The sequence below is a fragment of the Thermus parvatiensis genome, from assembly GCF_001535545.1.
In the GTDB taxonomy this organism is placed as follows: domain Bacteria; phylum Deinococcota; class Deinococci; order Deinococcales; family Thermaceae; genus Thermus; species Thermus parvatiensis.
In genome coordinates this window covers 389,117-495,578 of the sequence record NZ_CP014141.1, presented here as the reverse complement: position 1 = coordinate 495,578, position 106,462 = coordinate 389,117, and the positions used below count along the sequence as shown (strand labels likewise).

The following is a 106,462-nucleotide window of genomic DNA, read 5'->3' as shown; positions in this document are numbered from 1 at the left end:
GGCTCGGAAAGCCTTTCCCCCGGGGCGAAACGCCCGGAGAGGAGGAGGTCTTTAAGGTGGCCGTAGACCGCCTCGCGCACCTGGTTGGGTCGGCGGAAGCCCAGGGTCTGCATCCTGTATACAGAGTAAGGACGATCCAGGGCCAAAATCAAGGGCGGGGAAACCCCCGCCCCTCAAAATCCATCCCCCTCAGCGTACCCGGGCCTCTATGGCAAAGCCGCTCACCTCGGTAACCTCCAAGGGGAGGAGCTGAAGGCTTTCTAGAAGCGCTGCCAGCTCGTCCACGGACCCTTGGAAGACCACCTCGGCCTCGAGGACGCCGTTGGCGAAGCTTTTACGCTCAGCCGAGACCACACCCTTCTGAGCTCCAAGCTCCCTTAGGAGCACGGAAGCATCGGTGAAGCCCTTAAGGCCAGTTACCGTCAAGCGAACCACGGGGCTGGCTCCCGAAGCGGAAAAGTTTTGCTTGCGCAATTCCTGCCCCACCTGTCTGCCCAGGTTGCGCAGGGCCGCAAAAGCCGCTTCCCGCTCGGAGGTACCGGTCCCTGTCTGGGACGGACTCCAACTGCCCACCACTTGGCCTGTACTGGCCATCACCAGCCGCACGTCCGCCGTAGCCTTGTAGGTGTAGAAGGTGGCCACGTTGGTCTGAGTGGCAAGGACGCGGGAGGTGAAGACCCGGCTTACCACCAAGGCGTCAGCCTTAAAGTTGGTGGCCAAGGTGATGGCCGCCAAGGCGTCCCCCTGCACCAGGCGGGTGAGAAGCTGCCGGTCCGCCACCCTTTGCACCTGGGCGGCGTCCAGCACCCGAAAGCCCCCCTGCAAGAGTTCTTCCCGTAAAGCCGCCTCGTAAAGACCCGCCTCCTCATCCCACCAATGCTCACCTTGGCTCACAAGGACGAGGGTTTTGGGCCCTTGGCCCAAGGCCATCCCCAAAATCAGGGTGGCCAGAAGGAGAAAAAGGCGCCTAAGGCTGTTGGTAAGGCTTCCCATCCGGCGCATACTTGAAGTAGCTCCTGGGTGTACGCTTAATGATCTCCTCCACCGCCTTAGAGGTCATCACAGCCAAGGCTTTGCCCATGGGGGTCTTCTCGTACTGCTTCAAACCCCCTCCAAGGGCAGCGCCCGGACCCAAGATCCCCAGGAGACCCCCGTAATCCACATCCGTGGCCTCGCCCTCCACGCGGAAAGCGGAAACGATAGCGCCGCTTTGGGCGTCCACAATCCGCATGTCCACCGCAACGTACGAGCGTTTCTGTCCACCACCGAAGGCACCCAAGAGGCCCCCCAGAATACCACCACCACCCCCCCGGGTACCGCCCGCATCGGGCTCAAAAGCGGTTATGGAACCCACCACCAAAAGCTCAGCCCCCTGCAAGTTGAGGGGTTTGCCCCCGAGGTAGGCTTCTTGTTGAATTTGCGCAAGCACCGAGCGGTCGTAGAGAATGAAGTGGTTGGTGTTGATCAGGGCGGTCATCAAGAGCTCTGAGATGGAAGCCTCAACGCCCGGAGGGCACTGGGCTGCCGCGCAGATGAAGTTGGCCACCACCGCTTTGGCCCGTGGCCCCGTGTAGTTGGCATAGGGATTTTCGCCCTCCAAGCCTGAAGAAGTCTTGGTGGTGACGCTGGGAGCGCAAGCCGCTAAAACCGCCAATAAAACCACACCAAGAAGGCCAAGGCCTTTTCTCATAGGGTTCACCTCACTCCTAGGCACCTAGGATAATTTCTAGGCACCTACTTTAGGATTTTAGTGCTCTCGTAAGGAACGGTCAAGTACAGATGAACAACCATCAAGACATGCCAGGGCTAAGCTTGCCTATTTACCCCACCGAGCCCTTAGCCACGCCTTGAGCCCACCCCCCATCCGCTTCCACCACGGCCCAAACCGGGCCTCGTAGCTCCGGGCCGCCTCCTCGGGGGAGAGGTCCACCCCGAGCTCCCGGGCCAGGAAGTAGCGGTGGTCCATGACCCAGAGGTAGAGGTCCGCCTCGGTGCGGCCGGGGAAGTTCTTAAGAAGCCCCAGGCGGCGGATGGCCTCCACCGTGGGCCGGTAGAGGTTCTGGTACCAGTCCACCACTGCCTCCTCCCAAGGAACCTCCCGGCCCTCCTCGAGGCCCTTGAAGTAGCGCCGGGTGGCGATGTGGTCCAGGAGGATATCGTAGCGGCCCAGGGTAGAAAAGAGAATGTCTTCCGCCTCCGGCACCAGCTCTTTAAGCCGGGTCTTCTCCAGGAAGTTGGCGTATTCCGCCTTGAGGATCAGGTCCTTCAGGGTGTCCTTGGCCCCCACGGGCACGGGAACGTCTAGGGCGATCACGTAGGCGTCTATATACTTCTGCCCCGTGGCCTTGGCCAGGGCCACCCGGTGGTTGCCATCCTTGACGAAGTAGGCCTCCCCCACCTGGTAGACCTCGATGGGGGGGAACTCCACCCCGGAAAGCTGCAAGGCGCGAAGGCGCTTCCAGCGCTCCAGGGTGTGGGGGGTCTTGGGCAGGAAGTGATGGTCAAAATCCTCGTAGCGGTCCACGGAGCCCACCACCTTGTCCACCTCAATGGTCCTTAAGCCCAGGGGGTGCTCCCCCTTGGGCCTCAGCGCCAGGGCCTGGTGAAAGGGAAGGAGGACATTCGGCTCTCCCCGCAAGCGGTGGAGGAGCTCGTGGAGCTTTGCCCGGCGCTCTAGGCGCTCGGCCTCGGTTTCGGCTTGCAGCTCGGCCCTCATGGAACCGCTACCACCCCCACCCTTAGGGTAGCGCCTTTCGGTCAGAGGAAGGTGAGGCCCTGGACAGCCCGGGGCCCAGGCGGTTAGATAAGGCCATGAACCTGGATCTGCGCGCACGCGTCCGCGAGGAGCTGGAAAGGCTCAAGCGGGAGGGACTTTACATCTCCCCCAAGGTCCTCGAGGCCCCCCAGGAGCCCGTGACCCGGGTGGAGGGGAAGGAGGTGGTGAACCTCGCCTCCAACAACTACCTCGGCTTCGCCAACCACCCCTACCTCAAGGAGAAGGCCCGCCAGTACCTGGAAAAGTGGGGAGCGGGAAGCGGGGCGGTGCGCACCATCGCCGGCACCTTCACCTACCACGTGGAGCTGGAGGAAGCCCTGGCCCGCTTCAAGGGGACGGAAAGCGCCCTCGTCCTCCAGTCGGGCTTCACCGCCAACCAGGGAGTGCTGGGGGCCCTCCTCAAGGAGGGGGACGTGGTCTTCTCCGACGAGCTGAACCACGCCAGCATCATTGATGGCCTCCGCCTCACCAAGGCCACCCGCTTGGTCTATCGCCACGCGGATGTGGCCCACCTGGAGGAGCTCCTAAGGACCCACGACACCGAGGGGCTCAAGCTCATCGTCACCGACGGGGTCTTCTCCATGGATGGGGACATCGCCCCCCTGGACCGGATCGTCCCCCTGGCCAAGCGCTACGGGGCGGTGGTCTACGTGGACGACGCCCACGGCTCCGGGGTCCTGGGGGAGAAGGGCAAGGGCACGGTGCACCACTTTGGCTTCCACCAGGACCCGGACGTGATCCAGGTGGCCACCCTCTCCAAGGCCTGGGCGGTGGTGGGGGGATACGCCGCCGGCGCCTTGGAACTCAAGGACCTCCTCATCAACAAGGCCCGGCCCTTCCTCTTCTCCACCAGCCACCCCCCGGCGGTGGTGGGGGCTTTGCTGGGTGCCTTAGAGCTCATCGAGAAGGAGCCCGAGCGGGTGGAAAGGCTTTGGGAAAACACCCGCTACTTCAAGCAGGAGCTTGCCCGCCTGGGCTACGACACCCTGGGAAGCCAGACCCCCATCACCCCCGTCCTCTTCGGGGAGGCCCCCCTGGCCTTTGAGGCGAGCCGCCTCCTCCTGGAGGAGGGGGTCTTCGCCGTGGGCATCGGCTTCCCCACCGTGCCCAGGGGGAAGGCGAGGATCCGCAACATCGTCACCGCCGCCCACACCAAGGAGATGCTGGACAAGGCCCTCGAGGCCTACGCCAAGGTGGGGCGGAAGCTCGGTATAATCCGCTAAATGCTCTTTCCCCCGCCCCTACCCCAAGGAGCCACGGAAAAGAGCCTGGGCCGGGTGGAAACCCCTCCCGAGGTGGTGGACTTCATGGTGGGCCTCGCCGAGGCCCCCCGGGGAGGAAAGGTCCTGGAGCCCGCCTGCGCGGACGGGCCCTTCCTCCGGGCCTTCCGGGAGGCCCACGGGACGGGCTACCGCTTCGTGGGGGTGGAGATAGACCCAAACGCCCTGGACCTTCCCCCTTGGGCGGAAGGGGTGGTGGCGGACTTCCTCCTCTGGGAGCCCGGGGAAGCCTTTGACCTCATCTTGGGCAACCCGCCCTACGGCATCGTGGGGGAGGCCAGCAAGTACCCCATCCACGTCCTTAGGGAGGTCAAGGGGCTTTACAAGAAGACCCTATCCACCTGGAAGGGCAAGTACAACCTTTACGGGGCCTTCATAGAGAAATCTGTGCGCCTCTTGAGGGAGGGCGGAACCCTGGTCTTCGTAGTCCCGGCCACGTGGCTCGTCCTGGACGACTTTTCCCTCCTTCGGTCATTTCTGGCCCGAGAAGGGAGAACAGAAGTTTACTATCTAGGCGAGGTCTTCCCCGGAAGAAAGGTGAGCGCTGTGGTTCTTCGGTTCCGGAAGGGAGGAAAAGGCCTCGCCCTTTGGGACACCCGGAGAGACGGGGAGACCTTCACGCCCCTCTTGTGGAGCGAGAAGCCGGAATGGAAGGGAGAGATCATCCGCTTCGAAACAGGGTGGACCAGGGAGATGGAGGCCTCGGGTCCACCCCTAGGTAGCCTATTCCACATCCGCTTCGCCGCCAGGAGCCCGGAGTTCAAGAAGCATCCCGCCGTCCAAAAGGAACCGGAACCTGGCCTTGTGCCCGTCCTGACGGGAAGGAACCTGAAGCCGGGGTGGATAGACTACGAAAGCAACCACTCCGGCCTTTGGATGCCCAAGGAAAGGGCCAAGGAGCTTAGGGACTTCTACGCCACGCCCCACTTGGTGGTGGCCCACACTAAGGGCACCAAGGTGGTAGCCGCTTGGGACGAGAAGGCCTACCCGTGGAGAGAAGAGTTCCACCTTCTGCCCAAGGAGGGTGTGGAACTAGACCCCTTGTTTCTGGTAGAGTGGTTAAACTCCGATAAGATACAAGAGTATGTCAAAACCCTTTACAGGGACTTTGTTCCTCACTTGACGCTTAGAATGTTGGAGCGGATACCTGCGTTGCTTCCCCGACAGGGGAACACCGAGAGGAGGAAACATGGCCCCTACACAAGCCCAGAAAGTGCTTGAAGCTTTTGAGGATTTTCTGAAGTCTTTGGACCTCGAGAGCTACCAAGAAAAATACCGCCCCATCAAAACAGTAGAGCAAGACCTACCTAGAGAGCTTAACCCACTTCCAGACTTGTACGACCACTACTGGAAGCCCAACGGGAACACCCTTCACTTTCCAGATTTTGAAACTTTCTTCGACCAGTGGTGGGAGAAGCGCCTCCGGCCCCTAAACGAGTTTATTCGCAAGTATTTTTGGGGATGTTCCTATGAATTTGTCCGTCTCGGCTTAGAAGCGAGGCTCTACCGGACCGCTGTTTCCATTTGGACGCAATTTCACTTTTGCTATCGCTGGAACGCCTCTTGTCAACTTCGCTTGACGGCCACCTGGGAGCTGGACGCCCAGGGGATAGATGCACAAATTCAAGCAGAAGACCGCCTGATAGGCATTCAGATAAAAAAGGAAACCTATCGCTCGGAAGCCCGGGAGGGAAACCGCTTCCTAAGAAGGCGCGAACATTCCGCCCTCCTGGAAGTTCCCTACACGCTGCAAAGCCCAGAGGAACTCGAAAGAAAAGCCCAGCGTGCCCGAACCAGAGAAGAAGCCTACCGCTTGTGGGTCAAAATCGCCCACCATCTAGAACGGCTTCCCAACGGATTCGTCATCTTCCGAGAAAGCTACGTAAAGGACTTGGAAAACTTTTTAAAGCAAAACGCCACTACATTGTCCGGACTCATACCCTGGGATAAGGTAGCCCGGGAAGCCCTCACCGGCCCGTGAGGTACACCCGGAGGACAAGGCCCACGCAGAAGAGAAGCCCCAAGGCCACGAAAAGCTCGGGGCGCTTGGGCGGGTCCTTGAGACCCCGGTAGAACCACCCCCCGGGCTCGAGGCCCCCCAGGTAGTGAAGCCCTGCCGCCAGGAGGAGGCCGTAGAGGAGGTGGAGGCCGTCCTTGGGCCTCAAGCCCTGGAGGAAGAGGAGAAAGCCCAAGAGGACCTGGAGGATCGCCACCCAGGCCACCCCCGGAGGAAGGCATAGAAGCGGGAGGGAAGGGGGCGGAAGAAGCCTAAGAGGCCCACGAGGGCCAAGGCGGGCACCGCGACCAGGAGGAAAAGGCCCAGGGAGGCGTGCAGGAAGACCCCAACCATGAGGGCAGGATACCCGGGGAACGCCCGGACGGAAAGCGGCGATACACTGGCCTCAGTCCGATAAACTTTCCAGCCCCAGGCAAGGAGAGCTCCCTTTACAAGGGGAAAAACCCCGCTCCGGTTGTGGTATACTGAAGGGGTGAGCTACGACGCTTCTGCCATTCGGGTGCTCAAGGGCCTGGAGGGGGTCCGCCACCGCCCGGCCATGTACATCGGCGGCACGGGGGTGGAAGGGTACCACCACCTCTTCAAGGAGATCCTGGACAACGCCGTGGACGAGGCCCTGGCGGGCTACGCCACGGAGATCCTGGTGCGCCTCAACGAGGACGGCTCCCTCACCGTGGAGGACAACGGCCGCGGCATCCCCGTGGACCTCATGCCCGAGGAGGGAAAGCCCGCCGTGGAGGTCATCTACACCACCCTCCACTCCGGGGGCAAGTTTGAGCAGGGCGCCTACAAGGTCTCCGGGGGGCTCCACGGGGTGGGGGCGAGCGTGGTGAACGCCCTTTCCGAGTGGACCGTGGTGGAGGTCTTCCGGGAAGGGAAGCACCACCGGATCGCCTTCAGCCGGGGCGAGGTCACGGAGCCCCTCCGGGTGGTGGGCGAGGCCCCCAGGGGGAAGACCGGGACCCGGGTCACCTTCAAGCCCGACCCCGAGATCTTCGGGAACCTCCGCTTTGACCCGAGCAAGATCCGGGCCCGCCTCCGGGAGGTGGCCTACCTGGTGGCCGGGCTCAAGCTCGTCTTCCAGGACCGCCAGCACGGCAAGGAGGAGGTCTTCCTGGACAAGGGGGGCGTGGCCTCCTTCGCCAAGGCCTTGGCCGAGGGGGAGGACCTCCTCTACGAGAAGCCCTTCCTCATCCGGGGCACCCACGGGGAGGTGGAGGTGGAGGTGGGCTTCCTCCACACCCAGGGGTACAACGCCGAGATCCTCACCTACGCCAACATGATCCCCACCCGGGACGGGGGCACCCACCTCACCGCCTTCAAGTCCGCCTACAGCCGCGCCCTGAACCAGTACGCCAAGAAGGCGGGCCTCAACAAGGAAAAAGGCCCCCAGCCCACGGGGGACGACCTCCTGGAGGGGCTCTACGCCGTGGTCTCGGTGAAGCTCCCCAACCCCCAGTTTGAGGGGCAGACCAAGGGGAAGCTCCTAAACCCCGAGGCCGGGACCGCCGTGGGCCAGGTGGTTTACGAGCGGCTTCTGGAGATCCTGGAGGAGAACCCCCGCATCGCCAAGGCCGTTTACGAGAAGGCCCTGAGGGCCGCCCAGGCCCGGGAGGCGGCGAGGAAGGCGAGGGAGCTCGTCCGCAGGCAGAACCCCCTGGAGTCCGACGAGCTTCCCGGAAAGCTCGCCGACTGCCAGACGGAAAACCCCGAGGAGGCGGAGCTTTTCATCGTGGAGGGGGACTCGGCGGGGGGAAGCGCCAAGCAGGGCCGGGACCGCCGCTTCCAGGCCATCCTGCCCCTCCGGGGGAAGATCCTCAACGTGGAGAAGGCGGGGCTCTCCAAGGCCCTGAAGAACGCCGAGGTGCGGGCCATGGTCTCGGCCATCGGCGTGGGCATCGGGGGGGATGGGGAGGCCCACTTTGACCTCGAGGGCCTCCGCTACCACAAGATCATCATCATGACCGACGCCGACGTGGACGGCAGCCACATCCGCACCCTCCTCCTCACCTTCTTCTACCGCTACATGCGCCCCCTCATTGAAAGGGGCCACGTCTACATCGCCCAGCCTCCCCTTTACCGCCTTCAGGTGGGGAGAAAGGTAGAGTACCTCTACTCCGACGAGGAGCTCCAGGCCCGGCTCAAGGAGCTGGAGGGCAAAGCTTACGAGGTCCAGCGCTTCAAGGGCCTGGGGGAGATGAATCCCGAGCAGCTTTGGGAGACCACCATGAACCCGGAGAAGCGGGTCCTCAAGCGGGTGGAGCTCCAGGACGCCCTCGAGGCCAGCGAGCTCTTTGAGAAGCTCATGGGCCAGGAGGTGGCCCCGAGGCGCGAGTTCATCGAGGAGCACGCCCGCTACGCCGAGCTGGACATCTAATACCACCCCAGGCCGGCTTGCGCCAGCCTGGGAGGCCCGAGGGGTGCTTAGGTGAGGGCGAGCTCCACCAGGCGCCTGAGAAGCTCCGGGTAGGCCACCCCCCCCGCCTCAAAGAGGCGGGGGTACATGCTCGTGGGGGTGAAGCCGGGGATGGTGTTGAGCTCGTTCAGGTAAAGCTCCCCCTCCGCGAGGAAGAAGTCCACCCGGGCCATCCCCCGCACCCCGAGCACCTTGTAGGCCTTGAGGGCGAGCTCCTGAACGGTCTCCTGGGTGCCGGGGTCCAAGGGCGCGGGGATGAGGAGCTCGGCCCGGCCCGGGGTGTACTTGGTCTCGTAGTCGTAGAAGGGCGCCTCGTAGCGCACCTCCCCACGGGGCTCGCCTCCCCGAAGACGTTGCCCAAGACCCCCACCTCCAGCTCCCGCACCGGGGAGAGGGCCTTCTCCACCACCGCTTTCTCGTCGTAGCGGAAGGCCAAGGCCAGGGCGGCCTCCAGGTCCTGGAAGCGCTCCACCCGGCTTATCCCCACGCTGGAGCCGGTGTTGGCCGGCTTGACGAAGAAGGGGGGGTCAAAGGGCACCATGGGGGGCTCGCCCTTCCGCACCGCCACCCAGGGGACCACGGGCACCCCCGCCTGGGCGAGGACCCGCTTGCTCAGGTCCTTGTCCATGCAGAGAGCGCTCGCCGCCACCCCCGCCCCCACGTAGGGCTTGCCCAAAAGCTCCAGAAAGCCCTGGACCGTCCCGTCCTCGCCGAAGCGGCCGTGGAGCAAGGGAAAGACCACATCGTACCGCTCCCAGGGGAGGGGCGGGGGGAAGGGGTGCTCCCCCTCGGGGGCCGCCTTGGCCTCCAAGGCGGTCAAGGCCTTTTCCCCCAGAAGCCAGCGCCCGTCCCGGGCGATCACGGCGAGGTCCGTGGGGAAGGGCATGTGGCGCAGAACCCCTTCCGCGGAAAGGAGGGAGACCTCGTGCTCGGGGCTTACGCCCCCGGCGATCAGAAGAACCCTCATGGCCTGAGCTTACCCCAAGGAGAGGTCCAGGCCGTTGAAGCGCCCGGCGCAGGGGGAAGGCCCTCCCGCACCCAGCACCAGACCGCCTCCTTGGCCGCCTCGAGGACCCGCTCCACCACGGGAAGCTCCTCCTCGCGAAAGGGAGAAAGGACGTACTCCGCCCCCCGGGAAGGGTCCGGGGGCTTCCCGATGCCGAGGCGGAGGCGGTGGAAGGCCCGGGTGCCCAGGGCCTCCTCTATGGAAAGCACGCCCCGGTTCCCGGCGGCGCTCCCCCCGGCCTTGAAGCGGATCCGCCCCAAAGGGAGGTCCATCTCGTCGTGGACCACCAGGATCCGCTCGGGAGGGATCTTGTAAAAGCGGGCGAGGGGGGCCACCGCCTGCCCCGTGAGGTTGTAGTAGGTGAGGGGCTTGAGGAAAAGACCGCCCTCCGCCTCCGCCACGAGCGCCTCGCCCCGGGGGCGGAAGGAAAGGCCCAAGTGGTCAAGGACCATGAAGCCGAGGTTGTGCCGGGTGCGGGCGTACCGCTCCCCCGGGTTCCCCTGGCCCACCACCAGGAACACGCCCGGACCCTTGGGCTACTCCTCTTCCTCTTCCTTGCCCTTCTTGATGACCTCGGGCTCCGCCACCTCGGCCGCCGCCTCCTCGGCGAGCTTCTCCACGTCCTCGGGCGGGACCACAGCGGCGATGGTCTCCTCGGGGGAGACGGCGAGCTCCACCCCAGGAGGCAGCTTGAGGTCGGAGGCGTGGAGGCTGTCGCCGATCTCCAGGCCGCTCACGTCCACCTCAATGAACTCGGGGATGTTCCGGGGGGAGACCTTCACCAGGATGTCCCGGTGGATCTCCTGAAGCACGCCACCCAGCCGCACCCCGGCCGGGGTGCCCACGAAGCGGAGGGGCACGTACATCTCCACGGGCTCGTCGGAGAGGACGAAGAAGTCCACGTGCTCGGGGCGCCGACGCCGCTTGTCCAGGTTCACCTGGCGCACCAAGGTGGGCAGGCTCTGGCCGTCGGGAAGCTCCAGGACGATGACGTGGTGGATGGAGGCCTGGCGGAAGACCTTGTCAAACTCCACCAGGTCCACGTAGACCTTCCGGTTCAGGTGCCGGTTGTACATGACCCCAGGCAGCTTGCCCGCCCGCCTGAGGGCCGACGGCTTCTCTCCCTCGCGGTAGTACGCTTTCAAACGGTACTCCATGGCTCCTCCCAAGCCCCCAAGGGGCACACGGAGAAAAGCTTAGCACATGCCGGGGCCAAGGCTAAGCCCCCCGCCCGCGGCGGGGGCCCCAAAGCGCTGCCCCACCCACTCTGCCCGGCCTAAAAGAGGGGCAGGGGGCGGAGGTCCTGGTCCAGGCGGAGGATCCCCACCACCCGCCCGCGGTGGAGGACGAAGCAGCGGTACTCCCCCTCCACCTCCAGCACCCAGGGGGCCAGGGTGAGCTCGCGCAGGAAGGGGAAGGGCCGCTTGGGCAGGGGCCTCCCCCGGGGCGGCCGCGGGTGGGGCCAAAGCCTCCCCCCCTCCAGGGCCAAAACGAGGAGGGGCCGCTCCCGCCCGAGGAGGACGAGGAGGTCCGGCCCCTCCCGGTAGAAGGCCTGGACCTCGAGGCCCTTGAGGACCTCGAGGCAACGGAAAAGCGCCCGCTCTCCTAGGTATGCCACCGGCCCGCCGGCCCCCCCCTGGCCCAGGGCCTCGAGGCGGGCGAGGAGCTCCTGGAGGCTGTAGGGCTTCACCAGGTAGTCGTCGGCCCCCTCCCTAAGGCCCTTCACCCGCCACTCCACCCCGTCCAACGCGGTGAGCATGAGGACGGGGACCTCGGAGCGCTCCCGGATCGCGCGCAAGAGGGAAAACCCGTCCCCCCGGGGCAAGAGCACGTCCAGAATCACCACCTCGGCCCAGGAAAGCAGGTCCAAAGCCTCCTCGGGCCGGTCCACGGCCCGCACCTCGTGCCCCTCCAAGGATAGGCCGAGTTCCAAGGCCTCCCGCACCCAAGGATCGTCCTCCACCAGAAGCACCCTCACGGCGTCCGCCTCCAAAGGGCCAGGCCCCGCACGGGCGCGTAGACCTCCAAGGGCGGAAGGGCCTCTCCGGTGTCCAGGGAGATCCGGTGGATGCGGCTAGAGCCCCGGCGGACGGCGTAAAGGACCCGGCCCACGGGAAGGAGCTCCACCAGGCTCATCCGGTCCTCTCCCTCCAGAAGGGGCAGGGGGTAGGAGGCGAGAAGCCGCCCCGAGAGGTCCAGCACCCGGACCTTGACCGCCTCCACGTCGTAAAGGTAGAGCCTGCCCTCCCCCACCCCCACCCCCCGAGGAGCCTAAGGGCCCCGTCCTCGCGGGAGCGGCGGAAGGCGTAGCGGGAGAGGTACTCCCCCCGGGGGTAAGGCGCTGCACCTGCCGGTTGCCGTAGTCCAGGACAAAGAGGTGCCCCTCGGCCGCCACCAGGGCCTTGGGGTCTTGGAAGGTGCCCCGCCCAAGCCCCTGGCCCCCGAAGCGGCCCTGGTACCGCCCCGCGAGGTCCAGCCGGCTCACCGTGGCCGTCTCCCCGTCCAAGACGAAGACCTGGTCCTCGAGGACGGCAAGCCCCACGGGGAGGAGGAACTCCCCTGGCTTCATCCCGTAGGGTCCGGTGGAGAGGAGGACCTCCCCTTGGGGGGAGAGGCGGTGGACGAGCCTCTCCCCGTGCTGGAAGACGGCGACCCAGATTCCCCCCTCGGGATCGGCAGCCACGGCCAGGGGGGCGAGGGGAACTGCCCCGCCCCCGACCCCACCCCAAAGAGGAGGCGGGCCGGGGTACCCTCCAGGTCCAAGAGGCGCACCGCCCCCTTCTTCGCCTCCACGGCCACCAGGAGGTACTGGGCCTCGGGAAGCTCCCGTTCCTCCTCCCAGGGGCCCTCCAGGACCCGCACCACCTCGTCCAGGCCCGGCCGCTTGGCGGGGTCCTTCTCCAGCATCCTGAGGACCAGGTCGGAAAGGGCTTGGGGAATCTCGGGCCTGAGCTGTTTGGGGGGCGTGGGCATCTGGAAAATCTGCTGATGGATCACCGTCTCGTACCCCCGGTGAAGGGGGGCTGGCCGGTAAGGGCCTCGTAGAGGACGATCCCCAGGGAGTAGATGTCCGAGCGGTGGTCCAGCTTCTGCCCCTTGGCCTGCTCCGGACTCATGTAGACGGGGGTGCCGATCCGGGCCCCGGTGATGGTGAGGCGGGTGAGGACCCGGCCCGCGGCGATGCCGAAGTCCATGAGGCGCACCCCTCTGGGGTCCACACCTTCCTCCCTCAAGGCCCCCTTGAGGACCATGATGTTCCCCGGCTTGATGTCCCGGTGGACGATCCCCTGGGCGTGGATGTGCTTGAGGGCGTCCGCCACCCGGGCCAGGATGGCCGCCACCTGCCTAAGGGAGAGGCGCCTTTCCTCAATGAGCTTGTCCAGCCCCTCCCCGTCCAGAAACTCCATGGCGATGTAGTGGACGCCCTCCACCTGGCCGTGGTCGTAGACCTTGACGATGTTGGGGTGGTCCATGCGGGTAAGGACCTCGGCCTCCCGGTGGAAGCGGCGCACGAACCTGGGGTCCCCGAGGAAGCGCTCCTGGGGCACCTTGAGGGCCACCAGGCGGCCCGTCTTCCGGTCCTTGGCCTTGTAGACGGTGGCCATCCCCCGAGGCCCACCTTCTCCAGGATCTCGTACCGCTGGGAGAGGGCCTCCCGTTCGGCCGTGGTCCCCGCCGCGGCGGGGCGCTTGGGGCCTGGGGGCCGCCGCTCGGGCCGCTTCCGCCGCCTCGGGCCCAAGTAGAGACGGGGGGCGGCGAGGGCCCCGAGCAAGAGGAGCGCCCCGGCGGGCAAAGCCTCCGAGCGAACCCCCAGGACGTACCCGCCCCCGGCGAGCAGGCCGAGGAGGAGGGCCGAGGCCCAGGCCGGGAGGCGGGCGGCCAGGAGGGCCGTGAGGAGGACGAGGAGGGCGGCGAGGAGCAGGGCCATCATTCCACCCGTAGGGCCACGGCGGTGACGTTGTCGTCCCCGCCCTGCCGCAGGGCCTCGGCCACCATGGCCTCCAGGCTTGCCTGGAGGTCCCGCCCAAGCCGCCACTCCTCCTCGGGCACGTGCCCGTAGAGCCCGTCGGTCACGAGAAGCACCCCCTCCCCCGGGGCGAGGCGCACCTCCACGAGGTCAAAGCGCGCCTCGGGAAGGCCCAGGGCCCGGGTGAGGACGTTGCGGTAGGGGTGGCGCTCCGCCTCGGTCCGGGTGAGGACCCCCTCCTTCACGCGCTCCGCCACCCAGGAATGGTCCTCGGTGAGGCGGGTAACCCCGGTGGGGCCGAAGCGGTAGGCCCGGGAGTCGCCGATGTGCCCCACCACCCCCTCCTTGAGCCAGTCGGCGTAAAGGAAGGCGGTGAGGGTGGTGCCCATCCCCCGGCGCTCGGACCGCTCCGCCTCCCCCTCCACCCGGCGCCGGGCCAGGAGGAAACCCTTTTCCATGACCCGGGCGAGGCCCACGGCGGGGCGGCCGCTTTGGATGTGCTCCGCATAGCCCCGGGCCACCGCGGAAAGGGCCTCAATGGCGAGCTTGCTCGCCCACTCCCCGGCCTCGAGGCCCCCCATCCCGTCGGCCACCGCGAGGAGGAGCAAAAGCCCCGCGGGCGTCTCCAGAGGGAGGACCCGGTGGAAGTCCTCGTTGTTCTGGCGGCGGCCCACGTGGGAAACGGCGGCCACGCTCAGCCGGGGAGCGATGCGCATCGGCTCCATCGTACTAGGATGGAGGCGTGGACCACCTGGACGACCTGGTGGACCTCTACGAGTACCGGGTGGAGGACCTCCTCCAGGGCCGCACGCCGAAAGGGGGGAAGCAGGCCCTCCTAAGGCTCCGCCACCTCCTCATCCAGTCCCGCCTGCCGGGGCCCTTGGCCAAGCGCTTCCGCCAGGCGGATGCCCGCTTCCGGGCCCACAGGCGGGCCCCCGCTCCCGAGGCCCAAGCCCCTGTGGAACTTCCCGCCATCGCCGTGCCCGAGGAGCCCGAGCCCCCGCCTCCGGAGGCGAGCCCCCTGGCCGCCTTAGCCCTCAAGGTGTGGCGGCTCCAGGTGGAACGGGACGTGAAGGCCCGCCTCGAGGCCCTCCTCGCGGGGAGGCGGGAGGATCCGCCTTATCCACGCCTTTAGAGGAAAGAGGGGGTGTGGGGGAGCTATAATACCCCGGTTTTCAAACCGGGGATACATGGACTCCTCCACGCCGCCCGGTTTTGGCGGCAAAGCATGGTGAGCGGTCATTTTGTGGTATAATTCTCCGTGGGAGAGTCTGTGCTGAAACGCCACCTCCCAGATACGGAGTCAAGGTTTTTTCTGGGCTCGGGTCAGCCCCGTAGGGGCTATCTTGCCGGAGCCTGCGGGGACAGGGGCGGCGTGGGCTGTCCCATGAGAACCGCGGTCACGGGCGTAGCCCGTATCTTGTAGCCCCGCTCTTCAGAGCGGGGAGTCGTCACGAGATGCGGGGGCGGATTTTCGCCGCCTTCGGCGCCGTGATGAACGCCGCCGTCCTCCTCGGCACCATGTGGGGCGGGGCCCTGGAGGAACCCTTGGGCGCCCCCAGGGTCTTTCTCCTCGCGGGGGCCATGGTGGCCCTCGCCGCGGGCTACACCCTCCTCACCGGGGGCATCCCCGCCCCAAAGGCCCGGGAGGCCTAGGCCTCCTTCAGCCAGCGGGCGGCCTCGAGGGCGTAGTAGGTGAGGATCCCCTGGGCCCCGGCCCGGCGCAGGGCGAAAAGGCTTTCCAGCACGGCCCGCCTTTCGTCCAGCCACCCCTTGAGGGCCGCGGCCTTGAGCATGGCGTACTCCCCGGAAACCTGGTAAGCGAAGAGGGGCTTGGCGAAGCGCCCCTTCAGGGCGGAAAGCACGTCCAGGTAAGGCAGGGCGGGCTTTACCATGAGCATGTCCGCCCCCTCCAGGTCGTCCAAAGCCGCCTCCCGAAGCGCGTCCCAAAGGCCCGCCCGGGGGTCCATCTGGTAGCCGGAGCGGTCGCCGAAGCCCGGGGCGCTTTGGGCCGCCTCCCGGAAGGGCCCGTAGAAGGCGGAGGCGTACTTCACCGCGTAGGAGAGGATGGGCACGTGGGCGAACCCCCCCCGGTCCAAGGCCTCCCGGATGGCCCGCACCTGACCGTCCATCATGGCGCTCGGGGCCACCACGTCCGCCCCCGCCTGGGCCTGGGAGAGGGCGGTCTTGGCGAGGAGGTCCAGGGTGGCGTCGTTGTCCACGTAGAAGCCCCGGGGGCCCTCCTTCACCACGCCGCAGTGGCCGTGGTCCGTGTACTCGCAAAGGCAGGTGTCGGCGAGGACGAGAAGCTCGGGGAACTCCCGCTTGAGGAGCCCTATGGCCCGCTGCACCACCCCGTCCTCAGCGTAGGCCCCCTTGCCCATGGGGTCCTTGGCCTCCTGGGGCAGGACGCCGAAGAGGATGACCCCCCCGAGGCCGGCCTTCAAGGCCTCCTCGGCCACGCGGGGAAGTCCGGAGAGGGGATGGCGGAAAACCCCGGGCATGGAGGAAACCTCCTCCATCTCCCCACCTTCCTTCACGAAAAGGGGGAGGATGAGGTGCTTTGGGGAAAGCTCCACCTCGGCCACCAGGGGGCGGAGAAGAGGGGAACGCAGCCTCCTTGGGCGCTCCATACCTTCCACTATACTCATAGGGGAGGGACGATGAACTTCCAGAAGCTTCTCAAGGAAGCGCAGAAGGCTCAGAAGAAGGCCGCCGAGGTGCAGGAGCGCCTGGAGCGGATGACCGTGGTGGGCTCGGCCCAGGGGCTCGTGGAGGTGGAGGCGAACGGCCACGGGAAGATCCTCGCCCTGAGGCTCAAGCCCGAGGCCCTAAAGGCCTTCCAGGACGACCCGGAGGGCCTCGAGGACCTCCTTTTGGTGGCCATCCAGGACGCCCAGACCAAGGCCCACGAGCTCTCGGAGAAGGAGATGGCCAAGGAGCTCGGGGGCGTGGGGCAGATGCTGGGGAAGCTCTTTTAGATGCGCTACCCGGAAAGCCTCCTCAAGCTCACCCGGGCCCTCTCCCGCCTCCCTGGCGTCGGCCCCAAGACGGCCCAGCGCCTGGCCCTTCACCTCGCCTTCCACAAGGAGGAGGCCGAAGCCCTGGCGGAGGCCCTGGAGGGGCTCAAGCGGGTCCGGGCCTGCCGCGAATGCGGCAACCTGGCCGAAGGGGAGCTCTGCCCCATCTGCCAGGACGAGGACCGGGACCGCTCCCTCCTCGCCGTGGTGGAGAGCGTGGCCGACCTGTACGCCCTGGAGCGGAGCGGGGAGTTCCGGGGCCTCTACCACGTCCTGGGAGGGGCCTTGAACCCCCTGGAGGGCATCGGCCCCAAGGAGCTGAACCTTGAGGGCCTTTTCCGGCGGCTGGAAGGCGTGGAGGAGGTGGTCCTCGCCACCTCCATGACCGTGGAGGGGGAAGCCACCGCCCTCTACCTCGCCGACGAGCTTAAGAAGCGGGGGGTGCGGGTGACCCGGCCCGCCTACGGCCTTCCCGTGGGAGGGAGCCTGGAGTACGCCGACGAGGTGACCCTGGGCCGGGCCCTGGAGGGGAGGCGGCCCGTTTAGGATGCGTATCGGACCCGAGCTTCTCCAAGACCTGCTGGACCGGGTGGAGGGGAGCCTGGCGGCGGCCATCGGCACCCCGGACGGCCTCCTGGTGGAAGGGGTGCGTAAGCGCCCCCTGGACCTCGAGGCCGCCATCGCGGAGCACGCCGCCTTGTGGCGGCAGGCCCGCGCCGCCTACGCCCGGAGCCTGGGAGCGGAAGAGGTGGGCGAGCTCCTGGTGGGGGGGACGGGCGTGGTAGGCTACCTGAGGAGCATGCGCACCCGGGACCCGGAACCCCTTTTCCTCCTTCTCCTCCTTGCCCCGGAGGCCAACCTGGGCCAGGCGCGGCTGGCCGCCCGGCGCCTTCTGGACCGGGCAGGGGGGGTGGTGGCGTGGCCTACTTGACGGGCTTGTCGGCCTTGGGTGTGGACCAGGCGGTGTTCACGGGGATGGACGGCCTGGTCATTGAGGCCTTGGGCCAGGGGCCGCCTTCCGCCGAGGTTCTGGCAGCGGAGCTCGCCGCCTTGGCGCGGCGCATGGACCCCCTGGCCCAAGCCCTGGGCGGAAAGGTCCTCCGCTTCACCCTGGCCACGGAGGACCGGGAGGTCCTGGCCGTCCGGGTGGGGGAGTTTCTCCTGGGGGCGGTGGTCCACCGGGGCCTGAGCCGCAAGGCCGTGGGGCAGGAGCTTTCCCGCATCGCCCTGAGGTTGGAGGAGGCGTGGAGGGAAGGCTGAGGGAGGTCCTCGAGGGCCTTTTGGAGCGGGGCGTACGGGGAGCGGCCCTCCTTCGCCCCGATGGCCTCCTCCTGGAGGCGGTGGGGGAGGCCTCCGGCGCGGCGGAGCGGGCCGCCGCCCTTTTGGGCCTGGGCGTGGCCCTGGCCCAAAGCCAGGGGGAGGAGGTAGAGGAGCTCGTGGTAGAGTACCCCGAGGGCGCCCTCTTCCTGGCGCCCGTGGCCGGCCACCACCTCCTGCTCTTGCTGGAGGACCTCCAGGACCTGGGCCGGGCCCGGGTGGCCCTCAAGGGAGCGCGCCCGCGCATTGAGGAGGCGTTAGCATGAACGAGCTGAAGCTAGACATCACCATTGACAAGGACGTGGCCCAGGGCCGCTACGCCAACCTGGCCCTCATCGCCCACACCAAAAACGAGTTCATCCTGGACTTCGCCCTACTCCAGCCCCAGGGGGGGGCCCTCGTGGTGAGCCGGATCATCACCAGCCCCCAGCACGCCAAGGCCCTCCTCCGTAGCCTCGCGGAGAACATCGCCCGCTACGAGGAGGCCTTCGGCCCCATCCCCGAGCCCGTGGCGGAGAACCAGGCCTGAAGCCTCCCCGGTAAAACCCCCTGCCTCCCCCGCCCTACCCGGCGAAGGAGGCAGGGGGTTTTACAGGTTTTCCCGCCACCAGTCCAGGTAGGCCCGAAGCCGGGCCAGACGGCGGTCGGGCCGCCCCGAGCGGGAAAGCTCGTGGCCTTCCTCGGGCACCCGGAAGAAAGCGGTCTTCACCCCGAGGTGGAAGAGGGCGGTGTACCAGGTCTCCCCCTGGTCTATGGGACAGCGGTGGTCCTGCTCCGAGTGGACCACGAGGGTGGGGGTCCGGACCCGGTGGACGAGGCGGAGGGGGCTCTTCTCCCAAAGGACCTCGGGCCTTTCCCAGGGCTTGGCCTTAAGCTCCAGGTAGGTGAACCGGGGGCCGATGTCGCTCGCCCCGAAGAAGCTCAGCCAGTTGCAGATGCTCCGGTCGGTGACGGCCGCCTTGAAGCGCTCGGGATAGCGGGCCGTGAGCCAGTTCGTCATGTACCCGCCGTAGCTTCCCCCCGCCACCCCCACCCGCTTGGGGTCCAGGGGGAAGTGGGCGAGGACGTGGTCCAAGAACCCCATGAGGTCCCGCTCGTCCCGCTCCCCCCACTCCCCCTCCAGAAGGGCGAAGTCCTGGCCGTAGCCCGTGGAGCCCCGGGGGTTGGAAAAGGCCACGGCGTAGCCCGCCCGGCGGAAAAGCTGGAGCTCCAGCATGGGGGCGGCCCCGAAGGCGGTGTGGGGCCCTCCGTGGATGTAGAGGATCACCGGGTGGGGCCCCTCCCCCTCGGGCAAAAGGACCCACCCCGGGACCTTGTGCCCCTCGGGGCTTGTCCACTCGGTGTAGAGAGGCTCGGCCAGGTCCAAGACCCCGGCGTTGGGGTCAAAGGTGCCCAAGGGGCCCTCGAGGCGGGCCGGGTGGGTGAAGTCCTCCTTGAGGAGGAAAAGCCCCCGCTCCGTGAGGGCGAAGGCGAGGACGCTCCCCTCCTCGGTGAGGGCCTCCGCCTTCCCGTCCAGGCCCACCCGGTAAAGCCGCGCCCTCCCCGCCTCGGTGCGCACCACATAGACCCCGTCTTCGCCCCACCTGGGGCCCTGGGGGTGCTGGCCGTAGCGCAGGTCGGAGTTGAGGGAGTTTTGGAGGCTCCCCTCGAGGAGCACCCGGGCCTCGCCCCCCCTAAGGTGGTAAAGCCTTGCCTCCGTGCCCCCACCCCGCTCAAAGGCGTGCCCCAGGAAGAAGAGCCCTTCGGGGCTCCACTCCAGGGCGAAGATGGGGCCCACGCCCCCATAGACCTTCTCCAGCCGCCCCTCCCGGAGGAGGAAGAGGGTGTCCCGGCCCTCCGCCTGGGCCCGGGCGTCCTCGGGCATGACCAAATAGAGCCCCTCGGGGCGTAGACCATCTCCTTGGGCGGGGGGTAGCGGTCCAGGAGGAGGCGGGCCTTGCCCTCCTCCAGGGCGTAGAGGGCCACGTTCCCCTCAGGCAGAAGGCCGCGGCCGTCAAACTTGAAGGGCCAACCTTGGAAGCGGCGGGGAACTCCGGGCCTGGGCGCCTCCTTGAGGGCCAGAAAGGCCACCTCGCCCCCCGGGCCCAAGGCGTAGTCCAGGACCCCGGCGGTCTCCGTGAGGCGCTCCGCCTCGCCCCCCCGGAGGTCCAGGCGGAAAAGCTCCTCCCGCTCCCCCACCCGGCGCAGGAAGTAGAGGAAGGGGGCGCGGTAGCGGGGCCTTCTCGCCTCCTCCTGGGTGAGGAAACGCAAGGCCCCGTCAAAGAGGGCGACCCGGGAACGGTAGCGGGGCGGATCCCCCTCCTGGATCTCCGTGAGGAGGAAGAGGGGAAGGCCCTCAGGGCCTGGGGTGAGGTCGGAGAGAAAGCGGAGCTTCAGCAGGGTTTCGGGCTCCATGCCGCCATCATACTGACCGGTCATCCGCCCGCAAAGCCCCCTGGGAGGCATCGGGTAAGCTTTCCCCATGGACCGGGACGAGCTGGTGCGCTACCTGGACGAGTACCTGAGGATCCAGGACTTCCCCAGGACCCCTCCCTGAACGGCCTCCAGGTGGAGGGGAAGAGGACCGTCCGCAAGGTGGGGGCGGCGGTGGACGCCGGGGAGGCCATCTTCCGGAAGGCCCTGGAGGCGGGGGTGGACTTCCTCATCGTCCACCACGGCCTCTTCTGGGGAAAGCCCTTCCCCATCGTGGGCCACCACAAGCGCCGCCTGGAGACCCTCTTCGCCGGGGGGATCAACCTTTACGCCGCCCACCTGCCCTTAGACGCCCACGAGGAGGTGGGCAACAACTTCGTCCTGGCCCGGGAGCTCGGGCTTGTGGACCTCACGCCCTGGGACGTGGGGGTAAAAGGGCGCTTCCCCCAGCCCACCCCCCTCCTTCAGGTGGCCGACCGCCTGGGCCAGCTCACCGGGATGCAACCCCTGGTGCACCAAGGAGGCCTGGACCACGTGGAGACGGTGATCCTCGTCTCGGGCTCGGGAACGGGCCTCCTCCCCAAGGTGGACGCCGACCTCTTCGTCACCGGGGAGCCCAAGCACAGCGTCTTTCACGAGACCTTTGAGCGGGGCCTCAACGTCATTTACGCCGGCCACTACGACACGGAGACCTTCGGGGTGAAGGCCCTCGCCGCCCACCTCGAGGCCCGCTTCGGCCTCCCTTGGGTCTTCCTGGATCACCCCACGGGGCTTTAGATGCCGGGGCTCTTTCTCACCCTCGAGGGCCTGGACGGAAGCGGCAAGACCACCCAGGCGAGGCGGCTTGCCGCCTTCCTGGAAGCCAGGGGCCACCCCGTCCTCCTCACCCGGGAACCCGGGGGAGGGCTTCCCGAGGTGCGAAGCCTCCTCCTCACCCAGGAGCTTTCCCCCGAGGCGGAGTACCTCCTCTTCAGCGCCGACCGGGCAGAGCACGTGCGCAAGGTGATCCTCCCCGGCCTCGCCGCGGGGCAGGTGGTGATCTCCGACCGCTACCTGGACTCCAGCCTGGCCTACCAAGGCTATGGCCGGGGCCTCCCCCTCCCCTGGCTGCGGGAGGTGGCCCGGGAGGCGACCCGGGGGCTTAAGCCCCGGCTCACCTTCCTCCTGGACCTACCCCCGGAGGCCGCCCTCCGCCGGGTGCGCCGCCCAGACCGCCTGGAAAGACTCGGCCTGGAGTTCTTCCGCAGGGTGCGGGAGGGGTACCTGGCCCTCGCCCGGGCCGAGCCCGGGCGCTTCGTGGTCCTGGACGCCACCCTCCCCGAGGAGGAGATCGCAAGGGCGATTCAGGCCCACCTCCGGCCCCTTCTGCCATAATGGGCCCATGCGCCGCTGGCTTTGGGGGCTCTTGGGCCTTTTAGGGCTCGCCCTGGCCCTCACCTTCCCCAAGAGCACCCTCTACGTGGAGGGGAACGGCAAGCGCCACCTCCTCAAGGTGGAGGTGGCCGACACCCCGGAGCGCTGGGCCCAGGGCCTCATGTTCCGCGAGCGCCTCGGCGAGGACGAGGGCATGGTCTTCCTCTTCCCCGAGCCCACGGCGGGCGGGTTTTGGATGAAGAACACCCTCATCCCCCTTTCCATCGCCTTCTTTGACCGGCAAGGCGTGATCCTGCGCATCCTGGACATGGAGCCCTGCCGGGCCGACCCCTGCCCCGTCTACTACCCGGGCGTGGTCTACCAAGGGGCCCTGGAGGTGAACCAGGGCTGGTTCCGCCGCCGCGGCCTCGCCGAGGGGGCCCGGGTCGGAGGGGAGGCCCTGAAGCGCTGGCCCAAGCGGTGAGATCAAGCAAGTGGAGCGGAACCCCTTCCTCCCCCTTTTGGCCTTCGCCCTCCTCATCCTGCTTTCTGTTTTCTCCTTTATGGGCTACCTGCTCGCGGCGCGGCGCCTCCAGGCCCCCCCTCCGGCCGAGACCCTCACCGTCCTCACCCAGGAAGGCCCCCACACCCTCCGAGGACGGGTGGCCCGGACCCCGGAGGCCTGGCGGCGGGGCCTCGGCCTGCGGGAGGAGGGGCTGGAAGCCCTCCTCTACCTCTTCCCCGAGGCCACGGACGCCCCCTTCAGCGCCGAGGGCTACCGCTTCCCCGTGGTGGTGGCCTTCCTGGACGGGACCCTGCGGGTGCTCCAGGTCAAGCGGCTAAGCCCGGGGGAGGTCTACGCCCCCGGGACCGCCTACCGGGGCGTGCTGGAGGTTAGGGAGGGGCGCCTCCCCCTCGCCCCGGGGGACCAGGTGGTGCCCTGAGCGCCCCCTACCAGAACGGGGCCGCCCAAAAGCTCCCCCCGCCGGCCGGGCGAAGGAAAAAAGGGGGTTAGTCCTCTTTGTCCTTGTTGGTGTCCGAACCCTCTTCCTTCTTGGCGCCGGAGTCCTTCTTGGCGTAGTCCTTCACGTGCCAGCCCGAGCCCTTGAAGATGATGGCCGGGGGGGTGATGACCCGCTTCAAGGGCTCCCCCGTCTCGGGGTGGGCCTTGAGGGGTTCGTCGTGGAAGCCCTGCTCAAACTCGTAGTAGTTTCCCGTCTCCAAGCCCTTGTAGACGTAGATCGGCATACCTTTCCCTCCCCAATGGGATTTTGACGCTTAGCCTTCTTGAGTGTCAAGAGGCGGGCGTGGTACCCTCCCCCGTGACCAAGGCCGAGCTCCGCCGTAGGGCCCGGACCGCCTGGCGGGGGCTGGACCTGGAGGCCCTCTCCCGGGCCGTGGGGGCCGCCCTCCTCCCTTGGCTACGGGAGCGGGGCTTCCGGCACATCCTCCTTTACCACCCCCTGCCCCACGAGCTCAACCTCCTGCCCCTGGTGGAGGCCTACCCCGCCCGCTACTACCTGCCCAAGGTGGCGGGGAAGGGGCTCACCGTCCACCCCCTTGGTCCCCTCGCCCCCGGGCCCTTCGGCCTCCTCGAGCCCACCACCCCGCCGGAAGACCCCCTGGTCCTGGACCTGGTGGTGGTGCCGGGCCTTGCCTTTGACCGGGAAGGGTACCGGCTGGGGCACGGCCAGGGGTTCTACGACCGCTTCCTCAAGGAGGTCCAGGCCGCCACCGTGGGCGTGGTGCCCCAGGCCCTCCTCTTTCCCGCCCTCCCCCGGGACCCCTGGGACGTACCCGTGGACCACCTGGCCACGGAGGCGGGGGTGGAGGCAGTCAAACGCCCGGCCCCGGGCCCCGGGGGCCTGCTAGACTAGGCCCCATGCGCGGGGCCCTTTTGGACCGCGATGGGGTCCTCCTCCTTTTGGACGAGAAAGCCCTTTACCGGAAGGCCGTGGAGCTTGCGGCGCGGGGCGCCGGGCTGGAGCGGAGCCTGGCCGCCTTGGCCCGCGCGGTGCGGGCCTTGAACGAGGCGGTGCGTGGGCTTGCGGTGCGGACCCTGGAAGAGGAGGAGGCCCTCTGGCGGTCCCTGGTCCTCGAGGTGGCCCGGGAACTACGGGTGCCGCCCGAGGAGCTTCTCCCCTGGAGGTACTACCGCTTCATGCGGCCCGCCCCCGGGGCCGAGCGCCTATTGCGCAAGCTCAAGGCCCAGGGCCTCAAGGTGGGCGTCCTCTCCAACACCCTGCCAAGCCTCCGGGAAAGCCTGGCCCACCACGGCCTCGCCCGGTACGTGGACGGCTTCTTCGCCTCCTGCGCCCTGGGGGTGGCCAAGCCCGACCCCCGGGCCTTCCTCCTCGCCCTCGAGGGCCTGGGCCTCGCCCCTGAGGAGACCCTCTACCTGGACGACGACCCCGAAAACGTGGAGGCCGCCCGGAGGCTCGGCCTCCGGGCGGAGGTCTACGCGCCCATAGGGGCGCCAGGGCGCTGGGCTTAGAGCACGGGAAGCTCCGCCACCGTGTCCACGGCGAGGCCGGGCGTGCCCTGGCGGAAGACCGCCAGGCGGGCCACCACGTGCCCCCCCGCCCGGAGGACCATCTTCTCCATGGCCTTCATGGTCTCCCCGCTCGCCACCACGTCGGAAACCAGGACCACCCTCTGGTTGAGGAGCTTTTCCGCGAAGCGCCGGTCTAGCCAAAGCACCTCCCCCACCCCGAGGGTCAGGGTCTGAACCTCCTGGATGATGGGGTCCTCCATGTAGGGGCGGCGGCGCCTGCGGGCCACCACGTAGGGCAGGCCCAGCGCCTCCGCCAGGACGTGGGTGAGGGGGATGGGGCTCGTCTCCGTGGTGAAGAGGATCTCCACCTCCTTGGGTACCAAAGGCCTTAGGGCCTCGGCCGCGGCCCGGGTGAACTCCGGGTCCCCCAGGAACTCCACCAGGGGGATGCGCCTTCCCGGAAGGGGCTCAATAAGGGGCACGTGCCGCGTCACGCCGCCTACGGTGATGGGGTAAGTCTCCATAGGGTCCTCCTACTCCGGCTTGAAGAGGGGAAGGTGGCCGAGGGCCACGACGTCCTGGCGGGGCGTGCCCTCGGTGAAGACGGCGAGGACGGCGACCACCTCACCCCCCACGCTCTCAATGAGCTCCCTCAGCCCCGCCAGGGTGGAGCCGGTGGACACCACGTCGTCCACGATGGCCACCTTCTTGCCCCGAACCCGGGGGATGTCGGCCCCGTCCAGCACCAGAAGCTGGGGCTTCCCCGTGGTGATGGAGAGCACCTGGCGGCTCACGGGGTTGATCATGTAGGGCTTCTCCGTCTTGCGGGCCACCACGTAGGGCTTGCCCGTGATGCGGGAGAGGGCGTGGGCCAGGGGGACGGCCTTGACCTCAGGGGTGACCAAGACCTCCACCTCGGGAGGAAGCCGCTTGGCCAGCGCCTCGGCGGCCGCCTCGGTGAGCTCGGTGTCCCCCAAAAGGTTGAGCAGGGCCACGGCCACACCCGGCCCCACTTGGACGATGGGGAGCTCCCTGCGCACGCCGGCGATCTCAACGGGGTAGGTCCTCACGGGCCCAGTCTATACTGAGGGCATGCTGCACGCCAAGATTGAAACCCTGGGCGTGGACCCCCAGAACGGCAGCGTGGTGGTCCTGCTCAGGACGGAAAACGACAAGCTCCTCCCCATCGTCATCGGCCCCCTCGAGGCCCACCACATCGTGGTGGCCCTCCAGGGGGAAAAGCCCCCAAGGCCCCTCACCCCCGACCTCCTCCTCTCGGTGATGGAGATGCTCCAGGCCAAGCTCAAGCGGGTGGAGATCGTTGACCTTAGGGACGGAACCTTTTACGCCCGCCTCATCCTGGAGCACCGGGGGATTGAGCTGGAGGTGGACGCCCGTCCCTCCGACGCCATGGCCCTGGCCCTCAGGGCGGGGGCGCCCATTCTGGTGGCGGAGGAGGTGGTGGAGAAGGCGGGCGTGGAGGAGGCCAACATCCGCCCCCACGGGGCGGCGGAAGCCTAAGCGGCGTTCCTCAGAGCGGGGGCCGGGGCCATGCTTGGCCACCGAGGGACGGGCGCTCGCCTCCTGCGCCTCTTCGTCCCCTTCCTTTTCGCCCTCACCCTGGCCCAGGCCCAGCGCCTGGGGGTGATCGGGGACTGGGGGGCGGACACCAGGGGGCGGGCCCAGGTGGCGGCCCTCCTCCGAAAGGAGCACGCCCAAAGCCCCTTCACCGCCCTCCTCACCACCGGGGACAACTTCTACCCTAGAGGGCGGGTGGTGGAGGCCTACCTTCAAGACCTCCCCCCCGTTCCCCTCTACCCCGCCTTCGGCAACCACGACGCCCCGAACCTCGAGGCCCAGCTCCGCCGCTTCGGCCTGGAGAGGCCCCACTACCGGGTCCGCTTCGGTAGCCTCGAGGTCTTCGTCCTCTACACGGAGGGCGACCTCAGAGCCCAGAGGGCCTGGCTGGAGGAGGCCCTGCAAAGCTCCACCGCCCCCCTCAAGGCCCTCTTCCTCCACCGCCCCCTCTACTCCTCGGGGCTCCACGGGGGAAGCCCCGCCTTAAGGAGCCTCCTCGAGCCCCTCCTCCGCCGCCACGGGGTGGCCCTGGTCCTTGCGGGCCACGACCACCACTACGAGCGCCTGGAGGTCCAGGGCCTCCTCCACGTGGTGACGGGAGGCGGGGGCGCGGGCCTCTACCGCACCCGCCCGCCCCTCCCCTGGAGCCGGGCCCTCGCCGTGGCCCACCACGCCCTCTTCCTGGAGGTGGGGCGGGAGGGCCTTTTGGGCTACGCCCTGGACCCCCAGGGGAAGCTCCTGGACCGCTTCCTCATCCCCATCCGCCCATGACGTGCACGTGGACGTGGAAGACCTCCTGCCCCCCCTTCTCCCCCACGTTCACCTGGACCCGGTAGCCCTCGAGGCCCAGGACCCGCGCCACCCGGTTCGCGGTGCGGAAGAGGGCTCCGAGCTTCCTCTCCCCTTCCTCGGTGTCGGGGTAGTCGGAAAGCTTCTCCACGTGCTCCTTGGGCACCACCAGGACGTGCACCGGGGCCTTGGGCCTGATGTCGTGGAAGGCCACGAAGCCCTCGTCCTCGTAGACCTTTTTAGAAGGGAGTTCCCCGGCGATGATGCGGCAGAAGACGCACCCCATGGAAAGCATCCTACCGCACGGGAAGCTCCAGGGCCCCCCTGGCCCCTTCCTTCACCCCCTCCACCCGGCCCAAAAGGACGTACCCCTCCACCCCGTGGACCCGGGCCCAGACCGTCTCCCCGGGGCAGGCCTCGCCCTCAAGGCGGGCCTCGTAGTAGTCGGGGGTGTGGCCCAGGGCCTCTCCCCCCTGCACCCTTTCCACCAGGACCTCCACCCGCTCCCCGAGCCTGGGGCGGATCCGCTCCTCCGCCAGGCGCTGGGCCAGGGCGATGAGCTCCTTGGTGCGCCGCTTCCTGACCTCCGGGGGGACCTGGGGCATGGAGGCCGCCCGGGTCTTGGGCCTCGGCGTGTAGGTGAAGGCGTGGACCCGGGTGGGCCTGAGCTCCTCCAGGAAGGCCAGGGTCTCCCGGTGCTCCTCCTCCGTCTCCGTGGGCAGGCCAGCGATGACGTCGGTGGTGAGGGCGAAGCCGGGGATGAGGTCGTAGGCCCTCTGCACCAACTCCCGGTAGTAGGCCTTGTCGTAGCGGCGGCCCATGAGCTTGAGGAGCCGGTCCGAGCCCGTCTGCAAGGAAAGGTGGAGGTGGGGCCTGACCTCGGGGGCGTAGCGGCCGATCACCTTAAGGAGGTCCTCCCCCGTGTCCTCGGGCTCTATGGAGGAAAGCCGCACCTTGGCCCCCAGGTGGTAGAGGTCCTCCACGAGCCCGGCAAGGCCCCGGGGGTGCCCCTTGTAGCTCCCGAGGCGCACCCCGGTGAGGACGATCTCCTGGATTCCCAGGCGCAAAAGGGCCTCGGCCTCGGCCAGGGCCTCCCGGTGGTCCCGGTGGCGCTCCTTGCCCCTAAGCCTCGGGATGATGCAGTAGGCGCAGCCCGCCTGACACCCGTCCTGGACCTTGAGGAAGGCCCGCACCCGGCTGTTTAAAAGCCCCCTCTCCCCCGCGCCCCAGAACTCGTTGGGCGGGGTGGTGATGGGGTCAGAGGGAAGGCCAAAGCGCTCCAGGATCACCCGGGGAAGCTCGGCCTTCCGGGCGTTGGGGACCACCGCGTCCGCCCCGAGCTCCTTTAGGACCTCGGGGGCGAGCTCGGCGTAGCACCCCGTGACCACGATGAAGGCGTGGGGGTTGTACCGCCTCGCCCGGCGCACCTCCTTGCGGGTGTCCGCCTCCGCCGTGGTGGTGACGGCGCAGGAGTTGATGACCACGAGGTCCGCCCCCCCGGCCTCCAGGGGCACCACCTCCGGCTCCAGGGCCTTGAGGAAGCCCAAAAGGGCCTCGGTCTCCACCTGGTTGACCTTGCACCCCAGGGTACGGAAGGCGGCGCGCATCCTTCTGATTTTGCGCCGGGAAGAAGGTCCCGTCAAGGACAGAGGGGCTTGCCTTGCAAAGGTCAGGAGGACGGGTGTATATCTCTCTCCTGATGGGCAAGCGAGGCTTCCTTCGCAGGGAGGCAAGCCCCAAGGAGGTCCTGGAACACTGCCTGCGCCTGGCCCGGGAGGTGGCCCCTCCCACCCCCAAAGGCAAGCGGGGCCGCCCCTGGCGCTACAGCCACGCCCTTTACCTGGCCCTCCTTCTCTTCCGCGCTTTCTTCCACCTCACCTACCGCGAGACGGAGGCCTCACTCCAGGACCTGATGGAAGGCCCCTTCCCTTCCCACCAGTCCCTGGCCCGCTACGCCCTCAAGCACCTGGACCCCAAACTCCTTGAGGCCCTCCTGGAGAGGCTTTCCCGGGAACTGGAGGCCCATCTCGCCCCGGAGTCCTCGCCGGAAGGCGAAGCGGCTTCGGACGAGGCGCCGGCACACCTGGCGGCGCTTTCCCCCCCTCTACCTCATGGACACCACGGGGCTGGCCTACCGGAGCAAGGACCGGCTTCTCCGCTTTCGTCGGGGGAAGGAGGTGCGGCGGGTGCGGGGGCACGCGCGGCTTCTGGCCCTGATGCGGTGGGATAGGGAGAGGCGGCTCTTATGGCCCTGGGGTGGAGTGGTGGGGGAGGGCTACGCCCCGGACCCCCGGCTTGGGGGGGAGGTGCTGAGGCGGTTTCCTCCTTCCCGGGGGTGGCTTTTGGCGGACGCGGGGTTTGACGGGAAGGAGGTGTGGGGGGTTTTGGGGGAGGCGGGGGTGCGGCCGGTGATCCGGCTTCGGGGCGGGGGCGAGGCCAGGGAGGAGGCGCGGGTGCGGGCGCGGGAGGGGTGGGACCCCGAGGTGTACCGGTTTCGCGGGGTGGTGGAGGGGGTGTTTGGGGGGATGAAGACGCGGCTGGGTGGGGGGTACCTTTGGGAGCGGAAGCCTTGGACGGCCATGGCGCGGGCGCTTTTGGAGCTCATCGCCTACGGCCTTAGGGTTCTTCTCTCCCTTCTCCCGCCCCCTCCGGGGTACAAGGCAATTTACTAGGCAAGCCCAGGACAGAGGCCGTATAATCGGCAACCGTGCTGGTCGTGCCCGCCCGCCTCCACCGCTGGCCTCCTGAAGTGCAGGACCTCTTCGGCCGGAAAGGCCCCCTCGTCCTGGAGATCGGCTTCGGCGACGGCCGCTTCACGGCGGAGCTCGCCCGGTCCCGCCCCGACTGGCTCGTCCTCGGGGCCGAGGTCTCGGCGGCCAGCGTTCTCCGGGCCCTCCGCCGCATGCGCCGGGAGGGTCTCACCAACGTCCGCCTCTACCACGGCCAGGGCCCCTTCGCCCTTCGGAACCTGGTCCCGCCGGGCGCGCTGGACCAGGTCATCGTCAACTTCCCCGACCCCTGGCCCAAGAAGCGGCACCAGGAGCGGCGCCTCCTGCGGGAGGCCTTCTTCCGCAGGCTCTCCACCCGCCTGAAGCCCGGGGGGAGCCTCCTCCTCACCACGGACCACGAGGCGTACTTCCGCTTCGCCCTGGAGGAGGCGGAGCGGACCGGGCTCTACCGGATAGAGGTCCGGCCGCCCCCGGAGGCCCACCTCCGCACCAAGTACGCCCTAAAGTGGAAGGAGGCGGGGCGGACCTTCTTCCACGCCGTCTTCACCAAGCTCGGCGAAGACCCCGCCCCCTGGCCCCCCTTAAGGAGGTACGACGTGGCCCACGCCCTGCTTTCCGGCGAGCTGCCCCAAGACCTGGCCCTGGAGAAGACCGCCGTGCGCCTGAAGGAAGGGGTCGCCGTCTTCCTGGAGGTGGCCCGGGGCAAGGAGGGGTTTTACGTCCTCACCCACGTGGAGGAGGAGGACCTGACCCAGGACCTGCTCCTCGAGGTCCGCAAAAGCGCCCGGGGGGTCTACGCCGGGGTGAGCCGCTTCGGCAGCCCCCTCATCACCGAGGCCGTCAAGGGGGCGGTCCGGGCCCTGGTGGACCGGCTTAAGGCCCGCGGGCTGGAGGTGGTCCAGGACCACACCTGAGGCCGGGTAAGATAAGCCCATGGACCTGCCTCCCCGCACCGGCTCCCTCAAGTGGGGCACCTACCCCGAGGGCGTCCTCCCCCTCTGGGTGGCGGACATGGACTTTCCCCCGGCCGAAGCGATCCAGCAAGCCCTCGCCGAGCGGGCCCGGGGCTTTCTCGGCTACCCGCCCCGGGAGGGGGACCGGGAGCTCAAGGAGCTGATCCTAGAAGCCCTGGGCCTCGAGGCGGAGCTCGCCTTCATGCCTGGGGTGGTGGTGGGGCTCTACGCCGCCGTGGCCGCCTTCACCGCCCCGGGCCAGGGGGTTCTCACCCAGGTCCCCATCTACCCCCCCTTCCTCGCCGCCATCCAGGACCAGCGCCGCACCGTCCTCGCCAACCCCCTGCGGGAGACCCCGGAAGGCTACCGGCTGGACCTCGCGGGGCTGGAGCGGCTGGCCTTCGCCACCCGCCTCCTCCTCTTCTGCCACCCCCACAACCCCACGGGCCGGGTCTTCAACGAGGAGGAACTTGCCGCCGTAGCCCAGATCGCCCGCAAGCACGACCTCATCGTGGTTTCCGACGAGCTCCACGCCCCCCTCACCTACGAGAAGCCCCACGTCCCCCTGGCCCGCTTCCTCCCGGAAAGGACCCTCACCCTGGTGGGCCCGGGGAAGGCCTACAACCTGGCGGGCCTGCCCATCGGGGCGGTCCTCGGCCCCAAGGCTCTGGTGGAGGCCGTGAAGCGCCACCTGCCCCACGTCTTCCCCAACGTCCTGGCCATGGCCGCCTGGAAGGCGGCCCTGAGGGAAGGGGGGCCCTGGCTTAAGGCCACCCTGGAGCGGCTTAGGGCCAACCGGGACCGGGTGGCGGCCTGGGCCAAGGCACGGGGGCTCGGCCACCACCCGCCGGAGGGGACCTACCTGGCCTGGCTCAAGACCCCCATCCCCAAGGCGGCGGCCTTCTTCCTCAAGGAGGCCCGGGTGGCCCTGAACCCAGGGGAAAGCTTCGGCCGGGGGTACGACACCTACGTCCGGCTCAACTTCGCCACCTACCCCGAGGTGCTGGAGGAAGCTCTAAAGCGGCTTTCCGAGGCCCTGAAAAAGGCCTAACCCCCGGGGTCTTCCCGGGGGTTAAGGCCTCACGCCCTTACTGGACCACCTCGATGGGGATCCGCTTGGCCCGGGCCTCGGCCACCTTGGGCAGGGTGAGCCGGAGGATCCCGTTCCGGAACTCCGCCTTCACCCCGGAGGCGTCCACCTCCACCGGCAGGGTGAAGGTGCGGACGAAGGAGCCGTGGGCCATCTCCTGGAGGTAGTACCGCCGCACCCGCTCGTCGGCCACGGGCTTCACCTGGCCCCGGATGGTGAGCTTGTTGCCCTCGAGGCTCACCTCCAGGTCCTCAGGGGTCATCCCGGGCACGGCCATCTCCAGGATCAGGGCCTCGTCCGTCTCGTAGAGGTCGGCCGGGGCCACGTAGGCCGCGGCGGGCCGGACGAGGTCGGAGAAGGCCTCCTCAAAGAGGCGGTTGACCTCGTCCACCAGGGTGAAGGGGCTCCAGGTCCGGAAGGGCGTGAGCTCCATGGGGCGAGCGTCCCTCCGCACCAGGGTCATCGCCATCACCTCCCATCCTCGCTTATATCACATGCGCCCGTTTTTGTCAAGAGATATGAGCCAGGGCTTTACCCAAAACTCCTTCCTCGCCCTCCCTTAGCCTGCTTCAAGAGTTCTTGGGTGACTTCATAGTTGAGCAGGCGAACCAGGCCCCTCAGGAGCAGGTACGGACCATCCCTCTCGCTGGGCAGCCCCAGCTTGCCCCCGAGCTGCAAAAGAAACCCCTTGAACGGATCCCCCAACCGCTCAACTTCCCAAAGGAACACCGCCAGCCCCAGCAAAACCGCCACCACCTTCCGGATCCGGGCAAGCCCCCGCACCTGGAAGGTCTCAAGCCCCAGCCCCGTCTTCAAAAGCCGGAAGAACCGCTCCACCTCCCACCGCCTGCGGTACGCCTCCACCACCCGCGCCGCCTCCTCCCTCCCCCTCACCGGCAAGCTGGTCAGTAGCCACCACTCCCCACGCCGCCCCAGGGCTGGCACCCGGCAGACCACCAGGTGGAGCCGCCTCCCCTCCACCTCCACCTCCCTCCATCCGAAGTGGAGCCGCACCCGCTGGTACCTGCCCCCTACCCTCAGCTCCACCTCCTCCCCACAGGGAAGGGCCAGGGAAGAAGCCACCTTCGCCAGAGAACCCCCCTCCCCAAGCTTCCGGTCCCGGTAGACCCGCACCACGAACTCCTCCCCCAGGGCCAGCACCTGCCCAAACACCTTCCGGTCGTCAAACCCCCGGTCCGCCACATACACCAGCCTCCTGCCCACGCCCCCAATCGCTCCCGGGCCGCCTCAATGGCTCCCTCCACCTCCTTGGGCAGGCTGGCAAACCCCCTCTCCCCGTAGGCCACCAGGTGGGCGTACCCCAGGGCCAGCCGCCCCGCGGGGTCCAACCCCAGGGCGGTGAGGAGCTCGTACCCGGGCCGCCTATCCTTCCCCACCCGGGCTATCCCCTCCAGGGCCCGGGCATAGGGCTTGGCCACCGGGCTCAGGTCCAGGAGGACCAGAACCTCCTCACCCTCCAGGGCAGTCGCGCTCTCCTGATAGACCCGGTCAAGGAGGGCTTCTGCCTCCACCCGTGGGTTGGACAGGAAGCGGTAAAGGGCTTTGGCCTGGTGGAAGCGGTTCTGGAGGGGAGAAGGGAGCGAGGCCACCATCTCGCTCACCCGGGCTGAGCCTGCGGCCAAGGCGCCCCGCACCACCTCTTCAAACCGTCGGTGGAGGCGCTTATCGGGGGAAAACGCTCGCAAAACGGCCCGTGAACTCCTGGAGCCTGGCCTCGGCCACCTTGAGCATGTCCATGGATCACCCCCGGTACCAGATACGGGCTGCGCCCGCAAGGGGAGATTTACCACGAAACGGAGATGTGGGTAAAGTCCTGATATGAGGCCATTAACTTACCCGTGGGCCCTCTATAATCAGGGGCATGAACCTTCCCGAGGACGCGGTCCTGGTGGACACCCGCCCCCGCCCCGCCTACGAGGCGGGCCACCTTCCCGGGGCCCGGCACCTGGACCTTTCCGCCCCAAAGCTCCGCCTGCGGGAGGAGGAGGAACTCAAGGCCCTGGAGGCGGGGCTCACCGAGCTCTTCCAGACCCTGGGCCTAAAAAGCCCCGTGGTCCTCTACGACGAGGGGCTCACCAGCCGGCTTTGCCGCACCGCCTTCTTTTTGGGCCTGGGCGGCCTCGAGGTCCAGCTTTGGACCGAGGGCTGGGAACCCTACGCCACGGAGAAGGAGGAGCCCAGGCCCGAGCGCACCGAGGTGGTGGCTAAGCTGCGGCGGGACTGGCTCCTCACCGCCGACGAGGCCGCCCGCCACCCCCTTCTTTTGGACGTGCGAAGCCCCGAGGAATACCAGGGCAAGGTCCACCCCCCCTGCTGCCCCCGGGGCGGGCGGATTCCCGGGAGCAAAAACGTCCCCCTGGAACTCTTTTTAAGCCCGGAAGGCCTTCTGGAGCGGCTCGGGCTTAGGCCGGGGGAGGAGGTGGGGGTCTACTGCCACTCCGGGGCGCGGAGTGCCGTGGCCTTCTTCGTCTTAAGGAGCCTCGGGGTCCGGGCCCGGAACTACCTCGGCTCCATGCACGAGTGGCTCCAGGAGGGCCTGCCCACCGAGCCATGAGGGTCTATCCCGTCACCCTTGGCCCCCTCCAGGAAAACGCCTACCTGGTGGAGACGGGGGAGGGCCCAGTCCTCATTGACCCGGGGGACGAGCCGGAAAAGCTCTTCCGGCTTTTCCGGGAAACGGGCCTCACCCCCAAGGCCATCCTCCTCACCCACGCCCACTTTGACCACGTGGGGGCCGTGGCCCCTCTGGTGGAGGCCCTGGACCTCCCCGTTTACCTCCACCCCCTGGACCTCCCCCTGTACGAGGGGGCGGACCTCGCCGCCCGGGCCTGGGGCTTCGCCGTCCCCAAGCCCCCTTTGCCCGTGGAGCCCCTGGAGGAAGGCATGACCCTTTTTGGCTTCCAGGTCCTCCACCTCCCCGGCCACAGCCCCGGCCACGTGGCCTTCTACGACCCCGAAGGGGGACAGGTCTTCTCCGGGGACCTCCTCTTCCGGGGAAGCATCGGCCGCTACGACCTTCCCGGGGCCGACCCCAAAGCGCTTTTTGCCTCCCTCAAGAGGCTTCTTTCCCTCCCCCCGGAAACCCGGGTCTACCCGGGGCACGGGCCCGGGACCACCCTGGGCCTCGAGGCCCGGACGAACCCCTTCCTCACGGGGTTAGAATGGGAAGCGTGAACGGGGCGGAGGCACTGAAGGCGCTATACGCGCTCCAGGAAAAGGATCTGGAAATCGACCGGCTTCGGGCCGAGGCGGAGAGCCTGCCCGAGGAGCTCGTGGCCCTCCACGGCCAGGTGGAGGCCCTGGAGGAAAGGCTCACGAACCTCCTGGAGCGGCGGGCGGAGCTGGAGCGGGAGTACAACCGCCACAGCCTGGACATCGAGGACCTAAGCGCCAAGGAGAAGCAGGCGGAGGAGGAGCAAAAGCGGGCCCAAAGCGCCAAGGAGCAGACCCAGTACGAGAACCGCATCCAGCAGATCAAGGACCGGATCCGGGAACTCCTAGAGCTTTCCACCCCCATCATGGAGGCCATGGAGAACCTGGAGGCGGAGATCGCCCAGGTGGAGGAGGAGCTCGCCGCCCTCAAGCCCAGGCTCCAGGAGCTCCTCGAGGCCAACCGGGCCCGGGTGGAAGAGCTGGAGGCCGCCATCGCCGCCAAGGTGGAGGAGCGGACCGCCATGGCGGCGGCGATCCCCGCCCAGATCCTCAAGGAGTACGAGGCCATCCGCAGGGCCCGCCGGGGCACCGGGGTGGCCCGGATGGCGGTCCAGGGCCAGGTCTTCCGCTGCGAGGGGTGCAACGTGGTCCTGCCCACCCACGTGGCCCAGAAAGTGGTGCAGGGGCAGCTGGTGCGCTGCCCCTCCTGTGGCCGCCTCCTCTGGAAGGGGGAGTAGTCCCTAAACCAGGCGGGCCTGAAGGGCGATCTCCTTCACCCCCGCCAAGGCCCGGGACACGGGGCAGCCTTCCTTGGCGGCCTCGGCGATCTCCAGAAACTTCTCCGGGGAGATCCCCGGTACCTCCGCCTCGGTCAGAAGCTCAATCCGGGTAATGGTGGGCTTGCCCTCCACCATCTCCAGGTGCACCCGGGCCTCGGTGGAGACCCGCTTCGGGGGAAAGCCCTCCCGCTCCAGGCTGGCCGCCAGGGCCATGGAGAAGCACCCCGCGTGGGCCGCGGCGATGAGCTCCTCGGGGTTCGTCCCCTCCCCCTCCTCAAAGCGGGAGGGGTAGGAGTAAGGCCCCTGGAAGGCCTGGCTTTCTAGCTCCATAACCCCCTTTCCCTGCCTAAGCCCGCCTTCCCATACCGCCTTCGCCTTCCGGACCGGCATAGCACCTCCCTTCCTCAAAAGGCTACCCCATGCCCGGAAGCGCTTTGGGCATGGGGACACAAACCCTTGGGCCCCTTAGCCCCCGCCCCCCACGGCGCTGGCGATGTGGCCGTAGTAGGCCATAAAGCCGGTGAGGAAGGCCCCCAGGGCCATCAGGGCCAGGACCAAAGCCCCGAGGTAGGCCCAGGTGCGCCGGGCCTCGGGGCGGCTATAGGCGTAGAAGAGGATCCCGATGCTGGCGAGGCCCGCCGCCCCCCACATGAGGGCGGTGAGGGGAGGGTTGCGGGTGAGGCCGAAGTCCAACACCGCCCGCGCTCCCTGGAGGAGGTAAAGCCCCAGGAAGGCGGAGGGCCAGGCCAGGGCCTTAAGCTCCAGGCCCTGGTAGAGGTAAAAGCCGGCGAGGACCATCATGAAGGCGAAAAGCCCCGTGGCCACCCCGAAAAGCTCGGTGTACTGGGGCATCGGACGGCCCGCCCAGTTGGTCCAGTAGAGCTGGGCCACCGCCCCAAGGGCAAAGACCCCAAGGGTGAAGAAGAGAGGACCGTAAAGCCGGCCCAGGGCCTTCTCGTCCCCACCCCGGGCCACGGCGAGCAAGTAGGCCACCCCCGAGACCCCGGCCGCCGTGACCAGGCCTAAAACGAAGACCAGCGGGTTGTAGCTTCCCATATCCCATCACCTCCCAAGCTCAGGATAGCCCTCACCCTCCAGGACAAATGCCCCCCCTTAGGATGGAAAGGTGCTCTTCCTCTTCGTGGACGGCCTGGGCCTGGGAGGAGCCTTAGAGGACCTCTTCCCCTTTCTCCTGGAGCTCGCCCCAATGTCCCTGGACGCCACCCTGGGGGTGGAGGGGCTCCCCCAGTCGGGCACGGGGCAAACCACCCTCCTCACCGGAGAAAACGCCGCCAAGGTCCTCGGCCACCACCAGGGCCCCTTTCCGAGCCCCAGGCTCAGGCCCTTTCTCCAGCGAAGCCTCTACGCCTGGGCCATGGAAAAGGGTCTAAAGGTCCTCCACGCCAACGGCTACCGTCCGGAGTACCTGAGGCGGGCCACGGAAGGAAAAAGGCTCCTCCTCTCCGCCTTCGCCCAGGCGGCCCGCCTCGCGGGCCTTCCCCTCCTTCCCCTGGGCCACCCCCTGGCCCTTCCCCCCGGCTTCTGGGAGGACCCCTACGGGGCGGGGGCCAAGGCAGCGGCCTTGGCCCGGGCCTTTGACCTGGTGGTCCTGGAGTACTGGGCCTTGGACCTCGCCGCCCACCGGGCCCCGGAAACCTTGGGGGCGCGCTTCCGAGAGCTCACCCTTTTCCTCCAGGGTTTCCTTGCCGAAGGCGGCGTCCTCCTCCTGGCCTCGGACCACGGCAACGCCGAGGAGCCCTGGCACCCCCACCACACCCTGAACCCGGTCCCCCTGGTCCACACCGCAGGGGAAGAGGCCCCGCCCCCGCCTAGGGACCTCACGGGCGTCTTCCCCTGGTTGCGAACGGTTATCATTTCTAAAACCGATAAATCCGACCGGAATACTTGACATTTTCTCCCCCCCGGGATACCCTCCTCTCCGGGAGGGGCCCCTCCCATGGAGAACGGAGGTACCAATGATGAAGCGCTTCTTTCTGACCCTCGCGGCCTTCGCGACCCTAGGCGCCCTTGCCCAAAGCCCCACGCTCACCATCTACTCCGGGCGGGGACAGAGCTTGGTGGAACCCCTGGTTAAGCAGTTTGAGGCGGAGACCGGTATCCGGGTCCAGGTCCGCTACGGCAATGACGCCCAGATCCTTGCCGCCCTCCAGGAGGAAGGAGCCCGTTCGCCAGCGGACATCTTCTGGGCCAACACCGCCGGGGCCTTAGGCCAGGCGTCCGCCAAGGGACTTCTCCGCCCCTTGGGGGATACGCTCCTAAAGAAGCCCGTCGCCTTCGTGCCCGCCTCCAAGACCTGGGTCCCCGTGACCATGCGCCTCAGGGTCCTGGCCTACAACCCGAACCGGATCAAGGCGGAGGAGCTCCCGGAAAGCCTCCTGGACCTCCCCCGCTTCGCCCGGGAAAAGGGGCTCGTGGGCCGGGTGGGCTGGACCCCCACCTACTCCAGCTTCCAGGACATGGTGGCGGGGATGATCGCCCTCCACGGGGAGGAAAAGACCCGGGAGTGGCTTCTCGCCATGAAGGCCCTTTCCCCCAAGGCCTACCCCTCCAACCCCGCCATGCTGGACGCCATCCGGGCCGGGGAGGTGGACCTGGGCTCCACCAACCACTACTACGTGGTCCGCTTCCGCCGGGCGGGGTACCGCCTGGGGATGCACCACTTCCGGGACGGGGACGCGGGCAACCTGGCCCTGGTGACGGGAGCGGGCATCCTCAAGACCAGCAAGAACCTCGCCGCCGCCACCCGCTTCCTCACCTTCCTCCTCTCCCCTCAGGCCCAGCAGTACTTCGTGGGCAACATCGGGGAGTACCCCCTGGTGAAGGGGGTGGTGCTGGACCCCAACCTCCTCCCCCTGGAGGAGGCCCTGGCGAAAAGCCCCAAGCTGGACTTTGAGAAGCTTCCCCTGGACCGGGCCCTGAGGCTTCTGAGGGAGACCGGGGTCCTCTAGCGGGCCAAGGGGCGGGGAAACCCCGCCCCTTTCCCAAACGGCCATGACCCTCTTTCGGCGCGCCACCCTTCCCGGCCTACTTCCCTTTCTCCTACCCGCCCTCCTCACCGGGGGCGGGGTCCTCCTCCCCGTGGCCTACCTGGGGGTGCGGGCCCTCGAGGCCGACCCTTTGGTCCTGCGGGAGATCCTCCTCAGGCCCAAGAACCTGGAGCTCCTCCGCAACACCCTGGGCCTCGCCGTCGGGGTCCTGGGCCTTGCCACCCTCGTAGCCCTCCCCGCCGCCTACCTCACCACCCGCACGGACCTTAAGGGCAAGCGCCTCTGGGCCACCCTCCTCACCCTCCCCCTCGCCGTCCCGGGGTACGTGGGGGCCTACGTCCTCCTTTCGGCCACGGGGCCCGGAGGGCTCCTGCCCCTACCCCGGCCAGAAGGGTACTGGGGGGCCCTCCTGGTCCTGGGCCTCACCACCTACCCCTACCTCTTCCTCGCCCTCCGCGCCGCCTTCCTGGGGGTGGACCCCTCGGTGGAGGAGGCGGCCCGCACCCTGGGCCACCCCCCGTGGCGGGTCTTCCTCCGGGTGACCCTGCCCCAGCTCCTCCCCGCCTTCCTCTCGGGCTACCTGGTGATCGCCCTCCACGTCCTCGGCGACTTCGGCACCGTGAGCCTCCTCCGCTACGAGACCTTCTCCTACGCCATCTACCTCCAGTACAGCGCCGCCTTTGACCGGGTCTACGCCGCCTGGCTTGCCCTCTTCCTCCTTCTGCTCACGGGAAGCCTCCTCCTCCTGGAGGCCGTCCTCCTCCGCCGCCTGAACCTGGGCCGAAGCGGCCGGGGGGCAGCCCGGGCCTCGCCCCCCACCCGCCTCGGGCCCGTGGCCCCCCTGGCCCACCTCTTCCTCCTCCTCCCCTTCCTCCTCACGGTGGCCTTCCCCCTCTACGCCCTCCTCCACCTGGCCCGCCGCTTCCCCGCCTCCGCCACGAGCGGCCTCGCGGAGGCCTTGGGCCACGCCCTCCTCGTGGCGCTCCCCGTGGCCTTCTTGAGCGTGGGCATGGCTCTGCCCATCGCCTACCTGGCCTCCCGCTACCCCTCCGCCGCCTCCCGCACCCTGGAAAGGCTCGCCTACCTGGCCTACGCCATCCCACCCCTGGCCTACGCCCTCGCCTGGATCTTCTTCAGCCTAAGGACCCTCCCCTTCCTCTACGGCACCCTGGCCCTCCTGGTCCTCGCCCTCGCCCTCCACTTCCTCGCGGAGAGCCTTGGCCCCGTGCGGAGCGCCCTGGCCCAGGTGCCTCCCAGGCTGGAGGAGGCGGCCCGCACCCTGGGGGACACCCCCACCCGGGCCTTTTTCCGGGTCACCTTCCCCCTGCTTTGGCGGGGCGCTGTCGCCGGAGGCAGCCTGGCCTTCATCGGGGCCATGAAGGAGCTTCCCATCACCCTCCTCCTGGCCCCCACGGGGTTCAGCACCCTGGCCACCCGGGTTTTCGGCTACACTCAGGAAGCCATGTTCGCGGAGGCCGCCCCCTTTGCCCTTCTCATCGTGGGGCTTTCCGCGGCCTTCGTGGGGGTGCTGCTGTGGAACGAGCGCCGCTTCTAGAGCTCAAGGGCATCCGCAAGCGCTTCGGAGAGCTGGAGGTTCTCCGGGGCGTGGACCTCGCCCTCTACCCGGGGGAGATCCTGGCCCTTCTGGGCCCCTCGGGCTGCGGCAAGACCACCCTCTTGCGGGTGGTGGCGGGCCTCGAGGCCCCCGACGCAGGCCGGGTCTTCCTGGAGGGGCGGGACATCACCGCCCTCCCCCCGGAAAAGCGGGGCATCGGCTTCGTCTTCCAGGACTACGCCCTCTTCCCCCACCTCACCGCCTTGGGCAACGTGGCCTTTGGCCTTAAGGGCAAGGACCGCCTGGCGCGGGCGCGAAAGGCCCTGGAGCGCGTGGGCATGACCCTCTTCCAGGACCGGAGGCCTGGGGAGCTCTCGGGGGGCAGCAGCAGCGCGTCGCCCTGGCCCGGGCCCTGGCCCCCGGGCCCAAGCTCGTCCTCCTGGACGAGCCCTTCTCCAGCCTGGACGCGGGGCTTAGGGCCGCCACCCGGGAGGAGGTGCGCAAGGTGCTCAAGGAGACGGGCACCGCCGCCCTCCTCGTCACCCACGACCAGGAGGAGGCCCTCTCCTTCGCCGACCGCCTCGGGGTGATGCGGGGCGGGGAGATTCTTCAGGTCGGAACCCCGGAGGAGGTCTACCTCCGCCCCAAGACCCCCTTCGTGGCCCAGTTCCTGGGCCGGACCAACCTCCTCCCCGGGGAGGGCCGGGGGAGGTACGCCGAGACCTGCCTGGGCCGCGTGCCCCTGGCGGAAGCCAGGGAGGGACCCCTCCTCCTCTCCCTCCGCCCCGAGGCCCTGCGCCTCACCCCCCCGGGGCAGGGCCCCCAGGGGGAGGTGGTGGCCCGGGAGTTCAAGGGGCACGACCTCACCTACCGGGTGCGCCTCCACGGGGTCCAGCCCGAGCGGGAGGTCCTGGTGCAGGAAGGCCCCACCTGCCCCTTCAAGGTGGGGGACCGGGTAGGGCTAGAGGTGGTGGGGGAAGGGGTGGCCCTGGAGGGTACCCCCCCTGCCCCGGTCCGGCAGGAGGCCTGAGGGCGTGCGGCGCCTGCTCCTCCTTTGCGAGTACGACGGCACCCTATTCGCCGGGTTGCAGCGGCAGGGGAGGGGTTTGCGCACGGTCCAGGGGGAACTAGAAAGGGCCCTGCCTGGGATCGGGGCCTTGCCCAAGGCGGTGGCCGCGGGGCGCACGGACGCCGGGGTGCACGCCCTGGCCATGCCCTTCCATGTGGACGTGGAAAGCGCCATCCCCGTGGAGAAGGTCCCCGAGGCCCTCAACCGCCTCCTCCCCGAGGACCTCAAGGTAGTGGCCGCCCGGGAGGTGGCCCCCGACTTCCACGCCCGCAAGGACGCCCTGTGGCGGGCCTACCGCTACCGGATCCTCGTAAGGCCCCACCCCTCCCCCCTCCTCCGCCACCGGGCCCTTTGGGTGCGGCGCCCCCTGGACCTGGAGGCCATGGAAAAGGCCCTTTCCCTCCTCCCAGGGCGGCACAACTTTCTGGGCTTCGCCAGGGAGGAAACCCGGCCGGGGGAGCGGGAGCTCCTCGAGGCCCAACTCCAGGTGACGGAGGGGGAAGCGGGCCTCGAGGTTCGCCTCTACTTCCGGGGCACGAGCTTTCTGCGGGGGCAGGTCCGGGGCATGGTGGGCACCCTGCTGGAGGTAGGGCTCGGAAAACGCCCTCCGGAGAGCCTCGAGGCCATCCTGAAGACCGCCGACCGCCGCCTGGCGGGCCCCACCGCCCCGGCCCACGGCCTCTACTTCGTGGAGGCCGCCTACCCGGAGGAGAAGCTCAGCCCCTAAGCCCCTAGCCAAAACTCCTGTGCGGGCTTAAGCCCGCACAGGAGTGGCCTTAAAGGCGGCTCCTTGGGTCCAAGGCGTCCCTAAGCCCGTCCCCCAGGTAGTTGAAGGCCAGAACCGTGATGAAGATCATGAAGCCCGGCGGCAGGGCGAGCCACGGGGCGGTGAAGATGTACTCCTGGGCGTTGGTGAGCATGTTCCCCCAGGTGGCCACCGGGGGCTGGATGCCAAAGCCCAGGAAGGAAAGGGCAGCCTCGGTGAGGATGGCCCCGCCGATCTGCAGGGTGGCCTGCACGATGAGGGGGGCCATGGTGTTGGGCACCAGGTGGCGGAACATGATGCGGGCGTCCGTGGCCCCCAGGGCCTGGGCGGCGGTGGCGTAGTCCATCTCCCTAAGGGAGAGGATGCTCCCCCGCACGAGCCTTGCCGTCCCCAGCCAGCCGAAGAACACGAGGATAGTGATGATGATGAACACGCTGGCGGCATCCCCAAACACCCCCTGGGCCCAACGCCCCACCGCCACCTCGGGGTCCCGCAGGAGGGCGGAAAGCACCAAGAGGAGGGGGAGGGTGGGGATGGTAAGCATGAAGTCAATGAGGCGGCTAATGGCCACGTCCAGGTCCAGGCGGATCTCCCCCTTAAGCCCAAACCAAGCGGCCCAAAGCACCAGGGCCAGGGTCAGGCCAAACCCCAGGTAGCTCCCCGGGCTTCCCGCCTGGATCCCATCCTTGGCCAGGGCCCAGGCGATGGAAAGGGCCAGGTAGAGCACCCCGTAGTAGAGGAACCAGGAAAACACCCGCCACAGGGCGAAGCTCCAAGGGTAAAACCCCTCCCGCTCCCGGCGCAAGGGGCCCAGGTAAAATCTCAAGGGGCGCCCGGAGAAGTACCCCGCCAGTGTCCCCATGATGGTCCCCAGAATCACGCTGGAAAAGGCCACGGCAAAGCCCACCAGCAAGGAGATGCGGGAGCCATAGATGATGCGGGAAAGCACGTCCCGCCCCAGGTCGTCCGTGCCCAGGGGGTGCTCGGGGGAAGGGGGCAGGAAGTAGTAGGCCCCCACGTCCTCGCCCGTGGGCTGGGCCGTGGGGTCGTAGGGGGCGATCCATGGAGCAAACAGGGCCATGAGGACGAGGAGAACGATGACCACAAGGCTCGCCATGGCCATCTTGTGCCGCCGGAGACGGCGCCAGAAGAGGCTGAAGAAGGTCCGGGGCTTAGGGGATGCGGTCGCCATAAGACACCTCTAGCTGTAACGGATCCGGGGATCCACCACCGCGTAGGCCAGGTCCGCCAGGAGGTTGAAGAGGGCCGTCATCAGGGCCAAGAAGGCCAGGGCGGCCATGGCCACGTTGTAGTCCTTCTCCACCAAGGCGTCAAAGATGGCCCGGCCCATCCCGGGGTAGCTGAAGATGGTTTCGGTGATGGTGGCCCCGCCCAAGACACCGGGGATGGCGAGGCCCACCAGGGTCACGATGGGGATGAGGGCGTTGCGCAGGGCGTGCTTGTAGAGCACCACCCGCTCGGCGAGCCCCTTGGCCCGGGCGGTACGGATGTAGTCCTGGGAGAGGACCTCCAGGAGAGAGGCCCGCATGAACCGGGTCCACTCCGCCATCTGCAAGGAGGAAAGGGCCAGCACCGGCAGGATAAGGTGCCAGGCCCACTGGCCCAGGAACGCCCAGAGGCTCACCGCCCCCGAGCGCACGTCCTCCCAGAGCACCCCGGGAACCCCCCCTGTGGGGAAGCGGGGGAAACCCGGGATGTGGTCGGGAAGCCAGATGGCGAAGAGGTAGAGGAGGAGGATGCCCAGGAAGAAGACCGGCATGGAGAAGCCCACGAAGGAGAGGAAGGTGATGGCGTAGTCGGCCAGGGAGTACTGCCGCACGGCGGAGAAGACCCCCACGGGGATGGCCACCACAAGGGCCAGGGTAAGGGCCAGGCCCGAAAGGAGGAGGGTCTTGGGCAGGCGTTGCACGAAGATGTACTCCGCCGCGGGGATCCCGTAGGTGCGGCTATAGCCCAAGTCCCCCTGGACCGCCCGGGAAAGCCACTTGAAGTAGCGGATGTGGAGGGGCTGGTCCAGGCCGTAGGCCCGCTTCAAGGCCTCAAACTGCTCGGCGGTGATGCGGGGGTTCTGCCGCCTGAGCTCGTCCAAAGGATCCCCCGGCTGCAGGGCCAGAAGGGCATAGATGACCACGCTGGCCGCGAAGAGCAGGGGGATCATCTGCAAAAGCCTGCGCACCGTGTAGGCGAACACCCTTGTACCTCCCGTTTATGCCATTAAAAAGCCCGCTGGGAAAACCCAGCGGGCCTCACTATACCACCCGGGTTACCTGGTGGAAAGGGCGTACTTCGCCTGGTCCCACTTCTTCACGGCCCCGCGGCTTTCCCAGCCGATCTCCCAAGCGTTCCAGCCGGGGTAACCGTAGCCGCCCGCGTAGGCGCTGGCCACGTAGTTGACCAGGCCCTTGCGCACCACGTAGGGGTTGGCGCGGAAGTAGAGGGGAAGCGCCGGGAGCTCCTCGGCCCAGATCTCCTGCGCCCGGGCGAAGAGCTGCTTCCTGCGGTTCTCGTCAAACTCCAGGACCGCCTGGCTGGTAAGGCGGTCAAACTCGTCGTTCCGCCAGCCACCAATGTTCTGGCCCTGGTAGTTGTTCTCCTTGGTGGGCACCATGATGGCCCCGGTGTTCAGGTTCTTGTACTGGAAGAGGGAGCCGTCCTCCTGCAGGTTGGAGACCCAGGCGAACATAAACATCCCCGTCCACTTGCACTCGGAGGCGCGCTGGATGTAGTCGTCGGCGAAGACCACGGCGCTGGGGGCGTTATTGATCTTGACGGCGATGCCGATCTTCTTCAGGTCCTCGGCGAAGAACTGCTGGGTGCGCTCGCGGAGGGCGTTGCCGGCGGTGGTGACGTACTCAATCTCAAAGCGCACGGTGCGCCCGCCCACGGTGCGCTGGAGGATGCCGTCCGGGCCCTTCCTCCAGCCCATCTCCGCCAGGAGGGCCTCGGCCTTCTTCAGGTTAAACTCGTACTTCCTGACGTTGGGGTTGAAGAGGGGGTTGACGGGGGCGATCCAGGTGTGGGCCACGGGCTGGAGGCCGTCAAAGAAGGCCTTGACCAAGCCCTCGCGGTTCATGGCGTGCAGGAGGGCCTGACGGGTGCGCTTGTCGTTCAGGCCCAGGTCACGCACCGCCTGGCAGTTCTCAAACTTGTTGATGTCAATGTGCTCCCAGATGGCGCCGGGGACGAACCAGATGTCAAAGCGACCGGGGGCGCGCCGCACCAGCTGGGGCGAGCGGCCCTGGTCAAAGGTGAGGGAGACGCTGGAGGTGGCGTCAATGGAGCCGCCGATCACCGCCACGAGGAGGGAGTTGGTGTTCTGGATGAAGCGGTAGACCACCTTCTGCACGTACTTGCTCTCCCCACCCTCGGGCTTGATGGGGAAGTTGGGGTTCCGCTCCATCTCGATGGAGTTCCCCGGCACCCAGCGCCTGAGCTTAAAGGCCCCCGAGTAGACCATGGCCCCGCGGTTCAGCGCCTGGGGGTAGAGAACTTGAGGAAGAAGTTGCGGTAGAGCTCATTGAGCTTCTCCGCGTCCTTGTCGGGATCCAGGTTCCGGGCCGCCGCCTTCACCTTCTCCCACTCGGGGCCCATGATGTGCTTGGGGGCGTAGCCGATGGGGGAGCCGTAGGTGTCGTAGTAGTAGGCGGGTTCAAAGATCACGGTGAAGTTGCGGGCATCCCGTACCCGGAGCTGGACCCGCTCCCAGTAGTCGGGGTTAAGGACCGGCATGCCCTTGGCCTTGCCCACCTCGTAGTAGAAGGCCACGTCCTCGGTGGTGATGGGCTTGCCGTCGGACCAGCGGGCGTCTGGGCGGATGGTGATGTCCATCTCCAGGCGCTTCTTGCCCCCGCCGATGTCCCGGACCCGCAGGCGCCCGTTCTGCTGGGTGGGCACCTCGGTGGCCAGAACGGGGAAGTTCTGGCTGTCGGCGTTGAAGCCGATCAGGGGAGCGAAGAGGTACTGCTCAATCTCGGTCTTGATGGACTGGTTGGAAATGACGTTGAGGAAGTCCCCCGCCAAGACCCTGGGCTCCTGGGAAGCCCCGATCACCAGGCTGTTGTCCTGAGGCCCCGCCAGGGCCAGGCCCAAAGCGGTTATACCGAGTACAGCCAGCTTACCTACGTTCCTCATACCGCCTCCTTTCGTGGCACTATCGCAGTGGCCGAGGTTATTATACGACCCTTCCGATGAAGGTCAACACGGCCCAAAACTAAAGGGGTCTGAAGCCAAGCCCCTTTAGGATCAGGAAGGTCCCTTAGTGCCCGCAGGTGCGGGGGGCCCCCTCCTGGTCCTTGGTGCGGAAGGAATGGCCGCAACCGCAGGTGCTGGCGGCGTTGGGGTTGTGGACCGTGAACCCGCCCCCCATGAGGCTTTCCACCCAGTCAATCTCCGAGCCCACGAGGTAGGGCAGGGACATCCGGTCCACCACCAGGCGCACCCCGTGCATCTCCACGAAGGTGTCCCCCTCCAGTTCCCTTTCGTCCACCGCCATGCCGTACTGGAAGCCCGAGCAGCCGCCGGACTTGATGTAGACGCGGATGGCGGCGTGTTCCTTCCCGTAGCGGGCAAGGATCTCCTTTGCCTTCTCCGCCGCCAGGGGGGTGATCCGGATGACCGCCTCTTGGGTTTCCACCATGCCGAACCTCCTTACCCCTAAGGCTAGCACGGAAGGGGTAGGAGAAGGTGAGGGAGCTTCCAGAGGTAGGATGGACCCATGGAGCTACGGGCGGTGCAGGAGGTCCTAAAGGAAGAACGCCTGGACGGCTGGCTTCTTTATAGCTTTGGCGGGAGCAACCCCCTGGCCCTCGAGGTCCTGGGCCTCGCCCACCTCCACCTCACCCGCCGCTTCGCCTACCTCATTCCCAAGGAAGGGGAGCCCACCCTCCTCTGCCACGCCATTGAGGAAAGCCTCTTCCCTCCCCTCCCCGGAAACCGGAAGACCTACCACACCTGGAGGGGCTTCCTGGAGGGCCTCGCCCACCTTCTTAGGGGAGTGCGGCGCGTCGCCCTGGAGTACGTCCCGGGGGGGCAGATTCCCTACCTCTCCCGGGTGGACGGGGGAACCCTGGACCTCCTCCGGGGGATGGGCCTCGAGCTCGCCTCCTCCTGGCCCCTCCTCCTCCTCTTCCAGACCTGGGACGAAGAAAGGCTGCAAAGCCACCGGCGGGCGGCGGCCGGCCTCGCCCGGGCCAAGGATCTGGCCCTGGACTTCCTGCGCCAAAACCCGGAGGCCAGTGAGCGGGAGGTCCAAAGCGTGCTCGTCCGGGCCCTGGAGGCGGAAGGGCTCATCTTTGACCACCCCCCCATGGTGGCCTTCGGGAAAAACGCCGCCAACCCCCACCACGAACCCTCCGAGGCCCGCCTGGAGGAAGGGGCGGTGGTCCTTCTGGACCTGTGGGCCAAAGTACCTGGGGGGGTCTACGCCGACCTCACCTGGATGGCGGGGAAAAGGCCCCCGGAGGCGGCCCACCAGGCCTTCCAAGCGGTAGCCCGGGCGCGGGATAAGGCCATCGCCTTCGTGGCCAAGGCCTACCGGGAAGGCCGCCACCCTAAGGGCTTTGAGGTGGACCGGGTGGCCCGCCAAGTGCTGGAAGAGGCGGGCTACGGCCCCTACATCCGCCACCGCACCGGGCACAACCTGGGGGAGGAGGTCCACGGCGCTGGGCCCCACCTGGACGACCTGGAAACCCACGACTTCCGCCCCCTGGTGCCGGGCCTCGCCTTCACCGTGGAGCCCGGGGTGTACCTGCCAGACTTTGGCGTGCGCACCGAGGTGGACGTCTACCTCCATCCCACGGGCCCCGAAGCCACCACCTCCCTGCAGGAAGCCATTACCCCGCTTTAGGGGGGCGTGGTATCTTGGGGGACGGCATGAACCGCCCCCTCCTGATCTTCTCCGGCCAGTCCAACCGACCTCTGGCCCAGGCCATCGCCGAGGCCCTGGGCCTCCCCCTGGGCAAGAGCACCACACAACGCTTCGCCAACGATAACCTCTTCGTGCGCTTTGAGGAAAGCCTAAGGGAAGGGGACGTCTTCATCGTCCAGTCCTTCACCCCGCCGGTGCAGGACCACCTGATGGAGCTCCTCATGATGATCGACGCCGCCAAGGGGGCCAGCGCCGCCCGGGTCACCGCCGTTATCCCCTACTTCTCCTATGCCCGAAGCGACAAAAAGGACGCCCCCAGGATCTCCATCACCGCAAGGCTCATCGCCGATCTCCTGCAGACGGCGGGGGCCGACCGGGTCCTCACCATGACCCTCCACTCCCCCCAGGTCCACGGCTTCTTCAAGATCCCCGTGGACCACCTCTCCGCCGAGCCGGTGATCGCCAACTACTTCGCCACCCGGGTGGACCTGGAAAACGCCGTGGTGGTGGCCCCGGATGCTGGGGACCTCAAGCGGGCAAGCTCCTTGGCCCGAAGGCTCGGCCTCCCCCTGGCTTTCATTGATAAGGAAAGGGTGTCGGACACAGAGGTCCGGGTCCGGATGCTGGTGGGGGAGGTGGAAGGGAAGACCGCCCTCATCGTGGACGACGAGATCTCCACAGCGGGGAGCCTGGTGGAGGCGGTGGAGGCCCTGATGCAGGCAGGGGCCAAGGAGGTCTACGCCGCCGCCACCCACGGGGTCTACGTGGGCCCCGCCCTGGAGCGGATCGCCAATAGCCCGGTCAAGGAGGTGGCCGCCACCGACACCTGCCCCCCCAAGGCCGGCCCCAAGCTCAAGACCCTCACCGTGGCCCCCCTCTTCGCCGAGGCCATCTGGCGGATCCATAGGGGGGAGTCGGTTTCCAGCCTCTTCACATGATGGCGCGGACCGAGCGGCTTCAGCTTGCGGGCCTTCCCGTTTTGGTCCAGGTCTCCGAGGACCCCAAGGCCCTCCTTTTGGTCCTCCACGGGCTCAAGGGGTCCAAGGAGCACATCCTTACCCTCCTTCCCGGCTACGCGGAAAGGGGCTTCCTCCTCCTCGCCTTTGACGCCCCAAGGCACGGGGAGCGCCAAGGTCCTCCCCCCTCCGCCAAAAGCCCCCGCTACGTGGAGGAGGTCTACCGGGTGGCCCTGGGCTTCAAAGAAGAGGCCCTGAGGGTGGCGGAGGAGGCCCAAAGGCGCTTTGGCCTTCCCCTTTTCCTCGCCGGGGGGAGCCTGGGGGCCTTCGTAGCCCACCTCCTCCTTGCCGAGGGCTTCCGGCCCCAGGCGGTTTTGGCCTTCATCGGCTCGGGCTTTCCCATGAAGCTTCCTCAGGGGCAGGTGGTGGAAGACCCTGAGGTCTTGGCCCTCTACGAGGCCCCGCCCGCCACCCGGGGGGAGGCTTACGGCGGGGTGCCCCTTCTCCACCTTCACGGCAGCCGGGACCTCATCGTCCCCCTGGCCCGGATGGAGAAGACCTTGGAGGCCTTGAGGCCGCACTACCCCGAAGGCCGCCTGGCCCGGTTCGTGGAGGAGGGGGCGGGCCACACCCTCACCCCCCTCATGGCCCGGGTGGGGCTGGCCTTCCTGGAGCACTGGCTTGAGGCCCGGTAGCGAGATCCTGGTGGGGCTCAGGGGCTACCGGGGCTTCCCCGGGGGGTTCAAGGCCTACCGCAAGGCCTTCCCCACGGTGGAGCTCTCCTGGTGGCACCGGGTGGGGGACGTGGGGACGATAAGCCGCCTCCGGGCCCTCGCCCCCGAGGGGTTCCGCTTCAGCGCGGTGGGCCACAAGCACCTCACCTTCCGCCCCACGGGGGAGGAAAGGCGCGTCCTTAGGCGGCTTCTTCGGCGCTTCCGCCTCTTCGGCCCCAAGGCGGGCGCCCTCCGCCTCCTCCTTCCCGAAGACCTTTCCCCGGAGGCCCTCGAGGCCTGGCTCCCCCTCCTCGAGGCGGTCCAGAACGAGCTCGGCCCGGTCCCCATCGCCTTCCAGGCCCCCGCGCCCCTGAAACCCCTCCTCCTTGAGCGGGGCCTGGCCGTGGTGAACGCGGAGGAGGGCCCCTTCCTCTACCTCCTGGACCCCGAGCGCCTCCCCCGGGGAAGGGGTACGCCTACTTCGCCCCGGAGCGGGTCTTCCCAAACCCACCTCCTGGGCCTACACTCGGGGAGGAGGTTGAGGGGCGTTGAAGGTGGCCAAGCGCTTCACCCTTAAGGACGCGGAGGAGCTTTACCTGGTGCCCCACTGGAGCGGGGGCTTCTTCCGGGTTGGGGAGAAGGGGGATCTGGAGGTCACCCCCTTGGGCCCCAAGGGCCCCGCGGCCTCCCTCTTGGAGATCGTGGAGGCCTTGAGGGACGAGGGTAGGCCCCTGCCCCTCGTGCTCCGCTTTCCCCAGATCCTCGAGGCCCGGGTCCGGGACCTCAACGAGGCCTTCCTGGAGGCCATGGCGAAGTACGGCTACCAGGGCACCTACCGGGGGGTCTACCCGGTGAAGGTGAACCAGCGCCGCCTGGTCCTGGAGACCGTGGCCCGGGCGGGAAGGCCCTACCACCTCGGCCTCGAGGCGGGGAGCAAGCCCGAGCTCGCCCTCATCCTGGCCCAGGACCTCTCCGAGGAGGCCCTCATCACCACCAACGGCTTCAAGGACGACGACTTCGTCCGCCTCGCCCTCATGGGGAAGAAGCTCGGCCGCAACGTGGTGATCACCCTGGAAAAGTTCGCCGAGCTTTCCCGGGTCCTCCGCCTCTCCAAGGAACTCGGCGTGAAGCCCCTTTTGGGCATCCGCTACAAGCTCAAGGCCAAGGGGGCGGGGCAGTGGGAGGCCTCCGGGGGCGAAAACGCCAAGTTCGGCCTCACCACCCCGGAGATCGTGCGGGCGGTGGAGGTCCTACGGGAGGAAGGGCTTCTGGACACCCTGGTCATGCTCCACGCCCACATCGGCAGCCAGGTGACCGATATCCGCAAGGTGAAGCAGGCGGTGCGGGAGGCGGCCCAGACCTACGTGCAGCTCAGGAAACTGGGGGCCCCTCTCCAATACCTCAACCTGGGCGGAGGCCTGGCCGTGGACTACGACGGCTCCAAGACCAACTTTTACGCCTCGGCCAACTACACCCTCTCCGAGTACGCCGAGAACCTGGTCTACGTCACCAAGGAGGTGGTGGAGGCCCAGGGCGAGCCCCACCCCATCCTGGTCACCGAGAGCGGGCGGGCCATCACCGCCTACCACGAGGTCCTGGTCCTCCAGGTCATTGACGTCATCGCCCCGCCCGGGGAGGCGCGGCCAAGCCCCCCGCCCCCCGAGGCCCACCCCCTGGTGAAGGAGCTCTGGGAGAGCCTGCAAAGCCTCTCCCCCAAGAACTTCCAGGAGGTCTACCACGACGCCTTCGCCGACAAGGAGACCCTTCAGACCCTCTACGACCTGGGCCTGGTCTCCCTGCGGGACCGGGCCCTGGCGGAGGAGATCTTCTACCACATCGCCCGTCGGGTCCAGGCCATCGCCCAGAACCTCCCCTATGTCCCCGACGAGCTGGAAGACCTGGAGAAGCTCCTCGCCGACAAGCTGGTCTGCAACTTCTCCGTCTTTCAGAGCCTCCCCGACGCCTGGGCCATCCACCAGCTCTTCCCCGTGGTGCCCCTCTCCCGCCTCCTGGAGCCCCCGACCCGGAGGGCCACCCTGGTGGACATCTCCTGCGACTCGGACGGCAAGATGGACCGCTTCATTGACCTCCACGACGTGCGCCAGACCCTGCCCGTCCACCCCGTCCGCCCCGGGGAGCCCTACTACCTGGGGGTCTTCCTGGTGGGGGCGTACCAGGACGTCCTGGGGAGCAACCACAACCTCTTCGGCCAGGTGGGGGAGGCCCACGTGCGTGTGGAGGAGGAGGGCTTCGCCATAGAGCGCTTCGTGGGGGGGGAGACGGCGGAGCGGGTGATAGAGAAGATGGGCTTCACCGCCCGGGAACTGATGCTCGGGGTGGAGCGCCTGGTGCGGCGAAGCCGCCTCTCCCCCGCGGAGAAGGGCGCCTTCCTGGAGCGCTACGCCCGGGAGCTCCAGGGGTACACCTACCTCGAGGACTGAGGCCCTAAGGTAAGCTTGGGGAAGGCTGCGCCCTACCCTCGAGGTCCTGGACCCCTTGATCCCCGCTAGGCGGCGCCTCGCCGTCCGGCTTCTCCTCTTGGGAAGTGTCCTCACCGCCCTCGCCTACTGGGCCTCCAGCCAGGTGGGGCTGGACCCGGTGGACCGGCACCTCCTCCCCATCCTCGCCACGGGGTTTCTCCTGGGGGGCCTCCTCCTCCACTATCGGCCGGGCACCGCCCCCTGGCTCCTCCCCCTGGTCCACGGCCTCCTCGCCCTCTACCTCCTGGCAAGCCTCGCCTACCAGCTCCTCCTCAAGCCCAACCCCTTAGGCCTTTCCCCCGCAGCCTACTGGGTGCCCTTCGTCTACTTCTCCGCCTTCCTCTTCTTCCCCGCCCGGAGGGCCCTAAGCCTCGCCCGCCTCTACCTCCTCCTCCTCTTCCTCCTGGCCGTTCTGGGGGCGCTTCGCGGCCACTTCCAGCCCGCCCACCTCAACGCCCTCGCCCAGTTCCTCGGGGCGAACCTGGCCTACGTGAGCCTCCTCTACCTGCTGGTGCGCCTGAAGGAAGGGTACATGGAGGCCCAACTGGACGCCTACACCGACTTTCTCACCGGGCTCAGGAACCGCCGCTATCTAGAGCTCATTTTGGAAAGGGAGCTCTTCCGCCTGCAGCGCTACGGCCGCCCTCTCTCCCTCATCCTCCTGGACCTGGACGGCTTTAAAGCGGTGAACGACACCCACGGCCACGAGGTGGGGGACCGGGTGCTCCAGGCCCTCGCCCAACGCCTCGAGGCCCACATCCGGCGAAGCGACCGCGCCGTGCGCCTGGGCGGAGAGGAGTTCGCCCTTCTCCTCCCGGAAACCCCCTGCCCCAGGCCCTGCGCCTGGCGGAGCGCCTGCGGCAGGCGGTGGAGGCCATGGCGGTGCCCCCGGTGGCGCGGATCACGGCGAGCTTCGGCGTGGCCGAGGCGCGCCCCACCGACACTCCCCTCACCCTCCTCCGCCGGGCGGACGAGGCCATGTACCGGGCCAAGCGCAAGGGGAAAAACCGGGTGGAAGCAGCCCCCAAATAGGAAAGCCCCGGCCAAAGGCCGGGGCCCTCACGCCGACGCAAGGCGGTACTAAAGCCCCGCCTCCCGCCTAAGGGCCTCCACCCGGTCCGTCTCCTCCCAGGGGAAGCCCTGGCGGCCGAAGTGGCCGTAGGCCGAGGTGGGGGTGTAGATGGGCCGCAGGAGGTCCAGCTCCTCAATGATGGCGAGGGGCCTCGGGTCAAAGACCTTCTTGGCGATCTCCGTGAGCTTCTCGTCGGGCAGGACCCCGGTGCCGAAGGTCTCCACCCTAAGCGAGACGGGCCTGGCCTTGCCGATGGCGTAGGCGAGCTCCACGAGGGCCCTCCTCGCAAGCCCCGCCGCCACGATGTTCTTCGCCATGTAGCGGGCGTAGTAGCTGGCGGAGCGGTCCACCTTGGTGGGGTCCTTGCCGCTGAACGCGCCGCCCCCGTGGGGCACCGCCCCTCCATAGGTGTCCACGATGATCTTCCGGCCCGTAAGCCCCGTGTCCGCGTGGGGCCCGCCCAGGATGAAGCGGCCCGAGGGGTTGATGAGGTACTCCGTCTCCCCGTCCTTCAGGTACTCCGGGGGGATGGCCTGGCGCACCACCTCCCGGATCAGGTCCTCCCGCAATTGCTCCTGCTCCACCTCGGGGGAGTGCTGGGCGGAGACCACCACGGTCTTGACGTAAAGGGGCTTATCCCCCTCGTAGACCACGGTGACCTGGGCCTTGCCGTCGGGCCGGAGGTAAGGCAGAAGCCCCGTCTTCCGCACCTCGGCGAGGCGCATGGTGAGGCGGTGGGCCAGGGTGATGGGGAGGGGCATGAGCTCCGGGGTCTCGTCGGTGGCGTAACCGAACATGAGCCCCTGGTCCCCGGCCCCCACCCGGTCCAAGGGGTCGGTGGACTTGAGGACCCGCCACTCGTAGGAGAGGTTGACCCCGCCGGCGATGTCGGGGGACTGCTCGTCTATGGCGGTGAGGACGGCGCAGGTGTCGGCGTCAAAGCCGTACTTGGCCCGGGTGTACCCCACCTCCCGCACCGTCTTGCGCACCAGGTTGGGGATGTCCACGTACCCCTCGGTGGTGATCTCCCCGGCCACGAAGACGAGCCCGGTGGTCACCAGGGTCTCCGCCGCCACCCGGGCCTTCTTGTCCTGGGCGATGAGGGCGTCCAGGATGGCGTCGGAGATCCGGTCGGCCAGCTTATCCGGGTGCCCCTCGGTAACCGATTCAGACGTGACCAGCCTCAACGCGCGCACCTCCTTTACCCCGATGCCCCCTTCGGGGCAACCCTGATAGTATAGCACCCCCCCTTTCCGTCCAGAGAGGTAGGATGGGGCCCCGTGAAGGACCCCAAGGCTCCCATCGGCGTCTTTGACTCCGGGGTGGGGGGGCTCACGGTGCTCAAAGCCCTCCGCCGCCTCCTGCCCCGCGAGGAGTTTCTCTACTTCGGGGACACGGCCCGCGTGCCCTACGGCGGCAAGCCCCTCGCCATGGTGCGCCGCTTTGCCTGGGAGATCGCGGGCTTTCTCCTGAGGCAGGGGGTGAAGGCCATCGTGGTGGCCTGCAACACGGCGAGTTCCGCCGCCCTGCCCGACCTCGCCGAGGACCTCTCCGTGCCGGTCTTCGGGGTGGTGGAGCCCGCCGCCAGGGCCGCCCGCGGCTTCCGGAAGGTGGGCCTCATCGGCACCCAGGCCACGGTGGAAAGCGGGGCCTACCCCAGGTACGTGGACCTGGCCTGGGCCAAGGCCTGCCCCCTCTTCGTCCCCCTGGTGGAGGAGGGGCTTTGGGACGACCCCGTGGCCCTCCTCGTGGCCCGCCACTACCTCGAGGACGCCCCCAAGGACCTCGAGGCCCTGATCCTGGGGTGCACCCACTACCCCTTCCTCAAGGGGGCCATCGGCGCGGTCCTCCCCGGGGTGGCCCTCCTGGACTCCGCCGAGCTCACCGCCCGGGAGGTGGCGAGGGCCCTCGAGGCCGAGGGGCTCCTCAACCCGGAGGGCCAGGGCCGGACCCTCCACTTCGTCACCGGAGACCCGGAGGCCTACCGGGCCCTGGCCGAGCGCCTGGGGGAAAAGGTGGAGGCCGTGCGCCGGGTGAGCCTGGAGGAGCTTTAGGCTCCCCGGGGAGAGGGTAAGCTTAAGGCATGCCCAAGAAGCCCCTCATAGACCAGCTCCACCACGAGGACAGCTGGCGGCTTTTCCGCATCCTGGCGGAGTTCGTGGAGGGGTTTGAAACCCTCTCGGAGATAGAGGTGCCCCTGGTCTCCGTTTTCGGCTCCGCCCGCTTCGGCGAGGGCCACCCTGCCTATGCCCTGGGCTATCGCCTGGGGCAGGCCCTGGCCCGGGCGGGCTTCGGGGTGGTGACGGGGGGCGGGCCTGGGGTGATGGAGGCGGTGAACCGGGGAGCCTACGAGGCAGGCGGGGTGAGCGTGGGCCTGAATATAGAACTCCCCCACGAGCAAAAGCCCAACTCCTACCAGACCCACGCCCTCTCCTTGCGCTACTTCTTCGTGCGCAAGGTCCTCTTCGTCCGCTACGCCGTGGGCTTCGTCTTCCTGCCCGGGGGGTTCGGCACCCTGGACGAGCTCTCCGAGGTGCTGGTCCTCATCCAAACGGAAAAGGTCCACCGCTTCCCCGTCTTCCTTATGGACCGGGGCTACTGGGAAGGGCTCGTCCGCTGGCTCGCCTTCCTCCGGGACCAAAAGGCGGTGGGGCCAGAGGACCTCCAGCTTTTCCACCTCGTGGACGAGCCAGAGGAGGTGGTCAAGGCCCTCAAGGCCGAAGCGCCACCACGGTGACCCCGTGCCCCCCCTCGCCGGGCGGGGCATCGGCGAAGCTTTCCACCCGCTTGTCCCGGCGGAGGGCCTCGCGGATGGCTTGCCTTAGGGCCCCCGTCCCCTTGCCGTGGAGGAGGCGGAGGGTGGAAAGGCCCAGGGCCCGCGCCTCCTCCAGGGCCTGGTCCACCTCCAGGAGGGCCTCGGCCACCGTGAGGCCCCGGAGGTCCACCTCCTTCACCTCCCGCCGGGGCTTGGCGAGGAGGGGCTTGCCCGGTTCGGCCTCGGGAAGGGGCTTCACCTCCTGGGGCTTGAGGCTCATCTTCAGGGGGCCCACCTGGACCAGGACCTCCTCCCCCCTGAGCTCCACCACCCGGCCCCGTTTGCCCAAGGACGGCACCTCCACCAAGACCCCGGGGGCGAGGCCCGGCGGAGGCGGGGGCGGCGGGGCCTTCTTGGCGTAGCGCTCCCGGAGGGCCATGAGCTCCCGGAGGGCGTCCCGCTTGCCCTCGTTCCTGGCCTTCTCCTTGAGGGCCTTGAGCTCGGCCTCCACCTTGAGGAGCTCGGCCCGCACCTCCTCCTCGAGGGCCTTAAGCCTTTCCGCCCGCTCCTCCTCAAAACGGGCCTCCCGCTCGGCCAGGGCCTCCCTAAGCCTCTCCACCTGGGAAAGCTCCCGCCTCAGGCGCTCCCGCTCCGCCTCCAGGGCCAGGCGCTCGGCCTCGAGCCTCTCCAGAAGGGCCTCCAGCCGCCCCCCCTCGGGCAAAAGGGCCTCGGCCCGCTTGAGGACCTCCTCGGGGAGGGCGAGCCTCCTCGCGATGGCCAGAGCGTAGCTCCGTCCCGGCACCCCCAAAACGAGCTCGTAGGTGGGGCGCAAGGCCTCGAGGTCAAAGCGCATGGAGGCGTTTTGGATGCCTTCCCTCCCCTGGGCGAAGGCCTTTAGGGGGGAGAGGTGGGTGGTGACCATCCCCTTTACCCCCCGCGCCAGGAGGGCCTCGAGGATGGCCTGGGAAAGGGCCGCCCCCTCCTCGGGGTCGGTGCCGCTTCCGAGCTCGTCAATGAGGACGAGGCTCGTGGGGGTGGCCTCCTCCAGCATCTCTTTGAGGCGCCTTAAGTGCCCGGCGAAGGTGGAGAGGTTTTCCTGCAAGGACTGCTCGTCCCCTATGTCGGCAAAGACCCGGTCAGGCCAGGCCAAAAGGGCCTTTTCCGCCGCCACGAAGAGGCCGGACTGGGCCATGAGGACGGCAAGGCCCAGGGTCTTGAGGAGGGCGGTCTTCCCCCCCATGTTGGGCCCGGAGATAAGGAGGATGCGGTTCGTCTCGTCCAGGGCGAAGGAGTTCCGCACGGCCTCCGGGATCAGGGGGTGGAAGGCCCGGTAGAGCTCGTACCGCTCTCCAAGAGCAGGGCGGGAAAGCCCCAGGTCCCGGGCCAAGGCGGCCTGGGCCTGGACGAGGTCCAAAAGGCCCAGGGCCTCCAAGGTCTTCGGCACCCCCTCGTCCTTGGCGAGCCTCTCGGAGAGGTCCTGGAGGATGCGGTTCACCTCCTCCTCCTCCTTTAGCCTCAGGGCCTGGAGGCGGTTGTTGAGCTTGACCACGGAGAAGGGCTCTATGAAGAGGGTTGCCCCCGATTCGGACTCGTCCAGGAGGATGCCCGGCACCTTCTGGGCCATCCCCGCCCTCACGGGGACGCAGTAGCGCTCCCGCCTCAAGGTGACGAAGCGGTCTTGGAAAGCCTCCCTGTGGCGGTCTATAAGGGCGTAGAGACGGTCCAGGATCTGCTGGCGGAGGGGCCTGAGCTCCTTTCGGATCTGGGCAAGCCTCGGGCTCGCCTCGTCCTTCACCGCCCCCTCCTCGTCCAGGGCCTTCCGCACCCGCTCCAGGAAGGGGGTGTGGTCCCCAATGGCCTCCGCCACCTGGCTTAAGGCGTTTTTCAGGGGAAGGAGCTCCTCCTTCAGGGCCATGGCCTCCTCCAGGGCCTTGGCCGCGCGTAGGAGCTCGGGGCCGGAAAGCCTCGCCCCCGCGAGGGCCCTCCCGTAGGCCTCCCTTAAGGCCCCCGCCTCGGGAAGGGCGTAGGGGTAGCTGAGGGCCTCTCCCGTGAGCTCGTGCCGCCGCTTCGCCTCCTCCTGGGAGAGGGGGGCGAGGGCCAGGGCGAGCTCCCGGCCCAGGGGGTCTTGGCCCTCTCCGCCAATAGGGCCCGGACCCGGGGGAATTCCAGGACCTCGAGGACGTCCCGCACAAAGAAAGAGTATACCCCGGGCTTAGCGCTTCAGGAGCTTAAGGAGCAGGGAAAGAACCTCCCTCTTCGCCGCGAGCTGAGCCCCCTTGGCCGCTAGAAGGCCCAACCGCCCAAGCCTCCCCGCGGGAAGCAGGGTCAGGAGGGCCGTGATCTGGGAGAGCAGTTGCTCCCTTTCCTCGAGGCTCAGGGCCTCCCAGCGGCGCTGAGCCCCTTCTATCAGGGCACGTAGCCGCTCCCGAAAGCCCTGCGCACCGGCGCCCTCCTTATGGAGGGCCTCCGCTTCAGCAAGGAGGTCCACCGGGGCCTCAACCTTCTTTCGCGCCACCCGCCGCACCTTCCCCCTAAACCGCTTGAGGCGCATCCCCTTCATTCTAAAGGCTCCAGGAGGAGGTACCGCGCCTCCACCTCCCCCGCCACCTCCCTTCCCGAAAGGAGGTCCACCCCTCGGGGAAGGGAGAGGCGTACCTCTTCCTTGGCGAAGAAGGCCCAGACCTCCCTCCCCCGGTGGCGCCGCCCGAAGGCCAGGACCCCCGGGGGGGCCTTGAGGGGGAGAAGCCCCCGAGCCTCAAGGCGGGGTGGGTCTTCTTGAGGAGGATGAGGCGCCGGAGGAAGGCGAGAAGGTCCTTGTCCCAAAGGGCCTCATCCCAGGGGAAGGGGGCGCGGCAGTAGGGGTCCCCCCGCCAGACCTCGTAGGGGTTGGGCTGGGAAAGGCCCACCTCGTCCCCGTAGTAGACGGCGGGGCTTCCGGGGAAGGCGAAGAGGAGGGCATAGGCCAGCTTGAAGCGCTCCTTGTCCCCCTTAGTCGCCAAAGGGCCCGGGGGATGTCGTGGGAGGAGACGAAGGTGTACATGGCGTGGCGTACCTGGAGGGGTAGGGCCTGGTAATGGTCCCAAAGCGCCGCCCAGGCTGCCTGGGCCTCCACGGACACCGCTTTCCCATGCACGTCCCGCCCGGAGAGCCACTCCATCACCGGGTGGGCGAAGCCCGCGTAGTGCATGGCCCCGTCCAGGGTGTGGGCCCGCAGGGTGGGGATGGCGTCGTAGGAAAGTTCCCCGAAGACTACGGCCTCGGGTCTTTCCTCCTTAGCGGCCCGGGCTAAGGCGCGAAGCCAGCGGGCGTTCTTGCGGTTGGTCCCCCCTTCCCCGATGGAGTGGGCCACATCCAGCCGGAAGCCGTGGGCCAGGCGCATCCAGTAGCGGATGGGGGCTCTTGGCCCATGGACGAAGCGCTCCTGGGTGAGGGGGGAGGCATAGTCCAGCTTGGGCATGGACTTTACCCCCAGAAGGTGGCGTAGGAGCCATCGGGGTAAAAGGTGAACATGCTCCGCTCTGGGCTTTCCGGGTCCTTTAGGGCCCTTTGAAACCAGGGGTGGGTGGCTCCCACATGGTTGAAGACGCCATCCAGCACCAGGCGCATGCCCCTCTTTTCCAAAGCCTGGAAGAGGGCTTCCAGGGCTTCCTCTCCTCCCAGGTGGGGGTCCACCCGCAGGTAGTCTTCCGTGTCGTAGCGGTGGCTGCTTGGGCTTTGGAAGATGGGGGTTAGGTAGAGGGTTTCCACCCCCAAGGCCTCCAGGTAAGGGAGGGCTTCCAGGATCCCCCAAAGATCCCCCCCGTAGAACTCCCAAGCCCCTTCTGGCCCAGGGGGTTCGTCCCAGGCCTTCTTGCGGATGGGCCTGCCCATGAGAAGCCATTCCCCATCCTTGGGGGCAAGCTCCTTTCGCCCCTGGCGGAAGCGGTCGGGGAAGATCTGGTAATACACGGTGCCCAGGGCCCACCAGGGGGGAAGGGATCCCGCCAGGAGGTGGAAGAAACGGTCGTAGCGGGGAAGGGTTTTTTCCAGGCCGTGGCTGCCCAAGAAGCCTTCGGGCAGGAGGAAGCAGTAGCGAAAGGGGCTTACGTGCACGGGAACCCGCACCCTTAGGCCCCCCTTGGCCGGTTCCATGGGTTTTTTGTGGATCTCCCCGTCCTTTTCGTAAAGGAGGAGCCCTTCCTCGGCCTCAGTTTCCAGGTAGAGGGTCACCTCCTCTCCCAGCTCGGGCAGAGGGGGATGGATGTGCTCGAGGTCGTGGTAGTGAGCCATAGGGCTACTCCTTCACCGCTCCTGCGGTGTACCCGGAAACGAAGTACTGCTGGAAGCCGTAGAAGAGGAAGAGGATGGGCAGGGAACCGAGGACGCTGGCGGCGGCGAAGATCCCCCACTTGGTCTGGAACTGGCCGGTGGTGAAGCTTCGAAGCCCCACGCCCACGTTCCAGCTTTCCACCCCCGTGAGGACCAGGTTGGCTAGGACGAACTCCGAGTAGGTGCCCACGAACTGCAGGAGGAAGACGAAGACGAACATGGGGGCGGAAAGGGGTAGGAGGATTTTGGTGAAGACCTGCCACTTGGTGGCCCCGTCCACCATGGCCGCCTCCTCGAGGCTCGGGCTGATGCTTTCCAGGTACCCCTTGTACACCCAGGTGCCGAAGCTGATGATCCCCCCAGAGTAGGCCAGCACGAGCCCGGTGAAGGTGTTCAAGAGGTCCAGCCGGGAAAGGAGGTAGTAGATGGCCACCAGGGCCAGAAATCCGGGAAACATCTGCACGAAGATGAAGAAGAGGAGCACGGGGTAGCGGCCGGGCAGGTGGCGGAAGCGGGCGAAGGCGTAGCCCGCGGTGGCGGTGAGCAACACGGCGAGGAGTCCCGTGAGCCCGGAGATGAGGAAGGTGTTGCGCACCCAGAGCAGGAACTTGGCCTCGGTGCCTTGTCCGGTGAACTGCCTGGGGGAAAGGGTGAGGGCCAAGGCGAAGACCGCCAGGGCCAGGAGGAGGAGGAGCCTTCCTTGCCAGAAGTCCATCCAGTCCTCCGGGGTTAAAAGCCGCCTCAGGAGGCCGATGAGGGCCACACCCAAGAGGGCGAGCCCCCCGAGGAGGAGAAGGCCCACCTGGTAGGGGTAGAGCACCACCCCCTCCACCAACTTGGCGTAGTTTTCCAAGGAGGGCTCGGGCACGTAGGGGATGACCTTGGCGTCCAGCAGGAGAAACCCCGTGTCCGGCCTGCGGAAGCTGAAGAGGTTGTTGGTGGGGTCAAAGCTGGCGGCCACCACCTGCACCACGGGGTAGTAGACGAGGAGGATCAGGATCCAGAGGAAGAGGTGGGTCACCCCCTGCCAGAAAAGGGGCCAGGGGCTTCGCCTGCGCCCTTGAAGGCGGTTGGCCAAGGCGGTGTGAATCACGCTGTAAAGGAGAAGCAGGAGGACCAGGCCCAGAAGGATGCCCAGGGCATAGGCCCAGCCGTAGGGCACGAAGACGCTGCCGAAGGCCACCTGCTTGCGGTAGGAACCCGCGTCAAAGAGCCGGTTTAGGGCAAACCAGTAGACCCCGTAAAGGGCGAGGCCCACGAGGAGGAAGGCCAGAAGCCGCCGCACCTACTTCACCTCCCTCAGGGCTCCGGTGATGCGGAAGTTCACCAGGCTGATGGCCACGGTGATGGCGAAGATGAGGAGGCTGATGGCCGCCCCCAGGCCGTAGGCGGACTGCCCCTCGGCGCTGAAGGCGGTCTTGTAGGCCCAGGAGATAAGGATGTCCGTAGCCTGGGCCGTGGCCAGACGGCCCTCCTGGGCCGGGCCACCCCCGGTGAGGAGGTAGATGAGGTAGAAGTTGTTGAAGTTGAAGGCGAAGGAGGAGAGGAGGATGGGCAGCATGGGCTTCTCCAGAAGGGGGAGGGTGATGTGGCGAAGGGCCTGCCAGGGGGTGGCCCCGTCCACCTTGGCCGCCTCGTAGAGCTCGTCGGGGATGGTGGAAAGAGCCCCCAAGGTGGCGGTCATCATGTAGGGGAAGCCAAGCCACAGGTTCACCAGGAGGATGGCCACCTTGGCCCAGTCGGGGTCGTTGAGCCAGGGGATGGGGTAGATGCCTAAGACTCCCAGGAGCCGGTTGATGGCCCCGAAGTTGTAGTTGAGGAGGGCCACGAAGACCTGAACGGTGATCACCCCCGGAAGGGCCCAGGAGATGATGAGCACCGTGCGGTAGAAGTTTCGGAGCTTGAGGCCCTTGTTGTTGAGAATGAGGCCCAAAATAAGGCCCAATAGGGCATTGAGGAGCACCGTGCTGGCGGCGAAAACCACGTTCCAGAGGAAGACGGGAAGGAGGGCCTGGTTCGCCTGGGAGAGGATGAAGGCGAAGTTCTTCAGGCCCACGAACTGGAAGGCGTTCACCTTGGCCACAAAGGCGGCCTGAAAGGGCGGGGTGCGGTCTAGGACCAGGGTGTTTCCCTCAGCCTCGAGGATCCTGGCCCGGGCCCGGTGCCCCTCGCTGTAGACCTCCACGGGTTCCCCTTCGCAGGGGTTGCAGCGGAGAGCTTCCGTAGCCGGTTCCTCCAGGATGAGCTTAGGGCCTTCCTGCTTCAGTACCCGGGTTTCCGTGGAGCGATCGGGGAAACCGTTTTTCCGCCCCGAGTAGTCGGTGAAGGCCAGGTAAACCGTGAGGGCGATGGGGTAGAGGGTAAAGACCAAAAGAAAGGAGAGGGCGGGGAGGAAGTAGTACCAGTCGGTAAGCCAGGGGAAAAGGCGTCCCACCAGGATGGCCCCCGGCACCAGCACCAGAAGGGCCAGGACCAGGATGGTCCAGCCCGGAGGGGCCAGGTAGGCCTCGAGGGCCAGATATCCCAGGATGCCCACCCCTGTGGACAGGATCAGGAGGCCCAAAAGCAAGGACAGGGCCAGGAGAAAACCCTTAAGGCCAGGAGGGTGTTTCATGGCTTAAAGATACGCCCCCCACGGGGGAAGGAGGTCCCATGGGGGGCCGACATGCCATTGAGTCCTATCAACGGAGACTTGGGGAGGTTTGCCGGGGTCCCTGCCCTGGCGGCAGCCAGGGTGGGGCGGTATTACCTCCCGATGCCCTTCTTGATCTCGGCCACCATGTCCTCCACGATCTTCCTCACGTTGGAGTCGGGCCGCTGGATGGCCAGGTTGATGGCGTTGGCCCACGGACCCCATACCTTGCCCATCTCAGGGATGTTGGGCATGGGGGTGCCCAGGGCGAAGACCTTGGAAAAGCCCGCCACCACGGGGTCTTTTTCCAGGGCCTTCACGGCGCTCTTGGACACGGGGATGCGGCCACCTGCCTGGTTGAAGGAAACCAGGTTCTTGCCGGTGACCAGGGTCTTGGCGAAGTTGACCGCGGCGGTCTTGTTCTTGGAGTAGGCGTTCACCGCCACCCCCTGCACTCCCAGGAAAGGCCCCCAGGGGTTCTTGGCCCCGGGCGGGGTGGGGAAGGGGGCGATCCCGAAGTCAATCTTGGCCTTCTTGTAGTCGCCTAAGGCCCAAGGGCCGTTGAGGATCATGGCCAGGGCCCCGTCCTTGAAGGCCCCGTCCGCCACCCCGTAGTCCACGCCCTCGGGCACCAGGTTGTACTTGAAGCGGAGGTCCTTGATGAACTGGAGGGCCTTCTCCCCCACCTCGCCCCCGATGAGGAGCTTGGAGGGGTCAAGGTTGCCCTTTTGGTCCTTGCCGAAGACGTTCTCCGCCCCATAGGCCTTGAAGAAGCCAAAGTTGAAGTAGGGCTCCCCGATGTTGTAGAGGAAGCCGAAGGTGGAGCCGGTGGTGTGCTGGCGGGCCAGGGCCAGGAACTCCTCCCAGGTCTTGGGGGCTTCCTTCACGTACTTTTTGTTGTAGATGAGGGCCACGCTTTCCGCGAAGGCGGGAAGGCCCATGAGCTTGCCCCCAAAGGTGAAGGCCTCCACGGCCACGCTTTGCAGGTCGGAGAGGTAGCTTTGCGTCACGTATTTGCCCATGGGTTCCAGCACCCCGGCCTGGGCCATCTCCCCCAGCCAGTCGTGGGGGATGGAGACCACCAGGTCCGCCGCCTGTCCCTGGGGTGCCCCCAGGATAAACTTCTGCTTGATGTCCCCGAAGGGGACCTCCACCACCTCCACCTTGGTACCGGAGGTCCTCTCATACGCTTGGGCCTGGGCCTTGAGCCACTCCAGCTCCGGGCCGCCGAAATGGGTCCACACCGTGATCTTCCCCTGGGCAAGAACCAGGGAGAGGCCGAGGGCCAGTACCGCCAGTGCTCGTCTCATATCCCACCTCCGGGCGCATGGTAGCGTTTCCGCTTTGCTCTTTTTCCTGCGCCCTGCAGGCTTAAGTATACTCCTACTTTCTCGGGGCACAAGTCCTCTAATGCCAAAAGGCCCTGACCACCTCAAAGGCGATGAGGGCCAGGATGCCCACCTCCACCGCCTGGGTTCTCAGGTGCACCACCTCCTCGGTGACCATCTCGTAGGTGGCCTCGAGGACCCTAAGCTTCTCCTCCAGGCTCCGTTCCAGCTCGTGGGCCCCGTAAAGCTCCAAGGCGGCCCGGTAGATCTTGGCGTAGAAGAGGTCCTCGGTGATGCGCAAGGCCCCCTCCAGGCGGGCCCGCACATCGGCGATCTCCGCGTGGCGGGCCATGAGGCGGCGCCTTAGGCGCTGCAGGCGCCCGTAGCCCCAAAGGCCCCGGTGCCTCAGCACCTGGGGAACGGCTTCCAGCTCCTGGGTGAGGACCCCATCGTAATAGGAAAGCTCCAGAAGCTGGGCGTGCACGAACTCCACCAGGTCGGCCACGTCCCAGATGCCCTCGGAGTCCAGGATGAAGACCCGGTCAAAGCCCAAAAGGGCCAGGTCCTCGGTGGAGTAGCTGTAGCGGTAGCGCTCCATCTCCCGCCGGACCTCGGGGGCGAACTCCTCCTCGGCCCCCATCCATAGGGGAGTGAGGTCCACCGAGGGGCGGAAGGCCTTCTCCCCTTCCAACCCCAGGGCGTGGTAGACCACGAACTCCTCGGAGAGGCGCTTCTCCTCGGGGCGGAGAAGGGCCCCTCGGAGGTGGGGCTCGAGGGCGGCGAGCTCCGCCAGGAAGAACCCCTCCCAGAAGGGAAGCTCGGGGATCCTGAGCCCCTTCTCCAGAAAGGCCTCCCAGGGCACCCGCTCCCCCAGGTGGATGCGGAAGGAGAGGGAGACCACCCCGAACTCGTAGAGCCTGGCGGTGAGGAGGCCGGAAAGCCCCTCCACGTTCCGCACCCCGAGCTCCATCTCCCCCGGCGGGTTCTCAAAGCGCACCGCCCCGAGCCTCGCCCGGGAGAGGCGGAGGCGGGGCGTGGATAGACGGCCTAGGTCAATCTCGTCGGCCACGTCAAAGAGGCGGTAGAGGGCGATGTGGGGGGAGAGGACGTTCATTCCAGCTTGGAGACCTCCCTCGGGGGCGGCCCGTCCTTGTAGGCCTCAAGGAGGGCCCTGAGGGCCTTTCCCCGGTGGGAGTACCGGGCCTTCTCCTCTAGGCCCATCTCGGCGAAGGTCTTCCCCGCCTCGGGGACGTAGAAGAGGGGATCGTAGCCGAAGCCCCCCTCGCCCCGGGGGGCCTCGAGGATCACCCCCTCCACGCTCCCCTCGTAGGCCTCGGCGTGCCCGTCGGGGTAGGCCAGGACCAGGACGGCCACGAAGCGGGCCTTGCGCTCCTCCCCTTTGAGGTGGCGCATCCTCTCCAGGAGGTAGACGTTCCGCTCCCGGTCCGTGGTCCTCCCCCCGTAGCGGGCGGAGTAGACCCCGGGCTCGCCCCCGAGGGCGTAGACCTCGAGGCCGGAGTCGTCGGCGAGGGCGGGAAGCCCCGTGGCCTTGGCCACGTACGCCGCCTTGAGGAGGGCGTTCTCCAGGAAGGTGGCCCCCTCCTCCTTGGGCATGCGCAAGGCGAAGTCCGCCAGGGTGAGGAGGGTCCAGCCCAAGGGGGCGAGGCCCTCCTTGAGCTCCCGCACCTTCCCGGGGTTGCCGGTGGCCAGGACCACCTTCATCCCCCTAAGCATACCCTAGCGGACCCGCTCCGCCTCCTTCAGGGCGAGCTCCCGCAAGGCCTCCCGGAAGGGGCTCGGAGGCAGGGCCTCCAGGGCCTGGGCCGCGGCCTCGGCCCGCTCCCGGATGCGGCGCACCGCCTCCTCGGCCGCCCCGCTCTCCCGGGCCAGGGCCCGCACCCGTTCCAGGTCCCCGGCCTCCCGGGCCCGGCGCCTGAGCACCTCCCGCACCTCGGGGTAGCGCTCCATGAGGAGGAGGGGGATGAGGGTGGCCTTGCCCTCCCGCAAGTCCCCGCCCACGGGCTTACCCAGGACCTCCGGCGTCCCCATGAGGTCCAGGTAATCGTCCCGCATCTGGAAGGCCTGGCCGTAGAGGAGGCCGTAGCGGTAAAGGGCCTCCCGCACCCCGCTTTCCGCCCCGAGAAGGAGGGCGGGGCCCTCCGTGGCGAGGGCCATGAGGACCGCCGTCTTGGCGGTGATGATCCGCTCGTAGTTCTCCAGGGAGTAGTCCTCGAGGGCCGCCACCTGGAACTGGAGGACCTCGCCTTCGGAGAGGGTCTTGGCCACCTCGGCGAACCGCTCCACCAACTCCATCCGCCCCGTCTTGGCGATGACGTGAAGGAGCCTTGAGAGGAGGAAGTCCCCGGAAAGCACGGAGACGGCGTTCCCGTACTTGCGGAAGGCCGCCTCCCTGCCCCGCCTTGTCTCGGCGTCGTCAATGAGGTCGTCGTGGAGGAGGGTGGCGGAGTGGAGGAGCTCCACCGCCAAGGCGAGCTCCAGCTCAAAGGGCGCCCCCCCTAAGGCCCTCGAGGCCAGAAAGACGAGCCTGGGCCGGATGCGCTTGCCCCCCGCCGTCACCAGGTCCTGGTGAATGAGCCGGATGAAGAGGACATCGGACTGGACGAGCTCGGAAAGGGCCTCTTCAAAGCGGCGGAGGGGGGCCTCGAGGTCGGTCACGCCCCCCAGTATAGCCCTAGTAGAGCTCTATCGTGGCGTTCAGGGGGACCACCTTGGACTGCCCGTTGGCCGAAATGGTCCGGTACTTCACCGCCTGCACCGGGGTCAAGGGCGCGAAGGACTTCTTCACCACTTCCCGGGTGTAGGGCCCGCAAGGGTCGGGGTTGCTGGGCGGACAAGACTCGGGGATGAGGAAGGGGGCCTCCAGTTGGTTCTCCGAGGCGTCCAGGAGGATCACCGTGCCCGCCCCGGAGCCCGGAAGGGCGTAGAGGACGATCTGGTAGCTGTAGGTGTAAACCGTATTGTTGTTTTGGTCCGTCTCCGTCTGAAACGAGAAGTTCTCCCGCGAGGCCAAGACCGTCGGCCCACCCAGGATGACGCCATCAGCGAAGAAGTTGCCACATCCCCCTAGGGCCACAAGGACCAAACCGCCAAGGAACCTAACCCATATACGCCGCATAAACCACCTCGCTCACCCCATCATCTCTTCCCGCCACTTGGGGTTCAGGATAGCGAAAGAAAGCCGCGTGAGCCCCGCCAAGAAGTCCACGTTCTCCACCGCCACCTCCTTGGGCACCTCGAGGACCACCGGGGCGAAGTTCAGGATCCCCTTAATCCCCGCCGCCACCAACAGGTCCGCCGCCTTCTGGGCCGCTTCCCGGGGCACGGTGAGGAGGGCGATCTCAATGCGGCCGGGAACCCGCTGGGGCAGGAGGTCCACGTGCTCAATGACCCCGCCCCGCACCGGGCGGCCCACCTTCTCCGGGTCCACGTCAAAGAAGCCCCTAAGCTCAAAGCTCTCCCCGAACCCCGGGTAGTCGGCCAGGGCGCTCCCGAGCCGGCCCATGCCCACGATGCACAGGCCCCACTTGCGGTTGAGCCCCAGGATGTGGCGGAGCTCCCGCTTCAGGACGGGGACGGTGTACCCCACCCCGCGCGTCCCGTAGGAGCCGAAGTAGGAAAGGTCCTTTCGCACCTGGAAGGCCGTGACCTGAGCAAGCTCCCCAAGCTGCTCGGAACTCGTCCGGTGGACCCCCTGGGCCTCCAGCTCCTCCAGGATGCGGAGGTAGGTGATCAGGCGACCGATGGCTGCTTCGGGGACCTTCATCGCACCTCCAAGGCCTCGAGGCCCAGCGCCTTGAGCCGGGCCTTCACCTCGTCCACCTGGCCCACGGGCACGGGGCCCACCCGCACCCGGTGCAGGCCGTCCTCGCTCAGGACCACGCTGAACCCCAGCCCACGGAGCTTCTCCGCCAAGGCGAGGGCGTTTTCCCGCTTCTGGAAGGCCCCCACCTGGAGGTAGACCCGCTCGGGGGAGAGGGGCGCCGGGCCCTCCCCCCGGTAGACCTGGGGGGCGTAGTCCCGAAGGGCCTCGGCCACCCTCATGGCCTCGGCCTCGGTGGCGTAGGGGCCCACCACCACCCGCGTGAGGCTTCCAGCAGGCTCCAGCCGCGCAGGGTAACCCTGGTCCGCCAGCGCCTGGCGCAACCTGGCGGCGTTCTCGGGGTTGGCGAAGGCCCCCACCGCCACCCGGTAGACCCCCCCAGGGCTTGCGGGCGGGGAAGCCGCGCCGGCGCTAGGCCGGGCGGGCTCCGAAGGCGAAGGCGCCGAAGCGGGCGCGCGCCCCGAGGCCTCCCCCGGGGAGGGAGCGGGCGGCGCCTCGGGCAGGGGCAGGACGGTGACCACGGGCTCCTCCGCGGGGGCCTCGCCAGCGGGGCCAGGCGCCGTGGCCGCAGGCGCCTGCGGGGCCGGGGGCGGGGCCGGGCGCGCGGCGAAGGGGTTTAGGCCCACGAGGTAGAGGACCACGCCCACCGCCACCACGGCGATGAGGACGAAGATGAGAAAGTCCAGCCAGTTCTCCCTTAGCCAGCGCATCCTACCTCCCGAAAAGGGCCCGGGCTTCCCTCGAGCCCAAGGCGGCCGCCTGCCTCAGGGCCCGGTCGGCCTCCGCTTGGCGGCCCAGGCCCCTGAGGGCCAGGCCCAGGTTGTACCAGGCGGCGGCGGAGGAGGCGTCCTTGGCCAGGACCTCGCGCAGCACGAGCTCCGCCTGGCCGAAGCGCTTGACGAGGACGAGGACCGCCCCCAGGTTCACCCCCACCTGGGGGTCGCGGGTGGCCTCGTAGGCGGCCTGGAGGGCCGCCACCGCCTCCTCGCCCTGGCCCTCCTCCAGGAGGAGGCTTCCCCGCAAGGCCAGGGCCTGGGGCGAGGCGAGCCCCTCGAGGAGCTTTAGGGCCTCCTGCCGCCGTCCCAGGCCTTGGGCCGCCTGGGCCTGGAGGAAGGCCCCGGCGGGCCCGGCCTCCTTGGCGTAGCGGTAAGCGTTGGCGTAGTCCTTGGCCTTGAGGTAAGCGGCCGCCAAGGCCAAGGCCACCTCGGGATCCTGGCCCTTGGCGTAGGCCTCCTGGAGCCAGCGGAGCCCCTCCTTCAGGTCCCCCACCTCAAGCCGGCGCCGGCCGAGGAGGTAGGCGGCCTGCCAAAGGTCTGGGTCCAGGGCCAAGGCCTCCCGCCAAAGGGGCTCGGGGCCTTCCACCAGGGTTCCCTTGCGCAGGAGGAGGAGGGCCTTCCCCTTGGGGTCCTGGACCGCCTCGAGGCCCCGCTCCACCTCCCGACGCGCCCGGTCCGCAAGCCCCACCTCCGCCAGCACCCGGGCGAGGAGGTCCCAGGCCTCCGCCCGGCCAGGCTCCCGGTTGAGCGCGGCGTACAGGTGGGGCACCGCCGCCTCCCGCTCCCCGGCGGCGTAGAGGGCCTGGGCCAGGGCGAGGCGGTAGGCGGGGCTCCGCTCCGGGGAAAGGCCCCGCTCCAGAACGGCCGCCGCCTCCCTGGCCTTCCCCTCTTGGAGCAGGGCCCCGGACCAGGCGAGGTAGGCCTCCTCCCGGGGGGCGATGGCGGCCGCTTTGGCGAAGGCCTCGGCCGCCTTTCCCGCCTCCCCCAGGCGGAGGTAGACCTGGCCCAGGTTGAAGTGCCCCTCGTACCGGTCCGGGAAGACCCGGGTCATCTGGTCGAAGGCAAACCGGGCCTCTTCCAGCCGGCCAAGCCGTACCAAGGCCACGCCGAGGCCGAGGTGGGCCTGGAACTGACCGTAGTCCTGGCGCAGCACCTCCTCAAAGGCGGCCACGGCCTCCGCGTAGGCCCCCTCCGAAAGGAGGCGCTCCCCCCTCTCCAGCCAAGCTTGGACGCCCTGGGCCAAGGCCGCCCCAGCCACGAGCCCGAGGGCGAGGATACGCATCAGAAAAGGTCCCATAGAAGCCCCCTCTTTGCCGCTAGCATAGCACACCCCTGTGCTAAGCTGAGGCCGTGAACCTGGACGCCCCACGGGTCCTGGTCCTCAACGCCGCCTACGAGGTCCTGGGCCTGGCCAGCATCAAGCGGGCCGTGCTCCTCGTTCTCGGGGCGGGGCGGAGATGGTCTCGGAAAGCGGCCTTTACCTCAACACCCCCTCCACCCGGATCCCCGTCCCCAGCGTCGTCCGCCTCAAGCGCATGGTCCGCCGCAGGCCGGGGCGCGTCCCCTTGAACCGCAGAAACGTCCTCCGGCGTGACCGCTACACCTGCCAGTACTGCGGCCAAAAGGGCGGGGAGCTCACCGTGGACCACGTCCTCCCCAAAAGCCGCGGGGGCAAGAGCACCTGGGACAACCTGGTGGCCGCCTGCCGCAGCTGCAACCTCAGGAAGGGGGACCGCACCCCCGAGGAAGCGGGGATGCGCCTCCTCCGCCCCCCGAAGCCCCCGAGGGTGCCCCTCTTCCTTTTGGACCTCAAGGAGGTCCCCCCGGACTGGCGGCCCTTCGTGGAGGGCCTCCTCGGCTAACGGCCCCACAGCCCCAGCCTGGGCGTCCCACGGGGCGGAACCCTTTAGCGCCGCACCGCAAGAAGCACCGCCAGGATCACGAGCAAAGCCCCGAAATAGCCCAAGGGCGAAAGGACCTCGCCGAAAAGCAGGTAGGCGAGGACCACGGCCACCACGGGCTCCAAGGTGGCCACCACGCTGGCCACGGTGGCGGGAAGCCGCCTGAGGCCGGCGTAAAAGGCGAGGTAGGCCCCGTAGGTGGAGAAGAGGCTTAAGGCCAGGAGGGCGCCCAGCGCCCGGGGGGTCAAGGGGCCGAACTCCGCCCAGGGCGCAAGGGCCAAAGCGGCCACGGGCAGGGCGTAGGCGAAGAAGGTGGGGGTGGTGTAACGGCTAAGGTAAAGCTTGCCGAGAAGGTAGTGAAGGGCGTAAAAGAAGCCGGAGGCCAAGCCGAAGAGGAAGGCCCGCACCCCGAAGCGCACCTCGCTCCCCCCGCCCAGGCCCAAAAGCCCCACCCCGAGGAGGGTCAAGGCCACCGCCCCCCAGGACCTGGCCGTGGGGGGCTCCCGGAGGAAGGCCCAGGAGAGGAGGGCCACCCAGGCGGGGGCGGTGTAGAGGAGGACCGAGGCCAAGGCCGCCCCCCCGTAGAGGACGGCGAGCTGGTAGGCCCCGTAGAAGAGGGCCACCCCCAGAAGGCCGAAGAGGGGAAAGACAGGCAGGTCCCGGGGCGCCACCCGAAGGCTTCCCGTCCAGATTGCGTGGGCCAGAAAGAAGATCCAGCTCAAAAGCGCCCGGTAGAAGGCCACCGTCAAAGGGGTAAGCCCCTCCTGGAAGGCCATACGGCTTAAAGGCCCGATGAGGCCCCAAAGAAACGCCGCCAGCAGGACGTAAAGGTAGCCCATGGGGCAAGTGTATAATCGGCCAAGGCGTTATTGGAGGCTCTATGGGAGCGCGCACTTTTTTTGCCCTTCTCGTCCTGGTCCTAGGCGGCCTCTTCGCCTGGCTCAACTGGCCGGAGGTCACCCGGACGGCCCCCCTCTCCCTGGGGTTCACCCGGGTGGAGGCCCCTTTGGGCCTGGTCCTCCTCGTGGCCTTAGGGGTTGTGACCCTCCTCTACCTCCTCTTCACCCTCGGCCTCGAGACCGCCGCCCTCCTGGAGGTGCGGCGCTACGCTCGGGAACTCCTCCACTACAAAAAGCTCGCGGAGGACGCGGAGCAAAGCCGCTTCACCGAGCTCCGCCGCTACCTGGAAGGGGAGTTCCAGGCCCTACGGGAAGCGGAGCGCGAGGAGCTTAAGGCCCTGAAAGAGGAGGTGGCGGAAACCCTGGAGAAGCACGGGAACACCCTCGCCGCCTACATCGGGGAGCTGGAGGACCAGATCCTGCGCCTTCTGGGCGAGCGCAAGCAGGACCCCGGAGGCTAAGCGCCCGCACCCCACGCGCGGACCCTTGGGGAAAGCCCCCGTGCCCCGCCGGCACGGGGTAGCCCAAAGCCCCCCGGGCCGAGGCTCCGGGGGGCCGGTCCCGGCGGGGCTACTCCACCAGCTCCACCAGGGCGAGCGGGGCCCCGTCCCCCCGCCGGCGCTCCGCCAGCTTGAGGACCCGGGTGTACCCCCCCTGGCGGTCCCGGTAGCGGGGGGCGATCTCGTCAAAGAGCTTCCGCACCAGCTTCACGTCCTGGAGGTCCCTAAGGACCAGCCTGCGGGCGTGGAGGTCGCCCCGCTTGGCCAGGTGGATGAGGTGGTCCACAAACCCCCTGAGCTCCTTGGCCTTGGGCACGGTGGTGGTGATGCGGCCGTGGGTGAGGAGGCTTTTCGCCTGGTTGCGGTAAAGGGCCAAGCGGTGGGAAGAGTGGCGGTTCAGCTTACGTCCGGACTTCAGGTGGCGCATGGTCTCACTCCTTCAGGGTGAAGCCCTTCTTTTCCAGGGCTTCCTTGATCTCCTCCAGGCTCCGCTCCCCAATCCCGGGGATGTTCTTCAGGTCCTTGAGGTTGAGGGCGAGAAGGGCCCGGACGGACTCAATGCCCTCCTCCTTGAGGCTGTGGAGCACCCGGGTGGAGAGGCCGAGCTCCTCCAAGGGCAGGTCCAGCTCCTCCTCCCGCTCTGGCGGCGCCTCGGGCTCCTTGGCCTCCTCGGGGACCGCCACGGCGGCCGCCTGGGGGTTGGAGAAGTAGGTGAGGTGCTCCCGGAGGATCTCCACCGCCTGGTTCAGGGCCTCGAGGGGGGTGACGGAGCCGTCGGTCCAGATCCTGAGGGTGAGCTTGTCCAGGTCGGTGCGCTGCCCCAGGCGGGTGTCCTCCACCTGGAAGGCCACGCGGCGCACCGGGGAGAAGACGGCGTCCACCGGGATGGCGTTGATCCGGTCCTTGATGCCGTGCTTCTCCGCCGGGACGTACCCCACCCCCCGGTCCACCCGGACCTCCATGTTGAGCCGCCCCCCCTCCTCCAGGGTGGCGATGTGGAGGTCGGGGTTCATGATCTCCACGTCGGCCACAGGAAGGAAGTCCCGCGCCTTCACCTCCTTGGGGCCCTCGGCCTTGAGGAGGAGGGTTACGGTCTGGAGGTTGGGGTTCAGGAACCGGACCACCAGCTCCTTGAGGTTGAGGATGATCTCCACCACGTCCTCCTTGACCCCAGGGATGGTGGAAAACTCGTGGAGGACGTCCTCAATGTAGACGCTGGTGACCGCGGTCCCGGGGATGGAGGAAAGGAGGATGCGCCTTAGGGGGTTTCCCAGGGTGACGCCGAAGCCCCGCTCCAGGGGCTCCAGGACGAACTCCCCGTACTCCCGCCCCTGGGTGCGCACCGTGAAGACCGGGGCCTTGAGCTTGGAATCCAACATACGCCTCCTTCCAGGGGCTTACCTGGAGTAGAACTCGATCACCAGCTGCTCGTTCACGGGCAGGGCCAGGTCCTCCCGGTCGGGCAGGCGGAGGAACTTGCCCTTCATGCCCTCCACATCCAGGGAGAGCCAGGGGCCCACCTTCCGGCCCTTCATGGCCTCGAGGTTCTGGCGGATGAGCTCGAGGTTGCGGCTCTTCTCGGCCACGGCGATCTCGTCCCCGGGCCGGACCCGGTAGGAGGGAAGGTCCACCCGGCGCCCGTTCACGGTGATGTGCCCGTGGCGCACCAGCTGGCGGGCCTGGCGGCGGCTTACGGCGAAGCCCAGCCGGTAGACCACGTTGTCCAGGCGGGACTCCAAGAGCCCAAGGAAGACGGAGCCGGTGACGCCCTTCTTCCTGCTCGCCTCCTCAAACAGGTTGCGGAACTGGCGCTCGGAGATGCCGTAGATCCGGCGGAGCTTCTGCTTCTCCCTAAGCCGCACCGCGTAGTCGGAGGGGCGGCGCGCCCGCTTCTGCCCGTGCTGCCCAGGGGGGTAGGGGCGGCGCTCCATGGCGCACTTGGGGCTGTAGCACCGCTCCCCCTTGAGGTAGAGCTTCACGCCTTCCCGGCGGCAAAGACGGCAAACTGGACCAATGTAACGACCCATCGCTCACTCCTTCTAGGAAGCCTTACGGAACTTCTTCTTGGGCCTGCAGCCGTTGTGGGGGACGGGGGTGTCGTCCACGATGGACTTCACCTGGAGGCCGGAGGCCTGGAGGGCCCTTATGGCCTGCTCCCGGCCCGCCCCGGTGCCCCGCACGATCACGTCCACGCTCTGCATGCCGTAGGCCATGGCCTTCTTGGCGGCGTCCAGGGCCGCGAGCTGGGCGGCGTAAGGGGTGCCCTTACGGCTTCCCTTGTAGCCGATGACGCCGCCCGAAGACCAGGTGATGGGGTTGCCGTCCGGGTCGGTGATGGTGACGATGGTGTTGTTGTAGGAGGCGTGGATGTAGGCGCGACCGCTCGCCACCTGCCGCTTGACCTTTTTCTTGCTCGGCTTCTTGGCCATACTCTCCCTCTCCGGAGTATCCTCTGGCCCTCAGGCTCACTTCCTCGGGGCCTTCTTCTTGCCCGCCACCGTCTTGCGGGGCCCCTTGCGGGTGCGGGCGTTGGTGCGGGTCCGCTGGCCCCGCACCGGCAGCCCCCGCCGGTGCCTAAGACCCCGGTAGCAGCCGATGTCCATGAGGCGCTTGATGTTGGCCGCCACCTCGGCCCTGAGCTCCCCCTCCAGCTTCCAGGTGTTCTCCACGTACTCCCGGAGGCGGACCACCTCCGCCTCGGTGAGGTCCTTCACCCGGGTGGCGGGGTTGATCCCCGTCTTCTCCAGGGCCTCCTTGGCCCGGGCCTTGCCGATGCCGTAGATGTAGGTGAGGGCGACGTCCACCCGCTTGTTCCTAGGAATCTCTACCCCTGCGATCCTCGCCACAGTCCTCCTCCCTAACCCTGCCGCTGCTTATGCTTGGGGTTCTCGCAGATGACGTAGACCCGCCCGTGCCGGCGGATCACCTTGCACTTGTCGCAGATCCTCTTGACCGACGCGCGCACCTTCATGCCTGCCTCCTACTTGCGGTAAACGATCCGGCCCCGCGTGGGGTCGTAGGGGGTGATCTCCACCACCACCCGGTCCCCGGGGAGGATGCGGATGTAGTGCATCCGCATCTTGCCCGAGATGTAGGCCAAAATCTCCGGCCCCGAGTCCAGCTTCACGCGAAAAGTGGCGTTGGGCAACGCCTCGGTGACCACGCCCTCCGTCCGAATGGTGTCCTTCTCCTTCGCCATACCCCTCCCTACTCGGCCCGCGCCAGGGCGACCCCGGTGAGAAGCTCGGGGCCTTCTTCCGTCACCAGGACGGTGTTCTCGTAATGGGCGGCGAGGTTGCCTCGGCCGGCGCTCGCCGTCCAGCCATCGTCCAATATTACCACAGGTGCGGGCCTTAAGGTGACCATGGGCTCGAGGGCCAGGGTCATCCCAGGGCGGATCTTGGGCCCGGTCCCGGGCTTGCCGAAGTTCGGCACCTGGGGGTCCTCGTGGATCTCCCGGCCCACCCCGTGCCCCACGAACTCCCGGACCACCCCGTAGCCCCGGCTTTCTAAGAAGGTCTGGATGGCGTGGCCCACGTCACCGAGGCGGAAGCCCGGGCGCAGGTACTTCATCCCCTCCCAGAAGGCGGCCTCCGTGTCCCGGATGAGCCGCTCCGCCTCCGGCGAGACCCGGCCCACGGGGAAGGTACGGGCCATGTCGGCGGCGAACCCCTGGTAGATGAGGCCCACGTCCACGGAGAGGATGTCCCCCTCCTTCAGGGGCTCCTTGGAGGGGATGCCGTGGACCACCACCTCGTTCACCGAGGTGCACAAGGTGGCGGGGAAGCCGTAGAGCCCGAGGAAGGCGGGCTTGGCCTTGCGCCTGCGGATGGCCTCGTAGGCGATCTGGTCCAGCTCCCAGGTGGACACGCCGGGCTCCACGTGGCGGGCCACCTCCTCCACCACCTCGGTGAGGAGGGCCCCCGCCTCCCGCATGCGCTCGATCTCCCAGGGGCTTTTCAGCTTGATGGCCATCAGATCCCTAACGCCGCCCGGATCCGGGCGTAAACCTCGTCCGGGGTGCCGAGCCCGTCCACCCGCTTCAACACCCCCCTGGCCTCATAGTAGCCCACCAGGGGCTCGGTTTTCTCCCGGTAGACCTCGAGGCGGCGCCTCACGGTCTCCTCGTTGTCGTCGGAGCGGCCCTCGAGCTCGGCCCGCTTTAGGATGCGCCGGACGAGCTCCTCCTCGGGGACCTCCACCAGCACCACCCCGAGGAGCCGGGTGCCGGTCTCCGCGAGGAGGCGGTCCAAGGCCTCGGCCTGGGCCAGGGTGCGGGGAAAGCCATCAAAGATCACCCGCTCGGCCAGCTCCTCCCGGATCAGCTCCAGGATGAGGTCGTCGGGGACCAGGTCCCCCCGCTCCATGATGGGCCTCACCCGCTCGCCCAAAGGGGTCCCCCGGGCCACGTGGTCCCGGAGGATGTCCCCCGTGGAGAGCTTCTTAAAACCGAGCTCCTCGGCAAGCCTCGAGGCCTGGGTGCCCTTGCCCGCCCCCGGAGGCCCCAGGAAGATCACCGCCTGTCCCACGTCCACCTCCTACCGGTTCCGCCCCCGCAGGCGCCCGCGGGAGAGGAAGCCCTCGTAGCTCCTGAGCATAAGCTGGCTTTCCACCTGCCTCAGGGTGTCCAAGGCCACGCCCACCACGATGAGGAGACTGATGCCCGAGAAGGCGATGCTGTGGATGCCGGTGAGGTTCTGAATGATCTGGGGAAGTAGGGTCACGAGCCCCAGGAAGAGGGCCCCCCAGAGGGTGAGGCGGGAAACGATGTGCTCCAGGAACTTCACCGTGGGCTCACCCGGGCGGATCCCCGGGATGAACCCCCCGTACTCCCGCAGCGACTCGGCGATGCGCTTGGGGTCAAACTGGACGGCGGTGTAGACGTAGGTGAAGAGGATGACGAGGAGGACCTCTATGAAGAGCCCCGAAGGCCGGGTGGGGTTGAAGAAGTTGGCGATGCCCTGCAGCACGGGGTTGTCCTGGAAGGGGGCGGCCAGGAAGATGGGGATCTGCAGGATGGCCGCAGCGAAGATGATGGGAATCACCCCGGCGGCGTTGAGCTTGATGGGGATGTAGGTGGCCTGGCCCCCGTAGACCCTGCGCCCCACCACCTTGCGGGCGTACTGGACGGGGATCCTGCGCTCGGCCTGCTGGACGGCGGCCATGCCGGCGAAGGCCAGCACGATGAAGGCCAGGAAGAAAAGGAAGGCCACCAGGTTGACCTCCCCGGTGCGGATGAGGCCTATGGTGCGCAGGATCTGGGGAAGCCACTCCACCACGATCCCTGCGAAGATGATGAGGCTCGTGCCGTTGCCGATGCCGTACTCGGTGATGCGCTCCGCCATCCACAGGAGGAGGGCGATGCCCGCCACCTGGGTCACCACCACCACGAACCAGAAGAAGGGGCCGGGGGACCAACCCGGCAGGAGAAAGCGGCCCCCCTCAGCCCCCAAAAAGGCCGTGGCCAGGAAGAACCCCTGGAAGGCGCCCAGGGCAATGCCCCCGATGCGGGTGTACTGGTTGATGATGCGCCGCCCCTCTTCTCCCTCCTTGGAGAGCTTCTCCAGGGCCGGCACCACCGTGACCAGGATCTGCATGATGATGGCCGCGGTGATGTAGGGCATGATGCCCAGGGCGAAGATGGAGAAGCGCTCAAAGTTGCCCCCGGAGAAGAGGTTGATGATGCCGAAGACCCCGCCTTGGGCCGTGCGCAGGAATTCCTGGATCTTGTCCAGGTCCACCCCCGGGGTGGGGATGAAGGCCCCAAGGCGGTAGGCGGCGAGGACGAGGAGGGTAAAGAGCACCCGCTGGCGGAGCTCGGGGATCTGCAGGGCGCTCCAGAAGGCCTTGAGCATCTCAGGCCTCCAGGAGGACCGGCTCCCCGCCCGCGGCCTTCAACTTCTCTAGGGCGCTCTTGGAGAAGGCGTGGGCCACCACCTTGAGGGGCTTGGCCTCGCCCTCCCCCAGGATCTTGAGGCGGTACCCCTTCTTCAAAATGCCCGCCCGGATCAGAAGCTCCGGGGTCACCTCACCCTCAAAGCGGGCGAGGTCCTTCAGGTTCACCCCCTGGTACCGGGGGCGCTTGATCTCCCCGGGCACCTGCCCCTGCATGCCCCGCTTGGGCAGGCGCATCAGGGTCGTGGACCGGCCGCCCTCAAAGCGGCGCGGGTCCTTGAGCCCGCCGGAGCGGGACTTCTGCCCCTTGTGCCCGCGGGTCGCCGTCTTGCCGTGGCCGGAGCCCGGGCCCCGACCCACCCGCTTGCGCTGCTTGTTGGCCCCCGGGTTGGGCCTGAGATCGGAAAGCTTCATTCCACCACCTCCACGCGTACGAGGTGCGCCACCTTCTCCACATTCCCCCGGATGGCGGGGGTGTCCTCGAGGACCCGCTCCTGCTGGAGCCGCCTAAGCCCCAGGGCCTTGAGGGCCGCCTTCTGGTCCTTGGGGTAGCCGATGGGGCTCTTCACCAGCTTAACCTTGAGCCTGGGCATGGGCCTCCCCCTTCCTGAGCCGCTCCACGTCGGCCTTGGTCCTGAGTTGCCGCAGGGCCTCCATGGTAGCGTAGGCGATGTTGATGGGGTTGCGGCTCCCGAGCTCCTTGGTGAGGATGTCGGTCACCCCGGCGAGCTCTAGGATGGCCCGGGGCACCGCACCCGCGATCACCCCCGTGCCCGGGGCCGCCGGCTTCAGCACGATCTTGGAGGCCCCGAACTCCACCTCAATCTCGTGGGGGATGGTGCCGTTCTGGAGAGGCACCTCCACCATGTTGCGGCGGGCGTAGTACCCCGCCTTCTGCACCGCCAGGGGCACCTCGGGGGCCTTGCCGAAACCCAGGCCCACCCGGCCCTGACGGTCGCCCACCACCACCAAAGCGCCGAAGCGGAAGCGGCGCCCGCCCGCCTGCATCCGGGCGGTGCGCCGGATCAGGATCATCTTCTCTTCAAAGTCGGTCTCCGGCATGGGTCTCCTCCCTTAGAACTCGAGGCCGCCTTCCCGGGCCCCTTCCGCCAGGGCCTTCACCCGGCCGTGGTACTTGTAGGGCCCCCGGTCAAAGGCCACCTGTTTGATGCCAAGCGCCAGGGCCTTCTCCGCCAAGGCCCGGCCCACCTGGCGGGCCACCTCCGTCTTGTTGCCCTTGAGCTTCAGGGCCAGGCTGGAGGCGGACACCAGGGTAACCCCCTTCTCGTCGTCAATGATCTGGGCGTAGATGTGCTTCAGGCTCCGGAAGACGGAGAGGCGGAGCCTCCCGGTGCGCTTGATGCGGTTGCGCACGCGGAACTTACGGCGCTCGTAAGCGGTCAAACGTGCCATCTCTCCCCCCGCTACTTCTTGGCCCCGGCCTTACCCGGCTTGAGGCGGACCGGCTCGCCCGCGTAGTAGATCCCCTTCTCGTGGTAGGCGCTGGGCTTTTTGATGGCCCGGATGTTGGCGGCCACCTGCCCCACCTTCTGCTTGTCAATCCCCAAGACCCGGATCCGGGTAGGCTCGGGCACCTCAAAGGTGATGCCCTCCGGGGGCTCCACCACCACGGGGTGGCTGAAGCCCACGGTGAGCTCGAGGGCCCGCCCCACGAGCCGGGCCCGGTAGCCGATGCCCTTGATGAGGAGCTCCTTGCTGTACCCCTCGGAAACGCCCTTGACCGCGTTGGCGATGAGGGTGCGGGTCAGGCCGTGGAGGCTCTTGTGGCGGCGCTCGTCGGAGGGCCGCTCCACCCGGACCACGCCCTCCTCCACCACCACCCGCATCTCGGGGTTTACCGGAACCTCCAGCTCCCCCTTGGGGCCCTTGACCTTGACCCGCCCGGGGGCCACCTCCACGCTCACGCCCTTGGGTACGGGAATGGGTAGCCTTCCGATCCTAGACATCACCACACCTCGCAGATGAGCTCGCCGCCCACGCCCAGCTTCCGGGCCTCACGGTCGGTGAGAACCCCCTTGGAGGTGGAGAGGATGGCGATCCCCAGGCCCCGGCGCACCCGGGGGATCTCCTTGACCCCCACGTACACCCGCCGCCCCGGCTTGCTGATCCGCCGGATGTGGTGGATCACCTGCTCCGGCCTGGGGTCAAGCCCTTGGCGCCGGGGGCCGTACTTCAGGTAGACCCGCAGGTAGGGCTTGCCGTCCACGTCCACCCGTTCGTACCCCTTGATGAACCCCTCCCGCGCGAGGATCCTCAGGATCTCCTCCTTGAAGCGGGAGGCGGGCACGTCCGTGCTCTCCTTGTAGACCCGGGTGGCGTTCCTGATCCGGGTCAGCATGTCGGCGATGGGATCCGTCAGCATTTCCGCTCTCCTTTGTCGCTACTCCTGGCCCATGCGGTCTCGGGAGAACCCCCCCGACCGGACCACGGCCTACCAGCTGGCCTTCCGCACCCCGGGAAGCTGCCCCTTGTGGGCAAGCTCCCGCAGGCAGATCCGGCAGAGCCCGAAGAAGCGGTACACGCTCCGGGCGCGGCCGCACCGCACGCAGCGGGTGTAGGCCCGAACCTTGAACTTGGGCGTTCGCTTGGCTTTTTCAATAAGCGCCTTTCTCGCCATCGCAACCTCACTTGCGGAAGGGGAAGCCCAAAAGCTCCAAAAGGGCCCGGGCCTCCTCGTCGGTCTCGGCGGTGGTCACCACCGCGATGTCCATGCCCCGCAGGGCGTCCACCATGTCGTAGGTGATCTCCGGGAAGATGAGCTGCTCCCTCAGGCCCAGGTTGTAGTTGCCCCGGCCGTCAAAGCTATTCGGGTTGAGCCCCCGGAAGTCGCGGATGCGGGGAAGGGCCACGTTGAGGAGCTTTTCCAGGAAGATCCACATCCGGTCGCGCCGCAGGGTGACCCGGAGGCCGATGGGCATCCCCTTGCGGAGCTTGAAGTTGGAGATGGACTTCTTGGCCCGGGTGACCGCGGGCTTCTGCCCCGTGATGAGGGCGAGCTCCTGGGCCGCCTTCTCCAGGATGCGGGCGTCCTCCTTGGCCTCGCCCAACCCCTGGTTGATGACCACCTTCTCCAGCCTGGGCACCTCCCAGACGTTCTGGTAGCCGAAGCGGCGGATGAGCTCGGGGCGGACCTCCTCGTAGTACTTGCGCTTAAGGGCCACGTCCAAGGGCATACCTCACTCCTCCGTGTCCAGGGCCCCGCCGCACTTGGCGCAGACCCGGATCTTCTTGCCGTTGTCCAGGAACTTCTTCCGCACCCGGGTGGGCTTGCCGCAGGCGGGGCAGATGGGGCGGACCTTGGAGGCGTGCAGGGGGGCCTCCTTCTCAATGAAGCCGCCCTGGGGGTACTTAGGGCTCACCCGCACCGCCTTCTTCACGATGTTGACCCCCTCCACGATGACGGCGTACTTCTTGGGCAAGACCTCCTTCACCTTGCCCACCCGGCCCTTGTACTTGCCGGAGGCCACGAGAACCGTGTCCCCCTTCTTCACGTGCATCTTCACCCGCATTAGAGCACCTCCGGCGCCAGGGAGACGATCTTCATGAAGCCCTTCTCGCGAAGCTCCCGGGCCACGGGGCCGAAGACGCGGGTGCCGCGGGGCTCCAGCTGGTTGTTGATGATCACGGCGGCGTTGTCGTCAAAGCGGATGGCGGAGCCGTCGGGGCGCTTGACCTCCTTCTTGGTGCGCACCACCACGGCCTTGACCACGTCCCCTTCCTTGACCGCCCCCCGGGGGATGGCCTCCTTGACGCTGGCCACGATCACGTCCCCCACGGTGGCGTACTTGGCGTTGGAGCCCTTGAGCACCCGGATGCACATGATCTTCCGGGCCCCGGTGTTGTCGGCCACCTCGAGGTAGGTCTGCGGCTGGATCATGCCTTACCTCCCCGCTTGGAAAGGCTCTGGTAGTTCTGGCGGCGGATGAGGTACTTCTCCACCAGGTCCATCCGGCCCGACTCCACCAGGCGGAGCACCCGGAAGCGCTTGCGCTTGGAGATGGGCCGGGACTCAATGATCTCCACCACGTCCCCCAGCTTGTACTTCTCCTCGGGGTCGTGGGCCAGGTACTTCTTGGAGCGCTTGATCACCTTGCCGTAGAGGGGGTGGGGGAACTGGCGCTCCACCAAGACCGTGACGGTCTTCTGCATCTTGTCGCTGACCACCACCCCGGTGAGGACCTTCTTAGGCATTCTGCCTCCTCTTCTCGTTCAAGACCGTAAGGAGCCTGGCGATCTGGCGCTTGAGGTCCCGGATCTTGTGGTTTTGGGAAAGCTGGCCGATGGAGGCCTGGAAGCGGAGCTCCATGAGCTCCCGCTTCTTCTCCCGCACGAGCTTCTCCAGCTCCACGGGGGAGAGCTTCCGGGCCTCCTCCAGCTGCTTCCTCACCTCACTGAGCTTCATCGTAGGCGTCCCTCCTCACGATCTTGGTCTTGATGGGGAGCTTGTGGCCCGCGATGCGCAGGGCCTCCAGGGCCTGCTCCTCCGTGACCCCGGCGACCTCAAACATGACCCGGCCGGGCTTCACCACGGCCACGTACCCCTCCACGTTGCCCTTCCCCTTACCCATTCGCACCTCGAGGGGCTTCTTGGTGTAGGGCTTGTCGGGGAAGATGCGGATGAAGATCTTCCCGCCGCGGCGGAAGTGGCGCACCATGGCCACACGGGCGGCCTCAATCTGCTGGGCCGTGATCCAGGCGGGCTCGAGGGCCACGAGGCCATAGTCCCCGAAGGCCACGTAGTCCCCGCCCTTGGTGGCGCCCTTGAGCCGCCCCCGTTGCTGCTTGCGGTACTTCATGCGCCTGGGCATCAGCATGGCTCACTCCTCCTTCTTCACGCGCACGGCAGGGCGACGGCGGCGGGGCCTCTCCTCGGCCTTCGGCAGCTCGGGCCGGGCCTTGGGCTTCTGGCCGCCGATCACCTCGCCCAGGAAGATGTAGGCCTTGACCCCGAGGACGCCGTAGGTGGTCCGGGCCAAGGCAAAGCCGTAGTCTATGTTAGCACGCAGGGTGTGGAGGGGCACCCGCCCCTCGGCGGCCCACTCGGTGCGCGCCTGCTCGGCCCCGCCGATGCGGCCGGAGACGATCACCTTGGCCCCCTTGGCCCCGGACTCCATGACCCGCTGGACCGCCTGCTTGATGGCCCGGCGCACGGCGAAGCGGCGCTCAATCTGCTCCGCCACCCGCTGGGCCACGAGGGGGGCGGAGAGGTTGGGGTTCTGCACCTCCTGGACGTTCAGGGCCACGTTCTTGCCGGTGAGCTTGGCCAGCTCCTCCCGGAGCACCCGGATCCGCTCGCCACCCCGGCCGATGACCACCCCGGGCTTGGCCACGTGGACGGTCACGGCCACGTTGTCGGCGGCCCGCTCAATGTCCACCCGGGCGAGGCCCGCCGAGTAGAGCTCCTTCTCCAAAAGGCCCCGGATCCTCTGGTCCTCGAGGAGCAGGTGGCGGTACTGCTTCTTGCCGGCGTACCAGCGGGACTCCCAGTCCCGGGTGATGCCGAGCCGGAAACCGATGGGGTGGATCTTATTTCCCATGCTTCTCCCCCAGGATCACGGTGATGTGGCTGGTCCTCTTCTTGATGATGTCCGCCCGGCCCCGGGCCCTGGGAAGCACCCGCTTCAGGGCGGGGCCCTCGTCCACGTAGGCCGCCTTCACGTAAAGCCGGTCCTCCAACATGTCGTGATTGTTCACCGCGTTGGCGGCGGCGGACTCCAGCACCTTGGCCACGAAGTAAGCCCCCCGCTTGTTGGTGTAGCGCAGGATGTTGCGGGCCTCCTCGAGGCTCTTTCCCCGGATCAGGTCCACCACCAGGCGGACCTTCCGCGGGGAGATGCGCACGTATCGGGCGATCGCTTTCGCTTCCATGGCTACTTCTTCTTGGTGGCCTTGGCCTCTTTGCCGTGCCCCCGGTAGGTCCGGGTGGGGGCGAACTCCCCCAGCTTGTGCCCCACCATGTTCTCGGTGATGTAGACGGGCACGTGCTGCTTGCCGTTGTAGACCGCGATGGTGTGCCCCACCATCTCGGGCACGATGGTGGAGCGGCGGCTCCAGGTCTTGATGAGCCGCTTCTCCCCCTTGGCGTTGAGCTCCAGGACCTTCTCCAAGAGGTGGTCGTCTACGAAGACGCCTTTCTTGAGACTACGCGGCATACCTCACCTCACTTCTTGCGACGGGCGATGATGAAGCGGCTGGAAGGCTTACGCCGCTTCCTGGTCTTGAGCCCCTTGGTCTGCCAGCCCCAAGGCGAGGCGGGAGGACGGCCCCTAGGCGCCCGGCCCTCACCACCGCCGTGGGGGTGATCCACGGCGTTCATGGCGGCGCCGCGGACGTGAGGCCTGCGGCCGAGCCAGCGGCTGCGGCCCGCCTTGCCCAGGACGATGTTCTTGTGGTCGGCGTTGCCCACGGCGCCCACCGTGGCGTAGCACTCCCCGTGCACCTTCCTAAGCTCCCCGGAAGGCAGGCGCAGGATCACGTAATCCCCTTCCCGGCCCTGGATCTGGGCGCTGGTCCCAGCGGCGCGGGCCAGCTTGGCCCCCTTCTTGGGCTCAAGCTCCACGGCGTGGACCACGGTGCCCACGGGGATGAAGCGCAGGGGCAGGGCGTTGCCCACCTGAATGGGGGCGTCGGGACCCGCCACCACCTGCTGCCCCACCTGGAGGCCGTCCGGGGCGATGATGTACCGCTTCTCCCCGTCCACGTAGTGCAAAAGGGCGATGCGGGCCGAGCGGTTGGGGTCGTACTCAATGGCCGCCACCTTGGCGGGAATGCCCACCTTGTCCCAGCGCTTGAAGTCAATGATGCGGTACAAGCGCTTGTGGCCGCCGCCGCGGAAGCGCACCGTGATCCGCCCCTGGTTGTTCCGCCCTCCCGTCTTCTTCAGGGGCTTGACCAGGGACTTCTCGGGCTCCGTCTTGGTGATCTCGGAGAAGTCGGCCACCGTCATGAAGCGGCGGCTCGGGGTGTAGGGTTTGAACTTCTTAACGGCCATTTCCTCTTCCTCCTTGCCGGATCAGGGCCGGGCTCCCTTTCCCGGCGAGGTCTAGATGAGGCCCTCCAGGGCCTCGATCTTCTGCCCGGGGGCCACCTGAACGATGGCCTTCTTCCTGTCGGGGCGCTTACCCAGGTAGCGCCCAAGCCGCTTCTTCTTGCCCCGCACGTGGAGGGTGTTCACCTTGACCACCTTGACCTTGAAGGCCGTCTCCACGGCGTTCTTGATCTCGGTCTTGGTGGCCTTGGGGTGCACCCAGAAGGTGTACTTGCCCTCGGCGAAGCCCGCGTAGGCCTTCTCCGAAAGCACCGGGGCCAGGATCACGTCGTAGGCGGTCTTCACGCCTCACCCCCTATGCGGTTCTGGAAGACCTCCCAAGCGTCCAGGTCCATGACCAGCCGCTCCGTACGGACGATGTCGTAGACGTTGAGCCCCTCCGGGGCCAGGGTCACCACCCAGGGCAGGTTGCGGGCCGCCCGGCGGACCAGCTCGTTTCCGGTCACCAGGAGGACGCTCTCGGAGCCGTCCAAGCCCGCCTCCTTGGCCCAGGCCAGGAACTCCTTGGTCTTGCCGTTGACCCCGGCAAACGCCTCCACGAGGAGGAGCTTCCCCTCCCGGGCCCGGTCGGCCACGGCCATGGCGAGCCCCTTCTTCCGGACCTTCTTGGGCAGGGTGTAGCTGTAGTCCCGGGGCTTGGGACCGAAGACCACGCCGCCGCCCACGAAGATGGGGGCGCCGATGTCGCCGTGGCGGGCACGGCCGGTGTGCTTCTGCGGCCAGATCTTCCGGCCGGAGTAGGCCACCTCGCCCCGGGTCTTCGTGCTGGCGGTGCCCCGGCGGCGCTTGGCCAGCTGCCACCGGACCACCTCCCAGAGGAGGTGGGGGTTGATCTCCGCGGGCAGGTCGGCGGCAAGCTCGCGCCTGCCGCTAGGGGAAAGGACGGGAATCTGGTACACCGCTACCTCCTTCACTTGGCCGCCTTCTTGGTCTCGCGGACGATGACCAGGCCGCCGTTGGGACCGGGGACGGCCCCCTTGACCAAAAGCAGGTTCTCCTCGGGGATGACGTCCACCACCTCGAGGTTCATGACCGTCACGCGCTCGGCCCCGTAGTGGCCCGCCATCTTCTTGCCCTTGTAGACGCGACCGGGGGTCTTGCGGTTCCCGATGGAGCCGGGGTGGCGGTGGATCTTGTGGGCGCCGTGGGAGTCGGGGCCGCCCGCGAAGTTCCAGCGCTTCATCACGCCGGCGAAGCCCCGGCCCTTGGAGGTGCCCGTCACGTCCACGCGCTCCCCGGGCTTGAAGATCTCCACCGTGACCGTGTCGCCTTCGGGGTTGAAGTCCCGGATCTCCCGCAGGATGCGCACGGGCCCCACCCCGGCCTTGGCGAAGTGCCCCTTAAGGGGGCGGTTCACCCGCTTGGGGTTTTGGGGAAGGAAGCCCAGCTGCACCGCGGTGTAGCCGTCCTTCTCCGGGGTGCGGCGCTGCACCACGGGGCACGGCCCCGCAAGGATGACCGTGACGGGGACGGCGCGGTCGTCGCGGAAGATGCGGGTCATGCCCACCTTGACGCCCAAGATGCCCTTCACCGGCCACCTCCTACGGTCTTGATCTCAATCTCCACCCCGGTGGGCAGGTCCAGGGTCATGAGCTGCTCAATGGTCTTTCGGTTGGGGTTGATGATGTCCACAAGCCGGTTGTGGGTGCGCAGCTCAAAGTGCTCCCGGGAGTCCTTGTGCTTGAAGGGCCCCCGGATCACGGTGAAGCGGCGCACCCGGGTGGGTAGGGGGATGGGACCGGAGACCTGGGCCCCGGAACGCCGGGCCGCCTCCACGATCTTCTGGGCCGAGGCGTCCAGGGTCTTGTGGTCAAAACCCCGGAGCTTGATGCGGATCTTGGGCATACCTCACCTCACTCCAGGATCTTGGTGACGACGCCGGCGCCCACGGTCCGCCCACCCTCACGGATGGCAAACCGCAAACCCTCCTCCAGCGCCACCGGCTTGATCAGCTCCACCGTAAACGTCACGTTGTCCCCAGGCATCACCATCTCCACGCCCGGAGGCAACTGCACCACACCCGTCACGTCCGTCGTCCGAAAGTAAAACTGCGGACGGTACCCCGAAAAAAACCCCGTGTGCCTACCCCCCTCCTCCTTCTTCAGCACATACACCGACGCCTCAAACTTCGTGTGCGGCGTAATGCTCCCAGGCTTCGCCAGCACCTGCCCCCGCTCCACCTCCTCCCGGCTCACACCCCGCAGGAGCACCCCCACATTGTCCCCAGCAATCCCCTCCTGCAGGGTCTTCCGGTGCATCTCCACACCCGTCACCACCGTCTTCCGCGTCTCCGGAGCAAGGCCCACAATCTCCACCTCGTCCCCAACCTTCACCTTGCCCCGCTCAATCCGACCCGTGGCCACCGTCCCACGACCCGTGATCGTAAACACGTCCTCCACCGGCATCAAGAACGGCTTGTCCACGTCCCGCACCGGCGTGGGAATGTACTCGTCAATCGCGTCCAACAACTCCCAAATCTTGTCCACCCACTCGTTCTCCCCACGCCTCGTCTTCGGGTTCTTGTGCATCTGCTCAAGCGCAAGCAACGCACTCCCCCGAATCACCGGAACCTCGTCCCCAGGAAACTCGTACTGGTTCAAAAGGTCCCGCACCTCCATCTCCACCAGGTCCAGGAGTTCCGGATCATCCACCATGTCCACCTTGTTCATGAACACCACAATGTACGGAACCCCCACCTGCCGCGCCAACAAAATGTGCTCCCGCGTCTGCGGCATCGGCCCGTCCGCCGCCGACACCACAAGGATCGCCCCGTCCATCTGCGCGGCACCCGTGATCATGTTCTTGATGTAGTCCGCGTGCCCAGGGCAGTCCACGTGGGAATAGTGCCGCTTCGCCGTCTCGTACTCCACGTGCGCCGTGTTGATCGTAATCCCCCGCGCACGCTCCTCCGGCGCCTTGTCAATCTCCCCGTAGTCCTTAACCTCTACATTCGGATTCTCCGCCGCCGCCACATACGTCAACGCCGCCGTCAGCGTCGTCTTCCCGTGGTCCACGTGCCCAATCGTCCCCACGTTCACGTGAGGCTTCGTCCGAATAAACTCGCCCTTCGCCATCTCTGTCCTCCTCGCAAGGAAGGGGCGGGCCCTAAAAAGGCCCACCCCGAAGCCGCGCTATTGACCCTTGATGAGCTTCTCCTGGACCTGCTTGGGCACCTCCTGGTAGTGGTCAAAGAACATGACGAAGGAGCCCCGCCCCTGGGTCTTGGAGCGCAGGTCCGTGGCGTAGCCGAACATCTCCGCCAAGGGCACGAAGGCCCGGATCACCTGGGCGTTGCCCCGGGGCTCCATCCCCAGGATCTGCCCCCGCCGGGCGTTCAGGTCGCCGATGACGTCCCCCATGTACTCCTCGGGGGTGGTGACCTCCACCCGCATGATGGGCTCGAGGATCACCGGGTCCCCCTTCTGCACCGCCTCCTTGATGGCCATGGAGCCGGCGATCTTGAAGGCCATCTCGGAGGAGTCCACCTCGTGGTAGGAGCCGTCGTAGAGGGTGACCTTGATGTCCACCACGGGGAAGCCGATCAGGGGCCCGGACTGCATGGCCTCCTCGATCCCCTTCTGCACGGCGGGGATGTACTCCTTGGGGATCACCCCGCCCACAATGGCGTTGACGAACTCAAAGCCCGAGCCGCGGGGGAGGGGCTCCACCTTGATCTTCACGTGGCCGTACTGGCCGCGGCCGCCGGTCTGGCGGATGAACTTGCCCTCCACGTCCACCGGCTTGGTAATGGTCTCCCGGTACGCCACCTGGGGCTTGCCCACGTTGGCGTCCACCTTGAACTCCCGCTTGAGCCGGTCCACGATGATCTCCAGGTGGAGCTCGCCCATCCCACTGATGATGGTCTGGCCGGTCTCGGGGTGGGTGGAGACGCGGAAGGTGGGGTCCTCCTCCGCCAGGCGGGCCAGGGCCTGGGAAAGCTTCTCCTGGTCGGCCTTGGTCTTGGGCTCAATGGCCACGTCAATCACGGGCTCGGGCACCTCAATGGACTCCAGGATCACCCGGGGCGCGTCCTCGCCCACCAGGGTGTCCCCGGTGATCGTCTCCTTGAGGCCCACCACGGCGCCCAGGTCGCCCGCCTTGAGCTCCTCCACCTCCTCCCGGTGGTTGGCGTGCATGCGGAGGAGCCGGGCCACCCGTTCCTTGCGGCCCTTGGTGGTGTTGTAGACGTAGGAGCCCGAGGTGAGGGTCCCCGAGTAGACGCGGATGAAGGTGAGGCGGCCCACGTAGGGGTCGGCCATGATCTTGAAGGCCAAGGCCGCCAAGGGGCCATTGGGGTCGGGGTGGATCTCCACCACCTCGCCCTCAGGCGTGGTGCCCTTGATGGGGGGATGTCCAAGGGGGAGGGCAGGTAGTCCACCACCGCGTCCAGGAGGAGCTGGACGCCCTTGTTCTTCAGGGCGGAGCCCAGGAAGACGGGGGTGATCTTGAGGTCAATGGTGCCCTTGCGGATGGCGGCCACCAGCTCTTCCTCGGTGGGCTCCTCGCCCTCGAGGTACTTCAGCATGATGTTCTCGTCAAAGTCGGCGGCCACCTCCACGAGCTTCTCGTGATACTCCCGGGCCTGGTTCAGGTACTCCTCGGGGATGGGGATCTCGCGGATGTCCGTGCCCAGGTCGTTGCCGTAGGTGTAGGCCTTCATCCGGAGGACGTCAATGATCCCCGAGAAGGTGTCCTCCCGGCCGATGGGGAGCTGCATCACCACCGGGCGCGCCCCCAGGCGCTCCTGCATGGTGCGGATCACGAGCCAGAGGTCGGCCCCGGTCTTGTCCATCTTGTTGGCGAAGGCGATGCGGGGGACGTGGTACTTCTCCGCCTGGCGCCAGACGGTCTCCGACTGGGGCTCCACCCCCTGGCTGGAGTCAAAGACCACGATGGCCCCGTCCAGGACCCGCATGGAGCGCTCCACCTCAATGGTGAAGTCCACGTGGCCCGGGGTGTCGATGATGTTGATGCGGTGGTCCTTCCAGAAGCAGGTGGTCACGGCGGCGGTGATGGTGATGCCCCGCTCCCGCTCCTGCTCCATGAAGTCCATGGTGGCAGCACCCTCGTGGACCTCACCGATCTTGTGGATCTTGCCGGTGTAGTAGAGGATGCGCTCGGTGGTGGTGGTCTTGCCCGCGTCAATGTGGGCGGCGATGCCGATGTTCCGGAGCCGCTTGAGGTCGTACTCTACCTTGACCGCCATACTCACCACCGGTAGTGGGCGTAGGCCCGGTTCGCCTCGGCCATCCGCTCCACGTCCTCCTTCTTCTTCACCGCCCCGCCCTTACCCTCGGCGGCGTCCATCAGCTCGTGGGCGATGCGCACCGCCGCGCGCCGCTCGGGGCGCTGGTTGGCCGCCTGAACGAGCCACCTCAAGGCCAGGGACTGCTGGCGCCTCGGGGAGACCTCCATGGGGACCTGGTAGTTGGCCCCGCCCACGCGGCGGGAACGGACCTCCATCCGGGGCTTGACGTTCTCCACCGCCTGCTTGAAGACCTTGAGGGGCTCCTGGCCGGTCTTCTCCTGGATGATCTTGCAGGCGTCGTAGAAGATGCGGGCGGCCAGGTTCTTCTTGCCCTCCCGCATGATCTTGTTGATGAAGGCCGTGACCAGCACGTCCCCGTAGACCAGGTCGGGCTGGAGCTGACGGACCTCTGCTCTCCTTCTCCGTGCCATAGCTCACCTACTTCTTGGCCGCGGTCTTGGCCGCCTCCTTGGGCTTCTTGGTCCCGTACTTGGAGCGGCTCTTCTTCCGGTCCTTCACCCCCGCGGCGTCGTAGACCCCGCGCACGATGTGGTAGCGCACGCCCGGCAGGTCCTTCACACGGCCGCCCCGGATGAGGACCACCGAGTGCTCCTGAAGGTTGTGCCCCTCGCCGGGGATGTAGGCGGTCACCTCGTAGCCGGAGGTGAGGCGCACCTTGGCCACCTTACGGAGCGCCGAGTTGGGCTTCTTGGGGGTGACGGTGCGCACCACGGTGCACACCCCCCGGCGGAAGGGCGCCCCCTTCAGCGCCGGAACCTTGCTCTTTTTGCGGACCTTCTCGCGGCCCTTTCGGACGAGCTGATTGATCGTCGGCAGTGCCACCACTCCCTTCTTCTTGGACTTGCCCCCTTGTTCTCAAGATCCCCCCGGAGGGGAACGCCCTCCGTGAAGCCCCACACGGGGCCCACCCTCAGGGCCAGGGGCTGGCCCTGAGAGCCCTCAACTGCCCTAGTGTACAGGCAAAACCCCTCTTTGGCAATACCTTCTAACAGCAGGGCTTTACCCAAAACTCCTTCCTCGCCCTCCCTTAGCCTGCTTCAAGAGTTCTTGGGTGACTTCATAGTTGAGCAGGCGAACCAGGCCCCTCAGGAGCAGGTACGGACCATCCCTCTCGCTGGGCAGCCCCAGCTTGCCCCCGAGCTGCAAAAGAAACCCCTTGAACGGATCCCCCAACCGCTCAACTTCCCAAAGGAACACCGCCAGCCCCAGCAAAACCGCCACCACCTTCCGGATCCGGGCAAGCCCCCGCACCTGGAAGGTCTCAAGCCCCAGCCCCGTCTTCAAAAGCCGGAAGAACCGCTCCACCTCCCACCGCCTGCGGTACGCCTCCACCACCTGCGCCGCCTCCTCCCTCCCCCTCACCGGCAAGCTGGTCAGTAGCCACCACTCCCCACGCCGCCCCAGGGCTGGCACCCGGCAGACCACCAGGTGGAGCCGCCTCCCCTCCACCTCCACCTCCCTCCATCCGAAGTGGAGCCGCACCCGCTGGTACCTGCCCCCTACCCTCAGCTCCACCTCCTCCCCACAGGGAAGGGCCAGGGAAGAAGCCACCTTCGCCAGAGAACCCCCCTCCCCAAGCTTCCGGTCCCGGTAGACCCGCACCACGAACTCCTCCCCCAGGGCCAGCACCTGCCCAAACACCTTCCGGTCGTCAAACCCCCGGTCCGCCACATACACCAGCCTCCTGCCCACGCCCCCCAATCGCTCCCGGGCCGCCTCAATGGCTCCCTCCACCTCCTTGGGCAGGCTGGCAAACCCCCTCTCCCCGTAGGCCACCAGGTGGGCGTACCCCAGGGCCAGCCGCCCCGCGGGGTCCAACCCCAGGGCGGTGAGGAGCTCGTACCCGGGCCGCCTATCCTTCCCCACCCGGGCTATCCCCTCCAGGGCCCGGGCATAGGGCTTGGCCACCGGGCTCAGGTCCAGGAGGACCAGAACCTCCTCACCCTCCAGGGCAGTCGCGCTCTCCTGATAGACCCGGTCAAGGAGGGCTTCTGCCTCCACCCGTGGGTTGGACAGGAAGCGGTAAAGGGCTTTGGCCTGGTGGAAGCGGTTCTGGAGGGGAGAAGGGAGCGAGGCCACCATCTCGCTCACCCGGGCTGAGCCTGCGGCCAAGGCGCCCCGCACCACCTCTTCAAACCGTCGGTGGAGGCGCTTATCGGGGGAAAACGCTCGCAAAACGGCCCGTGAACTCCTGGAGCCTGGCCTCGGCCACCTTGAGCATGTCCATGGATCACCCCCGGTACCAGATACGGGCTGCGCCCGCAAGGGGAGATTTACCACGAAACGGAGATGTGGGTAAAGTCCTGCTTCTAAGGCGACGCCCTGCCATAATGGAGCCATGGAAAGCCTTCGTTGGATGGAAGCCCGCCTCCCCGAGATCCTCAAGGACCTGGAGGCCTTCGTCCGCCGGGAGTCCCCCTCGGGGGACCTGGAGGGCCTGGAAGAGGCCGCCCGCTTCCTGGAGGAGGCCTTCGGGCCCCTCGAGGGCCGCCTCTCCCGCAAGGACACCCCCGCGGGCCCCGTCCTCCTCCTCAAGCGGGGGGGCGAGGGCGCCCCCGTGCTCCTCCTCTGCCACTACGACACCGTCCACCCCAAGGGGAGCTTCCCCGAGCCCTTCCGCCTGGAGCGGGAGAAGGCCATCGGTCCCGGGATCTACGACATGAAGGGGGGCATCATCGCCCTCCTCTACGCCCTGCGCTACGCCGAGGCCACGGGGCGGAGGCTTCCCGCCCTCGAGGTCCTCTTCACCCCCGACGAGGAGGTGGGCTCCCCGGAAAGCCGCCCCCTCATTGAGGCCGCCGCCAAGAAGGCCCGGGCGGTGCTGGTCCTGGAACCCCCCACCGCGGAAGGCCACCTGAAGGTGGCCCGCAAGGGGGTGGGGCTTTACCGGCTTAGGGCCATCGGCAAGGCCGCCCACCAGGGGGTGGAGCCGGAGAAAGGGGTGAACGCCATCCTGGAGCTCGCCCACCAGGTCCTCAAGGTGGCGGCCCTGGAGGACCGGGAGAAGGGGACCACCCTGGGGCCGAACCGCATCCGGGGCGGCACGGCCACCAACGTGGTGGCCGAGGAGGCGGAGGTGGAGATTGACCTCAGGGCCTGGACCCTGGAGGAGGTGCGGCGGGTGGAGGAAGGGCTTAAGGCCCTAAAGCCCGTCCTGCCGGGGGCCAGGCTCGTGCTCTCGGGCGGCCTCAACCGCCCCCCCATGGAGCCCACGGAGGCAAGCCTCGCCCTCTTCGCCAAGGCCCGGGCCATCGGGGAAGCCCTGGGCCTGAGGCTCGAGCCCGGCCGGGTGGGCGGGGGGTCGGACGGGAACTTCACCGCCGCCCTGGGGGTGCCCACCCTGGACGGCCTGGGGCTTTTCGGGGGCGACGCCCACCAGAAGACGGAGTACGTGGTGGTGCCGGAGATTCCCCGCCGCGCCGCCCTCCTCGCCGAGCTCCTCGCCGCCCTATGAGCCTCTCCCCCTCCGCCCGACGGGTCCAAGGGGCCCTCGAGGCCCGGGGCTTCGGCCACCTGAAGGTGGTGGAGCTTCCCGCCTCCACCCGCACCGCCAAAGAGGCCGCCCAGGCCGTGGGGGCGGAGGTGGGGCAGATCGTGAAGAGCCTGGTCTTCGTGGGGGAAAAGGGGGCCTACCTCTTCCTGGTGAGCGGGAAGAACCGGCTGGATCTGGGAAAGGCCACGCGTCTGGTGGGCGGCCCCTTGCGCCAGGCCACGCCAGAGGAGGTGCGGGAGCTCACCGGCTTCGCCATCGGGGGCGTCCCCCCGGTGGGGCACAACACGCCCTTGCCCGCCTACCTGGACGAGGACCTCCTGGGCTACCCCGAGGTCTGGGCGGCCGGGGGAACCCCGAAGGCCCTTTTCCGGGCCACCCCCAAGGAGCTCCTCGCCCTCACCGGGGCCCAGGTGGCGGACCTCAAGGAGGCGTGATGTTCTTCCGCAAGGACCCCCACGTGCAGCCCGAAGGCCCCCTGGCCTTCCGGGTGCGGGTGCGCACGAAAAGCGGCGAGGTGGTGGAGCTAAGGCTTTCCAAAAGCGCCGAGATCAGCCCCACCGAGTCGGGCTACTACGTGCGCAAGGAGATCGTGTCCCCCAAGAGCCTGGACCGGGCGGTCCTAGAAATCTGGTTTGACCGCCGCTACCGCCCGGTGCGCAAGGAGGTTTCGGGGGGCGAGCTCGTGCCCATACGGGAGTGGAGGGGCTAAGTACCCCGCCGTGGCGAAAGCCACGGTGGGGGCCCCAAAGGAGGTAGGCCCGGCGCCTAGCGGGGCGGGATCCAGGGCTCGCCCCGGAAGAAGCCGTAGACCAGGCGGCCCACCACCCCGCCCAAAAGGACCAAGCCCAGGAGGTTGGGGAAAGCCATGAGGCCATTTAAGGTGTCGGAGACGGCCAGGAAGGCCTCGAGGCCCCCGAGAGGCCCCACGAAGGCCAAGGTGGCGAAGGCAAGCCGGTAGGGCCAGCGCACCCCCTCCCCCAGGAGGAAGGCCGCCGCCTCCTCCCCGTAAAACCCCCAGGAGACCATGGTGCCCAAGGCGAAGACCGCCACGGTGAGGGCGAGGACCACACCCCCCAAGGGATGGGCCTGGAAAAGGGCCTGGGCTGCCTCGGCGGCGGTTTCCCCCTGGCGCCAAAGCCCCGAGGCGACGAAGGTGAGGGCGGTAAGGGAGGTCACCAGAAAGCTCACGAACATCTCCGTGACCCCCCAGAACCCCTGGCGCACGGGGTGGTCCACCTGGGCCTGGGCGTGGGCGATGGCGGCCGAGCCCAGCCCCGCCTCGTTGGCGAAGATGCCCCGGCCGAGCCCGGCGTTGATCACGGCGAAGAGGCTGTAGCCCGCGGCCCCGCCCAAGGCCGCCTCCGGGGTGAAGGCGGCCTGGAAGACCAGGGCCAGGGCCTCGGGAATCCTCCCGGCGTAAAGGACGAGGAGGGGCCCCAAGGCCACCAGGAAGAGGAGGAGCTTCAAGGGCACCACCACCTGGGCGAAGCGGGCCACCCGCACGATCCCCCCGCCCAGGACGAGGCCCACCAGAAGGGCGAGGAAGAGGCCCACCAGGGCGGGCGGGGCCCCCAAGGGAACCAGGGCCCCCCCCACCGCCCCCGCCTGGGAGAGGTTGCCGATGCCAAAAGCGGCCACCGCGGCGAAGAAGGCGAAAAGGTGGCCCAGGAAGCGCAGTCTGGGGAGGCCCCGAGAGAGGTAGTACATGGGCCCGCCGGAAACGGAGCCGTCGGCGAAGCGGCGGCGGTAGTGGACCGCCAGGGTGGCCTCGGCGAACTTCGTGCCGGTGCCGAAGAAGTAGCCCACCCACATCCAGAACACCGCCCCCGGCCCCCCCACGAGGACCGCCGCCAGCATCCCCAAAAGGTGGCCCGTGCCCAGGGTGGCGGAGAGGGCCACCATGGTGGCCTGGAAGGGGGTGATCTGGCCGCCGAAGCCGTAGGCCCGCTCCCGGATCGCCCCCAGGGTCTCGCTGAAGGCCACCCGCGCCATCCTGAGGGGGGCGCTGAACCAGCGGATCCGGAAGATCACCAGGTAGGCCCCCACCAGGAGGTAGACCAGCTTCATGGGTAAGCCGAAAACGATGCGGTTCAGGGTTTCGTTCCAGGCCAGGATGTCCATGGGCTACACCTCCGGCACGGCCTCCACCTTGTCCCCCCGGCGGAGGCGCAGGCGCTTCAGGTCCTCCTCCATAAGCCCCACCCTCCCCTGGAGGTTGGGCCGGGGGCGGACCTCGAGGACCGCCCCCGGGGGCAGGAGCCGCACCCTAAACCCTCGGCGGATGGCCCAGGCCCACTGGGCGTAGAGGGCTTCGTCCACGTAGGCCACCCCCGAGCCCGGCCCGTAGATGGGGAGGACCACGAGGCGCTCGGGGGGAAGGTCCACCTGGGGAACCGCCTCCAAGGCCCCCATCTCTAAGAGGGTGCTGAGGACCCGGGCCTGCCGCAACACCCCGGGGGCGAGGAGGACCTCGGCGATCCGCTTCCCCTCTACCCGGGCGAGGAGTCCCACGGCCTCCGGGGGAAGCTCCACCGCGCTCCCCTCCCGGGGCAGGCGGAGGCGGAGGCCCCAGTCGGCGGGCAGCTTGATCTTCTCCCAGGCGGCTTGGGCCTGGGCGAGCCGGGCCGGGACCTCGAGGCCCCCAAGCAGGGTGGTGTGGGGCGGAAGCGCCTCGGGCTCAAAGACGAAGGGGGCCCGCCTGAGCCCCACCAGGAGGTCCAGGGCCTCCTCCCCTTCCAAGGCCCTCTCCCCCGCCTGGGCCTTGGCGTGGACCACCTGCCCGCCCCGAAGGTAGACCTCGGCCTCCAAAAAAGGGGGGCGCAGGTGCAGCCTCCCCGTGCGCCCGGCGCTCATCAGCGCCCCCACCAGGGAGGGAAACGGGAACTCGGCCAGATCCCCCGAAAGCATTCGCCCCACGTTTTACCACGGGCGCACCCTCCCGTCCAGACGAGGTATGCTTAGGCATGCACCTTCTCCTCCTCCACGGCTTCACCTCCCACCCCGTCCTCACCCTCGGCCCCCTGCCGGAAAGGCTTAAGGAGGCGGGGTGGGAGGTGCGCCAGCCCGCTCTGCCGGGCCACGGCACAAGGCCCGAGGACCTCCTAAAGGTGCGCTTTCAGGACTGGCTCCTGGCGGCGGAGGAGGCCTACCTGGAGCTTCCCGAGCCCCGGGGGGTGGTGGGGCTTTCCATGGGGGGGCTTCTCGCCGCCCACCTCGCCGCCCGCCACCCCACAAAGGCCCTCGTGGCCCTGGCCCCCGCCTTCGCCCTGAAAAACCCCCTGGCCCCCTTGGCGCCCTACCTCTACTGGCTCATCCCCCGCTTTCCCGGCCCGCCCTCCATAGAGGACCCGGAGCTCAGGAAGCGCAACCCCAACTACCCCTACTTCCCCACCCGGGCCGTCCTGGAGCTCCTCGCCCTCATGCGCAAAACCCCGGAGGTCCTCCCCCAGGTGAAGGCCCGGGCCCTGGTGGTGGCGGCGGGGAAAGACCGAGTGGTGAAGGGGGTGGACCGGTACTTCGCCCTCCTGGGAAGCCCGAGGAAGGACTACCTCGTCTTCCCGGAAAGCGGCCACGACCTCCTCTTAGACCGGAGCCGGGAGGCGGTGGCCCGGGCGGTGCGCGACTGGCTTCTTGCAAGTGATAACTACTTGCAATAAAATAGGCCCGGTATGGAAGGCCTGCCCATCACTCCCTGGACGGTGTTCCTCTACGCCCTCCTCACCGCCGTCGCCACAGGCCTCGGCGCCCTCCCCTTCCTCTTCACCCGCGGGATCACGCCGCGGCACCTCGGCCTCGCCAACGCCGCCGCCGCCGGGCTTATGGTGGCGGCGAGCTTCGGCCTGATCTACGAGGGGGTGAACTACAGCCTGGGGCGGACCCTGGTGGGCGTGGGCCTCGGCCTCCTCTTCATCCTCCTTTCCCACCGGTACCTGGAGGGCCGGGAGGTAAGCTTCGGCGAACTCGAGGGCCTAAACGCCCGCAAGGCCCTCCTGATCGTGGGCATCATGACCCTCCATTCCTTCGCCGAGGGCGTAGGGGTGGGGGTGGCCTTCGGGGGTGGGGAGGCCTTGGGGATCTTCATCACCTTGGCCATCGCCATCCAAAACATCCCCGAGGGGCTGGCCATCAGCCTGGTGCTCATTCCCCGGGGGGTGAGCGTCCTGGGGGCCGCCTTTTGGAGCGTCTTCTCCAGCCTGCCCCAGCCCCTCATGGCCGTGCCCGCCTTCTTGCTGGTGGAGCTCTTTAAGCCCGTCCTCCCCGTGGGGCTCGGCTTCGCCGCCGGGGCCATGATCTGGATGGCCGCGGCCGAGCTCCTCCCCGACGCCCTGAAGGAGGCCGAGGCCGAGGGGGTGGCCACGGTCCTCACCCTCTCCGTGGCCCTCATGGTGGCCTTCCAGATCCTCCTGGGGGGGTGAGCCAGACCCAAGGGAGGGGGGCCTCGAGGCGGAGGGCCTCCAGGCTCGGCCGAACCCTATAGGCCTCCAGGACCACCCCGGCCTCCCGCGCCGCTTGGGCGGCCTCGAGGAGGGGTCGGTCCGCGGGGTCCAGGGCAAAGGCCTCGGCCAGGGGGTGCTGGACGAGCCAAACGGCGAAGGCCCCGTAGCCCTCCCGGGCCAAGGCGGCGAGGAGGCGGAGGTGGCGCGCCCCCCTCGAGGTGGGGGCGTCGGGGAAGAGGGCGAGGGCCCCCTCCAGCCGGTTCGCGTTCTTGGCCTCAAAGAAGGCCTCCCTCCCCCCCACCCGGGCCCAGAAGTCCAGCCTTTCCCCCCGTAACCCCACTTCCCGCCGCAAGGCCTCCAGGGGTCCGTAGCGCCCAGCGCGAAGGAGCCTTTCCAGAAGGGGCCCCGCCAGGGTGGCGTCCACCCCCACGAGGACGCCTTCCCGCTCCACCAGGTAAAGCCGCCCCCGGGTCTTGGCCGTGGGCCTCGGGTGGTAGTGGCCCCGGGTTCCGGGGAGGAGAAGCTCGGTGAGGCGGCCCGTGTTGGCGAGGTGGAGGGGGCCCACGTCCGCCTCCACCACGAACCGGTTCGCCCGCCGGAGGATCCGGCAGGGAAGGAGGGGAGGAAGGGGAAGCTCCATCCCCCCAAGGCTACAAAAGGGAAGGCCCGGGAGGTCCCGGGCCTTTTGGCGGAGAGGGCGGGATTCGAACCCGCGGCACCGGTTTTCCCGGTGCAACACCTTAGCAGGGTGCCGCCTTCGACCACTCGGCCACCTCTCCAAGCCTTTGGCGGAGGGTGAGGGATTCGAACCCCCGGTGGGCTTCGCGCCCACAGCGGTTTTCAAGACCGCCGCCTTCAACCGCTCGGCCAACCCTCCAAGGTATGGCCGCACCCCCTACTATGCGGGAAAAGGGGGGGCGGTGTCAAGGCTACCGGCAGGGCTTTACCCAAAACTCCTTCCTCGCCCTCCCTTAGCCTGCTTCAAGAGTTCTTGGGTGACTTCATAGTTGAGCAGGCGAACCAGGCCCCTCAGGAGCAGGTACGGACCATCCCTCTCGCTGGGCAGCCCCAGCTTGCCCCCGAGCTGCAAAAGAAACCCCTTGAACGGATCCCCCAACCGCTCAACTTCCCAAAGGAACACCGCCAGCCCCAGCAAAACCGCCACCACCTTCCGGATCCGGGCAAGCCCCCGCACCTGGAAGGTCTCAAGCCCCAGCCCCGTCTTCAAAAGCCGGAAGAACCGCTCCACCTCCCACCGCCTGCGGTACGCCTCCACCACCCGCGCCGCCTCCTCCCTCCCCCTCACCGGCAAGCTGGTCAGTAGCCACCACTCCCCACGCCGCCCCAGGGCTGGCACCCGGCAGACCACCAGGTGGAGCCGCCTCCCCTCCACCTCCACCTCCCTCCATCCGAAGTGGAGCCGCACCCGCTGGTACCTGCCCCCTACCCTCAGCTCCACCTCCTCCCCACAGGGAAGGGCCAGGGAAGAAGCCACCTTCGCCAGAGAACCCCCCTCCCCAAGCTTCCGGTCCCGGTAGACCCGCACCACGAACTCCTCCCCCAGGGCCAGCACCTGCCCAAACACCTTCCGGTCGTCAAACCCCCGGTCCGCCACATACACCAGCCTCCTGCCCACGCCCCCCAATCGCTCCCGGGCCGCCTCAATGGCTCCCTCCACCTCCTTGGGCAGGCTGGCAAACCCCCTCTCCCCGTAGGCCACCAGGTGGGCGTACCCCAGGGCCAGCCGCCCCGCGGGGTCCAACCCCAGGGCGGTGAGGAGCTCGTACCCGGGCCGCCTATCCTTCCCCACCCGGGCTATCCCCTCCAGGGCCCGGGCATAGGGCTTGACCACCGGGCTCAGGTCCAGGAGGACCAGAACCTCCTCACCCTCCAGGGCAGTCGCGCTCTCCTGATAGACCCGGTCAAGGAGGGCTTCTGCCTCCACCCGTGGGTTGGACAGGAAGCGGTAAAGGGCTTTGGCCTGGTGGAAGCGGTTCTGGAGGGGAGAAGGGAGCGAGGCCACCATCTCGCTCACCCGGGCTGAGCCTGCGGCCAAGGCGCCCCGCACCACCTCTTCAAACCGTCGGTGGAGGCGCTTATCGGGGGAAAACGCTCGCAAAACGGCCCGTGAACTCCTGGAGCCTGGCCTCGGCCACCTTGAGCATGTCCATGGATCACCCCCGGTACCAGATACGGGCTGCGCCCGCAAGGGGAGATTTACCACGAAACGGAGATGTGGGTAAAGTCCTGTACCGGGGCTTGCCTTGCAAAGGTCAGGAGGACGGGTGTATATCTCTCTCCTGATGGGCAAGCGAGGCTTCCTTCGCAGGGAGGCAAGCCCCAAGGAGGTCCTGGAACACTGCCTGCGCCTGGCCCGGGAGGTGGCCCCTCCCACCCCCAAAGGCAAGCGGGGCCGCCCCTGGCGCTACAGCCACGCCCTTTACCTGGCCCTCCTTCTCTTCCGCGCCTTCTTCCACCTCACCTACCGCGAGACGGAGGCCTCACTCCAGGACCTGATGGAAGGCCCCTTCCCTTCCCACCAGTCCCTGGCCCGCTACGCCCTCAAGCACCTGGACCCCAAACTCCTTGAGGCCCTCCTGGAGAGGCTTTCCCGGGAACTGGAGGCCCATCTCGCCCCGGAGTCCTCGCCGGAAGGCGAAGCGGCTTCGGACGAGGCGCCGGCACACCTGGCGGCGCTTTCCCCCCCTCTACCTCATGGACACCACGGGGCTGGCCTACCGGAGCAAGGACCGGCTTCTCCGCTTTCGTCGGGGGAAGGAGGTGCGGCGGGTGCGGGGGCACGCGCGGCTTCTGGCCCTGATGCGGTGGGATAGGGAGAGGCGGCTCTTATGGCCCTGGGGTGGAGTGGTGGGGGAGGGCTACGCCCCGGACCCCCGGCTTGGGGGGGAGGTGCTGAGGCGGTTTCCTCCTTCCCGGGGGTGGCTTTTGGCGGACGCGGGGTTTGACGGGAAGGAGGTGTGGGGGGTTTTGGGGGAGGCGGGGGTGCGGCCGGTGATCCGGCTTCGGGGCGGGGGCGAGGCCAGGGAGGAGGCGCGGGTGCGGGCGCGGGAGGGGTGGGACCCCGAGGTGTACCGGTTTCGCGGGGTGGTGGAGGGGGTGTTTGGGGGGATGAAGACGCGGCTGGGTGGGGGGTACCTTTGGGAGCGGAAGCCTTGGACGGCCATGGCGCGGGCGCTTTTGGAGCTCATCGCCTACGGCCTTAGGGTTCTTCTCTCCCTTCTCCCGCCCCCTCCGGGGTACAAGGCAATTTACTAGGCAAGCCCAGGCTACCGGCCGAAGAGGGCCACCGAAATCCGGACCCGCACCACAAACCAGGCGAGGAGGAGGGGCACCCCCAGGGCCAAAAGCCCGTAGATCAGGAAGGCGGGCTTGGCCCCCAGGGGCTCGGGGAAGCCGGGGAAGCGCTCCAAAAGGCGGATGACCATCGGATGGACCAGGTAGATCTGCAGGGAGTAGCGGCCGAGGAAGCAGGCGAAACTCCCGGTAGAAGGAGGCCCCCAGGACCAGGGTGGTCATGAAGAGGAAGGCGGGCACCGCGAAGTGCAGGGTGCGGTTCACCCCCGCCAGAAGGAGCCACTCGGGACTCCCCTGGGGCAACTCCCGCAGGAACCGGCCCGTCACGTGGTGCAGGACCACCTTGAGGATGGCGAGCCCCCGGAAAACCTCCACCCAGGGAAAGCGCTCCACGGGCTCATTATGGGCGAGGTTCATGAGGTTCATGAGGACTCCCCAAGAGGGGGGCGAGCTCCTCCCGCAGGGCCCGCCTTCGGGGATAGGCCCGAACCAGGCCCCAAGCGGCCTCCCGGGCCCTCTTGGGGTCCAGGCGGGCAAGCCGCCCAAGAAGCCCCGCCGCCTCCCGGTAGGCCGCCCGCCCCCCCGCCTCCACCCGGGCCTTGGCCGCCTCCAGGTAAAGCCGGGCCGCCTCCTGGGGAAGCCTCTCCTCCAAGACCGCGGCGAGGGCGGGGTAGGCCTCCGGGGAAGCCCGCTTGAGGAGGCGGTCCAGGGCCTTCCAGTCCTCCTCCAGGAGGTAGATGCGGGCGAGGAGGGCGGGGTCCTGGACCTGGCGCAGGAGGCGGGGCCTCTCCTCGGCGAAGGCCCGGCCCAGCTTGGCCTTGAGGGCCAGGTAGTCCTCGAGGTTGGGCCTCAGGCGAAAGCGGGCCCGGTGGTCCCCCACCCCGCCCCGGTGGGCCACGAGGAGGTCCAGGAGGGGAAGGAGCCTTGGGTCCTTGCCGAACCAGGCCACGGCCTCCTCGGCGTACCGCAGGGCCTCCTCCCGCCTGCCCAGGCGCAAGAGGCGCTCCACGAAGGCCAGGTAGTCCTCCACCCCCTCAAGCCCCTCCCGCAAGACCCCCAAGGCCTCCTCCTCCCGCCCGAGCCGGAAGAGGAGCTCCGCCTTAAGGGCGCGCTTCAGGGGCTCCCCCCCGCAAGGAGGGCCAGGGCCTTCTCCGGCGCCTTCTCCCCCAGGGCCAGGAAGGCCTCCCCCAGGGCCTCAAAGGGGTGGCGGAGGTAGAGCTTGAGGAAGAAGGCAAGCTCCCCCCCAAGGTCCAGGTAGCGGCGGAGGACCGGCCCGAGGTAAGGCCCGGGGTCAAAGGGAGCCTCGAGGAGGGCCTCCAGAAAGGCCGCCACCTCCTCCCTCCCCGCCTGGGGGAGGCTAAGGAGAAGCGCCTTGGCCTCCTCCTCCCCCCCGCCCAGGCGAAAGGCCTGCCTTAGGCGCCGAACCCCCTCCAGGAAGGCCTCCTCGGGAGAAAGGAGCTCCTTGAGGAGGAAGGCCACCTCGGGCAGGGCGGCAAGCCGCAGGAGAAGCCCCTTGGCCTCCTCGGGGGAAAGGGCCTCGAGGCGCAGCCTAAGGTCCTCGGGGCGCCTTTCCAAATAGGCGTAGAGGAGGGCGGCGGCGTGCTTGCAGGGGAAAGAGGGGTAGGGGCAGTCGCACCGCCCGCCAAGCCCCGGCCCCACCTCCACCCGGTAGGGCCTGGGCTCCGAGCCCTGCACCTCCCCCAAAAGCCTCTCCCCCACCCGGAAGACCCGCCTCACCCGGCCCTCCTTGGCGTAGGCCAGGCCCCGCCGGAGGGCCTCCTCGGGGAAGAAGGAGGCGAAGTCCTCCTCAGACCTCGGCGGGAAAGAGCGCACAAGACCAGTCTAGGCCGTGGTATCCTGGGCTTGAAGCCTATGAAATGACGGCCACGCTTCGGGAAGCCGACCTAAAGCGCCCCCTAAAGGCTTTGTCCAGTGCCGGGCCTGCGCCCACTTCTGCACCGTGCCCGAAGGGGGCTCGGGCAAGTGCGGAGTGCGAAGGAACCTAGGGGGGAAGCTCTACCTGGTCACCTACGGGAGGGCCGCCGCCGTCCACCTGGACCCGGTGGAGAAAAAGCCCCTTTACCACTTCCACCCCGGGGAGGGAATCCTGTCAGTGGGCACCGTGAGGTGCAACCTCTTCTGCGCCTTCTGCCAGAACTGGGAGCCTCCCCTTCCTCCAGTGGGTCCTCCCCCAAACCCTCATTCTCCCACTCCTCTTCGGGGAGGTGGACCCCAAGGAGGTGGCCGAGGCGCTCGGGCAGGAACTGGGGCGGGAGGACCTGGTGGTGGCCTCCAGCGACCTCTCCCACTACCACCCAGACCCCATAGCCCGGGCCCTGAACCAAAAACCCTGGAAAAGGCCCTAGCCCTGGACGCCGAGGGGCTCGCCCGGGCCGAGGCCTGCGGGGCCCTTCCCTGGGCTACCCTCACCCACCTCGCCCGGTCCTCAGGCTGGAGGCCCCGGCTTCTCGCCTACGCCACCAGCGCCGAGGCCGGAGGGGAAAGGGAGCAGGTGGTGGGGTATGGGGCCTTGGCCTACGAAAGGGATGACCCCGGGGCGGCGGCGCTTTAGCGTGGAGGAGTTCCACCCCATGGCCCAGGCGGGCCGCCTCGGGGAAGACGATCGGGTGGAGCTTCTGGAACTGGAAAGCCAAGGCCTAGGCCTCCTCGCCGTGCGCAGGACCCCTTGCGCCTAGGCCCCCATAGCGAACCCCAGCCCGGCCTCCTCTCAAAACCCCGGGGGGACCTCCACGCCGAAGCCCGGGTGGGCCTCCCTCCTCCTAAAGCCGTACCAGGGGCCGGAACCAGGGGACGGAGAGGAGAAGCACCCCCAGGGCCAGGCCGAAAAGAAGCCTGGCCCCGGGCTTCCCTCTCCGCGCCCGGGCAAGCCCCGCGTGGGCCAGGCCCAGGGCCACAAGCCCCCCCACCCAGTGCTCCGCCGCGAAGAAGCGGGCCTCCCCTCCGGCCCGCATGGCCTCCCCAAAGGCGGCGAGGAGCCCCTGGAAATAGGGGCTCACGAAGGCCAGGATCACCCCCAGGACCACCTGCAGGGTGAGGGCGTGGGCGAAGAGGGCGCCGGGCCTAGGCTCCGGGCGGAAGAGGGCCCAGAGGCCAAAGAAAAGGACCAACCAGCGCACCAGGTTGTGCAGGGCGAGCACCGCCTCGTACATGGGGAGAGTCTACCCCGGCTCCCAAGGCGCCCAGTGTGGCATCATGCCCATATGGAAGGCGTGGTGCGCCTCGAGGTCCCCACCCCCGAGGAGGGGTTCGTGAACATCACCCGCAAGGTGGAGGCGGCCCTTTCGGGCCACACGGGTTTGGTCTACCTCTTCGTCCCCCACACCACCTGCGGCCTCACGGTCCAGGAAGGGGCCGACCCCACGGTGGCCCAGGACCTCTTAGGCCGGCTCGCCGAGCTCGCCCCCCGGCACCGCCCTAAGGACCGGCACCTGGAGGGGAACTCCCACGCCCACCTCAAGAGCCTCCTCACCGGGGTCCACCTCCTCCTCCTGGCGGAGAAGGGGCGGCTGAGGCTTGGGCGCTGGCAGCAGGTCTTCCTGGTGGAGTTTGACGGCCCCCGGGTGCGGGAAGTCTGGGTGCGCCTCCTCTAAAGCCCGAGGAAGGCCCGCAGGGCCTCCTCGTCCAGGTACTTGCCCACGAAGAAGGGGCCGAACTCCCCGTAGCGGGCGGAGACCTCGTCAAAGCGCATCTCGTAGACGATCTTCTTGAACTGGACGGGATCTTCGCTGAAGAGGTCCACCCCCCATTCCCAGTCGTCCAGGCCCTGGGCCCCGCTGATGACCTGCATCACCTTTCCCTGGTACTTCCTCCCCGTCTCCCCGTGGGCCTTCATGAGGCTCGCCCGCTCCTTGGCCGGAAGCATGTACCAGTTGTCCTGGCCCTGGCGCCGCTTGTTCATGGGGTAGAAGCAGACGTACCCCGATTTGGGGACCCTCGGGGTGAGGCGCGGCTTGACGTAGGGGGACTCGGGGTCTAAAGGCTTCTCCTGGCTTCCCAGCTCCACCACGGAGTAAAAGCTGTAGCTTCGCACCAGGTACCGGGCGAAGGCGGAACGAGAAAGGCGGGCCTCCGCCTCCAGAAGGGGGTCAAGCCCGGGGCGGAGGTTGAGGAAGAGGAGGTCGGCCTTGTGGCCCACCACCTGGTAGATGCCGTAGGAACCCTGGCCCGCCTCCTCCAGCTCCCGCCACTCCCGCACCAGGCCTTTAAGCTCCTCCCAGGCGTCCTCCCGGGCCTCCAAGGGGGCGGAGAACCAGCGGGCGAAGTCCAAGAGGCGGAAGTCGTGGAGGACGTGCCAGCCCTCGAGGGTGTGGGTGGGTTCGGGAACGTGCCGCTCCATCCCCCCCACTATAGCTCCGGTATACTTGGCCCATGCTGGCCGCGTTGCACATCGCCCTCACCCTGGCGGCGGTGGTCCTTTTAGGACGGCTCGGCGCGAGGCTTTTGGGGAGGCTCGCCGCCCTCACCCCGAGCACCCAGGACGACGCCTTCTTCCGCCTCCTGGGCTACGCCTGGTGGGGGGTGGTGGTCGTGGCCGGGGCGAGCTACCTGAGCCACGCCCTAAGCCTTCCCTACGAGCCCCTGGCCACCTGGGGTCGGAGCCTGGTGGCCTGGCTCGGGGGGAAAGGGGTGGCCGGCGGGGCCATCCTCCTCGCCACCTGGACGGCCTACCGCCTGGTGCCCCTCCTCCTCCAAAGCCTCCCCTTGCCGGAGACGGAGGGGGAACTCACCCGGCAGGCGGTGCGGACCAAAACCCTGAGGAACGTCTCCGAGTCGGCCCTGAAGGTCGCGGTGGTCACCGTGGGCGGCCTCCTCTTCCTCTCCAACCTCGGCCTCAACGTCACCGCCCTCCTCGCCGGGGCCGGGGTGGCGGGGCTCGCCATAAGCTTCGCCGCCCAGAACCTCATCCGCGACTTCATCAACGGCTTCTTCATCCTCCTGGAGGACCAGTACGGCGTGGGGGACATCGTGAAGGTGGGGGACCTCGACGGCGTGGTGGAGAAGTTCAACCTGCGCCTCACCGTCCTCCGCGACCTCGAGGGCAAGGCCCACTTCATCCCCAACTCCCAGATCCAGCAGGTCACCGTCTTCACCCAGGAGTGGAGCCGAGCGGTGGTGGACGTGAGGGTGGCCTACAAGGAGGACGTGGACCGCGTCCTCGCCATCTTCCGGGACGAGGCGGAGCGCTTCTTCCAGGACCCGGAGTGGCAGGACAAGTTCACGAACCCCCCGGAGGTCCTCGGCGTCCAGGACCTGGCCGACTCCGCCGTGGTCATCCGCACCCTCTTCGGCACCAAGCCCGCCCAGCAGTGGGCCGTGGCCCGGGAATTCCGCCGGCGCATCAAGAAGCGGCTGGACCAGGAGGGCGTGG

Annotated in this window: 120 protein-coding genes, 2 tRNA genes and 20 pseudogenes (2 of these 142 cut by a window edge); 52 read left to right on the top strand and 90 right to left on the bottom strand. The window is 67.9% G+C overall.

Translation table 11 applies throughout. The features are described 5' to 3' along the window. The 4 genes and pseudogenes from AV541_RS12990 to AV541_RS02850 all read right to left on the bottom strand — a co-directional run. A pseudogene (locus tag AV541_RS12990) lies at positions 1-113 on the bottom strand (GntR family transcriptional regulator) (it extends 549 nt beyond the left edge of the window). A 76-nt stretch (positions 114-189) separates the two neighbouring features. After that, positions 190-993, bottom strand: coding sequence for a hypothetical protein (locus tag AV541_RS02860; protein WP_238530053.1), 804 nt, complete (start codon positions 991-993; stop codon positions 190-192). Then, a complete protein-coding gene (locus AV541_RS02855) occupies positions 968-1,690 on the bottom strand; it encodes a CsgG/HfaB family protein (protein ID WP_038035505.1) in 723 nt (240 codons plus the stop codon). Before AV541_RS02855 ends, AV541_RS02860 begins: the two co-directional genes overlap by 26 nt. Positions 1,691-1,816: 126 nt before the next feature. Further along, a complete protein-coding gene (locus AV541_RS02850; RefSeq protein WP_060384194.1) occupies positions 1,817-2,716 on the bottom strand; it encodes a DUF4032 domain-containing protein in 900 nt (299 codons plus the stop codon). 95 nt (positions 2,717-2,811) lie between these two features. On the opposite strand from AV541_RS02850, the gene AV541_RS02845 reads away from it, so the two are divergent. The 3 genes from AV541_RS02845 to AV541_RS02835 are packed head-to-tail and all read left to right on the top strand — an operon-like array spanning position 2,812 to position 6,037. Next, positions 2,812-3,999 (top strand): glycine C-acetyltransferase, encoded by a 1,188-nt coding sequence (locus tag AV541_RS02845; RefSeq protein WP_060384193.1) that lies wholly within the window; start codon positions 2,812-2,814, stop codon positions 3,997-3,999. Further along, the gene (locus AV541_RS02840; protein ID WP_008633213.1) at positions 4,000-5,277 is read left to right on the top strand and encodes a TaqI-like C-terminal specificity domain-containing protein; all 1,278 of its coding nucleotides are present in this window, start codon (positions 4,000-4,002) and stop codon (positions 5,275-5,277) included. Further along, the gene (locus AV541_RS02835) at positions 5,270-6,037 is read left to right on the top strand and encodes a TaqI family restriction endonuclease (protein ID WP_244880572.1); all 768 of its coding nucleotides are present in this window, start codon (positions 5,270-5,272) and stop codon (positions 6,035-6,037) included. The genes AV541_RS02840 and AV541_RS02835 overlap by 8 nt, the downstream gene beginning before the upstream one ends. On the opposite strand, the pseudogene AV541_RS02830 reads toward AV541_RS02835, so the two are convergent. Further along, positions 6,024-6,406, bottom strand: a pseudogene (locus AV541_RS02830) (hypothetical protein). The gene AV541_RS02835 and the pseudogene AV541_RS02830 sit on opposite strands and share 14 nt — an antisense overlap. 139 nt (positions 6,407-6,545) lie before the next feature. Here AV541_RS02830 and gyrB point away from each other — a divergent pair. Beyond that, positions 6,546-8,450: a DNA topoisomerase (ATP-hydrolyzing) subunit B gene (gyrB, locus tag AV541_RS02825; protein WP_060384191.1), complete on the top strand. Its 1,905-nt coding sequence runs from the start codon at positions 6,546-6,548 to the stop codon at positions 8,448-8,450. Between the two features lie 47 nt (positions 8,451-8,497). On the opposite strand, the pseudogene ddl reads toward gyrB, so the two are convergent. The 6 genes and pseudogenes from ddl to AV541_RS02790 all read right to left on the bottom strand — a co-directional run bounded on the left by ddl (position 8,498) and on the right by AV541_RS02790 (position 14,178). After that, positions 8,498-9,456: pseudogene (gene ddl, locus AV541_RS02820) on the bottom strand (D-alanine--D-alanine ligase). Between the two features lie 9 nt (positions 9,457-9,465). Then, a pseudogene (gene pth, locus AV541_RS02815) lies at positions 9,466-10,016 on the bottom strand (aminoacyl-tRNA hydrolase). A 15-nt stretch (positions 10,017-10,031) separates the two neighbouring features. Beyond that, entirely contained in the window at positions 10,032-10,652 is a 621-nt protein-coding gene (locus AV541_RS02810) for a 50S ribosomal protein L25 (protein WP_060384190.1), read from the bottom strand. 119 nt (positions 10,653-10,771) lie between these two features. Further along, entirely contained in the window at positions 10,772-11,473 is a 702-nt protein-coding gene (locus AV541_RS12005) for a response regulator transcription factor (RefSeq protein WP_082709685.1), read from the bottom strand. After that, positions 11,470-13,423 (bottom strand): annotated as a pseudogene (locus AV541_RS02795) (protein kinase domain-containing protein). The gene AV541_RS12005 and the pseudogene AV541_RS02795 overlap by 4 nt, the downstream one beginning before the upstream one ends. After that, on the bottom strand, positions 13,423-14,178 hold the full coding sequence (locus tag AV541_RS02790) for a PP2C family protein-serine/threonine phosphatase (protein WP_060384189.1): 756 nt from the start codon (positions 14,176-14,178) through the stop codon (positions 13,423-13,425). The pseudogene AV541_RS02795 and the gene AV541_RS02790 overlap by 1 nt, the downstream one beginning before the upstream one ends. Before the next feature lie 26 nt (positions 14,179-14,204). On the opposite strand from AV541_RS02790, the pseudogene AV541_RS02785 reads away from it, so the two are divergent. Further along, positions 14,205-14,595, top strand: a pseudogene (locus AV541_RS02785) (hypothetical protein); the annotation flags it as partial. A 319-nt stretch (positions 14,596-14,914) separates the two neighbouring features. After that, positions 14,915-15,118: pseudogene (locus tag AV541_RS02780) on the top strand (MFS transporter); the annotation flags it as partial. Here AV541_RS02780 and hemB read toward each other — a convergent pair. Then, positions 15,115-16,095, bottom strand: coding sequence for a porphobilinogen synthase (gene hemB, locus AV541_RS02775; RefSeq protein WP_060384186.1), 981 nt, complete (start codon positions 16,093-16,095; stop codon positions 15,115-15,117). The pseudogene AV541_RS02780 and the gene hemB overlap by 4 nt on opposite strands. A gap of 30 nt (positions 16,096-16,125) precedes the next feature. On the opposite strand from hemB, the gene AV541_RS02770 reads away from it, so the two are divergent. From AV541_RS02770 to AV541_RS02745, 6 genes are read left to right on the top strand one after another with little or no spacing between them, the layout of a single operon-like run. Then, the gene (locus AV541_RS02770) at positions 16,126-16,443 is read left to right on the top strand and encodes a YbaB/EbfC family nucleoid-associated protein (RefSeq protein WP_008633232.1); all 318 of its coding nucleotides are present in this window, start codon (positions 16,126-16,128) and stop codon (positions 16,441-16,443) included. Further along, positions 16,444-17,028 carry a recombination mediator RecR gene (recR, locus tag AV541_RS02765; RefSeq protein ID WP_060384185.1) on the top strand — a complete coding sequence of 195 codons (585 nt, stop codon included), beginning with the start codon at positions 16,444-16,446 and terminating at the stop codon, positions 17,026-17,028. A 1-nt stretch (position 17,029) separates the two neighbouring features. Then, the gene (locus tag AV541_RS02760) at positions 17,030-17,413 is read left to right on the top strand and encodes a roadblock/LC7 domain-containing protein (RefSeq protein ID WP_060384184.1); all 384 of its coding nucleotides are present in this window, start codon (positions 17,030-17,032) and stop codon (positions 17,411-17,413) included. Next, on the top strand, positions 17,401-17,742 hold the full coding sequence (locus AV541_RS02755; RefSeq protein WP_060384183.1) for a roadblock/LC7 domain-containing protein: 342 nt from the start codon (positions 17,401-17,403) through the stop codon (positions 17,740-17,742). Before AV541_RS02760 ends, AV541_RS02755 begins: the two co-directional genes overlap by 13 nt. Next, on the top strand, positions 17,727-18,065 hold the full coding sequence (locus AV541_RS02750; protein WP_060384182.1) for a roadblock/LC7 domain-containing protein: 339 nt from the start codon (positions 17,727-17,729) through the stop codon (positions 18,063-18,065). Before AV541_RS02755 ends, AV541_RS02750 begins: the two co-directional genes overlap by 16 nt. Next, the gene (locus tag AV541_RS02745; protein ID WP_060384181.1) at positions 18,062-18,328 is read left to right on the top strand and encodes a DUF3467 domain-containing protein; all 267 of its coding nucleotides are present in this window, start codon (positions 18,062-18,064) and stop codon (positions 18,326-18,328) included. Before AV541_RS02750 ends, AV541_RS02745 begins: the two co-directional genes overlap by 4 nt. Before the next feature lie 60 nt (positions 18,329-18,388). Here the strand turns inward: AV541_RS02745 and AV541_RS02740 are convergent. Then, positions 18,389-20,193, bottom strand: a pseudogene (locus AV541_RS02740) (S9 family peptidase). A 67-nt stretch (positions 20,194-20,260) separates the two neighbouring features. Here AV541_RS02740 and AV541_RS02735 point away from each other — a divergent pair. The 4 genes and pseudogenes from AV541_RS02735 (at position 20,261) to AV541_RS02720 (ending at position 22,508) form a co-directional block, all read left to right on the top strand. Further along, a pseudogene (locus AV541_RS02735) lies at positions 20,261-20,988 on the top strand (Nif3-like dinuclear metal center hexameric protein). Next, entirely contained in the window at positions 20,989-21,585 is a 597-nt protein-coding gene (gene tmk, locus AV541_RS02730) for a dTMP kinase (protein WP_060384180.1), read from the top strand. 7 nt (positions 21,586-21,592) lie between these two features. Beyond that, positions 21,593-22,048, top strand: coding sequence for a DUF192 domain-containing protein (locus AV541_RS02725; protein ID WP_014510750.1), 456 nt, complete (start codon positions 21,593-21,595; stop codon positions 22,046-22,048). Positions 22,049-22,058: 10 nt separating this feature from the next. Beyond that, entirely contained in the window at positions 22,059-22,508 is a 450-nt protein-coding gene (locus AV541_RS02720) for a DUF192 domain-containing protein (RefSeq protein ID WP_060384179.1), read from the top strand. Between the two features lie 67 nt (positions 22,509-22,575). Here the strand turns inward: AV541_RS02720 and AV541_RS02715 are convergent, their stop codons facing one another. After that, positions 22,576-22,812, bottom strand: coding sequence for an FmdB family zinc ribbon protein (locus AV541_RS02715; protein ID WP_008633246.1), 237 nt, complete (start codon positions 22,810-22,812; stop codon positions 22,576-22,578). A 74-nt stretch (positions 22,813-22,886) separates the two neighbouring features. On the opposite strand from AV541_RS02715, the gene AV541_RS02710 reads away from it, so the two are divergent. Further along, positions 22,887-23,441 carry a 5-formyltetrahydrofolate cyclo-ligase gene (locus AV541_RS02710; protein WP_060384178.1) on the top strand — a complete coding sequence of 185 codons (555 nt, stop codon included), beginning with the start codon at positions 22,887-22,889 and terminating at the stop codon, positions 23,439-23,441. Positions 23,442-23,446: 5 nt separating this feature from the next. Next, entirely contained in the window at positions 23,447-24,058 is a 612-nt protein-coding gene (locus AV541_RS02705; RefSeq protein WP_060384177.1) for an HAD family hydrolase, read from the top strand. Here AV541_RS02705 and AV541_RS02700 read toward each other — a convergent pair. Together AV541_RS02700 and AV541_RS02695 are read right to left on the bottom strand one after the other, a co-directional pair. Beyond that, the gene (locus AV541_RS02700) at positions 24,055-24,582 is read right to left on the bottom strand and encodes a type I phosphoribosyltransferase (RefSeq protein ID WP_060384176.1); all 528 of its coding nucleotides are present in this window, start codon (positions 24,580-24,582) and stop codon (positions 24,055-24,057) included. The two genes, AV541_RS02705 and AV541_RS02700, sit on opposite strands and share 4 nt — an antisense overlap. 9 nt (positions 24,583-24,591) lie before the next feature. Beyond that, positions 24,592-25,128, bottom strand: coding sequence for a phosphoribosyltransferase family protein (locus AV541_RS02695; protein ID WP_008633254.1), 537 nt, complete (start codon positions 25,126-25,128; stop codon positions 24,592-24,594). A gap of 22 nt (positions 25,129-25,150) precedes the next feature. Between AV541_RS02695 and AV541_RS02690 the strand changes: the two genes are divergently transcribed. Next, complete coding sequence (locus tag AV541_RS02690; protein ID WP_008633255.1) at positions 25,151-25,579, top strand: bifunctional nuclease family protein; 429 nt, start codon at positions 25,151-25,153, stop codon at positions 25,577-25,579. Positions 25,580-25,609: 30 nt separating this feature from the next. Next, the gene (locus AV541_RS02685) at positions 25,610-26,407 is read left to right on the top strand and encodes a metallophosphoesterase (protein ID WP_060384175.1); all 798 of its coding nucleotides are present in this window, start codon (positions 25,610-25,612) and stop codon (positions 26,405-26,407) included. Here AV541_RS02685 and AV541_RS02680 read toward each other — a convergent pair. The 3 genes from AV541_RS02680 to AV541_RS12000 form a co-directional block, all read right to left on the bottom strand. Next, positions 26,388-26,711 (bottom strand): histidine triad nucleotide-binding protein, encoded by a 324-nt coding sequence (locus AV541_RS02680; protein WP_060384819.1) that lies wholly within the window; start codon positions 26,709-26,711, stop codon positions 26,388-26,390. The genes AV541_RS02685 and AV541_RS02680 overlap by 20 nt on opposite strands. Positions 26,712-26,721: 10 nt before the next feature. Further along, complete coding sequence (locus tag AV541_RS02675) at positions 26,722-28,032, bottom strand: MiaB/RimO family radical SAM methylthiotransferase (RefSeq protein ID WP_060384174.1); 1,311 nt, start codon at positions 28,030-28,032, stop codon at positions 26,722-26,724. A 290-nt stretch (positions 28,033-28,322) separates the two neighbouring features. Continuing rightward, the gene (locus tag AV541_RS12000; protein ID WP_223966770.1) at positions 28,323-28,508 is read right to left on the bottom strand and encodes a hypothetical protein; all 186 of its coding nucleotides are present in this window, start codon (positions 28,506-28,508) and stop codon (positions 28,323-28,325) included. On the opposite strand from AV541_RS12000, the gene AV541_RS02665 reads away from it, so the two are divergent. From AV541_RS02665 to AV541_RS02655, 3 genes are read left to right on the top strand one after another with little or no spacing between them, the layout of a single operon-like run. Then, a complete protein-coding gene (locus tag AV541_RS02665) occupies positions 28,450-29,097 on the top strand; it encodes a transposase (RefSeq protein ID WP_224065233.1) in 648 nt (215 codons plus the stop codon). The genes AV541_RS12000 and AV541_RS02665 overlap by 59 nt on opposite strands. A 35-nt stretch (positions 29,098-29,132) precedes the next feature. Next, positions 29,133-30,068: a tRNA (guanosine(46)-N7)-methyltransferase TrmB gene (gene trmB / locus AV541_RS02660; protein WP_060384173.1), complete on the top strand. Its 936-nt coding sequence runs from the start codon at positions 29,133-29,135 to the stop codon at positions 30,066-30,068. Positions 30,069-30,087: 19 nt separating this feature from the next. Next, complete coding sequence (locus tag AV541_RS02655) at positions 30,088-31,158, top strand: cystathionine beta-lyase (protein WP_060384172.1); 1,071 nt, start codon at positions 30,088-30,090, stop codon at positions 31,156-31,158. A 37-nt stretch (positions 31,159-31,195) separates the two neighbouring features. On the opposite strand, the gene AV541_RS02650 is transcribed toward AV541_RS02655, so the two are convergent. The 3 genes from AV541_RS02650 to AV541_RS11990 form a co-directional block, all read right to left on the bottom strand. Beyond that, on the bottom strand, positions 31,196-31,660 hold the full coding sequence (locus AV541_RS02650) for an Hsp20/alpha crystallin family protein (RefSeq protein WP_008633265.1): 465 nt from the start codon (positions 31,658-31,660) through the stop codon (positions 31,196-31,198). Between the two features lie 68 nt (positions 31,661-31,728). Beyond that, positions 31,729-32,349, bottom strand: coding sequence for a transposase (locus AV541_RS11995; protein ID WP_244880628.1), 621 nt, complete (start codon positions 32,347-32,349; stop codon positions 31,729-31,731). After that, a complete protein-coding gene (locus AV541_RS11990) occupies positions 32,235-32,852 on the bottom strand; it encodes a hypothetical protein (protein ID WP_244880569.1) in 618 nt (205 codons plus the stop codon). Before AV541_RS11990 ends, AV541_RS11995 begins: the two co-directional genes overlap by 115 nt. A gap of 227 nt (positions 32,853-33,079) precedes the next feature. On the opposite strand from AV541_RS11990, the gene AV541_RS02640 reads away from it, so the two are divergent. The 3 genes from AV541_RS02640 to AV541_RS02630 are packed head-to-tail and all read left to right on the top strand — an operon-like array spanning position 33,080 to position 35,108. Then, complete coding sequence (locus tag AV541_RS02640) at positions 33,080-33,772, top strand: sulfurtransferase (RefSeq protein ID WP_008633271.1); 693 nt, start codon at positions 33,080-33,082, stop codon at positions 33,770-33,772. Then, positions 33,769-34,392 (top strand): MBL fold metallo-hydrolase, encoded by a 624-nt coding sequence (locus AV541_RS02635; protein ID WP_060384171.1) that lies wholly within the window; start codon positions 33,769-33,771, stop codon positions 34,390-34,392. Before AV541_RS02640 ends, AV541_RS02635 begins: the two co-directional genes overlap by 4 nt. Next, a complete protein-coding gene (locus AV541_RS02630) occupies positions 34,380-35,108 on the top strand; it encodes a zinc ribbon domain-containing protein (RefSeq protein WP_060384170.1) in 729 nt (242 codons plus the stop codon). Before AV541_RS02635 ends, AV541_RS02630 begins: the two co-directional genes overlap by 13 nt. 3 nt (positions 35,109-35,111) lie before the next feature. Here the strand turns inward: AV541_RS02630 and AV541_RS02625 are convergent, their stop codons facing one another. Then, positions 35,112-35,540 carry an OsmC family protein gene (locus AV541_RS02625; protein WP_060384169.1) on the bottom strand — a complete coding sequence of 143 codons (429 nt, stop codon included), beginning with the start codon at positions 35,538-35,540 and terminating at the stop codon, positions 35,112-35,114. A gap of 75 nt (positions 35,541-35,615) precedes the next feature. Then, entirely contained in the window at positions 35,616-36,206 is a 591-nt protein-coding gene (locus tag AV541_RS02620) for a DUF981 domain-containing protein (RefSeq protein ID WP_060384168.1), read from the bottom strand. Positions 36,207-36,276: 70 nt separating this feature from the next. Here AV541_RS02620 and AV541_RS02615 point away from each other — a divergent pair, with 70 nt between their 5' ends. From AV541_RS02615 to truA, 5 genes and pseudogenes are all read left to right on the top strand, one after another. Further along, entirely contained in the window at positions 36,277-37,059 is a 783-nt protein-coding gene (locus AV541_RS02615; protein WP_008633281.1) for a metalloenzyme, read from the top strand. A 67-nt stretch (positions 37,060-37,126) separates the two neighbouring features. Continuing rightward, positions 37,127-38,119: an iron ABC transporter substrate-binding protein gene (locus AV541_RS02610; RefSeq protein ID WP_060384167.1), complete on the top strand. Its 993-nt coding sequence runs from the start codon at positions 37,127-37,129 to the stop codon at positions 38,117-38,119. Positions 38,120-38,162: 43 nt separating this feature from the next. Further along, positions 38,163-39,713: an ABC transporter permease gene (locus tag AV541_RS02605; RefSeq protein WP_060384166.1), complete on the top strand. Its 1,551-nt coding sequence runs from the start codon at positions 38,163-38,165 to the stop codon at positions 39,711-39,713. Continuing rightward, positions 39,692-40,743: pseudogene (locus tag AV541_RS02600) on the top strand (ABC transporter ATP-binding protein). Before AV541_RS02605 ends, AV541_RS02600 begins: the two are co-directional and overlap by 22 nt. 4 nt (positions 40,744-40,747) lie before the next feature. Beyond that, entirely contained in the window at positions 40,748-41,509 is a 762-nt protein-coding gene (gene truA, locus AV541_RS02595) for a tRNA pseudouridine(38-40) synthase TruA (protein ID WP_008633295.1), read from the top strand. Positions 41,510-41,558: 49 nt separating this feature from the next. Here truA and AV541_RS02590 read toward each other — a convergent pair whose 3' ends face one another. The 4 genes and pseudogenes from AV541_RS02590 to erpA all read right to left on the bottom strand — a co-directional run bounded on the left by AV541_RS02590 (position 41,559) and on the right by erpA (position 46,205). Further along, entirely contained in the window at positions 41,559-42,740 is a 1,182-nt protein-coding gene (locus tag AV541_RS02590; protein WP_060384165.1) for an ABC transporter permease, read from the bottom strand. A gap of 9 nt (positions 42,741-42,749) precedes the next feature. Further along, entirely contained in the window at positions 42,750-43,760 is a 1,011-nt protein-coding gene (locus AV541_RS02585; RefSeq protein ID WP_060384164.1) for an ABC transporter permease, read from the bottom strand. Between the two features lie 72 nt (positions 43,761-43,832). Then, positions 43,833-45,700 (bottom strand): annotated as a pseudogene (locus AV541_RS02580) (peptide ABC transporter substrate-binding protein). A 124-nt stretch (positions 45,701-45,824) separates the two neighbouring features. Continuing rightward, positions 45,825-46,205, bottom strand: a complete 381-nt coding sequence (gene erpA, locus AV541_RS02575) for an iron-sulfur cluster insertion protein ErpA (RefSeq protein ID WP_008633304.1) — start codon at positions 46,203-46,205, stop codon at positions 45,825-45,827. Between the two features lie 78 nt (positions 46,206-46,283). Between erpA and AV541_RS02570 the strand changes: the two genes are divergently transcribed. The 6 genes and pseudogenes from AV541_RS02570 (at position 46,284) to AV541_RS02545 (ending at position 52,616) form a co-directional block, all read left to right on the top strand. Continuing rightward, positions 46,284-47,414, top strand: a complete 1,131-nt coding sequence (locus tag AV541_RS02570) for a M24 family metallopeptidase (RefSeq protein ID WP_060384163.1) — start codon at positions 46,284-46,286, stop codon at positions 47,412-47,414. 26 nt (positions 47,415-47,440) lie between these two features. Further along, positions 47,441-48,373: a ribose-phosphate diphosphokinase gene (locus AV541_RS02565; protein WP_008633306.1), complete on the top strand. Its 933-nt coding sequence runs from the start codon at positions 47,441-47,443 to the stop codon at positions 48,371-48,373. Further along, positions 48,370-49,086, top strand: a complete 717-nt coding sequence (locus tag AV541_RS02560; RefSeq protein WP_060384162.1) for an alpha/beta hydrolase — start codon at positions 48,370-48,372, stop codon at positions 49,084-49,086. The genes AV541_RS02565 and AV541_RS02560 overlap by 4 nt, the downstream gene beginning before the upstream one ends. Beyond that, the gene (locus AV541_RS02555) at positions 49,073-49,681 is read left to right on the top strand and encodes a DUF72 domain-containing protein (RefSeq protein WP_244880568.1); all 609 of its coding nucleotides are present in this window, start codon (positions 49,073-49,075) and stop codon (positions 49,679-49,681) included. Before AV541_RS02560 ends, AV541_RS02555 begins: the two co-directional genes overlap by 14 nt. Beyond that, complete coding sequence (speA, locus tag AV541_RS02550) at positions 49,653-51,545, top strand: biosynthetic arginine decarboxylase (protein ID WP_060384161.1); 1,893 nt, start codon at positions 49,653-49,655, stop codon at positions 51,543-51,545. Before AV541_RS02555 ends, speA begins: the two co-directional genes overlap by 29 nt. A gap of 25 nt (positions 51,546-51,570) precedes the next feature. After that, positions 51,571-52,616, top strand: a pseudogene (locus tag AV541_RS02545) (GGDEF domain-containing protein). A 48-nt stretch (positions 52,617-52,664) separates the two neighbouring features. On the opposite strand, the gene metK reads toward AV541_RS02545, so the two are convergent. Then, a complete protein-coding gene (gene metK, locus AV541_RS02540; RefSeq protein ID WP_041444420.1) occupies positions 52,665-53,843 on the bottom strand; it encodes a methionine adenosyltransferase in 1,179 nt (392 codons plus the stop codon). Positions 53,844-53,936: 93 nt separating this feature from the next. Here metK and murI point away from each other — a divergent pair, with 93 nt between their 5' ends. Beyond that, entirely contained in the window at positions 53,937-54,710 is a 774-nt protein-coding gene (murI, locus tag AV541_RS02535; RefSeq protein WP_060384160.1) for a glutamate racemase, read from the top strand. A gap of 29 nt (positions 54,711-54,739) precedes the next feature. Beyond that, positions 54,740-55,393, top strand: a complete 654-nt coding sequence (locus tag AV541_RS02530; protein ID WP_008633319.1) for an LOG family protein — start codon at positions 54,740-54,742, stop codon at positions 55,391-55,393. Here AV541_RS02530 and mutS2 read toward each other — a convergent pair. The 13 genes and pseudogenes from mutS2 to AV541_RS02465 form a co-directional block, all read right to left on the bottom strand. After that, positions 55,368-57,601, bottom strand: a pseudogene (mutS2, locus tag AV541_RS02525) (endonuclease MutS2). The gene AV541_RS02530 and the pseudogene mutS2 sit on opposite strands and share 26 nt — an antisense overlap. A 22-nt stretch (positions 57,602-57,623) precedes the next feature. Continuing rightward, a complete protein-coding gene (locus AV541_RS02520; protein ID WP_008633323.1) occupies positions 57,624-57,962 on the bottom strand; it encodes a hypothetical protein in 339 nt (112 codons plus the stop codon). A 5-nt stretch (positions 57,963-57,967) separates the two neighbouring features. Beyond that, positions 57,968-59,680: pseudogene (locus AV541_RS02515) on the bottom strand (glycoside hydrolase family 13 protein). Between the two features lie 4 nt (positions 59,681-59,684). After that, positions 59,685-61,004 (bottom strand): sugar ABC transporter permease, encoded by a 1,320-nt coding sequence (locus AV541_RS02510; RefSeq protein ID WP_060384159.1) that lies wholly within the window; start codon positions 61,002-61,004, stop codon positions 59,685-59,687. Next, a complete protein-coding gene (locus AV541_RS02505) occupies positions 61,005-62,333 on the bottom strand; it encodes an ABC transporter permease subunit (protein WP_060384158.1) in 1,329 nt (442 codons plus the stop codon). It lies immediately after the preceding gene. A gap of 131 nt (positions 62,334-62,464) precedes the next feature. Then, positions 62,465-63,661, bottom strand: a complete 1,197-nt coding sequence (locus AV541_RS02500; protein ID WP_008633334.1) for a sugar ABC transporter substrate-binding protein — start codon at positions 63,659-63,661, stop codon at positions 62,465-62,467. Between the two features lie 97 nt (positions 63,662-63,758). After that, complete coding sequence (locus AV541_RS02495) at positions 63,759-64,793, bottom strand: RMD1 family protein (protein WP_060384157.1); 1,035 nt, start codon at positions 64,791-64,793, stop codon at positions 63,759-63,761. Next, on the bottom strand, positions 64,790-65,401 hold the full coding sequence (rdgB, locus tag AV541_RS02490; RefSeq protein ID WP_024118732.1) for an RdgB/HAM1 family non-canonical purine NTP pyrophosphatase: 612 nt from the start codon (positions 65,399-65,401) through the stop codon (positions 64,790-64,792). The genes AV541_RS02495 and rdgB overlap by 4 nt, the downstream gene beginning before the upstream one ends. A 15-nt stretch (positions 65,402-65,416) precedes the next feature. Beyond that, positions 65,417-66,355: a polyprenyl synthetase family protein gene (locus tag AV541_RS02485; RefSeq protein WP_060384156.1), complete on the bottom strand. Its 939-nt coding sequence runs from the start codon at positions 66,353-66,355 to the stop codon at positions 65,417-65,419. Positions 66,356-66,371: 16 nt separating this feature from the next. Next, positions 66,372-66,773, bottom strand: coding sequence for a hypothetical protein (locus AV541_RS02480; RefSeq protein ID WP_224065242.1), 402 nt, complete (start codon positions 66,771-66,773; stop codon positions 66,372-66,374). 54 nt (positions 66,774-66,827) lie between these two features. After that, positions 66,828-67,463, bottom strand: a complete 636-nt coding sequence (locus AV541_RS02475; protein ID WP_060384155.1) for a redox-sensing transcriptional repressor Rex — start codon at positions 67,461-67,463, stop codon at positions 66,828-66,830. Then, positions 67,460-68,230, bottom strand: a complete 771-nt coding sequence (locus AV541_RS02470; RefSeq protein WP_060384154.1) for an SPOR domain-containing protein — start codon at positions 68,228-68,230, stop codon at positions 67,460-67,462. The genes AV541_RS02475 and AV541_RS02470 overlap by 4 nt, the downstream gene beginning before the upstream one ends. A gap of 1 nt (position 68,231) precedes the next feature. Further along, positions 68,232-69,593, bottom strand: coding sequence for a tetratricopeptide repeat protein (locus AV541_RS02465; RefSeq protein WP_060384153.1), 1,362 nt, complete (start codon positions 69,591-69,593; stop codon positions 68,232-68,234). A gap of 53 nt (positions 69,594-69,646) precedes the next feature. Between AV541_RS02465 and AV541_RS02460 the strand changes: the two are divergent. Further along, a pseudogene (locus tag AV541_RS02460) lies at positions 69,647-70,158 on the top strand (HNH endonuclease). Between the two features lie 44 nt (positions 70,159-70,202). Here AV541_RS02460 and AV541_RS02455 read toward each other — a convergent pair. Continuing rightward, positions 70,203-71,036: a DMT family transporter gene (locus AV541_RS02455; RefSeq protein WP_060384152.1), complete on the bottom strand. Its 834-nt coding sequence runs from the start codon at positions 71,034-71,036 to the stop codon at positions 70,203-70,205. A gap of 41 nt (positions 71,037-71,077) precedes the next feature. On the opposite strand from AV541_RS02455, the gene AV541_RS02450 reads away from it, so the two are divergent. Continuing rightward, positions 71,078-71,557: a hypothetical protein gene (locus AV541_RS02450; protein ID WP_060384151.1), complete on the top strand. Its 480-nt coding sequence runs from the start codon at positions 71,078-71,080 to the stop codon at positions 71,555-71,557. A gap of 109 nt (positions 71,558-71,666) precedes the next feature. On the opposite strand, the gene rplQ is transcribed toward AV541_RS02450, so the two are convergent. The 36 genes and pseudogenes from rplQ to AV541_RS02270 form a co-directional block, all read right to left on the bottom strand. Next, positions 71,667-72,023: a 50S ribosomal protein L17 gene (gene rplQ, locus AV541_RS02445; protein WP_008633358.1), complete on the bottom strand. Its 357-nt coding sequence runs from the start codon at positions 72,021-72,023 to the stop codon at positions 71,667-71,669. A gap of 4 nt (positions 72,024-72,027) precedes the next feature. Continuing rightward, on the bottom strand, positions 72,028-72,975 hold the full coding sequence (locus tag AV541_RS02440; RefSeq protein WP_060384150.1) for a DNA-directed RNA polymerase subunit alpha: 948 nt from the start codon (positions 72,973-72,975) through the stop codon (positions 72,028-72,030). Between the two features lie 18 nt (positions 72,976-72,993). Further along, positions 72,994-73,623 (bottom strand): 30S ribosomal protein S4, encoded by a 630-nt coding sequence (rpsD, locus tag AV541_RS02435; RefSeq protein WP_008633363.1) that lies wholly within the window; start codon positions 73,621-73,623, stop codon positions 72,994-72,996. A 12-nt stretch (positions 73,624-73,635) separates the two neighbouring features. Beyond that, positions 73,636-74,025, bottom strand: a complete 390-nt coding sequence (gene rpsK, locus AV541_RS02430) for a 30S ribosomal protein S11 (protein ID WP_008633365.1) — start codon at positions 74,023-74,025, stop codon at positions 73,636-73,638. Between the two features lie 36 nt (positions 74,026-74,061). Further along, positions 74,062-74,442, bottom strand: a complete 381-nt coding sequence (rpsM, locus tag AV541_RS02425; RefSeq protein ID WP_008633368.1) for a 30S ribosomal protein S13 — start codon at positions 74,440-74,442, stop codon at positions 74,062-74,064. A gap of 11 nt (positions 74,443-74,453) precedes the next feature. Then, the gene (rpmJ, locus tag AV541_RS02420) at positions 74,454-74,567 is read right to left on the bottom strand and encodes a 50S ribosomal protein L36 (protein WP_008633370.1); all 114 of its coding nucleotides are present in this window, start codon (positions 74,565-74,567) and stop codon (positions 74,454-74,456) included. A gap of 9 nt (positions 74,568-74,576) precedes the next feature. Then, on the bottom strand, positions 74,577-74,795 hold the full coding sequence (gene infA, locus AV541_RS02415) for a translation initiation factor IF-1 (RefSeq protein ID WP_008633373.1): 219 nt from the start codon (positions 74,793-74,795) through the stop codon (positions 74,577-74,579). Positions 74,796-74,803: 8 nt separating this feature from the next. Then, positions 74,804-75,571 (bottom strand): type I methionyl aminopeptidase, encoded by a 768-nt coding sequence (gene map / locus AV541_RS02410; protein WP_060384149.1) that lies wholly within the window; start codon positions 75,569-75,571, stop codon positions 74,804-74,806. Beyond that, entirely contained in the window at positions 75,571-76,131 is a 561-nt protein-coding gene (locus AV541_RS02405) for an adenylate kinase (RefSeq protein ID WP_082709623.1), read from the bottom strand. Before AV541_RS02405 ends, map begins: the two co-directional genes overlap by 1 nt. 3 nt (positions 76,132-76,134) lie before the next feature. Continuing rightward, positions 76,135-77,451, bottom strand: a complete 1,317-nt coding sequence (gene secY, locus AV541_RS02400) for a preprotein translocase subunit SecY (protein ID WP_060384147.1) — start codon at positions 77,449-77,451, stop codon at positions 76,135-76,137. A gap of 1 nt (position 77,452) precedes the next feature. After that, positions 77,453-77,905, bottom strand: a complete 453-nt coding sequence (gene rplO / locus AV541_RS02395) for a 50S ribosomal protein L15 (RefSeq protein WP_060384146.1) — start codon at positions 77,903-77,905, stop codon at positions 77,453-77,455. Then, complete coding sequence (gene rpmD, locus AV541_RS02390) at positions 77,902-78,084, bottom strand: 50S ribosomal protein L30 (protein WP_008633387.1); 183 nt, start codon at positions 78,082-78,084, stop codon at positions 77,902-77,904. Before rpmD ends, rplO begins: the two co-directional genes overlap by 4 nt. Next, positions 78,065-78,553, bottom strand: coding sequence for a 30S ribosomal protein S5 (rpsE, locus tag AV541_RS02385; RefSeq protein WP_008633389.1), 489 nt, complete (start codon positions 78,551-78,553; stop codon positions 78,065-78,067). Before rpsE ends, rpmD begins: the two co-directional genes overlap by 20 nt. Positions 78,554-78,565: 12 nt before the next feature. Further along, positions 78,566-78,904, bottom strand: a complete 339-nt coding sequence (gene rplR, locus AV541_RS02380) for a 50S ribosomal protein L18 (protein ID WP_008633391.1) — start codon at positions 78,902-78,904, stop codon at positions 78,566-78,568. Between the two features lie 11 nt (positions 78,905-78,915). Continuing rightward, the gene (gene rplF, locus AV541_RS02375) at positions 78,916-79,458 is read right to left on the bottom strand and encodes a 50S ribosomal protein L6 (protein WP_060384145.1); all 543 of its coding nucleotides are present in this window, start codon (positions 79,456-79,458) and stop codon (positions 78,916-78,918) included. Further along, positions 79,458-79,874 carry a 30S ribosomal protein S8 gene (gene rpsH / locus AV541_RS02370; RefSeq protein ID WP_060384144.1) on the bottom strand — a complete coding sequence of 139 codons (417 nt, stop codon included), beginning with the start codon at positions 79,872-79,874 and terminating at the stop codon, positions 79,458-79,460. The genes rplF and rpsH overlap by 1 nt, the downstream gene beginning before the upstream one ends. Positions 79,875-79,943: 69 nt before the next feature. Further along, positions 79,944-80,129: a type Z 30S ribosomal protein S14 gene (locus AV541_RS02365; RefSeq protein WP_008633399.1), complete on the bottom strand. Its 186-nt coding sequence runs from the start codon at positions 80,127-80,129 to the stop codon at positions 79,944-79,946. Positions 80,130-80,136: 7 nt separating this feature from the next. Beyond that, positions 80,137-80,685: a 50S ribosomal protein L5 gene (gene rplE, locus AV541_RS02360; protein ID WP_011228843.1), complete on the bottom strand. Its 549-nt coding sequence runs from the start codon at positions 80,683-80,685 to the stop codon at positions 80,137-80,139. Positions 80,686-80,688: 3 nt separating this feature from the next. Next, a complete protein-coding gene (gene rplX, locus AV541_RS02355; protein ID WP_060384143.1) occupies positions 80,689-81,021 on the bottom strand; it encodes a 50S ribosomal protein L24 in 333 nt (110 codons plus the stop codon). Continuing rightward, positions 81,021-81,389, bottom strand: a complete 369-nt coding sequence (gene rplN, locus AV541_RS02350) for a 50S ribosomal protein L14 (protein WP_003043914.1) — start codon at positions 81,387-81,389, stop codon at positions 81,021-81,023. The genes rplX and rplN overlap by 1 nt, the downstream gene beginning before the upstream one ends. Continuing rightward, positions 81,386-81,703: a 30S ribosomal protein S17 gene (rpsQ, locus tag AV541_RS02345; protein ID WP_011173708.1), complete on the bottom strand. Its 318-nt coding sequence runs from the start codon at positions 81,701-81,703 to the stop codon at positions 81,386-81,388. Before rpsQ ends, rplN begins: the two co-directional genes overlap by 4 nt. Further along, the gene (rpmC, locus tag AV541_RS02340) at positions 81,696-81,914 is read right to left on the bottom strand and encodes a 50S ribosomal protein L29 (protein ID WP_008633416.1); all 219 of its coding nucleotides are present in this window, start codon (positions 81,912-81,914) and stop codon (positions 81,696-81,698) included. The genes rpsQ and rpmC overlap by 8 nt, the downstream gene beginning before the upstream one ends. After that, positions 81,901-82,326 carry a 50S ribosomal protein L16 gene (rplP, locus tag AV541_RS02335; RefSeq protein WP_008633417.1) on the bottom strand — a complete coding sequence of 142 codons (426 nt, stop codon included), beginning with the start codon at positions 82,324-82,326 and terminating at the stop codon, positions 81,901-81,903. The genes rpmC and rplP overlap by 14 nt, the downstream gene beginning before the upstream one ends. A gap of 3 nt (positions 82,327-82,329) precedes the next feature. Next, a complete protein-coding gene (gene rpsC, locus AV541_RS02330) occupies positions 82,330-83,049 on the bottom strand; it encodes a 30S ribosomal protein S3 (RefSeq protein ID WP_060384142.1) in 720 nt (239 codons plus the stop codon). Further along, positions 83,039-83,380 carry a 50S ribosomal protein L22 gene (gene rplV / locus AV541_RS02325; protein WP_011173710.1) on the bottom strand — a complete coding sequence of 114 codons (342 nt, stop codon included), beginning with the start codon at positions 83,378-83,380 and terminating at the stop codon, positions 83,039-83,041. The genes rpsC and rplV overlap by 11 nt, the downstream gene beginning before the upstream one ends. A 2-nt stretch (positions 83,381-83,382) precedes the next feature. After that, complete coding sequence (gene rpsS, locus AV541_RS02320) at positions 83,383-83,664, bottom strand: 30S ribosomal protein S19 (protein ID WP_011173711.1); 282 nt, start codon at positions 83,662-83,664, stop codon at positions 83,383-83,385. Positions 83,665-83,672: 8 nt separating this feature from the next. Next, complete coding sequence (gene rplB / locus AV541_RS02315; RefSeq protein ID WP_060384141.1) at positions 83,673-84,503, bottom strand: 50S ribosomal protein L2; 831 nt, start codon at positions 84,501-84,503, stop codon at positions 83,673-83,675. 51 nt (positions 84,504-84,554) lie between these two features. Further along, the gene (locus AV541_RS02310; RefSeq protein ID WP_008633421.1) at positions 84,555-84,845 is read right to left on the bottom strand and encodes a 50S ribosomal protein L23; all 291 of its coding nucleotides are present in this window, start codon (positions 84,843-84,845) and stop codon (positions 84,555-84,557) included. Further along, complete coding sequence (gene rplD / locus AV541_RS02305; RefSeq protein ID WP_011173713.1) at positions 84,842-85,459, bottom strand: 50S ribosomal protein L4; 618 nt, start codon at positions 85,457-85,459, stop codon at positions 84,842-84,844. Before rplD ends, AV541_RS02310 begins: the two co-directional genes overlap by 4 nt. 11 nt (positions 85,460-85,470) lie before the next feature. After that, entirely contained in the window at positions 85,471-86,091 is a 621-nt protein-coding gene (rplC, locus tag AV541_RS02300) for a 50S ribosomal protein L3 (protein ID WP_060384140.1), read from the bottom strand. Beyond that, complete coding sequence (gene rpsJ / locus AV541_RS02295; RefSeq protein WP_008633424.1) at positions 86,088-86,405, bottom strand: 30S ribosomal protein S10; 318 nt, start codon at positions 86,403-86,405, stop codon at positions 86,088-86,090. Before rpsJ ends, rplC begins: the two co-directional genes overlap by 4 nt. A gap of 8 nt (positions 86,406-86,413) precedes the next feature. After that, positions 86,414-87,634 (bottom strand): elongation factor Tu, encoded by a 1,221-nt coding sequence (tuf, locus tag AV541_RS02290; RefSeq protein ID WP_060383976.1) that lies wholly within the window; start codon positions 87,632-87,634, stop codon positions 86,414-86,416. A 57-nt stretch (positions 87,635-87,691) separates the two neighbouring features. Continuing rightward, positions 87,692-89,766, bottom strand: a pseudogene (fusA, locus tag AV541_RS02285) (elongation factor G). A gap of 2 nt (positions 89,767-89,768) precedes the next feature. Further along, on the bottom strand, positions 89,769-90,239 hold the full coding sequence (gene rpsG, locus AV541_RS02280) for a 30S ribosomal protein S7 (protein WP_060384139.1): 471 nt from the start codon (positions 90,237-90,239) through the stop codon (positions 89,769-89,771). Between the two features lie 7 nt (positions 90,240-90,246). Further along, positions 90,247-90,654 (bottom strand): 30S ribosomal protein S12, encoded by a 408-nt coding sequence (gene rpsL, locus AV541_RS02275; protein ID WP_008633430.1) that lies wholly within the window; start codon positions 90,652-90,654, stop codon positions 90,247-90,249. A gap of 174 nt (positions 90,655-90,828) precedes the next feature. Next, the gene (locus tag AV541_RS02270) at positions 90,829-91,953 is read right to left on the bottom strand and encodes a transposase (protein ID WP_008632315.1); all 1,125 of its coding nucleotides are present in this window, start codon (positions 91,951-91,953) and stop codon (positions 90,829-90,831) included. A 214-nt stretch (positions 91,954-92,167) separates the two neighbouring features. Between AV541_RS02270 and AV541_RS02265 the strand changes: the two genes are divergently transcribed. Genes AV541_RS02265 through AV541_RS02255 form a run of 3 tightly spaced genes read left to right on the top strand, consistent with a single transcriptional unit; the run spans position 92,168 to position 94,031 of the window. Continuing rightward, positions 92,168-93,283, top strand: coding sequence for a M20 family metallopeptidase (locus tag AV541_RS02265; RefSeq protein ID WP_008633431.1), 1,116 nt, complete (start codon positions 92,168-92,170; stop codon positions 93,281-93,283). Further along, positions 93,280-93,756, top strand: coding sequence for a YbaK/EbsC family protein (locus tag AV541_RS02260; RefSeq protein ID WP_008633432.1), 477 nt, complete (start codon positions 93,280-93,282; stop codon positions 93,754-93,756). Before AV541_RS02265 ends, AV541_RS02260 begins: the two co-directional genes overlap by 4 nt. Next, the gene (locus AV541_RS02255; RefSeq protein WP_141607725.1) at positions 93,753-94,031 is read left to right on the top strand and encodes a hypothetical protein; all 279 of its coding nucleotides are present in this window, start codon (positions 93,753-93,755) and stop codon (positions 94,029-94,031) included. The genes AV541_RS02260 and AV541_RS02255 overlap by 4 nt, the downstream gene beginning before the upstream one ends. 56 nt (positions 94,032-94,087) lie before the next feature. Here the strand turns inward: AV541_RS02255 and AV541_RS02250 are convergent, their stop codons facing one another. Both AV541_RS02250 and AV541_RS02245 read right to left on the bottom strand, forming a co-directional pair. Beyond that, on the bottom strand, positions 94,088-95,443 hold the full coding sequence (locus AV541_RS02250) for an alanine/glycine:cation symporter family protein (RefSeq protein ID WP_060384138.1): 1,356 nt from the start codon (positions 95,441-95,443) through the stop codon (positions 94,088-94,090). A 3-nt stretch (positions 95,444-95,446) separates the two neighbouring features. Next, positions 95,447-96,229, bottom strand: a complete 783-nt coding sequence (locus tag AV541_RS02245) for a DUF4388 domain-containing protein (protein ID WP_008633435.1) — start codon at positions 96,227-96,229, stop codon at positions 95,447-95,449. A gap of 56 nt (positions 96,230-96,285) precedes the next feature. Between AV541_RS02245 and AV541_RS02240 the strand changes: the two genes are divergently transcribed. Beyond that, complete coding sequence (locus tag AV541_RS02240) at positions 96,286-96,978, top strand: alpha/beta hydrolase (RefSeq protein ID WP_060384137.1); 693 nt, start codon at positions 96,286-96,288, stop codon at positions 96,976-96,978. Between the two features lie 12 nt (positions 96,979-96,990). Then, complete coding sequence (locus tag AV541_RS02235) at positions 96,991-97,737, top strand: ZIP family metal transporter (protein WP_060384136.1); 747 nt, start codon at positions 96,991-96,993, stop codon at positions 97,735-97,737. On the opposite strand, the gene AV541_RS02230 is transcribed toward AV541_RS02235, so the two are convergent. The 5 genes from AV541_RS02230 to AV541_RS11985 all read right to left on the bottom strand — a co-directional run bounded on the left by AV541_RS02230 (position 97,703) and on the right by AV541_RS11985 (position 100,445). Beyond that, on the bottom strand, positions 97,703-98,398 hold the full coding sequence (locus AV541_RS02230; RefSeq protein ID WP_038035573.1) for a DNA/RNA nuclease SfsA: 696 nt from the start codon (positions 98,396-98,398) through the stop codon (positions 97,703-97,705). The genes AV541_RS02235 and AV541_RS02230 overlap by 35 nt on opposite strands. A 46-nt stretch (positions 98,399-98,444) precedes the next feature. Then, positions 98,445-98,537 (bottom strand) — tRNA-Ser (locus tag AV541_RS02225). Positions 98,538-98,544: 7 nt separating this feature from the next. Then, a tRNA-Ser gene (locus AV541_RS02220) sits at positions 98,545-98,635 on the bottom strand. Positions 98,636-98,701: 66 nt separating this feature from the next. Continuing rightward, the gene (locus tag AV541_RS02215; protein ID WP_008630830.1) at positions 98,702-99,826 is read right to left on the bottom strand and encodes a transposase; all 1,125 of its coding nucleotides are present in this window, start codon (positions 99,824-99,826) and stop codon (positions 98,702-98,704) included. Between the two features lie 433 nt (positions 99,827-100,259). After that, positions 100,260-100,445, bottom strand: a complete 186-nt coding sequence (locus AV541_RS11985) for a hypothetical protein (protein ID WP_223966770.1) — start codon at positions 100,443-100,445, stop codon at positions 100,260-100,262. Between AV541_RS11985 and AV541_RS02205 the strand changes: the two genes are divergently transcribed. Continuing rightward, positions 100,387-101,034 (top strand): transposase, encoded by a 648-nt coding sequence (locus AV541_RS02205; protein WP_224065233.1) that lies wholly within the window; start codon positions 100,387-100,389, stop codon positions 101,032-101,034. The genes AV541_RS11985 and AV541_RS02205 overlap by 59 nt on opposite strands. A gap of 11 nt (positions 101,035-101,045) precedes the next feature. Here AV541_RS02205 and AV541_RS11980 read toward each other — a convergent pair whose 3' ends face one another. Together AV541_RS11980 and AV541_RS02200 are read right to left on the bottom strand one after the other, a co-directional pair. Further along, on the bottom strand, positions 101,046-101,204 hold the full coding sequence (locus AV541_RS11980) for a hypothetical protein (protein WP_238530070.1): 159 nt from the start codon (positions 101,202-101,204) through the stop codon (positions 101,046-101,048). Between the two features lie 269 nt (positions 101,205-101,473). Continuing rightward, positions 101,474-102,906: pseudogene (locus tag AV541_RS02200) on the bottom strand (SWIM zinc finger family protein). 44 nt (positions 102,907-102,950) lie between these two features. Here AV541_RS02200 and AV541_RS13310 point away from each other — a divergent pair. The 3 pseudogenes from AV541_RS13310 to AV541_RS13475 form a co-directional block, all read left to right on the top strand. Further along, positions 102,951-103,237: pseudogene (locus tag AV541_RS13310) on the top strand (radical SAM protein); the annotation flags it as partial. 1 nt (position 103,238) lies between these two features. Continuing rightward, positions 103,239-103,645, top strand: a pseudogene (amrB, locus tag AV541_RS02195) (AmmeMemoRadiSam system protein B); the annotation flags it as partial. Continuing rightward, positions 103,620-103,721: pseudogene (locus AV541_RS13475) on the top strand (Uma2 family endonuclease); the annotation flags it as partial. The pseudogenes amrB and AV541_RS13475, both read left to right, overlap by 26 nt. A 132-nt stretch (positions 103,722-103,853) precedes the next feature. On the opposite strand, the gene AV541_RS02190 reads toward AV541_RS13475, so the two are convergent. Next, a complete protein-coding gene (locus tag AV541_RS02190) occupies positions 103,854-104,243 on the bottom strand; it encodes a hypothetical protein (RefSeq protein ID WP_011173734.1) in 390 nt (129 codons plus the stop codon). A gap of 51 nt (positions 104,244-104,294) precedes the next feature. Between AV541_RS02190 and AV541_RS02185 the strand changes: the two genes are divergently transcribed. Next, a complete protein-coding gene (locus tag AV541_RS02185) occupies positions 104,295-104,684 on the top strand; it encodes a secondary thiamine-phosphate synthase enzyme YjbQ (protein ID WP_038035549.1) in 390 nt (129 codons plus the stop codon). Here AV541_RS02185 and hemQ read toward each other — a convergent pair. Then, positions 104,681-105,430 carry a hydrogen peroxide-dependent heme synthase gene (gene hemQ / locus AV541_RS02180; RefSeq protein WP_060384135.1) on the bottom strand — a complete coding sequence of 250 codons (750 nt, stop codon included), beginning with the start codon at positions 105,428-105,430 and terminating at the stop codon, positions 104,681-104,683. The genes AV541_RS02185 and hemQ overlap by 4 nt on opposite strands. Positions 105,431-105,462: 32 nt before the next feature. Here hemQ and AV541_RS02175 point away from each other — a divergent pair, with 32 nt between their 5' ends. Continuing rightward, positions 105,463-106,462, top strand: the 5' portion of a protein-coding gene (locus AV541_RS02175) for a mechanosensitive ion channel family protein (protein ID WP_082709622.1). The gene runs 68 nt beyond the window's last position; the window shows 1,000 of its 1,068 coding nt (coding positions 1-1,000); it begins with the start codon at positions 105,463-105,465; its stop codon lies off the right edge, out of view.

Coding starts and splice junctions, on each gene's coding strand:
- AV541_RS02860 (WP_238530053.1), bottom strand. CDS start 993: ATGGGAAGCCTTACCAACAGCCTTAGGCGCCTTTTTCTCCTTCTGGCC.
- AV541_RS02855 (WP_038035505.1), bottom strand. CDS start 1,690: ATGAGAAAAGGCCTTGGCCTTCTTGGTGTGGTTTTATTGGCGGTTTTA.
- AV541_RS02850 (WP_060384194.1), bottom strand. CDS start 2,716: ATGAGGGCCGAGCTGCAAGCCGAAACCGAGGCCGAGCGCCTAGAGCGC.
- AV541_RS02845 (WP_060384193.1), top strand. CDS start 2,812: ATGAACCTGGATCTGCGCGCACGCGTCCGCGAGGAGCTGGAAAGGCTC.
- AV541_RS02840 (WP_008633213.1), top strand. CDS start 4,000: ATGCTCTTTCCCCCGCCCCTACCCCAAGGAGCCACGGAAAAGAGCCTG.
- AV541_RS02810 (WP_060384190.1), bottom strand. CDS start 10,652: ATGGAGTACCGTTTGAAAGCGTACTACCGCGAGGGAGAGAAGCCGTCG.
- AV541_RS02790 (WP_060384189.1), bottom strand. CDS start 14,178: ATGCGCATCGCTCCCCGGCTGAGCGTGGCCGCCGTTTCCCACGTGGGC.
- hemB (WP_060384186.1), bottom strand. CDS start 16,095: ATGGAGCGCCCAAGGAGGCTGCGTTCCCCTCTTCTCCGCCCCCTGGTG.
- AV541_RS02770 (WP_008633232.1), top strand. CDS start 16,126: ATGAACTTCCAGAAGCTTCTCAAGGAAGCGCAGAAGGCTCAGAAGAAG.
- recR (WP_060384185.1), top strand. CDS start 16,444: ATGCGCTACCCGGAAAGCCTCCTCAAGCTCACCCGGGCCCTCTCCCGC.
- AV541_RS02760 (WP_060384184.1), top strand. CDS start 17,030: ATGCGTATCGGACCCGAGCTTCTCCAAGACCTGCTGGACCGGGTGGAG.
- AV541_RS02745 (WP_060384181.1), top strand. CDS start 18,062: ATGAACGAGCTGAAGCTAGACATCACCATTGACAAGGACGTGGCCCAG.
- tmk (WP_060384180.1), top strand. CDS start 20,989: ATGCCGGGGCTCTTTCTCACCCTCGAGGGCCTGGACGGAAGCGGCAAG.
- AV541_RS02725 (WP_014510750.1), top strand. CDS start 21,593: ATGCGCCGCTGGCTTTGGGGGCTCTTGGGCCTTTTAGGGCTCGCCCTG.
- AV541_RS02715 (WP_008633246.1), bottom strand. CDS start 22,812: ATGCCGATCTACGTCTACAAGGGCTTGGAGACGGGAAACTACTACGAG.
- AV541_RS02705 (WP_060384177.1), top strand. CDS start 23,447: ATGCGCGGGGCCCTTTTGGACCGCGATGGGGTCCTCCTCCTTTTGGAC.
- AV541_RS02700 (WP_060384176.1), bottom strand. CDS start 24,582: ATGGAGACTTACCCCATCACCGTAGGCGGCGTGACGCGGCACGTGCCC.
- AV541_RS02690 (WP_008633255.1), top strand. CDS start 25,151: ATGCTGCACGCCAAGATTGAAACCCTGGGCGTGGACCCCCAGAACGGC.
- AV541_RS02685 (WP_060384175.1), top strand. CDS start 25,610: ATGCTTGGCCACCGAGGGACGGGCGCTCGCCTCCTGCGCCTCTTCGTC.
- AV541_RS02680 (WP_060384819.1), bottom strand. CDS start 26,711: ATGGGGTGCGTCTTCTGCCGCATCATCGCCGGGGAACTCCCTTCTAAA.
- AV541_RS02675 (WP_060384174.1), bottom strand. CDS start 28,032: ATGCGCGCCGCCTTCCGTACCCTGGGGTGCAAGGTCAACCAGGTGGAG.
- AV541_RS02655 (WP_060384172.1), top strand. CDS start 30,088: ATGGACCTGCCTCCCCGCACCGGCTCCCTCAAGTGGGGCACCTACCCC.
- AV541_RS02650 (WP_008633265.1), bottom strand. CDS start 31,660: ATGACCCTGGTGCGGAGGGACGCTCGCCCCATGGAGCTCACGCCCTTC.
- AV541_RS02640 (WP_008633271.1), top strand. CDS start 33,080: ATGAACCTTCCCGAGGACGCGGTCCTGGTGGACACCCGCCCCCGCCCC.
- AV541_RS02635 (WP_060384171.1), top strand. CDS start 33,769: ATGAGGGTCTATCCCGTCACCCTTGGCCCCCTCCAGGAAAACGCCTAC.
- AV541_RS02630 (WP_060384170.1), top strand. CDS start 34,380: ATGGGAAGCGTGAACGGGGCGGAGGCACTGAAGGCGCTATACGCGCTC.
- AV541_RS02625 (WP_060384169.1), bottom strand. CDS start 35,540: ATGCCGGTCCGGAAGGCGAAGGCGGTATGGGAAGGCGGGCTTAGGCAG.
- AV541_RS02620 (WP_060384168.1), bottom strand. CDS start 36,206: ATGGGAAGCTACAACCCGCTGGTCTTCGTTTTAGGCCTGGTCACGGCG.
- AV541_RS02610 (WP_060384167.1), top strand. CDS start 37,127: ATGATGAAGCGCTTCTTTCTGACCCTCGCGGCCTTCGCGACCCTAGGC.
- AV541_RS02605 (WP_060384166.1), top strand. CDS start 38,163: ATGACCCTCTTTCGGCGCGCCACCCTTCCCGGCCTACTTCCCTTTCTC.
- AV541_RS02590 (WP_060384165.1), bottom strand. CDS start 42,740: ATGGCGACCGCATCCCCTAAGCCCCGGACCTTCTTCAGCCTCTTCTGG.
- erpA (WP_008633304.1), bottom strand. CDS start 46,205: ATGGTGGAAACCCAAGAGGCGGTCATCCGGATCACCCCCCTGGCGGCG.
- AV541_RS02570 (WP_060384163.1), top strand. CDS start 46,284: ATGGAGCTACGGGCGGTGCAGGAGGTCCTAAAGGAAGAACGCCTGGAC.
- AV541_RS02565 (WP_008633306.1), top strand. CDS start 47,441: ATGAACCGCCCCCTCCTGATCTTCTCCGGCCAGTCCAACCGACCTCTG.
- AV541_RS02560 (WP_060384162.1), top strand. CDS start 48,370: ATGATGGCGCGGACCGAGCGGCTTCAGCTTGCGGGCCTTCCCGTTTTG.
- AV541_RS02530 (WP_008633319.1), top strand. CDS start 54,740: ATGCCCAAGAAGCCCCTCATAGACCAGCTCCACCACGAGGACAGCTGG.
- AV541_RS02520 (WP_008633323.1), bottom strand. CDS start 57,962: ATGCGCCTCAAGCGGTTTAGGGGGAAGGTGCGGCGGGTGGCGCGAAAG.
- AV541_RS02505 (WP_060384158.1), bottom strand. CDS start 62,333: ATGAAACACCCTCCTGGCCTTAAGGGTTTTCTCCTGGCCCTGTCCTTG.
- AV541_RS02500 (WP_008633334.1), bottom strand. CDS start 63,661: ATGAGACGAGCACTGGCGGTACTGGCCCTCGGCCTCTCCCTGGTTCTT.
- AV541_RS02495 (WP_060384157.1), bottom strand. CDS start 64,793: ATGAACGTCCTCTCCCCCCACATCGCCCTCTACCGCCTCTTTGACGTG.
- rdgB (WP_024118732.1), bottom strand. CDS start 65,401: ATGAAGGTGGTCCTGGCCACCGGCAACCCCGGGAAGGTGCGGGAGCTC.
- AV541_RS02475 (WP_060384155.1), bottom strand. CDS start 67,463: ATGAAGGTCCCCGAAGCAGCCATCGGTCGCCTGATCACCTACCTCCGC.
- AV541_RS02470 (WP_060384154.1), bottom strand. CDS start 68,230: ATGCGCTGGCTAAGGGAGAACTGGCTGGACTTTCTCATCTTCGTCCTC.
- AV541_RS02465 (WP_060384153.1), bottom strand. CDS start 69,593: ATGGGACCTTTTCTGATGCGTATCCTCGCCCTCGGGCTCGTGGCTGGG.
- AV541_RS02455 (WP_060384152.1), bottom strand. CDS start 71,036: ATGGGCTACCTTTACGTCCTGCTGGCGGCGTTTCTTTGGGGCCTCATC.
- AV541_RS02450 (WP_060384151.1), top strand. CDS start 71,078: ATGGGAGCGCGCACTTTTTTTGCCCTTCTCGTCCTGGTCCTAGGCGGC.
- rplQ (WP_008633358.1), bottom strand. CDS start 72,023: ATGCGCCACCTGAAGTCCGGACGTAAGCTGAACCGCCACTCTTCCCAC.
- AV541_RS02440 (WP_060384150.1), bottom strand. CDS start 72,975: ATGTTGGATTCCAAGCTCAAGGCCCCGGTCTTCACGGTGCGCACCCAG.
- rpsD (WP_008633363.1), bottom strand. CDS start 73,623: ATGGGTCGTTACATTGGTCCAGTTTGCCGTCTTTGCCGCCGGGAAGGC.
- rpsK (WP_008633365.1), bottom strand. CDS start 74,025: ATGGCCAAGAAGCCGAGCAAGAAAAAGGTCAAGCGGCAGGTGGCGAGC.
- rpmJ (WP_008633370.1), bottom strand. CDS start 74,567: ATGAAGGTGCGCGCGTCGGTCAAGAGGATCTGCGACAAGTGCAAGGTG.
- infA (WP_008633373.1), bottom strand. CDS start 74,795: ATGGCGAAGGAGAAGGACACCATTCGGACGGAGGGCGTGGTCACCGAG.
- map (WP_060384149.1), bottom strand. CDS start 75,571: ATGGCCATCAAGCTGAAAAGCCCCTGGGAGATCGAGCGCATGCGGGAG.
- secY (WP_060384147.1), bottom strand. CDS start 77,451: ATGCTCAAGGCCTTCTGGAGCGCCCTGCAGATCCCCGAGCTCCGCCAG.
- rplO (WP_060384146.1), bottom strand. CDS start 77,905: ATGAAGCTTTCCGATCTCAGGCCCAACCCGGGGGCCAACAAGCAGCGC.
- rpmD (WP_008633387.1), bottom strand. CDS start 78,084: ATGCCCAGGCTCAAGGTTAAGCTGGTGAAGAGCCCCATCGGCTACCCC.
- rpsE (WP_008633389.1), bottom strand. CDS start 78,553: ATGCCGGAGACCGACTTTGAAGAGAAGATGATCCTGATCCGGCGCACC.
- rplR (WP_008633391.1), bottom strand. CDS start 78,904: ATGGCACGTTTGACCGCTTACGAGCGCCGTAAGTTCCGCGTGCGCAAC.
- rplF (WP_060384145.1), bottom strand. CDS start 79,458: ATGTCTAGGATCGGAAGGCTACCCATTCCCGTACCCAAGGGCGTGAGC.
- rpsH (WP_060384144.1), bottom strand. CDS start 79,874: ATGCTGACGGATCCCATCGCCGACATGCTGACCCGGATCAGGAACGCC.
- AV541_RS02365 (WP_008633399.1), bottom strand. CDS start 80,129: ATGGCGAGAAAGGCGCTTATTGAAAAAGCCAAGCGAACGCCCAAGTTC.
- rplE (WP_011228843.1), bottom strand. CDS start 80,685: ATGCCCTTGGACGTGGCCCTTAAGCGCAAGTACTACGAGGAGGTCCGC.
- rplX (WP_060384143.1), bottom strand. CDS start 81,021: ATGCGGGTGAAGATGCACGTGAAGAAGGGGGACACGGTTCTCGTGGCC.
- rplN (WP_003043914.1), bottom strand. CDS start 81,389: ATGATCCAGCCGCAGACCTACCTCGAGGTGGCCGACAACACCGGGGCC.
- rpsQ (WP_011173708.1), bottom strand. CDS start 81,703: ATGCCTAAGAAGGTCCTCACCGGGGTGGTGGTCAGCGACAAGATGCAG.
- rpmC (WP_008633416.1), bottom strand. CDS start 81,914: ATGAAGCTCAGTGAGGTGAGGAAGCAGCTGGAGGAGGCCCGGAAGCTC.
- rplP (WP_008633417.1), bottom strand. CDS start 82,326: ATGCTGATGCCCAGGCGCATGAAGTACCGCAAGCAGCAACGGGGGCGG.
- rpsC (WP_060384142.1), bottom strand. CDS start 83,049: ATGGGAAATAAGATCCACCCCATCGGTTTCCGGCTCGGCATCACCCGG.
- rplV (WP_011173710.1), bottom strand. CDS start 83,380: ATGGAAGCGAAAGCGATCGCCCGATACGTGCGCATCTCCCCGCGGAAG.
- rpsS (WP_011173711.1), bottom strand. CDS start 83,664: ATGCCGCGTAGTCTCAAGAAAGGCGTCTTCGTAGACGACCACCTCTTG.
- rplB (WP_060384141.1), bottom strand. CDS start 84,503: ATGGCCGTTAAGAAGTTCAAACCCTACACCCCGAGCCGCCGCTTCATG.
- rpsJ (WP_008633424.1), bottom strand. CDS start 86,405: ATGCCCAAGATCCGCATCAAGCTCCGGGGTTTTGACCACAAGACCCTG.
- tuf (WP_060383976.1), bottom strand. CDS start 87,634: ATGGCGAAGGGCGAGTTTATTCGGACGAAGCCTCACGTGAACGTGGGG.
- rpsG (WP_060384139.1), bottom strand. CDS start 90,239: ATGGCACGGAGAAGGAGAGCAGAGGTCCGTCAGCTCCAGCCCGACCTG.
- AV541_RS02265 (WP_008633431.1), top strand. CDS start 92,168: ATGGAAAGCCTTCGTTGGATGGAAGCCCGCCTCCCCGAGATCCTCAAG.
- AV541_RS02260 (WP_008633432.1), top strand. CDS start 93,280: ATGAGCCTCTCCCCCTCCGCCCGACGGGTCCAAGGGGCCCTCGAGGCC.
- AV541_RS02250 (WP_060384138.1), bottom strand. CDS start 95,443: ATGGACATCCTGGCCTGGAACGAAACCCTGAACCGCATCGTTTTCGGC.
- AV541_RS02245 (WP_008633435.1), bottom strand. CDS start 96,229: ATGCTTTCGGGGGATCTGGCCGAGTTCCCGTTTCCCTCCCTGGTGGGG.
- AV541_RS02240 (WP_060384137.1), top strand. CDS start 96,286: ATGCACCTTCTCCTCCTCCACGGCTTCACCTCCCACCCCGTCCTCACC.
- AV541_RS02235 (WP_060384136.1), top strand. CDS start 96,991: ATGGAAGGCCTGCCCATCACTCCCTGGACGGTGTTCCTCTACGCCCTC.
- AV541_RS02230 (WP_038035573.1), bottom strand. CDS start 98,398: ATGGAGCTTCCCCTTCCTCCCCTCCTTCCCTGCCGGATCCTCCGGCGG.
- AV541_RS11980 (WP_238530070.1), bottom strand. CDS start 101,204: ATGGTCATCCGCCTTTTGGAGCGCTTCCCCGGCTTCCCCGAGCCCCTG.
- AV541_RS02190 (WP_011173734.1), bottom strand. CDS start 104,243: ATGTACGAGGCGGTGCTCGCCCTGCACAACCTGGTGCGCTGGTTGGTC.
- AV541_RS02185 (WP_038035549.1), top strand. CDS start 104,295: ATGGAAGGCGTGGTGCGCCTCGAGGTCCCCACCCCCGAGGAGGGGTTC.
- hemQ (WP_060384135.1), bottom strand. CDS start 105,430: ATGGAGCGGCACGTTCCCGAACCCACCCACACCCTCGAGGGCTGGCAC.